This window comes from Candidatus Gastranaerophilales bacterium, from assembly GCA_028693235.1.
Classification (GTDB): Bacteria; Cyanobacteriota; Vampirovibrionia; order Gastranaerophilales; family Gastranaerophilaceae; genus JAQUVW01.
This window is the reverse complement of the sequence record JAQUVW010000003.1, coordinates 229635-344977: the sequence shown is the minus strand read 5'-3', so window position 1 is coordinate 344977 and position 115343 is coordinate 229635. Positions and strand designations below refer to the sequence as shown.

The 115343-nt window shown below is 33.5% G+C and carries 113 protein-coding genes, 4 tRNA genes and 1 pseudogene (1 of these 118 only partly in view); 58 read left to right on the top strand and 60 right to left on the bottom strand.

All coding sequences use genetic code 11. The features are described 5' to 3' along the window. Positions 1 to 96: 96 nt before the first annotated feature. From PHV37_07235 to PHV37_07205, 7 genes are all read left to right on the top strand, one after another. Positions 97 to 669, top strand: coding sequence for a flagellar biosynthetic protein FliO (locus PHV37_07235; protein MDD3237873.1), 573 nt, complete (start codon positions 97 to 99; stop codon positions 667 to 669). 9 nt (positions 670 to 678) lie between these two features. Beyond that, a complete protein-coding gene (locus tag PHV37_07230) occupies positions 679 to 1560 on the top strand; it encodes an N-acetylneuraminate synthase family protein (GenBank protein MDD3237872.1) in 882 nt (293 codons plus the stop codon). Beyond that, positions 1553 to 2044: an HAD-IA family hydrolase gene (locus PHV37_07225; protein MDD3237871.1), complete on the top strand. Its 492-nt coding sequence runs from the start codon at positions 1553 to 1555 to the stop codon at positions 2042 to 2044. Before PHV37_07230 ends, PHV37_07225 begins: the two co-directional genes overlap by 8 nt. A gap of 1 nt (position 2045) precedes the next feature. Continuing rightward, the gene (locus PHV37_07220) at positions 2046 to 3755 is read left to right on the top strand and encodes a DUF3808 domain-containing protein (protein ID MDD3237870.1); all 1710 of its coding nucleotides are present in this window, start codon (positions 2046 to 2048) and stop codon (positions 3753 to 3755) included. Positions 3756 to 3762: 7 nt separating this feature from the next. Next, on the top strand, positions 3763 to 5022 hold the full coding sequence (locus tag PHV37_07215) for an aspartate kinase (protein ID MDD3237869.1): 1260 nt from the start codon (positions 3763 to 3765) through the stop codon (positions 5020 to 5022). A 113-nt stretch (positions 5023 to 5135) separates the two neighbouring features. After that, positions 5136 to 6320 (top strand): FprA family A-type flavoprotein, encoded by a 1185-nt coding sequence (locus PHV37_07210; GenBank protein ID MDD3237868.1) that lies wholly within the window; start codon positions 5136 to 5138, stop codon positions 6318 to 6320. A 62-nt stretch (positions 6321 to 6382) separates the two neighbouring features. Beyond that, a complete protein-coding gene (locus PHV37_07205; GenBank protein MDD3237867.1) occupies positions 6383 to 6736 on the top strand; it encodes a hypothetical protein in 354 nt (117 codons plus the stop codon). Here PHV37_07205 and yqeK read toward each other — a convergent pair. The 3 genes from yqeK to PHV37_07190 are packed head-to-tail and all read right to left on the bottom strand — an operon-like array spanning position 6733 to position 8796. Further along, positions 6733 to 7323 (bottom strand): bis(5'-nucleosyl)-tetraphosphatase (symmetrical) YqeK, encoded by a 591-nt coding sequence (gene yqeK, locus PHV37_07200; protein ID MDD3237866.1) that lies wholly within the window; start codon positions 7321 to 7323, stop codon positions 6733 to 6735. The two genes, PHV37_07205 and yqeK, sit on opposite strands and share 4 nt — an antisense overlap. After that, positions 7304 to 7903 (bottom strand): nicotinate (nicotinamide) nucleotide adenylyltransferase, encoded by a 600-nt coding sequence (nadD, locus tag PHV37_07195; GenBank protein ID MDD3237865.1) that lies wholly within the window; start codon positions 7901 to 7903, stop codon positions 7304 to 7306. The genes yqeK and nadD overlap by 20 nt, the downstream gene beginning before the upstream one ends. A gap of 2 nt (positions 7904 to 7905) precedes the next feature. After that, the gene (locus PHV37_07190; GenBank protein ID MDD3237864.1) at positions 7906 to 8796 is read right to left on the bottom strand and encodes a hypothetical protein; all 891 of its coding nucleotides are present in this window, start codon (positions 8794 to 8796) and stop codon (positions 7906 to 7908) included. A 218-nt stretch (positions 8797 to 9014) separates the two neighbouring features. Between PHV37_07190 and PHV37_07185 the strand changes: the two genes are divergently transcribed. Beyond that, the gene (locus PHV37_07185; GenBank protein MDD3237863.1) at positions 9015 to 9281 is read left to right on the top strand and encodes a hypothetical protein; all 267 of its coding nucleotides are present in this window, start codon (positions 9015 to 9017) and stop codon (positions 9279 to 9281) included. A gap of 189 nt (positions 9282 to 9470) precedes the next feature. Here the strand turns inward: PHV37_07185 and PHV37_07180 are convergent, their stop codons facing one another. Both PHV37_07180 and pheT read right to left on the bottom strand, forming a co-directional pair. Next, positions 9471 to 10097, bottom strand: a complete 627-nt coding sequence (locus tag PHV37_07180) for a type II secretion system protein (protein ID MDD3237862.1) — start codon at positions 10095 to 10097, stop codon at positions 9471 to 9473. Positions 10098 to 10447: 350 nt separating this feature from the next. Beyond that, complete coding sequence (gene pheT / locus PHV37_07175) at positions 10448 to 12901, bottom strand: phenylalanine--tRNA ligase subunit beta (protein ID MDD3237861.1); 2454 nt, start codon at positions 12899 to 12901, stop codon at positions 10448 to 10450. A 324-nt stretch (positions 12902 to 13225) separates the two neighbouring features. Between pheT and PHV37_07170 the strand changes: the two genes are divergently transcribed. The 7 genes from PHV37_07170 (at position 13226) to thiS (ending at position 19458) form a co-directional block, all read left to right on the top strand. Next, positions 13226 to 14083, top strand: a complete 858-nt coding sequence (locus PHV37_07170; GenBank protein MDD3237860.1) for a flagellin — start codon at positions 13226 to 13228, stop codon at positions 14081 to 14083. A 473-nt stretch (positions 14084 to 14556) separates the two neighbouring features. After that, on the top strand, positions 14557 to 15432 hold the full coding sequence (locus PHV37_07165; GenBank protein MDD3237859.1) for a flagellin: 876 nt from the start codon (positions 14557 to 14559) through the stop codon (positions 15430 to 15432). 206 nt (positions 15433 to 15638) lie between these two features. Continuing rightward, on the top strand, positions 15639 to 16826 hold the full coding sequence (gene aroC, locus PHV37_07160; protein MDD3237858.1) for a chorismate synthase: 1188 nt from the start codon (positions 15639 to 15641) through the stop codon (positions 16824 to 16826). 2 nt (positions 16827 to 16828) lie between these two features. Further along, positions 16829 to 17362 (top strand): shikimate kinase, encoded by a 534-nt coding sequence (locus PHV37_07155; GenBank protein ID MDD3237857.1) that lies wholly within the window; start codon positions 16829 to 16831, stop codon positions 17360 to 17362. After that, positions 17343 to 18440 (top strand): 3-dehydroquinate synthase, encoded by a 1098-nt coding sequence (aroB, locus tag PHV37_07150; protein MDD3237856.1) that lies wholly within the window; start codon positions 17343 to 17345, stop codon positions 18438 to 18440. Before PHV37_07155 ends, aroB begins: the two co-directional genes overlap by 20 nt. Before the next feature lie 30 nt (positions 18441 to 18470). Continuing rightward, on the top strand, positions 18471 to 19280 hold the full coding sequence (surE, locus tag PHV37_07145; GenBank protein MDD3237855.1) for a 5'/3'-nucleotidase SurE: 810 nt from the start codon (positions 18471 to 18473) through the stop codon (positions 19278 to 19280). Continuing rightward, positions 19264 to 19458, top strand: coding sequence for a sulfur carrier protein ThiS (gene thiS, locus PHV37_07140; protein ID MDD3237854.1), 195 nt, complete (start codon positions 19264 to 19266; stop codon positions 19456 to 19458). The genes surE and thiS overlap by 17 nt, the downstream gene beginning before the upstream one ends. On the opposite strand, the gene PHV37_07135 is transcribed toward thiS, so the two are convergent. Then, entirely contained in the window at positions 19455 to 19820 is a 366-nt protein-coding gene (locus PHV37_07135; GenBank protein MDD3237853.1) for a YraN family protein, read from the bottom strand. The genes thiS and PHV37_07135 overlap by 4 nt on opposite strands. 54 nt (positions 19821 to 19874) lie before the next feature. Between PHV37_07135 and PHV37_07130 the strand changes: the two genes are divergently transcribed. After that, on the top strand, positions 19875 to 20723 hold the full coding sequence (locus PHV37_07130; GenBank protein MDD3237852.1) for an SDR family oxidoreductase: 849 nt from the start codon (positions 19875 to 19877) through the stop codon (positions 20721 to 20723). Here the strand turns inward: PHV37_07130 and PHV37_07125 are convergent. The 5 genes from PHV37_07125 to PHV37_07105 all read right to left on the bottom strand — a co-directional run bounded on the left by PHV37_07125 (position 20720) and on the right by PHV37_07105 (position 25415). Further along, the gene (locus PHV37_07125; protein MDD3237851.1) at positions 20720 to 21115 is read right to left on the bottom strand and encodes a YkgJ family cysteine cluster protein; all 396 of its coding nucleotides are present in this window, start codon (positions 21113 to 21115) and stop codon (positions 20720 to 20722) included. The genes PHV37_07130 and PHV37_07125 overlap by 4 nt on opposite strands. A gap of 1 nt (position 21116) precedes the next feature. Next, entirely contained in the window at positions 21117 to 21518 is a 402-nt protein-coding gene (locus PHV37_07120) for a hypothetical protein (GenBank protein MDD3237850.1), read from the bottom strand. 4 nt (positions 21519 to 21522) lie between these two features. Continuing rightward, positions 21523 to 23499: a tetratricopeptide repeat protein gene (locus PHV37_07115; protein MDD3237849.1), complete on the bottom strand. Its 1977-nt coding sequence runs from the start codon at positions 23497 to 23499 to the stop codon at positions 21523 to 21525. An 84-nt stretch (positions 23500 to 23583) separates the two neighbouring features. Further along, positions 23584 to 24450 (bottom strand): YihY/virulence factor BrkB family protein, encoded by an 867-nt coding sequence (locus tag PHV37_07110; GenBank protein MDD3237848.1) that lies wholly within the window; start codon positions 24448 to 24450, stop codon positions 23584 to 23586. Continuing rightward, positions 24447 to 25415, bottom strand: coding sequence for a bifunctional oligoribonuclease/PAP phosphatase NrnA (locus PHV37_07105; protein ID MDD3237847.1), 969 nt, complete (start codon positions 25413 to 25415; stop codon positions 24447 to 24449). Before PHV37_07105 ends, PHV37_07110 begins: the two co-directional genes overlap by 4 nt. 61 nt (positions 25416 to 25476) lie before the next feature. On the opposite strand from PHV37_07105, the gene PHV37_07100 reads away from it, so the two are divergent. The 3 genes from PHV37_07100 to PHV37_07090 all read left to right on the top strand — a co-directional run bounded on the left by PHV37_07100 (position 25477) and on the right by PHV37_07090 (position 29758). Continuing rightward, on the top strand, positions 25477 to 26505 hold the full coding sequence (locus PHV37_07100) for a hypothetical protein (protein ID MDD3237846.1): 1029 nt from the start codon (positions 25477 to 25479) through the stop codon (positions 26503 to 26505). A 66-nt stretch (positions 26506 to 26571) separates the two neighbouring features. Then, entirely contained in the window at positions 26572 to 27933 is a 1362-nt protein-coding gene (locus PHV37_07095) for a Clp protease N-terminal domain-containing protein (GenBank protein MDD3237845.1), read from the top strand. A gap of 1 nt (position 27934) precedes the next feature. Beyond that, positions 27935 to 29758 (top strand): U32 family peptidase, encoded by a 1824-nt coding sequence (locus PHV37_07090; protein MDD3237844.1) that lies wholly within the window; start codon positions 27935 to 27937, stop codon positions 29756 to 29758. Here the strand turns inward: PHV37_07090 and PHV37_07085 are convergent, their stop codons facing one another. Beyond that, a complete protein-coding gene (locus PHV37_07085) occupies positions 29759 to 30487 on the bottom strand; it encodes a methyltransferase domain-containing protein (protein MDD3237843.1) in 729 nt (242 codons plus the stop codon). A 144-nt stretch (positions 30488 to 30631) separates the two neighbouring features. On the opposite strand from PHV37_07085, the gene PHV37_07080 reads away from it, so the two are divergent. From PHV37_07080 to PHV37_07065, 4 genes are all read left to right on the top strand, one after another. Continuing rightward, complete coding sequence (locus PHV37_07080) at positions 30632 to 32491, top strand: hypothetical protein (GenBank protein ID MDD3237842.1); 1860 nt, start codon at positions 30632 to 30634, stop codon at positions 32489 to 32491. A 135-nt stretch (positions 32492 to 32626) separates the two neighbouring features. Next, positions 32627 to 32702, top strand: a tRNA-Gly gene (locus tag PHV37_07075). A 9-nt stretch (positions 32703 to 32711) separates the two neighbouring features. Next, positions 32712 to 32782: transfer RNA gene (locus PHV37_07070), tRNA-Cys, on the top strand. Between the two features lie 99 nt (positions 32783 to 32881). After that, positions 32882 to 33280: a hypothetical protein gene (locus PHV37_07065; protein MDD3237841.1), complete on the top strand. Its 399-nt coding sequence runs from the start codon at positions 32882 to 32884 to the stop codon at positions 33278 to 33280. Positions 33281 to 33360: 80 nt separating this feature from the next. Here the strand turns inward: PHV37_07065 and PHV37_07060 are convergent, their stop codons facing one another. Beyond that, positions 33361 to 34560, bottom strand: a complete 1200-nt coding sequence (locus tag PHV37_07060; GenBank protein ID MDD3237840.1) for a hypothetical protein — start codon at positions 34558 to 34560, stop codon at positions 33361 to 33363. Positions 34561 to 34825: 265 nt separating this feature from the next. After that, a tRNA-Lys gene (locus PHV37_07055) sits at positions 34826 to 34898 on the bottom strand. 137 nt (positions 34899 to 35035) lie between these two features. Here PHV37_07055 and PHV37_07050 point away from each other — a divergent pair. Then, positions 35036 to 35332 (top strand): ferritin family protein, encoded by a 297-nt coding sequence (locus PHV37_07050; GenBank protein ID MDD3237839.1) that lies wholly within the window; start codon positions 35036 to 35038, stop codon positions 35330 to 35332. Here PHV37_07050 and PHV37_07045 read toward each other — a convergent pair. From PHV37_07045 to PHV37_07025, 5 genes are all read right to left on the bottom strand, one after another. Beyond that, positions 35321 to 35590, bottom strand: coding sequence for a GIY-YIG nuclease family protein (locus PHV37_07045; protein MDD3237838.1), 270 nt, complete (start codon positions 35588 to 35590; stop codon positions 35321 to 35323). The two genes, PHV37_07050 and PHV37_07045, sit on opposite strands and share 12 nt — an antisense overlap. Continuing rightward, complete coding sequence (dusB, locus tag PHV37_07040) at positions 35583 to 36563, bottom strand: tRNA dihydrouridine synthase DusB (protein ID MDD3237837.1); 981 nt, start codon at positions 36561 to 36563, stop codon at positions 35583 to 35585. The genes PHV37_07045 and dusB overlap by 8 nt, the downstream gene beginning before the upstream one ends. After that, the gene (locus PHV37_07035; protein ID MDD3237836.1) at positions 36563 to 38686 is read right to left on the bottom strand and encodes a tetratricopeptide repeat protein; all 2124 of its coding nucleotides are present in this window, start codon (positions 38684 to 38686) and stop codon (positions 36563 to 36565) included. The genes dusB and PHV37_07035 overlap by 1 nt, the downstream gene beginning before the upstream one ends. Positions 38687 to 38855: 169 nt before the next feature. Beyond that, a complete protein-coding gene (nusA, locus tag PHV37_07030; GenBank protein MDD3237835.1) occupies positions 38856 to 40088 on the bottom strand; it encodes a transcription termination factor NusA in 1233 nt (410 codons plus the stop codon). Positions 40089 to 40098: 10 nt separating this feature from the next. Beyond that, a complete protein-coding gene (locus PHV37_07025) occupies positions 40099 to 40629 on the bottom strand; it encodes a hypothetical protein (protein MDD3237834.1) in 531 nt (176 codons plus the stop codon). A 208-nt stretch (positions 40630 to 40837) separates the two neighbouring features. On the opposite strand from PHV37_07025, the gene PHV37_07020 reads away from it, so the two are divergent. Continuing rightward, positions 40838 to 41710 (top strand): sugar ABC transporter permease, encoded by an 873-nt coding sequence (locus PHV37_07020; protein MDD3237833.1) that lies wholly within the window; start codon positions 40838 to 40840, stop codon positions 41708 to 41710. Continuing rightward, positions 41707 to 42552, top strand: a complete 846-nt coding sequence (locus PHV37_07015; GenBank protein MDD3237832.1) for a carbohydrate ABC transporter permease — start codon at positions 41707 to 41709, stop codon at positions 42550 to 42552. Before PHV37_07020 ends, PHV37_07015 begins: the two co-directional genes overlap by 4 nt. Here PHV37_07015 and PHV37_07010 read toward each other — a convergent pair. Then, positions 42549 to 43343: a DUF4013 domain-containing protein gene (locus tag PHV37_07010; protein MDD3237831.1), complete on the bottom strand. Its 795-nt coding sequence runs from the start codon at positions 43341 to 43343 to the stop codon at positions 42549 to 42551. The genes PHV37_07015 and PHV37_07010 overlap by 4 nt on opposite strands. Before the next feature lie 197 nt (positions 43344 to 43540). Here PHV37_07010 and PHV37_07005 point away from each other — a divergent pair, with 197 nt between their 5' ends. Together PHV37_07005 and PHV37_07000 are read left to right on the top strand one after the other, a co-directional pair. Then, positions 43541 to 44122: a hypothetical protein gene (locus PHV37_07005; protein ID MDD3237830.1), complete on the top strand. Its 582-nt coding sequence runs from the start codon at positions 43541 to 43543 to the stop codon at positions 44120 to 44122. Positions 44123 to 44236: 114 nt separating this feature from the next. Next, on the top strand, positions 44237 to 44452 hold the full coding sequence (locus PHV37_07000) for a hypothetical protein (GenBank protein MDD3237829.1): 216 nt from the start codon (positions 44237 to 44239) through the stop codon (positions 44450 to 44452). Here the strand turns inward: PHV37_07000 and PHV37_06995 are convergent. Together PHV37_06995 and PHV37_06990 are read right to left on the bottom strand one after the other, a co-directional pair. Continuing rightward, positions 44449 to 46404, bottom strand: coding sequence for a phosphoenolpyruvate carboxykinase (ATP) (locus PHV37_06995; protein MDD3237828.1), 1956 nt, complete (start codon positions 46402 to 46404; stop codon positions 44449 to 44451). The two genes, PHV37_07000 and PHV37_06995, sit on opposite strands and share 4 nt — an antisense overlap. A 242-nt stretch (positions 46405 to 46646) precedes the next feature. Continuing rightward, positions 46647 to 47369 carry a hypothetical protein gene (locus tag PHV37_06990; GenBank protein MDD3237827.1) on the bottom strand — a complete coding sequence of 241 codons (723 nt, stop codon included), beginning with the start codon at positions 47367 to 47369 and terminating at the stop codon, positions 46647 to 46649. Positions 47370 to 47414: 45 nt separating this feature from the next. On the opposite strand from PHV37_06990, the gene PHV37_06985 reads away from it, so the two are divergent. Continuing rightward, positions 47415 to 48380 (top strand): hypothetical protein, encoded by a 966-nt coding sequence (locus tag PHV37_06985; GenBank protein MDD3237826.1) that lies wholly within the window; start codon positions 47415 to 47417, stop codon positions 48378 to 48380. On the opposite strand, the gene PHV37_06980 is transcribed toward PHV37_06985, so the two are convergent. Continuing rightward, positions 48358 to 49983, bottom strand: a complete 1626-nt coding sequence (locus PHV37_06980) for a glycosyltransferase 87 family protein (GenBank protein MDD3237825.1) — start codon at positions 49981 to 49983, stop codon at positions 48358 to 48360. The genes PHV37_06985 and PHV37_06980 overlap by 23 nt on opposite strands. A 105-nt stretch (positions 49984 to 50088) precedes the next feature. After that, positions 50089 to 51192 (bottom strand): tRNA 2-thiouridine(34) synthase MnmA, encoded by a 1104-nt coding sequence (mnmA, locus tag PHV37_06975; GenBank protein ID MDD3237824.1) that lies wholly within the window; start codon positions 51190 to 51192, stop codon positions 50089 to 50091. 279 nt (positions 51193 to 51471) lie between these two features. On the opposite strand from mnmA, the gene PHV37_06970 reads away from it, so the two are divergent. Continuing rightward, on the top strand, positions 51472 to 53091 hold the full coding sequence (locus PHV37_06970; GenBank protein ID MDD3237823.1) for a hypothetical protein: 1620 nt from the start codon (positions 51472 to 51474) through the stop codon (positions 53089 to 53091). A gap of 21 nt (positions 53092 to 53112) precedes the next feature. Further along, the gene (locus tag PHV37_06965) at positions 53113 to 53619 is read left to right on the top strand and encodes a metal-dependent transcriptional regulator (GenBank protein ID MDD3237822.1); all 507 of its coding nucleotides are present in this window, start codon (positions 53113 to 53115) and stop codon (positions 53617 to 53619) included. On the opposite strand, the gene PHV37_06960 is transcribed toward PHV37_06965, so the two are convergent. The 13 genes from PHV37_06960 to PHV37_06900 all read right to left on the bottom strand — a co-directional run bounded on the left by PHV37_06960 (position 53616) and on the right by PHV37_06900 (position 68501). Beyond that, positions 53616 to 55013 (bottom strand): tetratricopeptide repeat protein, encoded by a 1398-nt coding sequence (locus tag PHV37_06960; protein MDD3237821.1) that lies wholly within the window; start codon positions 55011 to 55013, stop codon positions 53616 to 53618. The genes PHV37_06965 and PHV37_06960 overlap by 4 nt on opposite strands. 50 nt (positions 55014 to 55063) lie before the next feature. After that, complete coding sequence (locus tag PHV37_06955) at positions 55064 to 56497, bottom strand: glycosyltransferase family 2 protein (protein MDD3237820.1); 1434 nt, start codon at positions 56495 to 56497, stop codon at positions 55064 to 55066. Next, positions 56481 to 57410: an NAD-dependent epimerase/dehydratase family protein gene (locus PHV37_06950; GenBank protein ID MDD3237819.1), complete on the bottom strand. Its 930-nt coding sequence runs from the start codon at positions 57408 to 57410 to the stop codon at positions 56481 to 56483. Before PHV37_06950 ends, PHV37_06955 begins: the two co-directional genes overlap by 17 nt. Further along, positions 57407 to 59185: a thiamine pyrophosphate-binding protein gene (locus PHV37_06945; protein ID MDD3237818.1), complete on the bottom strand. Its 1779-nt coding sequence runs from the start codon at positions 59183 to 59185 to the stop codon at positions 57407 to 57409. Before PHV37_06945 ends, PHV37_06950 begins: the two co-directional genes overlap by 4 nt. Further along, positions 59172 to 60260, bottom strand: a complete 1089-nt coding sequence (locus tag PHV37_06940; protein MDD3237817.1) for a 3-dehydroquinate synthase — start codon at positions 60258 to 60260, stop codon at positions 59172 to 59174. Before PHV37_06940 ends, PHV37_06945 begins: the two co-directional genes overlap by 14 nt. Beyond that, positions 60251 to 60913: an SDR family NAD(P)-dependent oxidoreductase gene (locus PHV37_06935; GenBank protein ID MDD3237816.1), complete on the bottom strand. Its 663-nt coding sequence runs from the start codon at positions 60911 to 60913 to the stop codon at positions 60251 to 60253. Before PHV37_06935 ends, PHV37_06940 begins: the two co-directional genes overlap by 10 nt. Beyond that, complete coding sequence (locus PHV37_06930) at positions 60906 to 61724, bottom strand: aldolase/citrate lyase family protein (GenBank protein ID MDD3237815.1); 819 nt, start codon at positions 61722 to 61724, stop codon at positions 60906 to 60908. Before PHV37_06930 ends, PHV37_06935 begins: the two co-directional genes overlap by 8 nt. A gap of 8 nt (positions 61725 to 61732) precedes the next feature. After that, positions 61733 to 62620: an NAD(P)-dependent oxidoreductase gene (locus tag PHV37_06925; GenBank protein MDD3237814.1), complete on the bottom strand. Its 888-nt coding sequence runs from the start codon at positions 62618 to 62620 to the stop codon at positions 61733 to 61735. Next, positions 62617 to 63987, bottom strand: a complete 1371-nt coding sequence (gene rfbH, locus PHV37_06920; GenBank protein ID MDD3237813.1) for a lipopolysaccharide biosynthesis protein RfbH — start codon at positions 63985 to 63987, stop codon at positions 62617 to 62619. The genes PHV37_06925 and rfbH overlap by 4 nt, the downstream gene beginning before the upstream one ends. After that, entirely contained in the window at positions 63972 to 65249 is a 1278-nt protein-coding gene (locus PHV37_06915; protein MDD3237812.1) for a UDP-glucose/GDP-mannose dehydrogenase family protein, read from the bottom strand. The genes rfbH and PHV37_06915 overlap by 16 nt, the downstream gene beginning before the upstream one ends. Beyond that, a complete protein-coding gene (locus PHV37_06910) occupies positions 65249 to 66331 on the bottom strand; it encodes an NAD-dependent epimerase/dehydratase family protein (GenBank protein MDD3237811.1) in 1083 nt (360 codons plus the stop codon). The genes PHV37_06915 and PHV37_06910 overlap by 1 nt, the downstream gene beginning before the upstream one ends. Next, positions 66332 to 67126: a glucose-1-phosphate cytidylyltransferase gene (gene rfbF / locus PHV37_06905; protein ID MDD3237810.1), complete on the bottom strand. Its 795-nt coding sequence runs from the start codon at positions 67124 to 67126 to the stop codon at positions 66332 to 66334. It abuts the gene before it with no gap. Positions 67127 to 67205: 79 nt separating this feature from the next. Next, positions 67206 to 68501: a glycosyltransferase family 2 protein gene (locus PHV37_06900; GenBank protein ID MDD3237809.1), complete on the bottom strand. Its 1296-nt coding sequence runs from the start codon at positions 68499 to 68501 to the stop codon at positions 67206 to 67208. A gap of 209 nt (positions 68502 to 68710) precedes the next feature. Here PHV37_06900 and PHV37_06895 point away from each other — a divergent pair, with 209 nt between their 5' ends. Both PHV37_06895 and PHV37_06890 read left to right on the top strand, forming a co-directional pair. Continuing rightward, the gene (locus tag PHV37_06895; GenBank protein MDD3237808.1) at positions 68711 to 68899 is read left to right on the top strand and encodes a ribbon-helix-helix domain-containing protein; all 189 of its coding nucleotides are present in this window, start codon (positions 68711 to 68713) and stop codon (positions 68897 to 68899) included. A gap of 229 nt (positions 68900 to 69128) precedes the next feature. After that, positions 69129 to 69326: a hypothetical protein gene (locus PHV37_06890; protein ID MDD3237807.1), complete on the top strand. Its 198-nt coding sequence runs from the start codon at positions 69129 to 69131 to the stop codon at positions 69324 to 69326. Here the strand turns inward: PHV37_06890 and PHV37_06885 are convergent. From PHV37_06885 to rpmB, 4 genes are all read right to left on the bottom strand, one after another. After that, positions 69316 to 69954 (bottom strand): endonuclease III, encoded by a 639-nt coding sequence (locus tag PHV37_06885; protein MDD3237806.1) that lies wholly within the window; start codon positions 69952 to 69954, stop codon positions 69316 to 69318. The two genes, PHV37_06890 and PHV37_06885, sit on opposite strands and share 11 nt — an antisense overlap. A gap of 77 nt (positions 69955 to 70031) precedes the next feature. Next, the gene (locus PHV37_06880) at positions 70032 to 70208 is read right to left on the bottom strand and encodes a ferredoxin (GenBank protein MDD3237805.1); all 177 of its coding nucleotides are present in this window, start codon (positions 70206 to 70208) and stop codon (positions 70032 to 70034) included. 85 nt (positions 70209 to 70293) lie between these two features. Then, on the bottom strand, positions 70294 to 71466 hold the full coding sequence (locus tag PHV37_06875) for a phosphopentomutase (GenBank protein MDD3237804.1): 1173 nt from the start codon (positions 71464 to 71466) through the stop codon (positions 70294 to 70296). A 568-nt stretch (positions 71467 to 72034) separates the two neighbouring features. Continuing rightward, on the bottom strand, positions 72035 to 72226 hold the full coding sequence (gene rpmB, locus PHV37_06870; GenBank protein ID MDD3237803.1) for a 50S ribosomal protein L28: 192 nt from the start codon (positions 72224 to 72226) through the stop codon (positions 72035 to 72037). A 170-nt stretch (positions 72227 to 72396) separates the two neighbouring features. On the opposite strand from rpmB, the gene PHV37_06865 reads away from it, so the two are divergent. The 3 genes and pseudogenes from PHV37_06865 (at position 72397) to rpoD (ending at position 76445) form a co-directional block, all read left to right on the top strand. Continuing rightward, the gene (locus tag PHV37_06865; GenBank protein MDD3237802.1) at positions 72397 to 73455 is read left to right on the top strand and encodes a deoxyguanosinetriphosphate triphosphohydrolase; all 1059 of its coding nucleotides are present in this window, start codon (positions 72397 to 72399) and stop codon (positions 73453 to 73455) included. Position 73456: 1 nt separating this feature from the next. Further along, complete coding sequence (gene dnaG / locus PHV37_06860; protein MDD3237801.1) at positions 73457 to 75337, top strand: DNA primase; 1881 nt, start codon at positions 73457 to 73459, stop codon at positions 75335 to 75337. Positions 75338 to 75581: 244 nt separating this feature from the next. After that, positions 75582 to 76445: pseudogene (gene rpoD, locus PHV37_06855) on the top strand (RNA polymerase sigma factor RpoD). Positions 76446 to 76518: 73 nt separating this feature from the next. Here rpoD and PHV37_06850 read toward each other — a convergent pair. After that, positions 76519 to 77277, bottom strand: coding sequence for a lytic transglycosylase domain-containing protein (locus tag PHV37_06850; GenBank protein ID MDD3237800.1), 759 nt, complete (start codon positions 77275 to 77277; stop codon positions 76519 to 76521). Positions 77278 to 77436: 159 nt separating this feature from the next. Here PHV37_06850 and PHV37_06845 point away from each other — a divergent pair, with 159 nt between their 5' ends. Genes PHV37_06845 through PHV37_06815 form a run of 7 tightly spaced genes read left to right on the top strand, consistent with a single transcriptional unit; the run spans position 77437 to position 82529 of the window. After that, positions 77437 to 78003 carry a flavodoxin family protein gene (locus tag PHV37_06845; GenBank protein MDD3237799.1) on the top strand — a complete coding sequence of 189 codons (567 nt, stop codon included), beginning with the start codon at positions 77437 to 77439 and terminating at the stop codon, positions 78001 to 78003. A 60-nt stretch (positions 78004 to 78063) separates the two neighbouring features. Continuing rightward, the gene (gene pyrH, locus PHV37_06840; protein MDD3237798.1) at positions 78064 to 78789 is read left to right on the top strand and encodes a UMP kinase; all 726 of its coding nucleotides are present in this window, start codon (positions 78064 to 78066) and stop codon (positions 78787 to 78789) included. Position 78790: 1 nt separating this feature from the next. Beyond that, the gene (gene frr, locus PHV37_06835; GenBank protein MDD3237797.1) at positions 78791 to 79351 is read left to right on the top strand and encodes a ribosome recycling factor; all 561 of its coding nucleotides are present in this window, start codon (positions 78791 to 78793) and stop codon (positions 79349 to 79351) included. Then, a complete protein-coding gene (locus PHV37_06830) occupies positions 79351 to 80256 on the top strand; it encodes a phosphatidate cytidylyltransferase (GenBank protein MDD3237796.1) in 906 nt (301 codons plus the stop codon). Before frr ends, PHV37_06830 begins: the two co-directional genes overlap by 1 nt. Then, on the top strand, positions 80240 to 80968 hold the full coding sequence (gene rnc / locus PHV37_06825; GenBank protein ID MDD3237795.1) for a ribonuclease III: 729 nt from the start codon (positions 80240 to 80242) through the stop codon (positions 80966 to 80968). Before PHV37_06830 ends, rnc begins: the two co-directional genes overlap by 17 nt. Beyond that, complete coding sequence (gene rpe / locus PHV37_06820) at positions 80959 to 81597, top strand: ribulose-phosphate 3-epimerase (protein MDD3237794.1); 639 nt, start codon at positions 80959 to 80961, stop codon at positions 81595 to 81597. Before rnc ends, rpe begins: the two co-directional genes overlap by 10 nt. Positions 81598 to 81599: 2 nt before the next feature. Further along, the gene (locus PHV37_06815; GenBank protein ID MDD3237793.1) at positions 81600 to 82529 is read left to right on the top strand and encodes a hypothetical protein; all 930 of its coding nucleotides are present in this window, start codon (positions 81600 to 81602) and stop codon (positions 82527 to 82529) included. Here the strand turns inward: PHV37_06815 and PHV37_06810 are convergent. From PHV37_06810 to PHV37_06795, 4 genes are all read right to left on the bottom strand, one after another. Next, complete coding sequence (locus PHV37_06810) at positions 82516 to 83034, bottom strand: hypothetical protein (GenBank protein MDD3237792.1); 519 nt, start codon at positions 83032 to 83034, stop codon at positions 82516 to 82518. The two genes, PHV37_06815 and PHV37_06810, sit on opposite strands and share 14 nt — an antisense overlap. Before the next feature lie 151 nt (positions 83035 to 83185). Continuing rightward, positions 83186 to 84025 (bottom strand): hypothetical protein, encoded by an 840-nt coding sequence (locus tag PHV37_06805; GenBank protein MDD3237791.1) that lies wholly within the window; start codon positions 84023 to 84025, stop codon positions 83186 to 83188. Positions 84026 to 84027: 2 nt separating this feature from the next. Further along, positions 84028 to 84681 (bottom strand): hypothetical protein, encoded by a 654-nt coding sequence (locus PHV37_06800; protein ID MDD3237790.1) that lies wholly within the window; start codon positions 84679 to 84681, stop codon positions 84028 to 84030. Beyond that, positions 84671 to 85162 (bottom strand): hypothetical protein, encoded by a 492-nt coding sequence (locus PHV37_06795; GenBank protein ID MDD3237789.1) that lies wholly within the window; start codon positions 85160 to 85162, stop codon positions 84671 to 84673. Before PHV37_06795 ends, PHV37_06800 begins: the two co-directional genes overlap by 11 nt. A gap of 216 nt (positions 85163 to 85378) precedes the next feature. Between PHV37_06795 and PHV37_06790 the strand changes: the two genes are divergently transcribed. The 5 genes from PHV37_06790 to PHV37_06770 are packed head-to-tail and all read left to right on the top strand — an operon-like array spanning position 85379 to position 90183. Then, positions 85379 to 86152: a LamB/YcsF family protein gene (locus tag PHV37_06790; GenBank protein ID MDD3237788.1), complete on the top strand. Its 774-nt coding sequence runs from the start codon at positions 85379 to 85381 to the stop codon at positions 86150 to 86152. Between the two features lie 25 nt (positions 86153 to 86177). Further along, positions 86178 to 87491 carry a YvcK family protein gene (locus tag PHV37_06785; GenBank protein MDD3237787.1) on the top strand — a complete coding sequence of 438 codons (1314 nt, stop codon included), beginning with the start codon at positions 86178 to 86180 and terminating at the stop codon, positions 87489 to 87491. 1 nt (position 87492) lies between these two features. Continuing rightward, the gene (panB, locus tag PHV37_06780) at positions 87493 to 88356 is read left to right on the top strand and encodes a 3-methyl-2-oxobutanoate hydroxymethyltransferase (protein MDD3237786.1); all 864 of its coding nucleotides are present in this window, start codon (positions 87493 to 87495) and stop codon (positions 88354 to 88356) included. Next, entirely contained in the window at positions 88334 to 89209 is an 876-nt protein-coding gene (gene panC / locus PHV37_06775; protein MDD3237785.1) for a pantoate--beta-alanine ligase, read from the top strand. Before panB ends, panC begins: the two co-directional genes overlap by 23 nt. Positions 89210 to 89220: 11 nt before the next feature. Further along, positions 89221 to 90183, top strand: a complete 963-nt coding sequence (locus PHV37_06770) for a hypothetical protein (GenBank protein ID MDD3237784.1) — start codon at positions 89221 to 89223, stop codon at positions 90181 to 90183. Here the strand turns inward: PHV37_06770 and PHV37_06765 are convergent. Continuing rightward, on the bottom strand, positions 90180 to 91010 hold the full coding sequence (locus tag PHV37_06765) for a hypothetical protein (protein MDD3237783.1): 831 nt from the start codon (positions 91008 to 91010) through the stop codon (positions 90180 to 90182). The genes PHV37_06770 and PHV37_06765 overlap by 4 nt on opposite strands. A gap of 127 nt (positions 91011 to 91137) precedes the next feature. Between PHV37_06765 and dut the strand changes: the two genes are divergently transcribed. Beyond that, positions 91138 to 91575, top strand: coding sequence for a dUTP diphosphatase (dut, locus tag PHV37_06760; GenBank protein MDD3237782.1), 438 nt, complete (start codon positions 91138 to 91140; stop codon positions 91573 to 91575). 52 nt (positions 91576 to 91627) lie between these two features. Here dut and secG read toward each other — a convergent pair whose 3' ends face one another. Both secG and PHV37_06750 read right to left on the bottom strand, forming a co-directional pair. Continuing rightward, the gene (gene secG, locus PHV37_06755; GenBank protein ID MDD3237781.1) at positions 91628 to 91852 is read right to left on the bottom strand and encodes a preprotein translocase subunit SecG; all 225 of its coding nucleotides are present in this window, start codon (positions 91850 to 91852) and stop codon (positions 91628 to 91630) included. 22 nt (positions 91853 to 91874) lie between these two features. Next, complete coding sequence (locus PHV37_06750; protein MDD3237780.1) at positions 91875 to 92189, bottom strand: DUF167 domain-containing protein; 315 nt, start codon at positions 92187 to 92189, stop codon at positions 91875 to 91877. Between the two features lie 79 nt (positions 92190 to 92268). On the opposite strand from PHV37_06750, the gene PHV37_06745 reads away from it, so the two are divergent. Then, entirely contained in the window at positions 92269 to 94473 is a 2205-nt protein-coding gene (locus PHV37_06745) for a bifunctional (p)ppGpp synthetase/guanosine-3',5'-bis(diphosphate) 3'-pyrophosphohydrolase (protein ID MDD3237779.1), read from the top strand. Here PHV37_06745 and PHV37_06740 read toward each other — a convergent pair. Together PHV37_06740 and PHV37_06735 are read right to left on the bottom strand one after the other, a co-directional pair. Continuing rightward, a complete protein-coding gene (locus tag PHV37_06740; protein MDD3237778.1) occupies positions 94470 to 95372 on the bottom strand; it encodes a hypothetical protein in 903 nt (300 codons plus the stop codon). The genes PHV37_06745 and PHV37_06740 overlap by 4 nt on opposite strands. Next, the gene (locus PHV37_06735) at positions 95369 to 96205 is read right to left on the bottom strand and encodes a hypothetical protein (protein ID MDD3237777.1); all 837 of its coding nucleotides are present in this window, start codon (positions 96203 to 96205) and stop codon (positions 95369 to 95371) included. Before PHV37_06735 ends, PHV37_06740 begins: the two co-directional genes overlap by 4 nt. A 127-nt stretch (positions 96206 to 96332) precedes the next feature. Between PHV37_06735 and kdsA the strand changes: the two genes are divergently transcribed. Further along, positions 96333 to 97154, top strand: coding sequence for a 3-deoxy-8-phosphooctulonate synthase (gene kdsA, locus PHV37_06730; GenBank protein ID MDD3237776.1), 822 nt, complete (start codon positions 96333 to 96335; stop codon positions 97152 to 97154). 45 nt (positions 97155 to 97199) lie between these two features. Here kdsA and dapA read toward each other — a convergent pair whose 3' ends face one another. The 3 genes from dapA to dapB form a co-directional block, all read right to left on the bottom strand. Then, entirely contained in the window at positions 97200 to 98099 is a 900-nt protein-coding gene (dapA, locus tag PHV37_06725) for a 4-hydroxy-tetrahydrodipicolinate synthase (protein ID MDD3237775.1), read from the bottom strand. 11 nt (positions 98100 to 98110) lie between these two features. After that, on the bottom strand, positions 98111 to 99127 hold the full coding sequence (locus PHV37_06720) for an aspartate-semialdehyde dehydrogenase (protein ID MDD3237774.1): 1017 nt from the start codon (positions 99125 to 99127) through the stop codon (positions 98111 to 98113). 94 nt (positions 99128 to 99221) lie between these two features. Further along, positions 99222 to 100016, bottom strand: a complete 795-nt coding sequence (gene dapB / locus PHV37_06715) for a 4-hydroxy-tetrahydrodipicolinate reductase (GenBank protein MDD3237773.1) — start codon at positions 100014 to 100016, stop codon at positions 99222 to 99224. Positions 100017 to 100134: 118 nt separating this feature from the next. On the opposite strand from dapB, the gene ileS reads away from it, so the two are divergent. The 5 genes from ileS (at position 100135) to priA (ending at position 108478) form a co-directional block, all read left to right on the top strand. Beyond that, positions 100135 to 102975 carry an isoleucine--tRNA ligase gene (gene ileS / locus PHV37_06710; GenBank protein MDD3237772.1) on the top strand — a complete coding sequence of 947 codons (2841 nt, stop codon included), beginning with the start codon at positions 100135 to 100137 and terminating at the stop codon, positions 102973 to 102975. Positions 102976 to 103092: 117 nt separating this feature from the next. Further along, on the top strand, positions 103093 to 103398 hold the full coding sequence (locus PHV37_06705) for a hypothetical protein (protein ID MDD3237771.1): 306 nt from the start codon (positions 103093 to 103095) through the stop codon (positions 103396 to 103398). Between the two features lie 84 nt (positions 103399 to 103482). Further along, positions 103483 to 105750, top strand: coding sequence for a hypothetical protein (locus tag PHV37_06700; protein ID MDD3237770.1), 2268 nt, complete (start codon positions 103483 to 103485; stop codon positions 105748 to 105750). Between the two features lie 12 nt (positions 105751 to 105762). Continuing rightward, the gene (locus PHV37_06695; GenBank protein MDD3237769.1) at positions 105763 to 106014 is read left to right on the top strand and encodes a transcriptional coactivator p15/PC4 family protein; all 252 of its coding nucleotides are present in this window, start codon (positions 105763 to 105765) and stop codon (positions 106012 to 106014) included. Further along, positions 106004 to 108478: a primosomal protein N' gene (gene priA / locus PHV37_06690; GenBank protein ID MDD3237768.1), complete on the top strand. Its 2475-nt coding sequence runs from the start codon at positions 106004 to 106006 to the stop codon at positions 108476 to 108478. The genes PHV37_06695 and priA overlap by 11 nt, the downstream gene beginning before the upstream one ends. A gap of 13 nt (positions 108479 to 108491) precedes the next feature. Here the strand turns inward: priA and PHV37_06685 are convergent, their stop codons facing one another. Genes PHV37_06685 through PHV37_06670 form a run of 4 tightly spaced genes read right to left on the bottom strand, consistent with a single transcriptional unit; the run spans position 108492 to position 111848 of the window. Continuing rightward, positions 108492 to 109361 carry a hypothetical protein gene (locus PHV37_06685; protein MDD3237767.1) on the bottom strand — a complete coding sequence of 290 codons (870 nt, stop codon included), beginning with the start codon at positions 109359 to 109361 and terminating at the stop codon, positions 108492 to 108494. Positions 109362 to 109375: 14 nt separating this feature from the next. Continuing rightward, positions 109376 to 110173 (bottom strand): hypothetical protein, encoded by a 798-nt coding sequence (locus tag PHV37_06680; GenBank protein MDD3237766.1) that lies wholly within the window; start codon positions 110171 to 110173, stop codon positions 109376 to 109378. Beyond that, positions 110170 to 111168, bottom strand: coding sequence for a DUF3326 domain-containing protein (locus PHV37_06675; GenBank protein MDD3237765.1), 999 nt, complete (start codon positions 111166 to 111168; stop codon positions 110170 to 110172). Before PHV37_06675 ends, PHV37_06680 begins: the two co-directional genes overlap by 4 nt. Continuing rightward, on the bottom strand, positions 111168 to 111848 hold the full coding sequence (locus PHV37_06670; GenBank protein MDD3237764.1) for a metal-dependent hydrolase: 681 nt from the start codon (positions 111846 to 111848) through the stop codon (positions 111168 to 111170). The genes PHV37_06675 and PHV37_06670 overlap by 1 nt, the downstream gene beginning before the upstream one ends. A 148-nt stretch (positions 111849 to 111996) precedes the next feature. On the opposite strand from PHV37_06670, the gene PHV37_06665 reads away from it, so the two are divergent. After that, positions 111997 to 112073, top strand: a tRNA-Pro gene (locus PHV37_06665). A gap of 320 nt (positions 112074 to 112393) precedes the next feature. Next, positions 112394 to 113179: a glycosyltransferase gene (locus PHV37_06660; protein ID MDD3237763.1), complete on the top strand. Its 786-nt coding sequence runs from the start codon at positions 112394 to 112396 to the stop codon at positions 113177 to 113179. A gap of 514 nt (positions 113180 to 113693) precedes the next feature. Here PHV37_06660 and PHV37_06655 read toward each other — a convergent pair. Beyond that, positions 113694 to 115157: a hypothetical protein gene (locus PHV37_06655; GenBank protein MDD3237762.1), complete on the bottom strand. Its 1464-nt coding sequence runs from the start codon at positions 115155 to 115157 to the stop codon at positions 113694 to 113696. Then, positions 115154 to 115343, bottom strand: partial view of a hypothetical protein gene (locus PHV37_06650; protein MDD3237761.1) — the end only. The gene runs 827 nt beyond the window's last position; 190 of the gene's 1017 nt are visible here — the last part of the coding sequence; the start codon falls outside the window, past its right edge — the gene reads right to left on this strand; the stop codon is at positions 115154 to 115156. Before PHV37_06650 ends, PHV37_06655 begins: the two co-directional genes overlap by 4 nt.

The window sequence follows — 115343 nt, the reverse complement described above, 5'->3', positions numbered from 1 at the left end:
AAAGAAAAACGGATTAGTGTGTTATAATCAATACAGAAATTGAAGGGATTTTGTGAGGGTAAAAGCCCTGACACCCAAGAGAGGAGTCTGAATTAAATGAAGAAAACGGCAATATCAGTTTCAGCTTTGATTCTGTGTGGTTCGAAAGTTTTTGCGGCAAGCACGCCCGCTTTTTTAACAGAACAAATGAAACAAAGCATGCAACATGCTCCTCAGCTTCCTAATATTTCAAACGTATTATTATCTACACTGTTTATGGTTGTGATGATATATGTTGTTGCTTTTATGTATCAAAAAATCAGTTCTTTTAATTCTAAAAAATTCACAAACGCAGAGGATAAATCATTAAACTTAAATAAAATGAAAATAGTAAGTTCGATGGCTCTGGGTGCGAATAAAGCCGTCCATATCGTAGAAGTGAACGGTAAATACCTTGTTTTGGGCTCCACTGCATCTAATATCAGCTTGCTCAAAGAATTTGATAAAAAATCATTGAAAAATGCGGAAATGTTTGCAACTTCAATGGGGCAAACTGATGTTAAGCCTGAAGATATCGAGCAAGGGCTAAATACTATCTATCCGAAAGAACAAGAAAAAATAGTTGTTGAACCGCAAAAAACTGATGAAGATGATGGTTTCAACGATGTCTATAAAAAATATATTAATTAGGGGAATTTGATGAATAAATATGTGCTAATAGGGGGAAAAAAAGTAGGTATCGGTGAACCGACTTTTATAATCGCAGAAATCGGGATTAATCATAACGGCTCTGTTAAACTAGCCAAAAAACTTATTGATATAGCAGTTATGGCAGGCTGTGACGCTGTAAAATTTCAAAAAAGAACTGTTGATATTGTCTACACTAAAGAAGAGCTGGCTATGCCAAGAGAAAACCCCTTCGGCGATACGAACGGTGACCTCAAAAGAGGTTTGGAATTCGATTTTGAAGCCTATGATGAAATCGACAAATATTGCAAGAAAAAAGGCATAATGTGGTTTGCTTCATGTTGGGATGAAAAATCAGTTGATTTTATCGACCAATTCAATCCTCCTTGCTATAAGATTTCTTCTGCTTCTTTAACAGATGACGATTTGTTGAAATATACAAGAAGCAAAGGCAAGCCGGTTTTAATTTCTACCGGAATGAGTACAATTGAAGAAATCGACCATGCTGTTGAAATTTTAGGCTTAAAAGATTTGATTATTTATCATTGCACATCTACTTATCCTACGGATAACGATGAAATTAATTTAACCGCAATTCAATCTTTAGCTAACAGATATGATTGCCCTATTGGATACTCAGGGCACGAAAGAGGACTGACTCCATCTACGCTTTCAGTTGTTTACGGAGCGGTTTCTGTTGAAAGACATATAACAAATGACAGAACGAATTGGGGCTCTGACCAAGCTGCAAGCCTTGAACCTGACGGACTATTCAGGCTGGTAAGAGATATAAGATTAGTCCCTCGAATTGCAGGCAATGGTGAAAAAATTGTTTATGAGTCAGAAAAACCTATTATCAAAAAATTGAGAAGGGTCAAAACGGTCAATGTTTAAACGATTAAAACTAAAAAAGAATATTAAACTAATCGTAAGTGATTTTGACGGCGTGTTTACAGATGGAACCGCCTTTGTTGACAAGGATTTACACTCTATTAAAAAAATCAGTTTCAAAGATGTGATGGGTGTTTCTCAAGCATTAAAAAATGGCTACAAGGTTGCAATAATTTCCGGAGAAAAAACCCCTGCTATAGATTTTTTAGCTAAAAAATTCGAGGCAATGGAAGATTTTCAAGATATAAGACCAAAACTTCCTGTTTTAAAACAATTAATGGAAAAATATTCTTTAACTCAAGATGAAGTAATATATATAGGTGATGACGTTAACGACATTGAAAGCTTATCATTTGTGGGGAATGCTGTAACGGTTCCAAATGCAAATAAAAAAGTTAAGAGCTTAAAAAATGTCATGATTACAAAAAACGCAGGTGGTGACGGGGCTTTTAGAGAAGTCATCGACAAGCTTTTGCAAATGAAATAGCATGAAAAATTTTATAAAAACAATATTTAAAACTATAAAAAAACTTGATAAATATACTACTGATTACAAGAAGCGTACGGCAGTGGTTGAGCTTCCGTCGTTGGCGTATGTAAATTGGGGGATATATTTAGCAAATAAAAATGAGTTTGATAAGGCTATCGAAAAATTTGAAACCTCCATCGCAATGGCTCAACAAACCCCGAGTGCATACTTGAATCTGGGTATCGTTTATGCGAAAAAATGTCAGTATGAAAAAGCTATTGAAAATTTCAGAAAAACTTTAAAATTAGATGCAAAAAATGTCAGAGCATATTCTTTGTGGGGCACTGCCCTTGTTGAAATGGGACAGTATAAAGAGTCTGAATATTTCTTTAAAAAAGCAAAAGAAATAGACTCAGGAAATCCAGAAGTCTATGTAAACTACGGCGTAGCATTGGCACGCCAAGAAAAAAGAGAAAAAGCAAAAGAAATGTTTAAATTTGCTCTTTTTTATGACCCGACAAACTACCACGCTTTATATTTGTGGGGCATTCTGCTTTTTGAAACAGAAAATTATGACGAGTCTATTGAAAAATTTGATGCTGTCTTAGAACTTTACCCCGTGCATCCTCAAGCTTTTTATTATAAAGGATTAGCGTTTTTTAAACTTGGAAATTATAAAGTTGCATACAATGAAGCAAAAAAAGCACATGAGATTCTTCCTATAGGTATAGAATCCCAACTATTGATGGCAGAATCAATGATGATGCTGAAAAAACAAGACGAATGTCTTTCTATATATGAAAAAGCCCAAAATAATGAACATTTAACACCCCAATTTTATATTTCATGGGGGATTGCCCTTCAAAACTTTAATTTGATAAAAGAAGCTAAAGAAAAATTCTATACTGCACTTCAAATCGCCCCAACTAATAATATAGTATTAATGCACTTAGGGATTTGCTTCATGAAAGAAAATAACATTGATGAAGCAATGAAAATATTTGAAAAGATTTTAGAAACTGAAGAGAAAAACGCTGACGCTATTGCAAATATCGGGCTTTGTTTATACAAAAAACAAGAGTATGAAAATGCATTAAACAAGTTTTTGTCAGCTGTAAAACTTTCAAGAAAATCGTCATTTTTGTATTTTTACATCGCAAATTGCTACTATCATTTAAGAGATATCAAAAAAAGCATGGAATATTATGAGACAACTCTTGAATATTTACCCGACCATATTGAAGCATTGCTCAATTATTCTAATCTATTGATGGAAACGGGCAACGACCGAGATGCTATTAGAAAAATCAGACACGCCTACCAATTGGAGCCAAAATCCTCCAAGATAAATTTCATGTACTCGCTTGCTTTGTTAAAACTGAAATTGTTTAAAGAGTCTATTGAAAAATCAGATTATTGCTTAACAATTGATAACAATTTTTTAGCAGCAAAATATGTAAAAGCAGAAGCCTTGTTGGGCTTAAAGCGTCCCCACGAAGCACTTGGGCTCATTCAAGATATATCTGATGAAAAAAGAAATACGCAAGAATTTTTGCATATTAGTGCAATCATCTATACGAATCTTGCACAACTTTCACCTTCGGATTACAATATAAACACTGCAATTGAGTGTTGCAATAAAGTTATCGACCACTATCCTGAGGAAGCTGCTTGGGAAAAAGAAAACACAAAAATACTGGAAACATTAAAAACAAGCGAGAGGCATTAAGAAAAAAGTGAGCATAATTGTACAAAAGTTTGGCGGAACCTCTGTCGCAGACGCCCAAAAAATACACAATGTTGCGTCCGCCGTTATTAAAGAAAAGAAAAATGGTAACGATGTAGTAGTTGTTGTTTCAGCAATGGGACATACTACGGATTATCTGGTAAAACTTGCAAAAGAAGTTGCAGAAACTCCCAGTTCTCGTGAAATGGATATGCTTTTATCTACAGGAGAACAAGTTTCTATTGCTTTGTTGACGATGGCAATTCAATCACATGGCTATGATGCTATAAGTATGAATGCTCAACAAGTTGGTATTATAACAGAATGTATTCATACAAAAGCAAGAATTGTTGATATTAAAACCGATAAATTGGAAAGACATATTAAAGAAGGTAAAATAATAGTAGTAGCAGGCTTTCAAGGAGTTACACCTGATGGGGAAATTACGACATTGGGTCGTGGCGGCTCTGATACTTCTGCTGTTGCTATTGCTGCTGCCTTGAACGCAGAAAGATGCGATATTTATACCGATGTAGAGGGTATTTATACTACAGACCCAAGAATTGTTGCGAATGCTGAAAAGCTCGACGTCGTTTCTTATGAAGAAATGCTAGAACTTGCCAGAGTAGGGGCGAATGTTTTGCATCCTCGTTCTGTTGAAACTGCAAAACAGTTCCAAGTTCCAATTAGAGTTCGCAGTTCATTTGAGTTAGACAATTTAGGCACATTAATTATAGGAGTTGAAAATATGGAAATATATAGACCCGTGGCAGGCGTTGCTGCAGACTCTTCTCAAGTCCGAATCGTTATTTCAGAGGTACCGGATGCTCCGGGAACTTCTGCTAAAATATTCAGCGTTCTTGCCGAAAACAATATAAGTGTTGATATGATTATTCAATCTTATGCGAGAGCTAATCAAACTAATGACATAGCTTTTACGGTTGATGAAAAAGATTTGGACACTACTATGGAAATTATGAATAATGTCAAATCCGAACTCAAAGCTGGCGAATTATATGTCGACAAAGATATTTCTAAAGTATCTATCGTAGGTGCAGGAATGGTAGACAGACCTGGTATTGCGGCGGCTATGTTTAAGGCTTTGGCAGACGTTGATATCAATATAAAAATGATAGCAACTTCAGAAATTAAAATCAGCTGTTTGGTAGAAAAAGAAATGGCAAATGATGCAATAAAAGTCTTGTGCAAAGAATTTAATTTGCAAACTGATGAAGTTGCCGTTGTACATGGTGATTTGCCTAACGTGTAAAAATAATAATTATTATTAATTTTTATAAAAAGTGTACCATTAGGGGTGCACTTTTTTGTATAAATGTTGCATAATTGAAATTGTATTTTAAAATTTTAATTGAAAGGTTAAATATGAAATTTGAAAAAATTAAAGACGGAGTTTTTTTTGCCGGTTTAAAAGATAAAGAAAGAAGATTGTTTGACCAGCTTGTTCCGTTGCCGGAGGGTACAACTTATAATTCTTATATAGTTGAGGGGAAAGACAAAATTGCAATTATTGACACAATGTATCCCAAAAAGACAGATGAGTATATTAAAAATTTAGAAGAAAATGGTATTGAGAAGGTTGATTATATTATAGCTAACCATGGGGAACAGGACCATTCAGGTTCTTTGCCTAAGCTAATTGAAAAGTATCCGATGGCTCAAATCATATCCAATGCAAAATGCAAAGAAATAATAAAAGAAATGTTGTTGTTACCGGATGAAAAAATTACAGTAATTCAAGATAAAGATGAAATCGACTTGGGTGGAAAAACGCTTCAATTTATTTTCGCACCTTGGGTTCATTGGCCTGATACAATGTTTACGTATATAAAAGAAGATAAGTTGCTTTGTACTTGTGATTTTTTAGGTGCACATTATACGACAGGCGGAATGTTTGCTGATGATTCAGATGAATTAAAAGTCGCAGCCAAAAGATATTATGCGGAGATTATAATGCCGTTTAGGACGTTTGCAGCAAAACACTTAAAGACAGTGAAAGAAATTAATCCTGAGATGATTTTACCGAGCCATGGACCGATTTATAAAAATCCTGAATTTATTTATAATCTTTATGACGAATGGACGGGGAGTTATTTAGAAAATTCAGTGTTGATACCTTATGTTTCGATGTACGAAAGCACGGAGATGATGGCAAAATATTTAGCCAAAAAGCTAGAAACGGCAGGCATTAAGCCTATTTTGTTTGATACTGTTTCCGAAGATCATGGTGAACTGGCGATGTTGTTGGTTAATGTTCCGACGATTATTTTAGCGGCATCTATGGTCTTGGCGGGTCCTCATCCGGCAATGGTTACGACCGCTTATTTACTTTCAGCTTTAAGACCCAAGTTTAAAAATCTTGGAATTATAGGTTCTTTTGGTTGGGGGGGCAATTTAACAGGCAAATTAGAGGATATGTTCTCTTTGGCAAAGCCTCATAAATTCGAATATATATTGACAAAAGGACAACCTAAAGAGGATACTTATGCCAAACTTGATGAATTATGCAATGAAATTGTTTCAAAACACAAAGAACTCGGATTGATGTAATTTCAGTAAAAGCAATTTTTTTCTTCACCTGTTTTTGTACATTCAAAGACAGGTGATTTTTTATGAGAATTAACACAAATCCGGTAACATCAAATATAAAGCAGGTTCAAAAAGTTGTTAATAAAGTAAAAGCTCCAAAAACAGCTCCTATAAAACCAAAAAATGTCGATACTTTTGTCTGTTCAAATCCTTCTGATTACGCAAATATAACTAATTACAAAGATGTATATGCTTCACCTCAATACGCAGCAGCAGCTTATGAAGCACAATCAGTGTATGCTTCTACTTATTTGAATCCCAAGAAAGTGCAAAAAATAGAGCTCCCTAAAAAAGAAGTTATATCAAAAATTGAAAAATCAGAGCCGTCTAATCCCGCACATAATAATAAACCAAAAAGCAGTAATCAAAAGACTTAATATAGTTTTTTGATTAGCTCGTTATACACGTCAACTGTTTGCATGCAAATAGTCAACTTGCGTTTCATAAGACTTTTTATTGTGAGTTTGAAACTTTTCAACATACCTTTTTCAAGACAGTTATGCTTATAGATAGCTTTTTCGATAGGTTCTCTGTACTCAGGCTCTCTAGTGTTGTGTTCTATTTTGTCTGCTAAGAAAATAATCATCTCGAAGTTTGACATATCAGTTTTGCCGAGCGTGTGCCATCTTATAGCGGAGAGTATTTCATTATCTTCAACTCCGAAGATTTCTTTGGCGTAGTATGCACTGACAGGAGCGTGCCAAGTTTTCGGGTTGATAAGCTCACATTCTTCGTAGCTGCTGCATTTGTTAAGCAAAAGTTCTTTTAAATCATCATTTGGAACACATTTTGCACAATCGTGTAGGAGAGCGGCGATTTTACATTTTTCGACATTTTTACCAAATTTTTCAGCAAGAATTGCAGCACTGTCCATAGCACCTAAAGAGTGATGAAACCGTTCTTCTGACAGATTTTCATTGAGCCATTTTAAAATATTTTCAGTATTAATCTTTGTATAAACCATATTCTTTTATATAATTAGCTACTTCGTGGGGTACAAGTTTGTGTATTTTTCGACCTTCTTTAACTCTTTTTCTTACCTCGCTGGATGAAATATTGTGGTAAGGCATTTTTGCGAGTTGATAGTTGAATCCGTTTTCTTTCAATTCGAGAAATTCAGTTTCGTCAAAGTTATCATCTCTAACAAACAGAATAAAATCAACCATATTTTTTAATTCATAAGCTTGATGCCAAGAGTCGATGTTGCGGAAGGCGTCAGTTCCGATAATAAAGCTGATTTTTTCTTTGATAGGCATAGAATAATAAATTTCCTGAATAGTGTAATATGTATAAGAAGGTTCATTTCTTCTGTATTCAATGTCGCTTAAATCAAACGCAGGATAATCCTCAAGTGCTAAATTGAGCATATTATATCGATGTTGGGCAAGCTCACCGTCAAATTTGTAATTATGCTTATGCGGAGGTATAAACGCAGGAATAAACAATAATTTATCAAAGTTAAAATTTTCATAAACGAACTGAGCGACTTCCAAATGTGCATTATGAATAGGATTGAAAGTGCCTTGATAGACACAAAGTCTCATTTTTATACTTTAGCCTCACTGAAATGAAGTGATATAACATAGTCGATAAGGTTGTTTAAGAAAGCTTTGTAGTTATCTCTATCAGCCTCACCTGATAATATTATATCAGCATTTTCTTTGCATGGGCGAATGTAAATTTCAGCTTTTTGCGATGCGTTTTCATATATTCTTTGAGCAGAGTCGCCAAGGTTTCGTTCTGCGGCTCTGATGTAAAATCTTTCAGCTTGGATGTGGTTTCTGACATCGACGTAAATTTTAAAATCGAAAGCGTCACGAATTTTTTCCGTAAGTGAAAATAATCCTTCCGAAATAACAATTTTGGAAGGATTAGCTAAACTATAATTATCATATCTGATGGCAGTACCGGACATGTCGTATTTAGGAAGCATGACGGATTTGCCAGATAATAATTCAAAGATATGTTTTTTCATAAGTTCAAGTTCAAGAGCTTGAGGGACGTCAAGGTCGTAATCTTTTGCAAATTCAGCAAAAGAGCCTGCTTTTTGAACCATATCAGAGCGGTCGTAGTAATAGTCGTCTGTGTTAATTCTTGTTATCGCATTTTTAACTTTATAATCTTCAGCAAAAGTGCTTATAGTATCAATAATATCTTGAGCAACTGTAGATTTGCCACTGGCAGTTTCACCAGCTATGCCGATTGAAGCAGAGCGGTCGATTGAGCCTGAAAGAAACATTGCCATTTTCGCAATTGCAGATTTATCGACTTTAATTAAAATAGAGTCATTTTTATTTAATTCTTTTTCAAATATTTCGGAAAGTGAAATATAAACATCTTCAAAGTCATTATTAGGTTCGAAGTTGTTTAGAGCAATATTTTGTGATGTTTGAGACATCGAAGTTGTTAAAGTAGCGGTCAAGGGAATTTTCCTCATAATTATGCGGTTCAACCTGTGTTCCTATATCTAAAAAAGCGTAAAAAAAATTTTTGCTTCAAATTTTCAAATAAGCTTTTTTCATAGGATAACAAAAAGTATTTAAAAATTCAAATATTAAAGTTGATATTATAATATTCTTTAACAATAATTGACTATTAAATATATAAGCTATATTATGATAGTGTCGTTAAGGACTGGTATTTGGAGTTTTGGCTATGCAAATGGTACAAAAATTAAAGCAATTTGAAAAGCAAATGGTATATTTAAAATGGGCCGGTGGTGAATCATACGGCAAGATAAATTATGTAGGAAGTGATTTTGTTGAGTTTGAGGCTTTAGATACGGATACTATGGAATATGTTGAAAAGACATTGATAAATGCCCAAATGTTATTGGAAGTTGTAATCAATAGTTCTGATATATCAAGAGTTTTGGTTGAGTATTCGGCACAGCTTCCGCATGCTGATAATGAGCTTAATTAGACTTGATTTGTCCTTTATATTTTGTACGAGAGTGTTGTATTTGATTTGTTAATCTGCGTTCGTGCCCTCATTATAATTCGTAGGTTCAACCTCTTGAGTCAATTCAATACATTATAAACCTGCGTGCATTGTTAGTAAAAATACCTATAAAAAAGAGGCGAAAAGCCTCTTTTTGTCTATTTGTAAGATTTATCTATCCTCGTCTTCTCCGCCGCTGATATTGACGCAATCATAAGCATTATCTCCACCGATAATACAAGCGGAAGGTCCAAAAGGGTATATATCCATAGCCCCATAGGTACCCTTATCTGTTGCATCATTATAGTTTTCTAGAGTAATAATATAGCCGTCTAGTAGTTTGTCTTTTGATAGAGTGAATTCGTTAGGCAACTTGTCTCCATTTATATCAATAATTACTGCACAGCCGCCATCTGCTCCGTTTATAGAAAAAGCCATACCGTCAGCTGTATAGAATGTTAGGTTTCCACTTTCTCCCGCTCCCGAGTGGACAGCTTTGCTGTTAGACGAGGGCATAGAGCTCACGATATTGAACCTTTTGCTGAAGAAGTTGTCATACCAGTCTTGCGAATTAGTGAAGGATTCTGAGTTACGACCTGTTTCAGCATATTCAAGGTTAGCTGCTTGTTGAAGCATTGAGGCTGCTTTTTTCAAACCTGTTCTATATTCTTCTTTATTTGTGTTATTCAAAAGTGCCGGAATTGTTAAAGCCGCAATTACACCGATGATGACTAATGTAATCAACACTTCCGCTAAAGTAAATGCACTCTTACGGTTTTTTTCTTTAATTAAATGCAAAACAAATCCTCGTCTCTAACTCAAACAACTACATCCCCATTTTAACCAATTCCACCGCTATTGTAAAGGGAGAAATGTTGTTTTCTACTTTTTGTATTTTTTAATGTAACAGAGAGCTCTACATATATCTTTTCCAAGCTAACTTCTGAATGTCTTTAGCTTAGTTAAGCTCCTCCAACACTGTAAAACGTCATTGCGAGCGAAGCGAAGCAATCCATTTGAACTATAGTTATAGATTGCCATGTCGGGCTCCCGCCCTCCTCGCAATGGCAGAGAACTCTACATATAACTTTTTCAAGCTAACTTCTGAATGTCTTTAGCTTAATCAATCGCCTCCAACACTGTAAAACCTATCTGAATTTTACATCAGAGAAGTTTTTAGCGAGTCCTGCTTTGATTGAGGTTACTTCTTTTTCAATGACTTCATCGGTGAGGGTAGCCGATTCATCTTGGAGCGTAATTCTGAATGCTAAACTCTTGAATCCTTCTTCAATGTGCTCGCCTTGGTAGATGTCGAAAAGGTCGCTGCCCTTGATCAATTTGTTGTTAGCTGATTTTTTGATTACGTTAGATATTTTTTCATGCGAAACATCTTCTTTGATAGCAAAAGCAATATCCCTTTGTACAGATGGGAATTGCGGCAATTTTTTATATCTGACTGTGTGCAAAGATACAGCTGATAACAATTCTTCAAGATTGATTTCAAATAAGAATAAATCTTGTTGAAGCTTCATTTTGTCTTTTAAGATTGGGTAAAGTTGCCCGAAGTATCCTACAGTTTTAGGCGTTTTGCCTAATAAGACAAGCTTTGCACATCTTCCGGGGTGAAGGTAGCTGCAATCATCGGCAGGATTAATTTTAACCCTGTTTTCCAATCCCAAAAGTCCGAGTAAACTTTCGATAACACCTTTTAATGTATAGAAATCTACGCCGGCATTTTTAATCCACAAGCTGTTGTGAATATCACCAGATATGACTCCTGACAACATTCTTGATTCAACAACGCCAGAATCTATTTTGGTTGTTTCATTTTCTTTAAAAAAGACTTTGCCCATTTCATATAGCCATACTGTTTTTTGACCGTTGTCGAAATTTGATTTTGTAGTTTGCAATAAGTTTGCAATAACGGTTTGTCTTAGCATTGTATGGTCTTCGGATTGCGGATTCATAACGCAAACCGCTTTATCTTTGTCGTAGTTAAGCCCATATTGTTTCAATATCGGTTCGCCGATTAAAGAAGAAGTGATTGATTCGTCAAATCCGTAGCCCAAGAATAAATCATTGATTTTTTTCAACAATTTAGTTTCTTCTCTTATTTCAGGAGATTGTGTTTTGCGTGGCAATGTCGGTGCAATCTTGTCGTAGCCGTTTATGCGGGCAATTTCTTCTATTAAGTCAATTTCTCTTGTAACATCATTAATTCTAAAACTGGGAACTCTAAATTTTGCAGCGAGTTCATTTTTGCCGATTAATTCAAATCCAAGTTTGTCGAGAATTTCAATACATCTTTTAGGTTCTATTTCGCAACCTAAAATTCTTTTTATTTGATTAAATCTTAAAGTTATTTCGATTGGTTCAAGCTCATTTTTGCCGGTTTCAACAATGCCGTCGACCTTGGCGTCAGCGAGCTCAACCATTAATTGCATAGCACGCAAAAGAGCAGGTTTCACTGATTCTATATCGACGCCTCTTTCAAATCTTGCACAAGCTTCGCTTCTGTATCCAATGCTACGAGCGGATTTTCTGTTAGAAGCAGGAGTAAAGTATGCAGATTCAAGGACAATATTTTTAGAATTATCATCAATTTCGCTGTTTTCACCGCCGAAAACGCCTCCGACGCAAACGCCTTTATCTTTGTCCGCAATTAACACGGTATCATTCGTGGTGCTTCTTTCGATGCCATCAAGAGTGATGATTTTTTCGCCTTCTTCAGCACGCCTTACGCATAAATAGCCGTCCAGTTTGTCCATATCGAAAGCGTGTAAGGGTTGTCCGTATTCAAGTAGAACGTAATTGGTAATATCCACTACGTTATTTATCGCTCTGATACCGGAAACTTCTAGTCTTCTTTGCATCCATGCTGGTGAAGGTTTAATTTTTACGTCTTTTAAAAGACCTGCAGAGTAATATTTGCAAACATCTTCGTCTTTAATTTCTACTGAAAAATCGTTTGTTGAAAAGTCTTGAGTTGCTTCAAGTTTAGAAAAAGACATTTTTTTGTTAAAAAGTGAGCTTAATTCTCTGGCAACACCGATTACGGACATTTCGTCGCCTCTATTTGCAGTAGGGGCGATATAAAGGACTTTGTCTTCCTTGATGTTTACAATATTTTCTAAAGGTTGCCCCAATTGTAAATCGTCATATATGTGGTTTAAGATTAAAATGCCATCTTCTTCTTGCATTTTGTTTAGCCCGAGTTCGTCTTGAGAGCAGAGCATACCTTGAGATTCAATGCCTCTTATGGTTGCAGGTGTAAGTTCAAATTGTTCGCCTGTTTTTCTATCCAAAACTTTAGAACCGACAGAAGCGTAAGGGATAATTTGACCTATTTCAATATTTTGACCGCCGCAAACGACAGTTTTAACGGAGCTTCCTGTGTTTACATCGACAAGATGTAATTTATCAGCATTTGGATGTTGTTTAATATCGACTATTTTAGCCGTGATTATATTTGAAAATTTAGGACCTATTGTTTCAATTTCTTCTACTTCAAGACCGCTCATAGTGAGTTCGTGAGCCACTTGTTCAGCGGAAACATCACTCAAATCAATAAATTCATTTAACCACTCTAACGAAATTTGCATATTCTCTAACCTTTATTAATTATATATAGTTACAGAAAAATTTTATAACAAAGGCAGTAGTATGTCACTTTAATTGTGTTGGAAGATGAAGAAAAAGCACACAAATTGTTAAGTTTTATTAAAAAACCATACTTAGGTATAGCGGATTTCTAACTTTAGAATAATTCTTAATCAGTTGAAAAACTAGTACTATGTGAATGTAAACAAATGTTAAGTGAACGTCTTGAGCGTTACTGCTACATGGGTTTGCGAGTTTATGAATAGTATTAGAAAAACTGAATAGAAAACTACACGGATGTAGGTTTTATTGAAAGGAGATCAATTATGGCAATTGTCATCAACACAAACACGTTAGCTCTTACAGCACAAAACTCTTTGAACAAGGCACAAAGTTCAATGACGAAAGCATTAGAGAGATTATCAACAGGATACAAAATTAACCGAGCAGGAGATGATGCAGCGGGTTTGTCAATTGCGACGAATTTAAACACACAAATCAGGGGTTCACAAGTAGCGAAGGATAACATACAACAAGGTGTAAACGTTTTATCAACAACAGAAGGAGCAATAGGTTCAATTAATGACAATATAACACGTATCAGAGAACTATCACTTCAAGCGGCAAACGGAATTAATTCATCAGATTCAACAAAAGCTATTATTAAGGAAATGACAGCAAGACTTTCTGAAATTGATAAAACCGCACAATCAACGCAATTTAACGGATTGAAGCTTTTGGACGGTTCAATAACGAATTTGAGATTACAAGTAGGTGCAAACTCAGATGCAACGGAGAACTCAATTACCGTTACAGACGTATTTTCTGATTGCGGAACTGCAAATTTGGATATTCAACTTCCTGCCGATTTACAAACATATGATAGCAACGAAAAAGCGGTAACCGCAGCTGCTTCATACGTAGACAAATTAGATAAAGCATTAACAACATTAGTTGCTCAAAGGTCAGCAATTGGTGCTTATACAAACAGATTAGAATCCAATACAGAAAATTTGAATACAACGATTACGAATATGCAAGCATCAAAGTCAACGATAATGGATGCAGATGTTGCAACAGAATCCTCAGAATTTACAAAGCAATCAATCTTGCAACAAGCGTCAGCATCATTGTTGGCACAAGCAAATCAAGTTCCTGCGATAGCATTAAAATTGTTAGGATAAAAATAACAAAAAAACTTTCGATAAATACATACATACTATTCATGAGCCGGCTCGTCCGGCTTTTTTTTTTGGTTGTAAGTATAAGCCTAATATTTCATATGCCTTTTGAATTACTTTATATTTATTCGATACTGCACAAATAAAAGTGTTATGTGTACATTTGTAAAAATAATTTAACAATTGGTTAATTATGATTCTAACAGGGAACTTTTAAGATATAGGCAAAAGTATGTTTCTTTAAAAAGATGGACCATATCAAGATGCTAGGACAGCGTTACTTGAAAATCATACTTTAGTCATAGAAATATGTAACTTTATAGGAATTAAATGTTGCAGAAAAAACAACTATTATGAATATGTGAAAGTTAAGTCGTCACAAACGTAGATGCCATCTACGAGGCTTGGCTTTGGTTAGATTATAGTTAATATTTTCTACAAGGAAGTAGAAATCTCAATTGAAAGGAGAATCACTTATGGCAATCGTTATTAACACAAACACCTTGTCTTTGACAGCTCAAAACTCTTTGAACAAAGCTCAATCAGCAATGGGTAAAGCTCTAGAAAGAATGTCAACCGGTTACAAAATCAACACTGCAGCAGATGACGCAGCAGGTTTGTCAATCGCAACTAACTTGAATACCCAAATTAAAGGTTCACAAGTAGCTCAAAGTAACATTCAACAAGGTTCAAACGTGTTATCAACAACTGAAGGTGCGTTGAACTCAATTACAGACAACATCAACCGTGTCAGAGAACTAGCAAACCAAGCAGCTAACGGTGTAAATTCATCAGATTCATCAAAAGCTATCGTAAAAGAAATGGTTGCTCGTTTGGCTGAAATCGACAAAACAGCTGCATCAACTCAATTCAATGGTGTAAAACTTTTAGACGGTACAATGACCGACATGAGATTACAAGTTGGTGCAAACGCAGATGCAACTGAAAACTCAATTACAGTTGAAAATGTATTCAAAGATTCATCATCAGGCGACACCGGCTTGAAGATTGCTCTATCAGGAGAAATGAAAAAAGCTGCTGATGGCGGAACATTTGTTTTAGCTACATTCGCTACTGAATCTGCTGCTTACCTTGATACATTAGATACAGCATTAAATACTGTAACAGCACAAAAGGCAGATATTGGTGCTTACCAAAACAGATTGACATCAAACTTAGATAACTTGACAACTACAATAACAAATATGCAATCATCTAAGTCAACAATCATGGATGCTGATGTTGCTACAGAATCTGCAAACTTCACTCAACAATCAATCTTGCAACAAGCTTCAGCTTCATTGTTAGCTCAAGCAAACCAAGTTCCAAGTATTGCATTGTCATTAATCTAGTTATCGCAACCCGATTAATGCTAGTGATAGCAAGTCTTAAGCCCGAGGATTTATCTTCGGGCTTTTTGCTGGTTAATAAAATTTGATATAAACAGTCATCTTGCCTCCCTGTCATTCCGAACTCGATTTGAAATCTGAAATTAAACTGCTCAAAACATTTACAATTAGCCCTTTTACCGATACAATATTAGGGAGAAGGGGCAAATATGGACACTAAATTATTTAGATTTTTAACATCGGGTGAATCCCATGGACAAGCGTTGAATGCTATTATAGAGGGGCTTCCCGCAGGGTTTTCTATCGATAAAAGTTTTATAGACAACGAGCTTGCAAGACGCCAAAAAGGCTATGGACGTGGTGGGCGAATGGCTATTGAGGCTGATAAAGTCGAAATATTATCTGGCGTAAGATTTGGTAAATCAATAGGCAGCCCGATATCTCTTGAAGTAAAAAATAAGGATTGGGCAAATTGGACAATTCCTATGTCAGTAGAAGCAGTCGAGCAAACTTCTGAAAATATTGAATTAATAGAAAACAAAAAAATTACTAAAGTCCGCCCGGGGCACGCTGATTTATCAGGTGTTATAAAATATAACCAAGAAGATGTTCGAAATATTCTCGAACGCTCAAGTGCAAGAGAAACCACTATGAGAGTTGCCGTTGGAGCCGTTGCGAAATCGCTTCTCAAAGAATTTTCAATTAACGCTTTTTCCCTTGTAACGCAAATAGGAGAGGCAAAATTAGACAGCGTAACTTATAGTTTGGAAAATTTAAAAAAAGCTGAAAACAGTGACGTAAGGTGCTATGACGATAATATCGCTCAAACCATGAAATCTGAAATTGATAAGGCAAAAGAAGTCGGCGACACGTTGGGCGGAAGCTTTGATGTCATATTCAAAGGGCTTCCTGTCGGTTTAGGCTCGCATGTGCATTGGGATAGGAAACTTGACGGGCTTTTGGCTCAAGCTGTTATGAGTATTCCTGCCGTAAAATCTGTTGAATTTGGAATGGGAAAAGCTGTTGCTAAACATTCAGGTTTTAACACACATGATGAAATTTTCTACGAAGACGGAAAATATGTTAGAAAAACCAATAATGCAGGCGGAATTGAAGGCGGAATGACTAATGGTGAAGATTTGGTTATGCATGTTTCTATGAAAGCTATCCCGACAATGAAACGCCCTTTAAAATCTGTCGATATCAAAAATCATCAAGCGTACGAGGCTCATTTTGAACGCTCTGATACTTGTGCTGTCCCTGCTTGTGCAGTGGTTGCAGAAGCAATGAGTGCAATTGTTTTGGCGGATGCTTTCTTGCAAAAATTCGGCTCTGATAATTTTGAACAAATAAAAAGAAATTATGCATCATATCAAGAAATGCTTGCTGAAAGGTAGTTATGGAGAAAAATATTGTTTTAGTCGGAATGATGGGGTCGGGGAAAACGACTGTTGCAAATTCTATTTCAGCTTATTCTGACTATGCTTTTATTGATATTGATAAAGAGATTGTAAATCTTGAAAACCAAAGTATAAATGATATTTTCGCTGATAAAGAAAAAGGAGAGAAGTATTTTAGAGATATGGAAACTAAAATTGCAAAGAAGATTATTTCATATAAACACTTAGGGAAATTTGTTATTTCTACAGGCGGTGGTATTCTGGAAAGAGATGAAAATCTTGAAATATTGAAGAAAAATGGTGTAGTATTTTATCTTAAAACAGATGTTGATGAGCTTTTGAAACGTCTTGAAGGAGATACTTCAAGGCCTCTTTTAAACGGTGAAAATCTCAAAAAAAAATTGTTAATGCTAATTGAAAAAAGAGAACAAAATTACAAAAATGCAAACTACATAATTGAAACTTCAGGTAAAGAGGTAAGTCAGATAGTTGTTGAAATATTAGGTATAATGAATGCAAGAATTAAAAGTTAAAATAGCAGCTCAAAAAGAGAGCGAATATCCTATCATTATAGGTTATGACATATTAAAAAATTCGTATGATTATATAAAAAAGGTTACGAATGCGAAGAAATTTTTGATTGTGACTAATGAAACAATATTTTCTATCTATAATTGTGCGATTTCGCTTCCTCAAGCCGAATATTTGGTCTTGCCGGATGGCGAGGAGTACAAAAATATAGAGGTTTTGCAGGAAATAACTGATAAAGCTTTGGAAATGAAACTCGAAAGAAACGATGCGATTGTTACTTTTGGTGGCGGTGTAATTGGAGATATGGCAGGTTTCGCGGCTTCAATCTACCAAAGGGGGCTTGATTTTATACAAATTCCAACGACACTTTTAGCACAAGTTGATTCTTCTGTTGGTGGAAAAGTTGCCGTTAATCACCCTTTAGGAAAAAATATGCTCGGAGCGTTTTATCAGCCAAAAATTGTTTTGGCGGATACAAAAATACTTGAAACTCTTGACGATAGACAACTTAAAACAGGTTTAGGCGAGGTTGTTAAATATGCTTTTATCGAGAAAACTTGTGGAGCAAATGTCGATTATAACTTGTTTGAATATTTGGAAAACAATGCCCAAAAAATCCTAATGCGTGACAAGGATATTTTACGTGAAATAATTAAAATCTCTTGCTCTTTAAAGGCTTCCGTTGTAAACCAAGACGAAAAAGAAAAAGGTTTGCGAGCGATTTTAAACCTTGGACATACTTTTGCTCATGCTTTTGAAAAAGTTACCGACTATAAAATTTATACTCACGGAGAAGCTGTTGCTAAAGGGGTGGAACTTTCTTTGTTTACAGCACTTGAGAAAGATTTGATTTCTGATAATTACTTCGTTAGAGGTATGAATTTGATAAAACAATTCGATTTCCAATTTGATAAATCCGTTGTGTTCAATCCTGATGAATTAATTGAGGCAATGAGTCTTGATAAAAAAGTAGACGGCGGAAAATTGAGGTTTGTTCTTCCGGTTAAAGAAAAAGAAGTCCAAATTTTCAACGATATCGATACAAAAACCTTATACTCCGTATTTTCAAAGGCGTTGTAAGGTGCATTTTATTATGTTATAATTCAAACTATGAAAATTTTAATATCAAATGATGACGGAATCAATGCAAACGGCATAAGAGTTTTGTCCAGTGTTTTAGGTAAAGAACACGAAGTATATGTAGTAGCCCCAGATAGAGAAAGAAGTGCCGCAGGGCATTCTTTGACATTGAATTCGCCTTTGCGAGTTGATGAGTTGGAGCCCAGATATGGCAACAAACGTTGCTGGACAACCACAGGAACGCCCGGTGACTGTGTGAAAATCGCATTGAGTGCGATATTAGCTGAAGATGAAAAACCGGATTTTGTAATCTCCGGCATTAATCATGGTCCGAATTTGGGAACTGATGTGTTTTATTCAGGAACCGTAAGTTGTGCAATGGAAGGAGCCTTGATGGGGATTCCGAGTATGGCTGTATCACTTTGTGGCGGAGATTTTACAGAAAATTCATTTTTATTTGCCGCTAATTTTGTCAAAAAATTTCTTCCAAAAATAAAAGAAATTGAATTTCCTAAAAAAACTATGTTGAACGTAAATGTTCCGTCAATTGCCCCCGAGGATATAGTCGGGGTGGCTATTTCAAAACTGGGAACAAGAACTTATACTGATGAGTATGAAAAAAGAGTTGACCCGAGAGGCAAAACATACTATTGGTTAGCCGGCGAATTCGTTAAAGACGGTGGCGAAAACGATTCTGATATTAATGCAATTCGCTCAAACAGGGTTTCGATTACTCCTGTGACTTTTGACATTACAAATAGTGGCATAATTCCTGATTTGGAAAACGCTTTCTGTAAAGACGGAAAATGCGATTGGATGCAATATGATAATAATTTTTAATGGTGAAAATAAAGAAGTTAAAGAAAATATCAGTATTTCTCAAATGATGAAAAATATTGATACGCCCAAACTTTATGTAGTTAAATTAAACGGCGAACTCATAGTTCAAGAGGCTTACGATACTACTATTTTGACAAATGGCGATAGCATTGAACTTGTTGTTTTTGCAAAAAATTAATCAAAACCAATAGATTTTAGGTGCTCAATTTTTGGGTCTTTAAGCCCTGTTATTGAAATAGCGTCAATTCTATAATTTTTGTATTTTTCTTTTGTTTGTTGCATATATGCAATCGCAGCAGTGTAAACTTTTTTGAGTTTTGCCTGAGTAATTGCTTCTAAAGGGTGCCCAAATGAAGTTGTAGAACGGGTTTTGACCTCTACGAAAACAAGAGTGTTACCTTCTTTTGCAACAATATCGAGCTCGCAATTTTTCGAAAAATGCCAGTTTCTGTCAAGAATTTTATAGCCAATACCTTCGAGATATTTTGCCGAAAATTCTTCTCCGAAAGCTCCTACTTGTTTGTTGTGAAAGTTGTTCATTTCTATATTATACACGCACTGGAACTTTTTTGATGTTTATGTTAAAAATATTATATGGGAAATGCGAAAAAAGCAGTATTAATAACAGGTGCCTCTTCAGGAATTGGTAAAGAGATTGCCTCTAAATTAGCTCAAGAAGGTTATCAGGTTTTTGCCGGAATTAGAAAAAAATCCGATAAATTTAAACTGGAAAAAATTAGTAAAAATATTACAGGTGTCTATTTGGATGTTACCAATCAAGCAGGAATTGACAAGGCTTTTTGGTATGTTTTGAAAAAAACAGACTCACTCTATGCCTTGATTAATAATGCGGGAATTGCGGTCGGTGGTCCGATGGAATTTTTGCCTGTAAAAAAAATAAAAGAACAATTTGATATCAATGTCTTTGGTGCTGTTGCGGTCGCTCAAAAGTTTTTACCGATTTTAAATGATGGAAGAATTATAAATATGAGCTCTATGGCAAGCACTGGTATTTTTCCTTTTACAGCTCCTTATTGTGCCTCAAAAAGGGCTTTGGATATTTTGTTCAACTCCCTTCAAATTGAGTTAAATCAAAGCAACATCAAGGTTATATCTATAAAACCAGGTGTCATAAAAACTCCGATTTGGGACAAGTCAATTAGGTCTGCACAGTTGGTATTAAAGGATTTGCCAGAGGGCTGTTCCGAAAAATACAAGCGAGAGTTGAATGCAATGGAACGTTCGGCGTTCAGTGCCAACGATAAAGGGATTGAGCCCATGGCTGTTGCAAATACTATTTCAAAAGCATTAAAAGCTAAAAACCCAAAACTCTCCTATTCCGTTGGTATAGACGCGTTTTGGGTGCTTCAATTCGCAAAATTGCCTCAAAATATTATAAATTTTTTCGTACAAAAATGCTTGAAAGCTAGAGCCCATAACTAATTGAGGTAGTCATTGAATTTCTTGTCAACCTCAAAGTTATAGCCACATCCCTCTAATGGCTTGCCACCATTGATTATTAGGCTTCGTTTGTCCCAAGGGTATGTCCTGCACTGGATTGCACGCCAAAAGTATGCACCACATTTATTATCTGCTCTTATTGATGAGCAAGTAAATAATAAGGCTTCGTCATCGTCTTTTCCTGAAATGAAAAAATGTTCATAATATGGTTTTTTTTCTTTCAGTTTTTGAAATTCATCTTCTTGTGTGATTATTTTGTTTTCAATATAAAAAACTATATTTCGGCAGCATTTGCCGCATTGTTTGCATTTGCCTTTTTGTATTATTTTAGAAGATTGAATTTTATCAAGCCAAAATTTTATATATTTAAACATTTTATTTAATCCAAAAGTCAGTCATTGCAAGTGGTTTGTCTAAATTTTTTAAATAGAAAACCCTCATAATATAATAACCACCAGATGGGAGTGTCAAAAATCCAAGGTGGTAATTTTTAGCTCTATCAATATAAATGTCATTTGCCCAAGCAACGCTATAGGCTAAAAAAGGAACTTTGTCGTCTTTTTTCATTACTTGAATTCTTATGACACTATCTTTAAATCCTTTTGGGTTTAAAAAAGCATAGTAAATTCTTTGGTTTGGTGAAAAAGTTTTTTGAATATTTCTGTAATTGTGAGTAGTAACAGGCTCTTTATTCAACAAAATCAATGGTTTTTGTTTGTTGCAACCTGTTGTTATGCAACTTAAAAAGAGTATAAATATTATAAAAAATTTTTTCATTTTATTATTGAGTAACTTTTTTCTTTAAGAAATTTACTTTGTACTGTATATTTTCTTTCAAATTTTTATCGTCAGTATATTGCAAGAATTTTTCATAGCTTTCTACTGATTTTTGATAATTTTTTTCTTTTTCGTACGCAAGAGCCAAAGCATAGTGAGCATAGGCATAATCAGGTTTTAGGCTTACAACTTTTTGGAAGCTTGCTTTTGCTTGAGTTAAGTCATTCGATTCAGCCTGACAAAGACCAAGATTGAACAAAGCGTCTGTGTTGTTTGGATTTATTTTTATTGCTTTTTGATATTCTAAAATAGCGGAAGCAAGATTTGACGATGCTTTATAGGCATTTCCAAGTTTTATACAAGTTACTTCGTCATTGGCATTTAATTCAAGGGCTTTTTTGTAAGAGTCAATAGACTTTGGATAATTTTTATTTTTTGAATAAGTATCACCTAATGCGATATAAGTTGCAACTTTTTCATCAAGGGTTGTGTCTTCCATAGACAAAATATTTGTATAAACCTCAGTTGCAGCTTCTGTTTTATCATATTTAGCAAGAGCATTTGCATAAGCAGCAGCAATAGACTGATTAGTTGGGTCAATAGCGATTGCTTTTTCGTAATTTTCAATAACCTTGCTTTTTACGCCCAGTTTGTCATAAGAATTCGCTATATTAACATACGCCATTGCGTCATTTGTATCAAGCTCTGTAGCTTTTTCATAGCTTGAAATAGCTTTTCTGTAGTTATTTGTTGAGACCAAACTTGTTCCTTGGTCCATATATGCTTTTGCCAAATAGCGTTTAACTTTCGGGTCTTGTTTTTGTGAATACAAATTAGAATAAATCGCAATTGCAGATGAATACATTTTGCTTGCATGACATGCCAGAGCTTTGTTGTATAAAAGGTCATAGTCATTTGGCGTGGCAGCGAGAAGCTCATCGTAAAGTTTTATCGCCTCGGGATAATCTTTATTTAAGTGGTATGCTTTTGCCAATTCTTCTTTCAAGTCTGCATTTTTCGGGTCTGCTTTAAGTCCTGATTTAAAGGTTTCAATCCCATCGTTAAACTTTTTATTTTTTATATATAAGACGCCTAAGTTGTGGTAGGCAACGGCGTTATTTTGGTATTTTTTCAAATATTTTGTATATTCAGAAATTGCGGAATCCGATTTGCCCATATCTGCAAGCAAATTTGCATATTCAAATCGTATAGAATCCAAGTCAGGCTTGATTTGCAATGCTTTTTGAAATTCAACAAGAGCTTGGTTATCTTTTTCTTGTTCAACGTATGCAAACGCAAGATTTGCGTGTGCAGAGTAGTCGTTAGGGTCTTTTTGGATTGCTGTTTTTAACATAGTTTCAGCATTTTGGTAATCTTTGATTTTATAAAGTGCAATTCCGTAGTTTGAATATTCTTTAAAGGTTGTCGGGTCATTGGTATAAAGGTTATTATATTGGTCGGCTGCACTTTTGGGGTCATTTTCATTCATAAATACTGACGCCAAATTTTCTCTTGCTTCAACGTGGTCAGGGTAACAATTCAAAAAAGTTGTATAATATTCTTCTGCTTCTTTAAATTCTCCGAGTTGATATTTTACGTTAGCAAGATTCAAATAATTGTATTTATATTCCGGAAAAATTTCCATAGCGTGATTATATGCATCAAAAGCCGTTTGATAATCGTGCTGTTGTTGAAGAATATTTCCGATACTGATATAAATAAAGGCATCATTGGGTTTAAGTTTTGCTGCTTTTTTATAAGACGCCAGAGCATTTTGCCAGTCGCCCAATTCACTGTAAAGACCCGCCATTTTTGTATATAAAAGTGCGTCATCGCCTGAGATTACGATTGCTTTTTGTAGTTCTGTGATTGCGTCTGTATATTTATTTGCTTCTTCAAGTTGACAAGCTGTGTGGTAATATTTATTAGATTCAGTAGTCATTGTTGCAAATGCACTTGAGCTCAATAATCCTGCTGTCAAAACCAATGTAATTAATAACTTACGATTAATTGTTCTACCCTCCTGCTTATCTTAGATTATCTTATGTTTTTGAAAAAAAAGCAATTAATTTTCTTTTTCTTTGTCCTCAAGTTTTATATACACTTGAGAGTTGATTTCGCCGCCTATAAGTATTATTAAAGATGTGTAATAAAGCCATACCATCAATATTGCGAAAGCACCGATTGTTCCGTAGACCCTATTGTATGTATTTAAGTTGCTCAAATAGAGTGAAAACGTCCATGAGCCAAGTAGCCAAAAGAAACAAAAGAACAATGTCCCCGGAAGCACGCTTTTCCTTTTTGCTTTAGTATGTCCGATTACTGCCGGCAAAATATAATAATTTATAAATGTGACCAAGTATAATGCCAAAAATGACACCGGCCATCTTGCTATTAATATAAAATTAATCAAAGCATTCGGAATAGGTGTAAAGGCTATTAAAAATTCAAGAATAACTTTACCGAGAATGATTAAGTTGACGCTAATAAAAAGCACGAACGCATTTGCAAAAACCATCAAGACAGATAACAATCTTGTGTACCAAAAAGGTCTGCATTCATTAATTCCGTAGACTCTATTAAGACCTTTCATTATTACGGCTATTGCATTTGAGGCTAAACCTAACGTCACAAAAAAACAAATAATAGCGATTGTGCCGCCTTGTTGGAACACCATTGCTTCATTTAGTGAATTTATTATTAAGTTGGAAACATCTTGCGGCGTAAAAGCTACAAGAAAGTTCAATATGGGTGCCATCAAGGATTTTTTCCCGAGCCAAGCAAACAGCGAGGTCAAAAAAAGTAAAAATGGAAAAATTCCCAGTACAAACATAAATGCCATTTCTGCTGCCATACCCGGAAAATCCGCTTCTATGACATTTTCAATTTGGCGTTTTATATATTTATATACTATGTTATCAGGTTCTTTCATAAGATTTTATCAATTTCTTCTAAGAGTTTATTTATAGCGATTTTTGCAGGTTTTTTGATTGTGCAACCTGCTGCAAATTGGTGACCACCGCCATCAAAAACAGCTGTAATTTTTGTTATGTCAACATTTTTGCTACGCAAGCTGACTTTTGTGTTACCTTGTGAATTTTCTTTTAGAACCATTGAAATTTCGACGGTTCTTATTGTTCTTAAAGCTTCTGAAATGCCGTCTGTGAAGTCATCTGTTGCGTTAAATTTCTTCATCATTTCTTTGGTGATAATTGTATGGGCAACTTTTCCCCCGTGGGTATAAATAGCATTGCTAATTGCAAACGCTTGGAATTGAACCATTTCTTGAGGTTTTGATTCATAACAATGGCGATAAATATCGCAAGGATTTGCACCTTTTTCAAGCAGGACAGCTGCTGTATTTAGGGTTTTAACAGAGGTGTTTTCATATTTGAAGCCGCCTGTATCTGTCATTATTGAGGTATAAAACAATACCGCCAAGTCTTTTGTTATTTCAATATTTAGTTCTTCAAAAATATCATACAAAACCTGACCGGCTGAGCAGGCTTTTGCATCTATATAATTAAAATCCGCATAGCCTTTATTTGTTTTATGATGGTCAATATTTATTGTTTTTTCGGCTTTATCAAAAATATCGGTGCCGTTCATAATCCTATCTTTAGCTGCAACATCGACACAAATCACCAAGTCGTATTTTTTTTCAAAATTTAAGCTATCAATATTTATCAACTTATCAAAATCGGGCAAAAAGTCATATATTGCAGGAAGTTTGCCTGCATAAACACAAGTTATATTTTCTTTTTTATAAATATTTTGCAAAACATTTGCGAGAGCCAAATTTGTGCTCAAGGTATCCCCATCAGGGTTTACGTGAGAAAAAATGACGATTTCTTTCGCCTTTTTTATTGCTCCCTCAAAGTCTTTTATATTATCCATGTTAAAAAATTACCCCTCTATGATAAAATAATCTTATCACAAATTAGAATGAGGAAAGACTTTGGAATATATTTTGTTACTATTCAGCATATTAATATTATTAGGTTTAATTGTTTGGTCGTGCGAAGTGTTTACAAACGCAATAGAGCACTTGGGCGTTTGCTATAATGTCGGAGATGGTGCTGTCGGAAGCATTTTTGCAGCCATAGGTACTGCCCTACCTGAAACAATTGTTCCGTTGGTTGCAATTTTGGGTGCTTATCTTTTTGGCGGAAATCTCCAAATAGGCACCGATATCGGTATGGGGGCCGTCCTCGGGTCACCATTCCTTTTAAGCACTTTAGCCATTTTTATTACCGGTTTATCTGTTTTATTATTATCTAAACAAAGAGGCTCTTTAAATTTAGATATCAACAAAGAACTTTTTCACAGGGATTTGAAATTCTTTCTATTGGCATATTCTGTCGGGGTTCTTGCCTCTTTTGCACCTTCAAAACTAATAAAATCTATAATCGGTGTTTTCCTTTTATCCTTCTATATATTTTATGCTGTAAGAACGGTTTTAAAGTCTGATGGAGCTTCTGCTGAGGAAAAAAATGAGTTGCTTTTTGCTAAATATTTAAGCCGTTTTGCTCAAAAACATCTACTCTTATTAATCTGGGTTCAAATAATATTTTCTATCCTTTGCATTATAATGTTTTCACACCTGTTCGTTGAAAATATCAAAGATATTGCTATAAAATTTAATGTATCACCAATGATTGTAAGTCTGTTACTTGCTCCAATTGCAACAGAATTGCCCGAAATGTTCAACAGTATAATTTGGACTCGCCAAAATAAAGATACCCTCGCTCTATCAAATATCACAGGTGCTATGGTCTTTCAGGCATGTATTCCTATGACAATCGGTGTTACTTTAACTCCGTGGATACTAAATTCGCAAGCTGTTTTCAATATTTTGCTCGTCTACTTATCAGTTGCCGGCTTATTTATACTTACTCTAAAAAAATCCTCACCACTCAGTGCAAAATCATTGATTATATCAGGTGCTTTCTATTTCGTTTATTTGGCTTACATATTCTTGCATTAGACTCGTGACAAATACCGTAAATTAGAGTAAAATAAGCCTATACTCATTTTAGAAAGGTTCCTTGCTTTGTTTGAAAAATTTACCGAAAAAGCCGTTGATGTGGTTAAATCTGCACAAATTACTGCTATTGAACTCAATCATGAAAAAATTTACTCAGAACACCTTTTGATTGCTTTGGGTAACCAAAAAGCAAGCCTCGTTACTAAAATGCTTGCGATGGCTCATTTGACGTCATTTGAGCTCAAAGAAATTATTCGCGAAAAATTGAAAGCAAAACAAACCGACACTCCCATCGAATTTGTTGTATTCAGCGATAATTTGAAACACGTATTTGAAGTCTCTTTGAAAATTGCAGACAGACTCGGCAACAGATATATTCAACCCGAACACCTGTTTTTGGCGTTGATTGATGACAGACGCTCTCAAATTAATGCAATTTTAGAAGAATATAATTTTGATACTTCAAAAGCAAAACATATGTTGCTCAAAATTTTAGATAAGACAAAACCATCTCAAAAAGCCCACCCTGAAGGCACAGAAAGACGTGAATCTGAAGATAAATACAAATATATTCACTCAATTTTTAAAGACCCGAATTCTTCTCCGATTTTAGAAAGAGCAGAAGCTAAACTTTCAACCTCAAACTATGAAATAATGGGTACTGAGCAAATTGTCCAATCAATTTTAGAAGATGAAAACTCTGATTTGTTAAATATTTTGCAAGACAAAGGCATTAACGCTGCTTCGTTTGCGGACAAGTTGAGCGAAATCTCCTCTCGTCAAGCTGAGTTTGAAGACAAGCAAATCATCTTTACTCCGAATGCATTGAAAACACTTTTAATGGCTATTGAAACTGCTAAAGAACTTGGCTCTGCCGCTATTAAGCCCGAACACGTTATTTTAGGGCTTCTCAAAACAAAAAGCGGAATTGCTTATAATATATTTAAAGAATTTAATATTGATGATGGCGATTTGGAACGTCAAATCGTTAAACCTATTGAAAAACAAATGAATGAAACCCTTGTCATTCTTCGTTTAGCCAAGCAAGAAGCTCGCAGAATGGGCAAAAATGTTGTAGGCTCTGAACTTATACTTTTAGGCATTTTACTTGAAGCTTTAGGGACCGGTGCTACGGTCCTAACTGAGCTCGGCATTACTCTTAAAGATGCAAAACTCGAAGTTGAAAATCTTATCGGGATTTCTGATGATTATAACGAAAAAGAAATTCAATTCAGCCAACGTGCAAAATTAATCCTTGAAGTGGCTTGGAATTTTGCAAAAGCTCAAAATAAAAGCAAAATTTCTTCAGGTCATCTGCTTCTTGCTATTTGTAACCAGCCAAAATCACTTGCTATGAAAGTATTAAACAACTTGGGCGTTGACGTAATTGAGATAAAACAAGGTATAGAAAAACATAAAGTCGACTAGTATGTTTAACAAAAATGCTAAAATTGAACTTTTGGCTCCGGCTAAAAACAAAGAATCAGCTATCGCCGCAATAAATGCAGGTGCTGACGCTGTTTATATCGGCTATCTCTGTTATGGAGCTCGCTCTGCAGCCGGAAATTCCCTCGACGATATCAAAACGACTATTGATTACGCTCATAAATTTAAAGTGAAAATTTATATTACATTAAATACGATTTTTAAAGACTCTGAAATCGGGCAAGTTATTGACGTCATCTATGATTTATACAACATTGGGGCAGATGGGATTATTATTCAAGACATGGGGCTCCTCGAAATGGATTTACCTCTTATCCCTCTTATAGCAAGCACTCAGTGTAATAATGATTCATTGGAAAAAATTCAATTCTTGGAAAAAACAGGCTTTAAAAGAGTTATTCTCCCAAGAGAATTCAGCCTTGATGAAATTAAAAATATATCAGATAACACAAACGTTCAGCTAGAAACTTTTGTCCACGGAGCTTTATGCGTTTCCTACAGCGGACAGTGCTATTTGAGCTATGCAATAGGTGGCAGAAGTGCCAATCGGGGTGAATGTGCTCAACCTTGCAGAAAAAAATATTCTCTAAAAGATTCTAACGGGAAATTTATCGCTAAAGACAAATTCTTATTGAGTTTGAAAGATTTTAATCTTTCTGAACATATTGAAGAATTGATTAATGCCGGTGTTACTTCCTTCAAAATTGAAGGAAGGTTAAAAGATGAAGTATATATAAAAAATATTGTTACCTTCTACCGTCAACAAATTGATATGGTGCTTGATAAATTAGATATGGAAAGAAGCTCTGTCGGCTACTCTCACACCTCTTTTGAGCCAAATCCCGACAAATCATTTAACAGAGGCTTTACTACTTATTTCTTGAAAGAAAGAAATAAAGAAATATCAGCTATGCAATATTCTAAATCTATAGGAGAATATATAGGCAGAGTAAAAGATATAGGGGCAAATTATTTTATAATTAATAATCCTGTTTTACATAATTCTGACGGAATATGCTTTTTTGATGAATATTCAGAGCTTCAAGGTACAAAAGTAAATAAAGTTTTAGGCGATAAAGTCTATCCGAATTCTATGTTTGCGATAAAACCAAATGTGCAAATCTATAGAAATTATGATAATCAATTCAACAACCAACTCATAAATACTAAATTGCAACGGAAGCTACCCATCGATATAAATATATATGAGTCTGGTGATAATATTGTCTTTTCAATGGTTGACAACGATGGCATCAGTGCTGATTTGTATATTAAAAATGATTATTCGCCTGCTAAAAATAAAGAAACAGCTTTATCTAACATTCAAAAACAACTCGCTAAACTCGGAGATACTGAGTTTGTTGTCAATGACTTGGCGATTTCGATTAAAAATGTTCCATTTATTACGGTTTCAGAGTTAAATTCTATAAGACGTGGGTTAATATATAAATTTCAACAAAACAGAGCTGTTATAAATACTCAAGAATATAGAACTGCCCCAATTTGCAATATATCTTATCCAATCAAAAAATTGGACTTCAAGGCAAATATTTATAATAAATATTCAGAAGACTTTTATAAAAAACGTGGTGTTTTAGAATTTGAAAAAGCAGCTGAAGCACAAAAACAAATGAACGGTAAAGAAGTCATGGTTACAAAACATTGTCTTAAATATTTGTTTAATATGTGCTCAAAATTGAAAAAAAAATCCGAATTTAAAGAGCCGCTTTTCTTAGTAGATGAGTATGGCAAAGAATATAAACTCGATTTCGATTGCAAAAATTGTAATATGAAAATAATATATTAATTATTTTTTGAGAAGCATTTTTATACTTACTGTCGAAAAATTATGCTTTTTATATTTTTCTTCTAATTCTTTTTGCAATTCTTCATCAGGATATTTTGATGTATGCCAATCTCTAAATTCTATAATATTAAAATTAGTTCTGTTTATAGCTTCGACATAGTCATCATAAAACATGTGGTTTAAAAAATCCCAATTTGTCATTTGTCTTAGCAGTTCATTCGCAGTCGATTGTTCATATCTATTTAGCAAAATATTCTTAAGTTCTCTTTCTTTATATTTAAGATGAGCCCAATCCATATCTAAATTATTGAAATTTACACTCGTTCCGTTTGGTTGCACCGTCCATACGTGATGACCCTTGTAGCAAGACCAAATCGGTCCTAAAAGTGCTGACAAATAGCCACCTTCATTTAATAGGTCATACATTTTTTCTATTGCTACATCAAAATTTTGGATATGTTCAAATGAATTGGTCGCAAAAATTAAATCAAATTTTTTATCTGTTATATATTCTTCAACAGGTAATTTGATTTTTGAAACTTTTTGAGAAACAATTTCCCCTTTATCAAAAGCTGGGTCAATACAATCCCAAGATTTTACTTTTAAAAAATCAGCAACTTCTACTTGTGTATAACCACCTATTTCAAGAACTTTTTTTCCTTCAAAAAGATTTTTCTCTAAACAAACATTATAATGATTTTTCTGCCAAACAGGTAAATTTTCTAACATAAATCTCATAATACACTTTAAAATATAATAAGTAAATAAATAATATGTAACGATATGTAACAGTATATACTTTTTATGAAATCAGTATATAAAAAATGTTTTTATATAAGTGTGTGTTATTAAAAAAGTAAGTAGGAGCAAATTATGAGTTTAATCGATGCTTTAAAATCCGGAAATTATCAATATACAACTACCGGTAGCAACAACAATATAAAAATTAATGCCGGCGACGGAAACAACGTCATTAATGTCAAAGGTCAAAACGCAGATATCACAACCGGCAACGGTAACCAAACAATATTTGCTGATATCAACAACAACTTGAACATCACAACAGGTTCATCAGGTTCTGATTTCATTAAAGCTTCTGCTTATAATGCTAACATCACAACAGGTGACAGTGATGATACTATCAAGTTTGAAGGTACAAACTTTGACATTTCAGCAATGGGCGGAAACAACGTTATCTTGGCAAAAGGTGATGCTGATGTAAAAAGCACTCACAACACAATCACTACTGGTAACGGAAATGACCAAATCGTTGCTACTTCAAATGGTTTGACTATCAATGATGAATCAGGCAATTTGACTTCATTCGTTTACGGCGACGGCTTGACTCTTGATGCTGGCGACGGCAACCACACTGTTGGCTTCTGGGGTAATGATGTAAATATGGACTTCGGAAACGGCAACAACAATATTCAAACAATGGACTTCACAATTGCTAACGCTAACGATTCTACTCTATCAATTTTAAAAGATTTCGGTATCGTTGACGCTATGGAGAAAAAAGTAACCGCTTCTTCTGAAGTAATTGACAAAAATGTTACCAAAACTGAATTCGATGCAAAAGCTGAAATCGCTAAACGATATCACTTGAGTGCACAAGAACAAAAGATTTTGGCCGGTATCGACCTTGATGCAAAATTGGCATCAGATGGCGGTCCTCTTTATGTAATCATCAAGAGCCCAGGAAAATCAACTATGGCTGGCAAAGATGTTTATGTAGTCGCAAAACGTGATGGTAAAAACCACGCTTGGTCTGTTTCAAACGGTATTGATGCAACTTCTAAAGGTGGCAGAAATTATGCAAACAGAACTGAATGTATTGCAACATCAGCAGGTTGGACTTCTGAAACTTACACAGGTAATGATGTAACTACAACTTCAACTACTACTGAATATACTTATTTCTTAAACGGTGTTAAAAATGTAAATATTAACTCAGGCGACGGAAATAACAATGTAGCTATTACAGCTGATTCTGAAGCTTTTGACCCAATCTCAATCGATTTGGGTGAAGGCGACAACAATATCTTCATTCAAAACGGTTTCACTGTAAAAGATACTGACACTAAAATAGAAACAACTACAAGCTCAGAAACAGCAAGATTATACAAATCAGCTAATTCATACAACTCTCCATTAATCGTTGACTTCAACAAAGACGGCAAAGTTTCAGCTTCTGCAGGTAAAGGTGTAGATGTTGATGACAACGGAGTTGCTGACGGTGCTGCAACAGGTGGCGACAAAATGTTAGCTATGTCTGATATGAACGGTAACAACAAAATTGACGGTACTGAAGTATTCGGTAACAACACAGTAAGCCCATTCACAGGTAAAAAACTAGATGCAGCTAATGGTTTCGAAGCTTTGAAATTAATCGCTCAAGAAGCTGAACAATACACAGGTACTAAATGTATCGACGCTGCTGGCAACGTAGACCTTCAAGCTCTAAAAGGAGCTCTAGCTACAAAAGGTGTTCAACTTGGCTTCATCAGTGACAACAATACTTCAAATCTTGAAGACTTGGCTCACGTAGCTTCTATCAATGTAGCTGATTACAACGAAGTTGATGCTACCGGTGACGTTCAAAACAGACAATTAGGCTCTTACACTGATACTGACGGCAATACTCAAAAAGTTGATGACGTTTGGTTCACATCTAAAGATCTTCCAAAAATGGATTTGGCTGAATTCTTAAAAGGATTAAGAGCTGAATAATAAAAACAAACAATAACACACAATAATAAGTAATAATGAGTCGGAAAAGGAAAAGCTAATCAAAAAATTGATTAGCTTTTTTTTTATAATCTTGATTTATATTTTTGTCTGTATTAAACTACTAATAGCAAATTTGCGGAAGTAGCTCAGTTGGTAGAGCGTCTGCCTTCCAAGCAGAATGTCGCGAGTTCGAGTCTCGTCTTCCGCTCCATTTATAAATGGCGGCATGGCCAAGTGGTAAGGCAGGAGCCTGCAAAGCTTTCATCCCCAGTTCGAATCTGGGTGCCGCCTTTTTAATTTCCAATCTTTTGATTGGTTTTTTCTTTATTTGACAAATTATTTTATGTTTCGGTTTATTATAATTAATTACAATTTAGAGGGTTATGGTCTATGCAAATTAATAATCAAGTCGCTTTCGGTATTAAAGTTCCGACTCAACATGTCATCAATCTTGTTGCAGGTGATTCGGGTAAAAATTCTTTCGATTTAATTTCTACATTATCAGGCGTTCCAAAAGAACAAATTCTAACCAAGATGAACAGTGATTTGATTTCTTTCAATCGAGATAATTGTGCTAAAGAAATTGTTAAACAAAAGCCAGAATTCGCACCACTCTTAAAAGCAAAAGAAGCTTTAACTGAAGCATTTAGCAGACTTAATTGTCAAAAAGGTAAACCTTCTATGAGCGAAATTTCAGATTTATTTGTTAAAAAAGAAGCTGAAGCTGAAAAATTAGCAAAAAAATTAGATTCAGACATTGATATTGATAAAATAAATTTAATTGGCTAAAACATATCAAAACATTTATATAAAAACAAAAGAAACCACCATTGTTAACTCGGTGGTTTCTTGTTGATTAGATGATAATATTATTCTTTATCAATCATTGTTCCGCCATAATTGCTGACCAATTGAGCCAGACTCCTCGTGTATCCGAATTCGTTATCGTAATACATTTTTAATCCGACGTGATTTCCGTTTACGACGGTAAGTGATTCGGGAATATACAATCCGCTTTCGATGCGTCCTTGGGCATCTCTTGATGTTGAGCCTGTCGGTGCTTTTTTTATAAGATTTGCATAAGCAGGGTCTTTTGCAGCTTCTTCTAATGTTTTTTGAAGTTCTTCTTTTGTAATAGGCTTTTTCAAAACAGCAGATACAATTGCCATAGAAACGCTTGACGTCGGGACTCTGGTTGCGTATCCGTCCATTTTCCCTTTAAGCTCAGGAATAACTTTTGTTGTCGCCTTTGCAGCTCCAGTTGTCGTCGGAATCATTACGTCTAAAAGTCCTCTGTATTTAGAGTTTGCTTTTTCTTTAGCCTTATCAGTTACTGATTGAGAACCGGTTGCAGAGTGCGTCGTGTCAACGATTACGCTTTCAATTCCGAATTTATCATTTAATAATTTTATATACGGTGAAATACATGTTGTAGTACAACTTGCAGCTGAAACCATATTTCCGTTAGCTTTAATATCTTTTAATTTTTCATTGTTAACGCCGGGGATAATTGTCAACATGTCATCTTTCGCAGGTGCTGAGAGAACCGCACCTTCAACGGTTCCTGAAAGATGTTTTGATAATTTTTCTTTTGTATCATTATTTCCTGTTGTGTCAACAACAATTTGAGTATTGTTTTTAGACCAGTCAATATCATCTCTTGTTGCAGTTAATTCGATTGTTTCAGTTCCGCCTTTTTTCGATTGAACTTCTAAAAAAGTTGCATCATCTTTCCTTTTTATGTCGAGTTTTATTCCATCGGGCATTTTTCCCAAGACATTACTATGGGTTAGCTGTGCGATTAGGTCTTTTTCTTTGACGTCATTAATCGTTTTGCCTTTTTTCATGCCCATAGAGCCTAAGTTCAACATAACAAGATTTTGGTTTGCATATACTTTGCTGAGTTTATCCCAACTTGTATAAACTTCTTGTGGTGCGTGTTTGGCAAGGATGTATTGCCTTTCATAGTTTTTCCCAATTCCGCTACCTGCACCATTAATAGCAACATTGACTAAGTCTTTTCGGTCTTTTTTTTCAAGACCGGAAAAGCTAATGCTTGATACATTCATTTCTCTTCTCCTTAAACACAAATGTATAATATATTAAATTTTGAGACCAATAAATATAAAGACTGTAAAGAATATTTTTGCTAGTAAAAATAATATATTTTTCAAAAAATTATTATTTCTTAATAAAAAGAATAAATAAAAAAACGCAACCCATTTTCTTGATAAATTAAAATCCAAGCATTTTTATACCTGTCATTTAGCCGTTGCGTGGCTTTTAGCTATTTCCCCGACTGTAGAAAGTTAATTTAGAATGAAGTTTTTAAATTGGGTGTGCGGGGTCTCGAACCCCGGACCTACTGATTAAGAGTCAGTTGCTCTACCAACTGAGCTACGCACCCATTCAATATTTCTTTCCTAATTTTACTCCATCAATGAAATCCGTCAATTATTTTATATTTTATTTGTATTCTATTATGCCTACGAGGGGAGTTTATTTATTCCTTTTTTATTCTATCTTGTAAAAAAGGAGGTTAATATGCCTGATTTCTGTACGCCGTTTTCTGTGAAAAAAAATAACGGTATGCTTACTCACGAAGAGCTTGTTAGAGCTTTAAGATTTTGTATTGCAGCTGAATATGAAGCTATGCAAATATACGAAGAATTAGCTGAATCTATAGACAATGCTGAAGCCAAAAAAGTTCTATGCGAAATTCGCGGGGACGAGATGGTTCATGCCGGTTGTTTTCAAAGAATTTTAAATTTGGTGAATCCTGATGAGCAAAAATCTTACAACGAAGGTCACGAGGAGGTCGATAAGCTCTTAGGATTGTAATTTCTTCGAATATTCTTGAATTAGAGCATCTTTTTCTTTTCTTAAAAGATGCTTTATTCTATATTCTTCTTTTGTTGCGTCTTGTTTTGTGGCAAATTCTGCGACATAAACCAATTCTTTGGGCTTGAAGGCTTTTGTGTATTTTGCACCTGTTCCGTCAACGTGCTTTTGATATCGCTTTTTTACATCATCTGTGTAGCCACAATAAAGTGTATTTTTTTCTGTTTCAATTATATATACGTAATATTTTTTATCCATTAGCCACTATGTCATCTAAAATTGTGAAAATCTTTTCAAGAGAGTCTTCTCTAACCAAGTTAAATCGATATTCTGAGCCACCCCGTATTCCCTTTATGTAATAAGGGTAAAATTTTCTTACGAATTTTATTGCCACATCTTCGTTTCGAAGCTCTATTTCTTTTAGAATATGTTCTTTTAGTAGTTCAATTCGTTCTTTGATGTTTGGTGCGGGTAGCTTTTCACCTGTTTGAAAATAATGTTCTATTCTATAAAGTAATGTAGGGTCGCCGATTGCCCCCCGTCCTAGTGCTATACCGTCAGCTTGAGAGTCTGTAAGGCAGTTTATGGCTGAGTCAAGGTCTGTTATATCGCCGTTTGCATATAGAGGAATATTTATTTCACCTTTTAGGTCTGATATCTTTTTCCAATCGGCAGAGCCTGCGTAAAATTGAACTCTTGTTCTTCCGTGAACCGTTATTGCATCTGCACCCGCTTCTTCGAGTCGTTTTGCAAAATCTACAAAATTTAGTTGGTCTTGGCTCCAGCCCAGTCTGAATTTACACGTTACAGGCGTTGAAACTACATCTTTTATTGCTTTTAATATATCAATAGCTAAGTCCGGATTTTTCATTAAGGCACAACCATCTGTGCCTTTTACGACTTTATTTACGGGACAGCCCATGTTTATATCGATAATTGAGGCTTTGTCTTCAATTATTTTTGCAGCTTTTGCCATTAATTGTGGTTTGTGTCCTGATAGCTGGAAAGCAAGCGGGTGCTCAATTTCTTCGCAATGAATAATCGCACCGTAAGGTCTTTGAACAAGGGCTTCCGAGCTTATCATTTCTGTTGTCAAAAGGCAATTTTTTGAAAATTTTCTTATCAGTTGTCGTACAACTGAGTCTGTAATTCCTGCCATTGGGGCAAGCATTACGTTGCTTTTTATTTCAATCTTCCCTATCTTAATTTGTTTTGTTTCTGTTGTGTTCATTATTTACCTTGGGCAACTCGTTTCCTTGCGTATTGCGTAAATTCATTTTCTTCAGGCTTTGCTGCCAAATATTTTCGATAAGCTGATATTGCCTCTTGGTGTCTGCCTAATGTGTCTAAGTCAACGCCCAAAGAATAATATGCCAATGAAAAATCTTTGCTATAGGTTACTGCTTTTTGGTAATCTGTAACCGCTAATTGATAATGTTTTTGAGCGTCGTAGATTAAACCTCTATAATAATATGCAGCCCCTGAGTTTGGTGATTTTGAGATTACTCCATTGACTATTTTTAAAGCATCAAAATATTTCTTTTGGTCATATAAATCAAGGGCTTTATCAAGCAGTTCATTGTTTTCTTGTTCGGTTGCGAATTTTAATAAACTCTTTGTCTTTTCATTAGTTTTATCTAAAGCAAGTGACTTGTTGAGATAAATTCTTGCGTTTGTGAATTGGTCAAGATTTAAATACACGGAGCCCATATAATATGGAATATCTGAATTCGTCGGGTCAAGAGCAAGTGCTTTTTTATAATAGTCAAGAGCCATGTTGTAATTTTCTAACGCTTGATATGATGCCGCAATGCCTAGCTGTGATTCAGCTGTCGGAGGTTGGATTTTTTGATAAGCTTGTATTGCTGCATTAAATTGTCCTTGTTCAAAAAGTTTTGTTGCGTCAGCGTATAATCCTGATGAAACTTCAGCCATTATTGAGCGATATTGCTTTTGTAAATCAACATTTTGTGGAAATTTTGCCTTTCCTTGATTTATTATTGCAATTGCTGAATTGATGTCTTTTTTTTGTCTATAGACTTGTGATAGATTTATATAAGTATCAATATTTTCAGGATTTAGTTTCATTGATTCTTTATAATAGACAATAGCGTCGTCAAGTTTATTGGCTTTGTGTAGGTCATAGGCAAAGTTGTAGCAAGTTTGTGCATCCATCGGCTTACCTGTGCTTTGGCTCATGTATGACAATACTTGGTCTGCCGGCATTGTTTGTTTTAATAAGTCGAAAAGTTCTTCTTTTGCTTCTTTGTTATTAGGAGCGTATGTAATTGCCATATTATATTCTTTTACTGCAGCTTCGTTTTGTCCTAAAGCCTTTAAACATTGTCCTTTATAAAGATGCGATTCTACGTGATTGGGGTAAAGCTGGATTATTGAGTCATATACAGCTATCGCAGCAGGGTAGTTGTTTTGAGATTGGTATAAGGTTCCCAAATTTAGTTTTGTATTTGTGTTAGTCGGGTTTAAAGTTTGAGCTTTTTGATATTCGGTCATTGCCTCATTAAATTTGTTTTCTTTTTGATATACGACAGCTAAATTTGAATGTGCGTCCGCATCGTTTGGATATTTCGCAACTTTATCAGCCCAAATTTTTTCTAATGATAATAATATATCTTCTTTTTCATTAGAATTTTCAAGTGCCTTGTTGTATTCGTTTGCAGCTCCTTCTGAATTGCCGATATCTTCGTAAGCTCTTGCTAATTTTAAGTGAAGGTCTGCGTTATTAGGGTCTTGTTGTACTGCCTTTTCGTAAAAAGCTGCGGCTCTCAGTTTAGAGCCTAAAATTTTCATCACATCACCTATACAAACATAGGCTTCTTTTTGGTATTGGGTGTCGATAAGTTGGTAGAATTCATATCCGCTTGCTGCAAATTCACCTTGCATTCTAAGTTGTTTGGCACTTGTATATCTACCTTTTAAGCTTCTATCGACTTTCATAACCGTTAAGACCGTAGCAAGATTTTGCTCTGCGGCGTTTGTTGCTTGCGTCATGCTGTAATCGACAGCTGAGTCGTCGTAATATTTCATATAAAACAGTGCTGAACGTAAATCATTTGCCGCTCTTTGATAGTCATGAGCTTGGTTATTATAGTAAGCTGCTCGTGATATATACGCATTTGTTAATCCTATTTTTGAAGAAAGGTCATCAGGCTTTTCCCTCATAGCTTTTTTGAATTCTTGAATAGCACTCGTATATTGATAAGACTGCAAATATTGCATTCCTGCGTCATAATGAGAGCTTGTTGTGTCATCGTCGTCATAGACTTGGTATGCGTTTGCTGGTGACGAAAACATTAATAAAAAAACAAAAATCCCTAATAATAATTTCTTCATATCCTGATACTCTATCTTCTTTTCGTTTATCTTTATTACTTATTTATTCTTTTTTATTCTAACTCAATAAAGAAATTCTGCATATAGCTTAATAAGTTAATTCTTTTTAGTGTTTTGGATTAGAAAAAGGTGCTCCTCAACGGAACACCTTTTTCTGTTGATTTAATGATTATTCTTCAGTTGAATCTGTTGCTTCTTCTTGTAATTCGGCATCTTCTTCATCGACTGCTTGTTGATTCATTTCTTCTTCAATTTCTTCTTGAAGCTCATCATTATCAATAGCAGGCTCATCTGTTTCTTCATCTTGAGGTTCAGTGTATTCAACAGGAGCCGGTCTTTCCATTTTTTCTGCTTGAGATTCGCTCTTAATGTCTATTTTCCAGCCTGTTAATTTGTGAGCAAGTCTTACATTTTGACCTTCTCTGCCGATTGCCAAGCTTAATTGGTCATCAGGAACAATTACTAATGCTTCTTTTGATGTTTCATCGTCAGCCAAAATGTCTACAGATACAATTCTTGCCGGCGATAAAGCGTTTACGATATATTCTACAGGGTCTTCTGAATATCTTACTATATCAATTTTTTCATTTCTTAATTCGGAAATGATTGTTTGAATTCTGCTGCCTCTTGGTCCTATGCAGGCACCGACTGAATCTACATCAGGGTCGTTACTTGCAACAGCAATTTTTGTTCTGAAACCTGCTTCTCTTGCTATTGATTTTATTTCAACTATTCCGTCTTCAATTTCAGGAACTTCAAGTTCAAATAATTCTCTAACGATTTCAGAGTGAGCGTGAGATACGATTACTTGTGGAAGTCTTGATGTTTCTTTTACGTTAAGAACGAAAACTCTGATTCTGTTTCCTGACTTGTAATATTCGCCCGGAATTTGTTCTCTTGATGGCATAATAGCGTCGGTTTTACCGATATTTACTATTACGTTTCTATTTTCAACTCTTTGGATTATACCTGTTGTTAAGGTGCCTTTTTTCTCCATAAATTCATCAAGTACAAGTTTTCTTTCAGCTTCTCTGATTCTTTGAGTGATTACTTGCTTAGCTGATTGGGCTGCAATTCTGCCGAAGTTTTCAGGTGTAACTTCGATTTTTACTTCGTCTTCAAGTTCAACTTCGTCATCAATTTCTTTTGCGTCAGCAAGGGAAATTTCCATGTTTTCGTCTTCGACTTCTTCAACTACTAATTTCGTTCTGAATACGCCGATTTCACCAGATTGTTCATCAAGTAAAGCTTCAACGTTAGGAGCTTCTTTTGCTTTGATATGTTTTTTATAAGCTGTAACCATAGCGTCACATAATGATGCGATGATTACGTCTTTGCTGATTCCTTTTTCTCTTTCGAGTTCTTCGCATGCTTCAAAAAGTGCGGTTCCGATTTTTATCATTTCTTATCTCCTATATCTCACTTGAGTATAACTTTGCGTATATTATATTTTCTCGTTTTATTTTGTATTCTTTTTTGTCCTTGTAGCGGAAGATTGTAAGTATTTTTTCTTCTTCATCAAAACCTACGATTTTGGCTACAAATTGTTTTTCTAAAGAGTCATCTATTGCGTTTTTAAGTTTTAATGAAATGTCTTTATCTATAAATATTTTGAATTCTTTATCTGCTTTTAATTTTCGTTCTATCCCCGGTGAGCTGATTTCAAGATGATATTTTACCGGAATAAGCTCATCTAAAAAATCTCCCAAGCTTCTGGATACGCTTTCGCAGTCGTCCAAGGTTACGGGGCGAACTGGTGAATACAAATATATCCTCAAAAACCAACGATGATTTTCTTTTGAAAAATCTATCTCAAGGGCTGTCAAATTAAATCTCATAGCTGTATTTTCAACAAGTGGTACCAATTTGTCGATTATATCTTTTTTGTTGAAGATGTCATGCTTGTCTTTTGGCTGTTCTGAATTGTTTTTTCCTTGCTTCATAGAATCTCCAAAATGTCTGCTACCATTGAATATTTGTACTCATTATTTAATAAAAAAAGAAACGGTTTTGCCGTTTCCTTTTCTAAGCATTTTAATCATAGCATAATAATTTAAAATTGTAACCCATAAATTATCAAACGAAACATTTTTTTACTAATTCAATCACTTGAGGGGTCAAAATTATATTATATTTTATATAATTATAAATATGTATAGTTATTATAAAAAATATGTTCCTTATTTGTTTATATTACCGGCGTTTATAATCTTGATTTTGTTCTTTTTTATACCGTTTATAGAGACTATCGTTTTGAGTTTCAAGGATTTTTCGACTGATATTTATAATCCGAGTTGGGTTGGGTTGGCTAATTATATTGAACTTTTTAAAACAAGAGAATTTTATCAAGTAATCGGCAATACTTTTTTGTATGTAATAGGTGCAGTTCCTGTCTTGGCTTTGATTCCTTTGGTTTTGGCAGTTTTGATTAATCAAAAAATAAAAGGTATCACCTTGTATAAAGTATTGATTTATTTACCTGTTGTCGTATCTATAGTTGTTGTTGCTATTGCGTTTAAATGGCTTTATGCTCAGCAAGGTATATTGAATTATTTTGCTGATTTGATGGGGCTGGGTGCTATTGGTTGGCTTACTGACCCAAGGGTTGCTATTTGGTCTGTTATTTTAGTTACGATTTTTAAGGGAATCGGATATTATATGATGATTTATTTGTCTGCTCTGATGGGGGCTCCTGCTGATTTGTATGAGGCTGCAGAAGTTGATGGTGCTAACGCTTTTCAGAAACATTTAGCTGTTTCTATTCCTCACTTGATGCCGACGATTGCTTTAGTTGTTACGATTTCGTCTATTTCTGCTCTTAAGGTATTCGCTGAAATATACGTTATGACAAGAGGCGGCCCGTTGAATTCAACAAAAACCATTGTTTATTATATTTATGAACGGGCGTTTGAAAACTTGGATTTGTCATTAGCTTCAGCGGCTGCTGTTGTGCTTTTGATTATCGTTATGGCTTTTTCCGCTGTTAATCTTATTTTCTTTGAAGGGAAAAAATATCAATTATGATAAGAAATTGGCTAAAATCTTTAAGCATACACTCAGTGTTGATTTTTATGTCGATACTATCGCTTTTTCCGTTTTTGTGGTTGATTTCAACTGCCTTAAAAGGTCCTGATGAGAATATTTTTCAATATCCGCCTGTCTTTATACCTGAGCATATAACTTTTGAAAATTTTACAGGAGTATGGAAACAAATTCCTTTTCTTGCTTATTTTTGGAACAGTGTTATTGTTGCAGGGTTTACGGTTGTTTTAAATCTTATCTTTTCCGCTCTGGCTGCTTACCCTTTGGCAAGAATGGAATTTAAAGGGAAAAAAGTTTTATTTTATTTGATTTTGGCAACTATTATGGTCCCTTTTCAAGCGATTATGCTCCCGATTTATTTGATTGTCTTAAAGTTGAACATGGTTGATACCGTTAATAATTTTATGGGGTATTTGGGCTTGATACTTCCGTTTGCTGTTAATGCCTTTGGTATATTTTTAATGCGTCAGGCGTTTATGGCTATTCCGAAAGAAATGGAGGAGGCTGCTTTTGTTGACGGTTGCAATGTTTTTCAAATATGGTGGAAAGTTCTTATCCCTATGGTAACACCAACTCTTGCTGTACTTGCTATATTTACATTTATCGGTTCTTGGGGCGAATTCCTATGGCCGAGTATTGTTTTGACAAAAAAAACTTTATACACATTGCCTGTCGGAATTAATGATTTGCAAGGTATGTTCAGTTCCAACTGGCGATATATCGCAGCTGGTTCTATAATTTCAATAATTCCTATTATTATATTTTTTGTAGCTATGCAAAAATACTTTGTATCTGGTCAAAACGAAGGTGCTGTAAAAGGTTAATTGTTTTCTTCGCTTGGTGTGATTTCAGCTTTATTTTCTGTCAAAATATAATAATTGCCTAATATAATCGAGCCTGCTAATGTCAAAGCTATTCCTGTTGCTTCAATCAAAATAACTAGGAGCAACATTAGTGCTACTGTTGTTATCAGTCCGAACATCACGTTGATTTTTTGGGTTATAGCTGTTGCAAATAACCAAATCATTATGCCCAAAATGTTTATGAATATTACAGAAAACGTGTATAAGGCAATTTGCCAAATTGTGTTCAAATAGGCTTTGATATTGCTTTTAACTAGTTTGAATATTTTTGGTATTTGAAACATTGAATACAATTTTTTGCTAGCTACAAAATTGATATTAATTGCGGGCATAAAAAATAATAATATTGTACCGAGAATTATTAAGAATATTTTTGCACTTAATGAGTGGTGCGTAATTAGAAAATATCCCATAAATAACACCCCTAAAATAAGTGCGTAGCAAAGCACGCCTATAGTGTATTTTGTGCCTAACAGTAAACTTTCTTTTAAATTTTTAGTCATGGAATAAAGGCTTTCTTTTCCTTTACCATTCATAAAGTTGTGCATAAATTCAAAAACATATCCGTTTATATAAATGCCAATGATTGTATATGAAATTACCGTTATTACTTTTGCTAGATTTGATATGGTTGGGATATCTGCTATTCTTTGTAAAACAGCAAGTGCTATCAATATAGCGACCAAGGCTAAAAATCTCGGTTTAAATCTGTCTTGGGTGGTTATTGTATCTTTTATTTCTATAAATTTCATAATATTCTCCTTTGGCTTTATTATATCAATTTTGAGGTTAAAGGCAAATTGGTCTTATTATTATTAAATTTCTGCGTTATGTGTTAAGTTTTGTAATGCAAAGTTGCTAAAAAATTAAAGTAAATACTCCAAACGGTCGACATTAAATATGTAAGTTAAATGTGTATCTAAAAATAGTCGTTCTCGGAGTAAATTAAATGAAAAAATTATGCAATATATTTGTGCTTATTTGTGCTGCTTTTATTTTGTCTTTAAATACCGCTTTTGCAGCTGATTTTTCTCAAAATACATCAAATGCAACTCTAACTTCTGCTTTGAATGTTTTAGAATCTGCTAATAAACAAGATGTTTTAACTGTTTTAGGTGGCAATAATCCCAGTAACAAACCGATTAAAGTTATGTTTAGAAACCTTGAAGTATATGGTTATGGCAAATGTGAAGCTGTAACAGGTAAAACTAACAACGGTGGTTATGTCATTTTTATCAACAAAATCCACGAAACAGCTCCTGCGGAAGCAATTGCTTGCCTTATCGCTCACGAAAGCGTTCATGTTGCAAACGGTTGTGACGGCACTTTCTCTGAAGAATTGAGAGCTTGGACTATGGAAACAAGAACTTGGATTTCTTTATCTTCTCAAAACCCTACTGCTTCTTACGATTCTTCAAGATTGGTTAAAAGAGAAAACTATTTAAGCAAGCTATATAACAGAGACGGGCAACAAACTACATCAATTGAAAACTTGATAGCAACAAATTCTGCTTACCAAAATTTGAAATAAATTTAATTTACAAGAACGATATAACTGCAATTGAGGTTGCAGTTTTTTTTTATTGTTTATTAAACTATGCAGTAACTCTTTCTGGTATGCAAAATATCGGCAAAATTTCTTTTGATGCTCGAAATAATATTGCAATATGTAAAATTACTTTGTATTCAAGCAACAACGGTAGTTGCAACTTCAAGTGGAAATCTATCCGGTTCCGGAATGAAAAATATCGGTTCGGAATATAAATTAGGTTTGGAAAAAATCTTTGTATTAAACTGCATAAAAATTTTCATTCAAAATAAAAAGGGGCGAGCAACGCCCCTCTTTGGATTTGTTTTTTAATCTATTTTAGGTCCATATTCTTCAGCAAGTTTTATTGCATCAGGATTGTTTTCGTATTTTTTGAAATTTTTGATAAAATCACCGGCTAATTTTTTTGCTGTTTCTTCATATGCCTCTTTATCTGCCCAAGCGTTTTTAGGGTTTAAGATTTGAGAGTCTACACCTGTGCAAGATTTAGGTATTTCAAAACCGAATGTTTTATCTTTATCAAATTCTGCATTTTTTAAATCTCCGTCTAATATCGAATTTAATAGGTTCCTTGTGTTTTTGATACTTATTCGTTCGCCGCCTTTTCCGTAGGCTCCTCCGATTAATCCAGTGTTAATCAACCAGACATTGCAGTCTTGTCCTGATTCTTTTACTTTATTAATTTTGTTTTCGAGTAAATTTGCATATTCAACAGGATGCAGTGGCATAAAAGGTGCTCCAAAACAAGCTGAGAATGTAGATTGAGGCTCTTTTATACCTCTTTCCGTCCCTGCTACTTTGCTTGTATATCCACTCATAAAGAAGTATTTAGCTTGCTCAGGGGATAATTTTGCAACCGGTGGCATAATTCCTGAAGCATCGTAGGTTAAAAATATAACATTTTTAGGTTGCTTGTTGACTTTACCTTCCATCAACGCATTTCCGATATGTTCTACAGGGTAACTGCTCCTTGTGTTTTCAACTTGATTTGCGTTAAGTTGATTTAAAAATTCTTCATCTTTAATTGTTGCTTCAAAAGTTTTTTCATTTGATAATTTCTGTATATATTCTTCAGGAAGTCTTAGCATTTTTGCAAATTCAGGTTCTCTTAATGAGTTTACAAATTCTGGATTTTTCATGTCATAACTGAAAAAAGGAGTTCCTGCAGCATTAACGGGTACATTTTCCAGAAGTGCTCCACGTCTGTTAGAAGCTTGGTAAATATCGGGTTCGTTTTCTTCGCTTAAATTTATCATTTTTGCATAGCATCCACCTTCAATATTTGAAACGCCTTTGTCACTCCATAAATGTTCGTCATCGCCTATTATGCTTCTCAAAGGGTCGGCACTAAGTGTTGTCTTTCCTGTTCCTGACAAACCGAAAAATAATGCTACATCGTCTTCGTTTCCGACGTTAGCTGAGCAGTGCATTGGCAATATTCCTTTTTGGGGTGATAAATAATTCATCAAAGAAAATACAGATTTTTTGTTTTCACCGGAATATTTACTACCTGTTGATGTAATGAGTCCTTTGTCTACGTCAACTATAATTAAAACCTCGCTGTTTAGTCCGTATTTTTTTCTGTCTTCTTCAGATAATTTGAATTCAGGAGCGGAAATAACCGTCAATTTTGAGTCGGAATTTTTCTTAAAATTTTCCGAAGGTTCTCTGAACATATTTTTTACGAATAACGATTGGGCAGCTGATGTATTGATAAATTTTGCACCTAGTGATACATCATCATCTGAGCCGACTTGTCCGTCATACAAGTATAAATCTTTGTCTTTCAAGTGTTCTTTGATTTTTTCGACAATTTCATCTGCCGTTTCTCTTGAAATAGGGATATTGTTGCTTCCATCCCAATTTATTTTGTTTTTTACAGAATCGGTTGCTACAAAAAATTTAGCCCCCGGAGTTCTGCCTGTGTACTTTTCTGTGTCAATCACCAAAGAACCGTCTTTAGTAAGCATTGTGCCTTCTTTTTCCAATGATTCCTGAATTAGTTGCGACTTTGTCAGATACTTTGCACTTGCTGCGTTCGAAATAACTTCGTTTGCTATTTCTTTTGATTGTGTTTTGTTGTCTTTAAAAACATTTGAGTCACCAAAGGAAATCATTGCATAAGCTTTCGATGCCTGACCGCTGGGAATCGTCGGCGGTTGTGGGGCTAATCCTGATGGCTTTGAACTTGTTTCTTCTCTCTTTTGTGGAACTTGGTTTTGGATGCCGTAAAATTTTACGGTTGAGTCATTAGTAATTCGCATAGAAACCCTCTCTTCTTATTTGTAACACGAAAAATTATACTTATTGCATAATTTAGTCCATAGGTTTGTGCTTATTGGCGTAATTTAGCGTGCTGTAGATTGTAATAAACAAACTACAGTGATAAAATGCATCATCAGTGAATGCTCCATATTTGCAGAAATTAATTTTATCCTCGCTCGTTTAAAAACTACAAATCATTTTATTTGCTAGCAAGGTAATAAAAGTTTACAAAAGAGCTTTCTTAAAATTTGTTGAAAAAAGACAATACTTTTTGAATTATTGAGTACAGGTATGCACCGCTGATATATAACAGTAAACCTATTGCTATTATTCTAAATAAGAGGCTTTTTATTTCATCTTTGTTGCCTCTATTTATAGGAGAGTTTTCCCGAGAAGATGTGGCTTTTTGTGCTTGATTTTTCTTTTTAGGCTTGGATATGTTTTCTTTGCTCTCGTATAATCTTGTTGCTTCAAGTTCTTCTTTATAACGTTTTTTTAGTGATATGGGTTTCGTTTTTTCTGCTGTAGATTGCCCTGTCATAAGCATTTCTTCACTAAATACAGAGTTATCAAGCTTTTTGCTGTAGCCGTATTTCATATTTGAATAAAAAACTGATATTTCATAAGCCCGTTCAATACATTCTAAGGCTATTTTTCCGTCATTTTTAGAAGATGTTGCATGGGCTGATGCATTCCCTCTTTTCTTTAGGTAATATAAGTCATCTGTAAATTCGTTAATCCTGACATTTCCGTACGAATTGTCTTTGAGTTTATTGATTAAGTCATCAAATGTGTCTTCTTCTGCGACTTTGCCCCTTAGTAAATCTCGGCATATATTTTCTGCAAATTTTCTTGTTTGAATTATAGTTTGGTCGAAATATTCATCTCTAAAGAGTTTTTCGGCTTCTGCTATAACGTTGTATAAATTTTCATTATTTTTTTTTAAAAATATAAAATTGCTCATATAATAATCCTATAACAAAAATTTAGCGTATAATAGTCCATAAATATGAAAAATACTGTGACGAAAAACAATGCTATAGGTGGATATTTTGAACTTGAAACGAATTTAGGTCAAGAATATTTTGACGATTGCCTTAGGTTGAATACCGGACGTAATTGTTTGAGATATATTATCCGTGCATATAACATCAAAAAAATGTATGTTCCTGCATACATCTGTCCTGTTGTAACTGAGGCTATAAAGTCTGAAAAATGCGATTTCATTGAGTTTGATATAGATGAAAATTTTATGCCCACTATGGATTTTGAACAAAATGAATATATTTTGTATCCTAATTATTTTGGGATTTGTCAAAATAACGTCAAAGTTTTAACTGAAAAATATCCAAAGGTAATCATTGACAATACTCACAGCTTTTTTAGTCCAAAACAGGGACTTGCAAGCTTTAATTCTGCAAGGAAGTTCTTCGGGGTTCCCGATGGAGCCTATTGCTTTTGTGATAAAAAAAATGTTTATGGTTTAGAAACAGATAAATCTTATTTGAGATTTAATCATCTTATACAACGAGTCGATTTGTCTGCCGAAGACGGCTATCATTCTTTTGAGATGAATGATGATTTTTTGATTGATGAACCTATAAAATATATGTCAAAACTCAGCCACAAGATTTTAGATGGATTAGATTATGAAAAAATTAAAATAAAAAGACGAAAAAATTTTTTATTTTTACATACATTATTACGGGATAAAAATCAATTAAATATTGATATCGATACGGATTGTATTCCTTTTGAATATCCTTTTTTATGTGCTGATGTCAGCTTACTTGAATATTTGTTTGAAAATCAAATATATGCTACTCACTATTGGGATAATAAAAAACAAAGAAAAAATTCTTTTGAAGCATTTTTATCCTCAAATTTAGTTTCATTGCCTATTGATCAAAGATATGGTGACATTGAAATGAAAAAGGTTGCCATGACTGTATTTAGTTATATTCACAATATATAAAAATATCGTTTTCAATGTCGAAATACGAAAAATGTGCTTCTTTACAATTCGATAGTTTCCGTTTTTTCTGCTTTGAATAACTATTCAATGTGGCTTTTATATATGGATGTGTAAAAATACTACTTTTACTTAATATATATATTTTTTTATTTGAATTTATAGTTTTTTTAAGAACATCTTGTGTTTGAACAGCTGTCCAATAAATGCCATATAACATTGGTGTATCAGGCATTAGCTGTATATTTTTGAGTATTGTTTCAGGGATTGCAAACCCCATATAATGGCAGTTCGGGTTTTGGAACGGAATCATGAATGATGTTCCACTTGCTACTAAAATAACAGTCGAATTATCTTCAAATTTAAGGTCTTCTGTTTGGATAATAGAGCTTGGAGTTTGTTTTTTAAAAAATAATGAATAAAATTTAAATTTATAATATTTTGAAAAAATACTGCATGTACACAAGATAATTAGGCAAATAATTATTAAGCATCTGTTTTTATTAGCTTTTGATGTCTTGATGAAATTTATTAATACAGAAATAAAGATTACTATGGTTATTCCAAATAAAAGAGTTGTTGGGATTATGTAACGATATGCGGAAAAAATTCCTAAATTTATAAAATAAGAAATAAGTGTAAATAACAAGATGAATATAAACATTCGTTTATCGCTGATTTCGTCTATATATTTGTTTATTATCCCTTTTATATTATTTAAATATTGGATTGCTAGTAATACAAAAGAACTGATATACCAAAGCGGATATCGATAATCGAATGAAAAATTTTCTATTCCGTAAAAATATTGATTGTTTGATTTAAAAAATGGATAAAATAATATCTCTATAATGTTTCTTGGCTTCAAGTGTCCGAAATCAATGTCGACTATAGCTTTGAACGGAGCCTTATCGGAGTGAAATATATTGTTGAAATATGGGAAAAATGGATTCCCAAATCTATTATATATTTTTAAAAACCACCAACTATCTAGTGCCAAAAATGAAAAAAATACTCCTGAAAAAAAGCTTAACAAGTCTTTTTTTACAGATTTTAAATTACTTTTATATAAAATTAACATGACTGCAAATGTTAGTACATACACGCACGCAACAAGCTTCAAACCAAGTGCAGTCCCTATTAAAATTCCTGCAAAAAGCAACTTGTAGCTTCTTTGCTTTTCATCTATAAAAAGATATTTTAATATCAGGTATAATGCCCCCATAATAAAACAAGCTAAAGGCATGTCGTTTTGTTCAAAGGATAATTCATATATCATTAGGGGGGTGAACATAACTAAAACAGTGCTCATAATGATGCAGAAATTTTTGCAAGCAGTTTCTTTTCGAAAAATTAAAGCTGAGATTTTGTAGGTTAAAAATATTGCGACAGTTGAATCTATCGTCGAAAGAAATAAAAATAAATTCGGGTAATTATTTAGAAATTTTATTCCGACGTAATTTGGAATTTCTAAAAACGGAACAAAACTGCATCGTAAGGTGGTTGGCATATAGTCAAAAATTAATCGGTCATGAAAAAGTGCCCAAACATTATATAATCGATAATTTTGCCAATCAAATGTTATTTCAGGCAATAAATGTATCAAAAAAATTCCATAAATAACAAATATTCCTGTAAAAATACAAAAATCTTTTATTCTATTCATCTAGCTTGCATCTATTCTTTAATTCATTTTATTTTATCATAAAATTTAATTACAGCTACGAATTACTCCACCACCTAATACAATATCTTCTTTGTAAAAGACAATAGCTTGTCCCGGAGCAATTGATTTTTGTAAATCTTCAAATTCAACAGTTAAAAAGTCCTCATTTGGTCTTATCTCTACAGCTACAGGTGTTTGTGTGGAACGGATTTTCGCTTTACAATGAAAATTTTCTTTAGGTTTTGTTATTGCTATCCAGTTTAAATCTGATGCAATTAGTTCATTTTTAAATGTTTTGTTTTTAAATCCGACAACAACTTCATTTTTTTCATTATCCAGTTCGAGGACATAAAGAGGTGCTTCAGAGCTTATTTTAAGCCCCTTTCGTTGTCCTATAGTGTAGTTCCAAATTCCATCGTGCGTGCCTAAAATATTTCCTTTAGTATCAACAATATTGCCTTTTTTAGGTTTAACATTCAAAAGTTCGTTGTAATCGCCCTCGTAAAAATCCTGACTATCGGCTTTACTTGCGACGCTCAAGCCGTTTTTTGAGGCTATATCCCTAATTTCTTCTTTTGAATAATCGCCCAAGGGAAGCAATATATTTGCCAGTTGCTTTTGAGTAAGTCTATTTAAAAAGTAGGATTGGTCTTTATTCGGGCTTTTCCCTTTTTTTAGCAAGTATCGGTTAGCTTTTTCATCGAATTCTACTTTTGCATAATGACCTGTTGCAAATTTGTCAAACCTTATTCCATTAGCTTTCGCAAGTTGGGGTAAAGCTTCAAATTTAATCAACGCATTACACCAGATACAAGGGTTTGGAGTTCTGCCAGCCATGTATTCTTTTTTAAAGTTCGATAGCACTATCTTTTCATATTGTTCCGCACAGTCAAAGACGTAGAACGGTATGCCAATTTCTTCGCATATTTTTTTTGCGGCTTCTATATCTTCTTTTTCGTCAGGTCCCAAGCAGGCACCGTGTTTAGCTTTTGGCAGCAGGTTGCTTGATTGCTCTGAAAGCTTTTTATAAATTCCTTTTTTGCCCCAAATTGACATTGTTGCACCGATAACTTCGTGTCCTTGTTCTTTTAGAATAAGGGCTGCTGTTGAGGAGTCTACTCCTCCTGACATACCGATTAATATTCTCATTTTTCACCTTTCCTATTTTAATTAATATATACCATAAAAATTATGGATTACCATAACACATTGCAAATATTAATTTTGGCGAAGTCTGATGTTGACAAAAAATGTCATTTGATTAATACTCTAAATATGATAAAAATATCTCTTGAAAAACAAAATAATTGCTGTTGTAAGTTCTTAAATATAAGGACTTAGATTGGCATACAAATTATATTTGTATTGAAGTCCTTATTTTCATAAGGGCTTTTTTATTGCGGAAATTTTTATTGAAAGGAAAATCTAATGTTAAACATAACTAAAACTAAAACTATAAACAGAACTGACAAAAATGCTTATTCGCCTAACTTTAAAGGACCTATAGATGGAATATTAACAAAAGGACTCACCCTCCTTGATACTAACCCGATGTTGAATGCTTCTGCTGTTGATATATTTGCAATGGATACGCCTAGGACAATTGTCGAGTTCAAAGAACGCAATAAATATGCAGGTGCCGAGATGGCTTTTCGGGAATATACCGGTACTTTTATTGCTGAATTTTCAGCAGGGCTTTTTGCGATTTTAATACAAAAATTGGCTTCTAAACGTGTTAAACCAAATGTGAAAGTAAATAATAATTCATGGGTTACAAATAATACTATTGATGTCTTTAATGACGTTTGGCAAAAGTCGTCAAAGACGCCTGAAAACTTTGTCCATAAAGTTTTTGACAATATGTATGGTATCAATGGCGAAAATAAAACAAGCTGGAAAATGTCTGATTTTTCAACTATCTCTTGGTTTGACAAAAATAAATGGAGAAATTTTAAATGGCAAAATGAAAAATTCAAAGGACTTGAGGAAAATATTATAAAGACAGGTAATCCGAAAGAAAATATTGAAAAACTCGTTACCAGATTGATTACAGACAACTCAATCTCAAAAAATGATGCGAAAAATATTTTAAATATTATTTCTATGCGTATAACAAATGGCTTGGGGGCTGAAAGAAATATTGTAGTAAATTCCGGACAAAAATCGGTGAGTGCTCCTATTCAAAATATTTTGCGAGATGTTGTTGATATGGGGAAAAATGTTTTTTCGTCAAATAGTGAGGAAATTGCACCGGCTATAGGCAAATTGAAAAAAATTAACGGGATAAAAATCGGCGGAGCACTCGCTCTATCAACTATAATTGCACTTTCTAATCAGGTATTAAATCGTTATATTACAAACAAAAGGACAGGTAGCTCTGAATTTGTCGGCAATAACGGTTATGTTGAAGATATTAATAAAAAAGATAAAAAATCTTCCGCTCAAAAAAACTTACCTATCAATAAAGCACTTGCTTCATTAGGGTTTGTGTTTATGCTTTCGAAAGTAATGAATGTAAAAAGCTTAAAAGGATTTGCTCAAAAGTTAGAATTTACAGGTCCTACGACTAGTGGAAATGCGATAAAAACTGTTTATGGTGCTTTGATTTTAGGGCGTTTTTTGGCTTCTAAAGACAATACAGAGTTGCGTGAAACTGTAGTTAGAGATTATTTGGGCTTTTTGAATTGGTTAGTATTTGGCGGGTTTGTTGCAAAAGGAGTTGCTCAATTATTTGATAAAAAACAAAACGCACTCTTTAATATTCAAAAATCGGGCAACGGCATTAAACACTGGTTGCAAGATGTTTCATTAAAAACTCATGCCGAAATTGCAGCTCAAGGTGGTCGTGATGTTGCGAAAAATATAAAAAAATTAAATATTGCACATCTATCCGGAATTGCTTATTCTGCTTTGATGTTGGGTGTCGTGCTACCTAAATTAAACATTGCTATGACCAAAAAATCTCAAAATAATGTTAAAAATAATAAATGGCAAAATACTACTCCTTCATGCTTTATTAACATAGAAAAACAACTCATGATAAAATAACGTTATAAAATTGAGGTCTTTATGAAAAAATTAACCGAAAGCCTAGAAAAATACTTAAAAGCCGTTTATGACATTGTTGAAGTCGAAACAGCTACAAGAGTAAAAGATGTCGCCAAAAGCTTAAATATTGGGGTAGCTTCTACCTCGGAAGCTATCAAATCTCTTCAAAAAAAAGGGTTCCTTAACTACAAACCTTACGGTGTTATTACTCTTACAAATAAAGGTAAAATTGCAATTAAAGAAAAAAGGTGCAGGCATGAGATAATTTCTGATTTTTTGGAAACTTGCCTGATGCTTCCTTATGAAAAAATAGAAGACGCATCTTCTCAAATCGAGTTCTCTATGCCTGAAGATGTTTTAAAAAGATTTGTTCAATATTTAACCTTTATGCAGAATTGCTCGTGTAAAACCCCTAAATGGAAAAATAGTTTCAAATATTATTTGAACGAGGGTATTATGCAGGAAAAATGTGCAAAATGTATTAATGACAAAGGAACAGGTAAAAACTGTTGCGGTTGCTCAAATTAGTTTGCCATTTTGTTTAATTCTGTTTTTATTTGTTCAATTACGTCAGACCAATTTTCGGTTTCTGTTTGGACAAAAAGCTGCGTGTTTTTATACCATAGTGTAGCTTTGCTTCCGTCGAACCATCTCCAGTCATAACAATTAGGTAGCAATAGAAATGTTTTTATTCCCAAGGCTCCTGCTAAATGAGCGGTTGCTGTATCTGTAGAAATCAGCAAATCAATGTTCTTTAAAGCTGCTGCGGTATCTGAAAAATTAAAAAAGGTATTTCCAATATCTGTTAAATAAGTAGGAAGTATTGGAGTCGGTGCAAAATCAAATTTTTGAAAAGAATATTTTTCCATGTTTGAAAAATCTTTTAAAAAAGAAAATTTTTCAAATCCAATAGTCCGAAACTTCTGTGTTCTTTGACTTTGCCCACCTGCGTAAGCTACTATTCCAACTTTTAGTTTATCAGAATTGAAAAATTTGTTTTTATATATATTTTCTTTATTTTCATCTGACTTTAAGTAAAAATCGGTTGGGGTTTGTGCAAAATCCATGTTTAATAAGTATGGTAAATTCATTGCTAAAACCGAACAGTCATAATTTATATCCTTAATATCATCCACAAAAATAAGGTCTTTAAAAGAGTATTGAAATAGGTTAATTAATTCGCGTCTTGCGTAAACGATTATTTCTTCAAAATGTTGTTTTAAATAAGGGAAATACCTCGAAAACATTATAGCATCGCCAAGCCCTGCGTCACAGTATATTAAAATTGTTTTATCTTTGTGGCTTTTTTGTTCAAGCTTAAAAATTACATTTTTTAATTTGCTTTTTTCTCTAAATTCTCGTTTTATAAAATGTTCATAGCCTTTATAAAAATCTTTCTTCATTAAATAAGACATACCTAAGCTGTAATGGGCGGTTTTGCTCACCGGTTGCAATTCGCAAGCTCTTTCTAAGTATTTTATTGATGAGTCTATATCACCTGTTTTTCTGTATAAAACTCCAATGTTATAAATGGGGTTATAGTCGGGGGTGATTTCTATTGCTTTTTGGTAAAATTTTTCAGCCTCCTTGTAGTTTGAGAGAAGTTCTGCTATCAAGCCAAGATAATTGCAAGCAACATAGTCTTTTACATCTAATTGTAGTGCTTTTTCAAAAAATATTTTTGACGTTTCGTTCAAGTTAAGTTTATAACAGTTCACTGCGATTTTTCGTATTAACGGCAGGTAAAATGTACTTTTGTCCTTTAAAATTTTTAAATCTTTTTTATTAATATATATGGCTGCCAAAATGTCTGCTACATCATCAAAACTGTGTTCTATGTTTATCGGGGCGAGGCAAATTGACTCAGCGAGTTCAAAATCGTTATTTTGATAAGCTTCTATTGCTTTTTGTATAGAATTCATTGTTATATTTCCGCTTTTATTGTTAAATTTGATGATGAATGAACTGAAAATTATTTAGTTGTAATATTATTTATTTCGCAATCAATTTGTGCAAATAACTTAGTTTGTTTTAATAAATCGATTTGTTTAATGTTGTAACCTTCAAGAGCAAGTGATTTTCTAACATATTCGGTATTTGCCAATAAATAGATTATGATATCAGGCTTTAGTCGAGTAATATCTTGAGGTGAATATTTTGTCCAATTTTTATATTTTTCTTGGGTCAAAAAATTTTTATCACAAATGCCAATGGTATTCATTTTAGAAAAATTAAACTTTTCTATTAAAATTTTTCCATATGAGCCAATACCGTATAATAATATTTTTTTGTTTTTATTTGAATTTGCGATTTCATTGATAGTTTCCTGTATTTTTACACTATTTAAATAATTTAATCTTGCTTGGTCTTGAGTTTTAGTGAAAATATTTATACCCATAAATAATAATTTCAATTTAAATAATAGAGCTTTTTGTTTTATATAATACTTTTTTATATAAGAAAGTAATTGTGTTGATAAATTTTCAAAATAATTTTTGAATAAAAAATAGACAAAATAAAAAGAAATTATAAATTGATGTTTGGGTGGTAGAAATTGCCAAACATCATAAAATTGTGAAATATATTTAGGTTTTGCATAAAACATTGAAATATCGTGATAAAAATTCTTGAAATTTCCATGTATATGTGGATGGATAATTGCAATTTCAAGTGAATGAGAAATTAATTTTTTATCTTTTAACGCTGATAATATATTGGCATATCCGACAATCCAAGAATTGGCTTGAGTTCTCATATATAAATCGTCAACATTATATCCCCTAATATATGAACAATCAGTCTCGCCTGCAATCATTCCATTGTCTGAAATAGGCTTATCAACAACGTATATGTGTTTTCCTTGATTTATTGAAGATACAATCGGACCCATGTGAGGAAAAATTGTATAAATATTATCAAAAGCACTTTTTATTGTTGTGTCGTTATATATACCGGTTTTTGTTATTAAGCCTGTTAAGAAAGTTACTTGAATAAGTTGGTAAGCTATATCATTCTTGTGTTCGTCAGGTATTGCATATCTGGCACAACAAATGATATCTTCATTTTGATTAATTGCATTTTCGACTTCATTCCAATTTGAAAAATCATAATTGTCGTCATCAGAAATTATCCACACATAATCTTTTGATGCTTTATACATTGCAAAAACGATATTGGCTGATAAACCAACATTATATTTGTTTTTCTGATATTTGATATTAGGAGCTGTTTTTTTAAATTCCATTACAACATCATACGTAGAGTCTGTAGAGTTGTTGTCAATAACTAGAATGTCAAAATCTTTTATAGGTGATTTTTCATCTAATATTTGTAAGAACGTCTTTCTTAGATTAGATGCTCTATTGTAGGTGATTAATATTATATCTAATTTATTTTTTACTGTCATTTTCTCTTTCTTTATAAAGATTAATAATTTTTTTTAAAGTAGAGTCCAAATCTGTTTGAGGATGCCAATTTAGTTTGTTTAGATTTGAAATATCAGCTGTCGAGTACATAATTTCGTTATCTCGATATGGAATTGCTCCAAATTTAATATTCGTGGAGCTATGCGATGCTTCTTTTATTGCTAATAAAAAATCCTTGATATTAGTGCCTATTCCTGTACCAACATTAAATGTTTCATAGGAAAAATCGTTCTCTTGAGAATATTCGAGAATTTTTAAGTAAGCATTTGTAACGTCGTTAATATATATAAAATCTCTGATTTGTTGTCCTAAAGTTGCATCGTAATTGTTTATTTGGTCTATTGCAATATCTTTTATAGCAGTTTCTACAAATTTGTAGTCATTATCATTTTCGCCAAAAACATGTTCTAGTATGACATTTATTATTTTTATTTCTCCTGAATATTGCTTTAGCCATTGTACAAAATTTCTCTTTGATAAGCAATATGATGATAGAAAAGAATAGATATTTTTTTGTTTATTAAAATAAGAATCAGTATTTATAAAAACTTTAACATTATGTCTTTTCGCATATTCTAATAAACGTAATGGAAATATTAAATTAGATTGTAGAATATCGACGACTTCGGTTTTACCTCGCCCATAATCGGTTGCACAATGAATAATTGTATTAATATCATTTTTTACGAAAATGGTTTCTAAATTGATAGTATCAATATCGATTATTTCTACATTTGTATTTTGAGAAATTTTGTTAATCCGCCACAAATTAGATTTAGCACGTTTTAAAACAATAACATAATAACCGTTTTTAATAAGGGAATGAAGTAAATGGCTCCCTATAAAACCTGTAGCTCCTGTTAATAAAATTTTTGATTTGTTAAGATGCTTCATTTTATCATATTTTCCTGTAGCTCAATATCTGATAAAAACGGTGCCATATTTTCAAAACTTGCAGAAACCATAGAGCCGTCGGGCAATTTTTTTGCTGTTAATTTCGGAACAAAAGAATAATCTTTATCCACAAAAACTTCGCATAAGATTGCACCTTGGGTATTTAAAACCTTGTCGATTTGTTCTTTCAAATCGTGAGAAGTTTTGATTCGAACAGTTTTAAGTCCGAAAGCTTTTCCCACCGCTTCAAAATCAGGTACGCTCACGCCGCTTTCTATTCCGGAACCAGTCATGTGTCCATCAAAAAAACGTTTTTGAGTTTGTTGAATTGATGCGTAAGCTCCGTTATTAATGACAAAAATTTTAATAGGCAAATTGTTATGCTTTATTGTTTGAAGCTCTTGCAAATTCATCATTATAGAACCATCTCCAGCAAGGACAATAATATCATTTTGAGGATTTGCTACTGAAGCTCCAATTGACGCAGGAAGTTCATAACCCATTGAGGCATCTCCCGAGTTCCAAAAAATGCGTTGAGATGAGTTTACATTTCCCACTTGAAATAACGAAACGCAGGCTGTTCCATTTGCTGCTATTAATATTGCTTTTTCAGGTAAAATATCCGTAAGTGTCTTTGTAAAGGTATAAACATTTATTTTCTCATTTTTGTTTTTATATTCGTCATAACTATCAAATGAATATTTGTTTTTTAGCTTTTTACAAAAATCAAGCCATTCGCTGCATTCAAATTTATCAATGTGTTTTGCAAAATCAGGTAAAAAGTCTTTTAAATCGGAATTGATTTTTAAATCAAGAGTAATTGTTGGCTTCTCTAGTTCCGCTGCGTCTATATCAACTGCAATTTTTTTTGCATTTTTAGCGTAATTTTCGCAGTTATAACTTACTTGCCTTATATTATTTCTTGTTCCCAAGCATATTAAAAGGTCGCAGTTTTGTAGAGTAAAATTAGCTCCCCTTTGACCTAAAGAACCAATTCTTCCGATAAAATTTTTATTATTTTCTTCAATGATATCAATGGCATTAAATGTTGTGGCGATAGGGATATCTGTATTTTTTGTAATTTGTTTTAATAAATCTACAGTATTTGATAGTCTAATCCCATGTCCTGCAACAATTAATGGGCGTTTTGATTGTTTTAGAAGCGATATCACTTCAGTGATTTTGTTGTCATTTTTGTTATTGCGTTTTTCCGGAATAAAATCAATAAGTTCATTTTCTTCAATCATAGCACTTTGGATATTCATCGGAATATCAAGCCAAACAGGACCAAATCTCCCCGTTGATGCCTCGTAGATAGCCTTATCTAAATGATATTTAACAGAAAGCGGGTCTGTAATCATAACAGCATATTTTGTTAACGGCTTAACAATGTTAATAATGTCAACTTCTTGGTCGCCCAGTTGCCTTAATGGAATATTGGGGCACGATGATATTGTTGTTGAAAATTTAACTTGACCTGATATATACAAAACCGGTACGCTATCAGTCCATTGCCCCATTATTCCGTTTAAACAATTTAATCCTCCGGGGCCGGTCGTTACGTTTACAACTGCTACTTTTCCAGATGCTCTGAAATATCCTTCTGCCGCAATTGCTGAGGCTTGTTCATGGTGATTGGCTATATAATCGAGATACCTACCCAAGCTGTTATTGAGGTGCATTGCCCCGCCACCTGAAACCATAAAAAAGTTTTCGATTTTGTGAGTTTCTTTCAGGCGTTTAGCTATATAATCTGAAACTTTAATTTTTGCCATTTTGTATCTCTTTTATATAATCTTCAATCAAGTTTTGAGCTTCTTCTTGTTTTAAATTAGTGATTTTTAATAGATTAAAATCGTTTTCTAATAATACCAATGCAAGACCTTTCCCGATATTTTTTTTATCTTGCTTCATTGCTTGAATAGTCTTTTTAGAGTTAATTTTTAATTTTTTTATATTTGTAGTTAATATAGGACTCAATATGTTATTTAAAATCCATTTTTCTTTTTCTTCAGTTAATTTGTTTTGTTTTAAAGAATACTTATTTGCTAAAATCATACCCAACACAACAGCTTGACCGTGTGAGATTGCAAAATCAGTTGAACTTTCTATTGCATGTCCAAAACAATGCCCGAAGTTTAATAAATTCCGTTTTCCCGTGTCAAATTCATCATTTTCTATATAGGATTTTTTTATTTTTAAGCAATGTTTTATTTCTTTGAGTAAAATGTCGGGTTGTTGCTTATCTATTTGGGAAAGATTTTTAACAAAATTTTGTGAAGAAATTTCCCCCTCCATTAAATTAAGCTTAGCCATTTCTCCTATTCCTGAGTAATAGTCAGCTTTTTTTAAGGTGTGCAAAATATTAGGATAGATATAAATTTTTGATGGAGGATAGAACGTCCCTACAAGATTTTTATAATGTTTAAAATTTAAAGATGTTTTCGCTCCGATGCAACTATCTACTTGGGCAAGCAAGGTCGTAGGGATAAAAATCCAGTTTATTCCTCGGTATAAAGAAGATGCTACAAAGCCTGTTATATCTTGAATTATACCCCCACCTATTGAGATAAGAGTCATGTTTTTTCGAGGTGCAGATTGCATTATTTTTTCATATAATTTGCAAACGGATTTTATATTTTTTTTATCTTCTTTTGCTTCTTGCAAAATGTAATTTGAATCTTTAATAGGGGCTAAAAGAGAATTTTTGTGTAAGTTCCAAACCTTTTTATCTATTACAAAAACGGTGTTTTCAATATTTGTAAGCTCTTTTATAAAATCACCGTTGCTTTCAAAACTCACACAGTAATCTTTTATATTTGATTTTATAATCAATTCATCTAAACACATGAAAAGCCTCCATCGACAAATATTGTTTGACCTGTCATAAAAGAATTTTTTTCAGAAGCCAAAAAGTAAACAAATTCTGCAATTTCTTTTGGGGAACCGAGCCTTTTGCAAGGGAGCATTCTTGCAATTTCAGCTACTTGCTCAGGTGTATTGTTTTTGGCTGTCATTTCGGTATTTATAAATCCCGGAGCTACAGCATTAACTAAAATACCGTATTGTGAAAGTTCAACAGCTGTTGCTCTTGTAAGACCTTTTACTCCTGATTTCGCAATTGTGTATAATAAACGTTTTTCCTTAGAAAAATCTGACCAAATTGATGCTATGTTGACTATTTTTCCGTATTTATTCCTTTTCATATAAGGTGCAATGATTTTTATTAGTTCAAGTTGCGAAAGCAGATTGACTTGCATCATTTTTTGCACGGCATCATCATTGATTTCATCAAGAGTAGCAAGATTGTTGATTCCGGCATTGTTTACTAGGATATCAAATTCTGGTTTTTGGCTTTTGAAATATGCTCGAATAGATTCAGTTGAACTCAAATCCATTTCTTTGTGAGTTGGTGCTACAACTTCAATGTCGTTATTTTTCAATGTTACACAAATGACTTTACCTATTCCTCTTGAACCTCCTGTAACGAATGCTCTAAGCATATACGCCTCCTGCAGCTTCAATTAGTTTTTTGTATCTTGTTTCAAGCATTACAAGGCGTTGTGCATCTTCATTCAAAATCATTTTATAAAAATCTCGTTTATTTTTCAGCCACATAAGTTCAAAACCGACAGCTTTTAATATGCCTTTGTCTGCATTTTTATCATTAAGTGCTTTTTGTGCGTCAAATATTATTTTTCTTGTTTCAAATTTCGTCAAAATACCATCAGGTATTGACTTGAAAAAAGGAAGAGAATAGGCTGAAACGCCTCCACCAATTACGAGTTTTTTGTTGTTGTTTTTGCAAACTGTGGCAATTTTTTTAGCTATTTCTAATATTTTATCAGAATTTATATCTTCTCTGGTTAGTCCGAGCGAGCCACACATATCGACTCTTCCGAGAACTATACCTTCAAGGTCATCAGCGTTTTCAAGTTGCATCATTTCTTCAACATTTTTCAGTCCTGTTTGGGTTTCTAAATTAATGAATAATTTGATGTCATCCAATTCTTCATTAGAAAATGCAAGTTTAGCAGAAGCTAAATATTTTTTCATTGCATAAGCACTTTCAATCATTGGGGCTACGATTGTATTTACTCCGATAGTTTTTGCGTCATACATATCTTTAAGAGCTTCACAGCCACCGATTTTTATCGCCAAATCCAGCCCCGCTCTTGTTACGACTTCTTTTAACCGCATTGCTTCTTCAAGACGAGTTCCTTCGGCTTCAAATTCAGCTTTGACAGCGATTACGTGATGATTTTCTTTCAGGTCTGTTAGGGTTTCAACCATCTTCTTTTCTAATATGTTCATAAGTGCTCCTATTTATCGGATTTTAATAAGTTTTCATTTAAATTGTTTTTTTCTTCTTGATAATATGTATATAATTGTTTTATAGCTTCATCTATTTTTGTAAATTTTATTTGCTTAAATTCTTGTTTAAGACGGTTGTTGCTTCCGGTATATTCTATTCCGGTGCCCGCTTTGGCAACTTTTATCCCTAGATTGTTATTTCTAAGTTTAGATATTTTATTTGCGATGTTTAATAGTGATGTCTTTTCATCAGGGACAATATTATAGGATTTATATTTAGTTTCGTTTTCTATAAAAAATTCTAAAATCGGCATTAAATCATCTATGTATAAATAGCTGAAAAGCCTATCTTGTCTTAATGTAATGGGATAATTAAAAACAGTTTTCGCAATAGCATTTGAAATAAATCGAATAGCATAATCTTCGTATTTGCCGAAAATCCCAAAAATATTAAGGTCGACAAAGCCATCTAGGTTGTCAATCATTTTCCTTACTGTGTATTTGCAAAAACCATGTTCATCATCAGGCATTTTTTTATAAATGCTATCTTCAACTGCGTTTGAAATATCATCACTTCCATCGTAGATTGCTCCTGAGCCGAAGTTTATAAGTTTTTTATAATGATTTTTATTTCGTTCAAGATTTAAGAACATTTTTACATTTGAATAATAGAGATTCGAACGGTCTTTTGCATTTCGATGCCCTGGTTTGCAGGCAGCGTGCAAGATAACATCAAAGTTTTTGTCTTTAAAAAAATCATCTGAACAATCGGTATCAAGTAAGTTCAACTCTTTACTTGAAGGTGCAATTATTTCGTAATTTTGGCTTAAATAACTTTCTTTTATGTTCTTTCCAATAAAACCGTTGCCACCGGTGAGAAGAATTTTCTTTTTCATTCACAATGGTCCTCAATAAATTTGTGAATAATGTCTGAGGTGTGATTAAGTTCTTTTTCTCCTAATGCTGGAAATACTCCGACCCAGAATGTGTTATTCATTATAAAATCGGTATTGGGGAGCATTTTATAATGTTCTTCTGTTAAATTTTTAGAGTTTAATAATTGAGAATCATTTATCCTTAAAGGAATATCATTTTCAACAAACATTGGTTGACGAAGAATGTTACCCGCGAATAATTGTCTTGTTCCAACACCATTTTCTTCGAGATATTCAACCATTTGAAATTTGTTGAATTTTTCATTAGGCTTTATTGATATCAAGAAGCCAAACCAAGAGGGATTAGCTTCAGTGTCAATTTGTGGAAGAATTAAATATTCATTTAAATCTGATAATTTATTGTATAAGTATTTAAAATTATCGCGTCTTTTTTGTATAAAAGAATCCACTTTATCTAATTGTGCAAGTCCGATAGCAGCTTGCCAATCAGTGATTTTCATATTATATCCTACATGCGAATATGTATATTTATGGTCATAACCAAAAGGTAATTTTCCCCATTGTTGTTCAAATCGGCAGTTGCAAGTATTGTCATGCCCCGGTTCGCACCAACAATCACGTCCCCAATCTCGATATGATTTTATAATTTTGTTTAATTGGGTATCATTTGTAATAACAGCACCGCCCTCACCCATTGTTATGAAATGAGCCGGATAAAAACTAAAGGTTGCAATATCTCCGTATGTACCTGTGTATTTACCTTTGTAGGTAGCTCCGAGTGCATCACAATTATCTTCGATTAACCATAATTTATACTTATCACACAATTGCTTTATTTTTTCCAAATTATAGACATTCCCCATTGTATGAGCAAGCATAATCACCTTTGTTTTTGGAGTGATAGCTTTTTCAATATCGTCGATTTTTATATTGCATGTATTAATGTCGCAATCAATAAAAACAGGTATTAATCCGTTTTGTAAAATTGGATTTATTGTTGTTGGAAAGCCTGCAGCAACAGAGATGACCTCATCGCCTTTTTTGACTTGTCTGTCAGTTAATTTATATGACATTAATGAAGATAAAGCTAATAAATTTGCACTTGAACCTGAGTTTACGGTTAAACAATGCTTTACTCCTAAATATTTAGCAAATTTTTCTTCAAATGCTTTATTAAATCTACCGGTTGTGAGCCACATATCCATAGATGCATCAAACATATTGCAAAGTTCTTCTGCTCCTAAAACTTTTCCTGACGCTGGAATATAGTTTGATTTATTTCTTTTTTTATAAACCGTATTATAATAAACTTTTCCAAGTTTTTTTATGGCTGCCCTCAAAATATTTTCCATTAAACTATGGAACATTTATTTTCTCCTTTTAGTATGTATCTTAAATCGTAAACTTTTTTATTTGAAAATAATTCTTGTTTTTCCATAAATTCATTCCAAGCTGTAGTTATTATTAACGTATCACAGCGAGAAACAATATCTTCAACAGAATTTAAATAATTAAGTGGCAAAGAATATGTTTTATCGAACAATTCATTAGCAAGCGGGTCATATACGTTAATATTTTTGTACCCTTTTTCCAACAACATTTCAATTATCATTTTTGCAGGTGTTTGTCTGATGTCATCGGAATTCGGCTTAAATGATAAGCCTAAAATCCCTAGGGATGATGATTTTGGAATTTCTTTTTCAATTTTATCAATCCAAAACGGTTTTATTTCTGAATTTACGTCCAAAACATTTTTTAATATTTTTGCATCATATCCATATTCTTTGGCTTTATATACCATTGCTTGTGTATCTTTTGGCAAACAATATCCGCCAAAACCACACCCCGGATAAGTATAAGTTTGCATAGTGCAGGGTGAGCCTGACCAGCGTTTGTCCTCGTGCAAGATATTAAAAGCAGTTTTTATATCAATATTTCCGATAGAACTTGCTATCATTGACATTTCGTTTGAATAACTGATTAAAGTTGATAATAATGTATTTGATAAATATTTAATAAATTCACTTGTGTTTAATGAAACATAATGGATATCAACATTAAATTTAGAATATATTTGAGTTAATAAAGATTTTGAATAGTCATCTTCCACCCCGAGAATAATTCTATCTGGATTAATAAAATCGCTCCAAGCGTAGCCTTCTCGTAAAAATTCCGGATTATTCGCAACAAAAATATCTTTGCCAACAACAAAACCTTTAGATTCAATATAGGGGATAATTTCATTTTTTGTTGTCGAGGGGGGAATCGTTGATTTGAAAACCAATAGTTTCTTTTCACCCTTTTGCAGGTTAGACAATATGTCACTAATTGCTGATTTTATATATTTTAAATCAGCTTTTCCGTCTTTATCAGAGGGCGTACCGACACATAAAAAAATAATTTTTGAATTATCAACCGCAGTTTTTATGTCATTAGAGAGTTGAAAATTTTTATTTAAATTTTTATCTAATATTTCTTGCATTTGTTGTTCATAAAAAGGTATTTTATGCGAAGAAAGCGAATTTACCTTATTTTTATCAATATCGTAGCCATAGACTTGAAAACCTTTTTCGCTAAAGCCAAGAGCTGTTGTCAATCCGACAAAACCTAACCCAAAAACTGCTATCATTATTTAATCTCCATTGTTTTTAAGTATTCTAAATATCTTTTAATTCCTTCGTGGACCCCGACTTTAGGAGAATAGTCTAAAATCTTAATAGCTTTATTTATGTTAGGACATCTTCTGTTTGGGTTATCCGTTAAGTAATTTTGGTCATCAGACGTTTTATAAATAACCTCACCTTGATAATCGAATAATTCCTTTGCTGCCTCAACATAAATGCAGGCAAGTTCTTTAATTGAAATTTCAGGTTTTTCAATTCCAATATTAAAATAATCGAATTTACCATGTAAAAGGATTTTTAAATAACCTGTAATTGCATCTGAAATATAGCAGAAAGTTCTAGTCGGGCTACCGTTTGACAAAATTTCTATATTTTGGTTATTTAAAACAGCTTTTGCAAAATCAGCAGGGACTCTTTTGTCATCAATTTTCATCCCCGGGCCGTAATTATTGAACGGACGTGCAATTGAAATAGGCAAATTAAATTGTTTAGAATATTCCAAACAAATTGTTTCCCCAAATCGTTTGGACTCATCGTAACAAGAACGCGGGCCAACAGAAGAAACATTACCTCTATATGTTTCAGGAGTTGGTATGTTTTCAGGAGTCGGGTCGCCATATACCTCACTGCTTGAAAAGAATAAAAAACCTTTAAGTGATGAGTTTTTATACTCATCAAGGAGCATTTTTAGTCCCCAAATATTAGCTTCAATAGTTTCTATAGGGTATTTTCTATAAAATACGGGAGAGGCAATTGATGCCATGTGTATGACAAAAGAATTTTCTTTTTGTAGTTTTAATTTTGAGATATCGCCTTTGATAATATCAAATTCTTGAATATCAATATTTCCGTCTTTTAAAATGTCATCAAGCCAATCAGGGCGTCCAACTTGAAAATTATCGACAGCAACTATAGATTTGATGTTTAATTGTTTTTTAAATTTATTAAAGAAATTTAAAAAATAATAGCCCAAAAAACCACAACAACCGGTAATAAAAATATTAGAATTATCAAATTTATTACTTTTATCTTTTATACTTTCAAAAATTTTATCTAAATCTTCATTGACAATTTTGTTAGAAATCACTTATAGCTCCTGTCTGTTTTGCCATATCGCCCAAGGGGCATTTCCCTTGAGCCATAAATCTGTTAACTCTGTTTTTTCTTTTAATGTATCCATCGGTTTCCAAAAACCTTCGTGCTTATATGCGTTAAGATTATTTTCCTTAGCCAAAGTTTCTAATGGCTGTTTTTCAAATCTTAAGTTTTCATCATCTTGTGGTAGGTAGTTAAATATTTCAGGTTCGCAAACAAAAAATCCGACATTGACCCAAGAATCATCGCCTGTGTGTTTTTCGGCAAAAGTTGTTATTTCATTTTTTTCATTTATTGATACAGCACCAAATCTCCCTGCAGGTTTAATTGCAGTCATTGTGACTTTTTTCCCTGATTTTTCGTGAGCTTTGAGTAGGTTTTTAATATTTATATCAGCAACCCCGTCACCATAAGTGAGCATAAAACGTTCGCTGCTGATGTAATTTTGTGCTTTTTTTAGACGGGCACCAGTTTGTGCTGTTTGTCCGGTGTATAAAATCGTGACTTTCCAAGGTTCGTGTCTTGTTTTATGGATTTCCACCGTGTTATTTCCCATATCGACAGTGATGTCAGAATATCGATTGTAATAATTTACGAAATACTCTTTTATAACATGAGATTTATATCCGGAAAGTATTACAAAATCATTGAAGCCATAGTATGAATATATTTTCATAATATGCCAAAGAATTGGTCTGCCACCGATTTCAACCATTGGCTTAGGTTTTAAGTCTGTTTCTTCAGATAATCTCGTTCCTAAACCACCTGCGAATATAACTACCTTCATAAAATTCCTCAAAATATCTGTCATTATTATACGTTTTTTCAAGGCATTGAGTCAAGAATAATAACAAATTTGATTACATTTATATAATAATGTTTCTTTTCTTTTTTATTAAGGATTTATATTCAAAATTCGAATAATTTTTTTTGATGAAGTTTAAAGCATTTGCAGGTTCGTACAAGGTAAATAAAATTACTTCTGGTTTTAATTCATTTATTTTATTAGGAGAAATTGCCGTGTAGCCTTTATATTCAGTATCTTCTGTGTATTTGAGGTCGCTGATTGCTACAATATTAAATTTTGACAGGTTGTATTTGTCGAATAATACATTGGCAATAGTTCCGGCACCATAAATAAGAACTTTTTTTCCATTATATTTTTTTGCAAGCGAATTGATGTATTTCTGTTCGTTTATGTACTCAAAATATTTTTTCCATTTATCTTCACCAAATTCTGTTATAAAATCTGTATTTGAAAATAAACATTTAAAATTGACAGATAAAAGAGCCAAATAAAACCTGATTTTTTGACTCAACGATAAATTACGCAATATCTTATAAATATTAACGGGGCTGTTTTGATAGTATTTTTTATTTAAAAGTATTTTTGTTTTAAACAAATCATAGAGCGATTTGTGTCCATGTCTTAATCCGTTGATGATTTCAATTTGTTTTTTTCTATCTCTTATCAGTTGTATTGATGATAAATACCCGACTGTCCAAAACATGTTTTGCCTATCGATAGGTATTTGTTCTTTTTCGTTACCTCTTATGTAGCTCAAGGGATGGAAGTTTGCAATTCCCATATTTACGACTTGATGCTTCGGATAATAAATTTTCACATTAGTATTTATACACTTTGCCATTATTGCTAAATGCGGAAACAGGTTCGAAATATTATCATAAGCATTAGTTATTACTGTCGTTGTTAAAAGAGATGTTTTGTAAATAGCTGCCGGAACAAAAGACGCTTTATAAAACAAATCAGCTATATTTTTAGTGCATTTTCGAGTGAGAATGACGTCATAATCATTTGCGATTGCGTTTTCAATTTCACCAAATCCTGTCCAATCAAAATCGTCATCATCGCACAAAACCCATATATATTTTTTTTCAGCAGATTCGTAAGCTCTTATTATGTTTGCATTTCCGCCGATATTCCTTTTATTAATAATATGTTTTAAATTTTTATATTTTGTTTTATATTTTTCGATGATATTCGAGGTTTCGTCAGTTGATGCATTATTTAAAATTGTAATTTGCAAATTTTTAATAGGAGAGCCTTCAGAAAAAATTTGTTCAAGCGTATTTTTTAGTTTTTCAGCTCGATTGTAAGTTATAACGAAAATATCTAAATCATTATTTAGCTGAGATGTCATTAATATGGGACTCCCTTAATTTCTATCAAATTGATTATATATACTCTCCATTTAGTTGGCAATTATGTTTCGGTGGCGATATGTAAAGTTATGTTAAACAAAATTTAAAAAATATATACAAAATAGTCAATTTTTATTTCAAAAATAACTTTATATAAGTACAGAGGACTTTAGAGATTACAAAAAATATTTATAGAAAAGGAGAAATTATGGCTAGAGTTTTAATTTCAATGCCGGAAAAATTTTTAGGAGAAATCGATCAAGTAGCAGATGGTGAAAATCGTTCTAGAAGCGAATTGATAAGAGAAGCATTAAGAACATATATTCATAGAAATAAAGTAAGAGAAAATACATTGGCAATGAAAAATGCTTCAATTTTAGAATCATTACTCGATTAGATTAACAGATATCAATTTTATAAAACGACTCAACTGAGTCGTTTTTTTTTTTGCTCGAAAATTATCCGCTAAAGTTAGTAATGGCAACTCTTTTTGAATAATTTCACAAAGCAGTAAAATATTTACAAAAGTTCATAAAATAAGATAAAAAAAGCAATATTTCGCACGGCATATACTTTATATATATATAAGAGAGATTTAAAACGAGAGATTCAGAGGACAGAGAGATATGACAATGAACGTTACTTATGATAATAATATTTTCAATACAAATGATACAAGAATGAGATTTAGAAATTCAGCTGATCCGATTTATGTAGCTTATGAATACGTTGATAGCCAACCAATTTCAAAATTAGCTCAATCATTTGTTAAAGAATCAGTTTTCGAATTTATGAACATAGTTTCAAAAGTAATTAAAGGCTAGAGCGGTAGAAATCGCACATAGTCTTTAAACAACAGGAAGGGCACTTTGGCGATATCGGTTTACAGATATTTTGTCCAAAAGTAACTAATAGGGTATTTAAATCTATCCAGTATTTATGGGGTAGATTTTTTTTTAGGTCAAATTCGGTTTCTTCAGGGTTTTTGGTCTTTACGAGCCCTACTCTGTTAGAAATCCTGTGAACGTGAACGTCAACGCAAATTGCCGGCTTATTAAAACCTTTAGCTAATACGAGATTTGCTGTTTTTCTGCCCACGCCCTTAAATTTGATGAGTTCTTCAATAGACTCAGGCACCTGAGAGTTCATTTCTTCATATAATATTTTTGACAAATCAACGATTTGTTTTGCTTTTGTTTTGTAAAAGCCGACGGGATATATGGCTTTAGCCAATATTTCGGTGTCAAGATTTGCGAAATCTTTTGGTGTTTTGCCAAGGGCGAGCATTCGCATAGTTGCAGGATAGGTGGTTTTATCATTGGTTCTTAGGGATAAAATGCATGCAATAAGAACAATATATGGGTCTTTAATATTTTCCATAAATTGCACAAAGTCAGTTTTTGGTAAATTTTCTTTTTTCAACAATTTAGAAATTTTATCGATATCTTTCATTTTATATCCCAATTCATTGTTTTCAAAAATAAAGGCTGCCCTTTTAGAAAAGGCAGCCTTTATTTTAAATATATTGACTATTCAACTTCAATAGCACTAACCGGACAAGCGTCAGCAGCTTCTTTAACGCAATCTTCGTTACCGGCAACAGCTGATTCATCAACAACAGCGATATCTTCTACTGAAAATACAGCGTCACAAATAGATTCGCAAGCACCACATGCTATGCATCCGTCTCCAACAGTTACTTTCATAATTTTCTCCTTTTAAATTAATTGTCTCTTTGTGAATTAAATTCGAGAGTATTATAACAAAAAAAATGTTTTTTTACTATACCCGTTAAAAAAGCCAATTTCTGATAGTATCGGCGACGTAAGTGAAAGAGTCTTTTACGCCTAGATTTTCAGGCTTAATATTTTTATGATAAACAAGTAAAGGCACTTGTTCTCTTGTGTGGTCAGTGCCAGGTACTGTAGGGTCACACCCATGGTCAGCTGTGATTATTAACAAATCCTCATCAGACATGTTTTCAATAAATTTGGGGATATATGTATCAATTTCTTCAATAGCTTTAGCATAGCCTTCAACATTATTTCTGTGCCCATATAGCATGTCAGTATCTACAAGGTTTGTGAAAATAAAATATTTGTCAGGAGAAGCTGTACAATCTGCAACTTTTAATTCATCAAGGTTCATTTCATTTTTTATTGCTTTTAATGTTAAGTTTAATCCTTCGGTGTTTGAGCCTGTATGTATGGCGTGAGTAATTCCGGAACCTACAAATATATCTTCAATTTTTCCAATACCAAAGACTCTGCCGTTGTTGTTCATTACTTCGTTGCACAATGTATCTTTAAAAGGAACAACAGAGTAGTCATGTCTTAATGCGGAAATTCTTGATGGTTTTCCGTCAATCATTTTGTATGGTCTTGCGATTACTCTTGAAACATTGTATCCGTCATCTAAGATTTTTCTAGCGATTTCGCAATATTCATAGAGTTTTTCGATAGGGATTAAATCTATGTCGACTGCTATTTGGAAAACGCTGTCAGCACTTGTGTAAACGATAGGATAAAGTGTTTTAGCATGTTCTTCATGCAAGTCTTCAATTATCTTTGTTCCAGAGGCAGCACAGTTACCCAAAATGCCTTTGCAGCCGGTTGCTTTAATGAATTTATCAATAAGACCATGGTCAAACCCGTGAGGATAAACCTGGAACGGTTCGTCTAAAATAAGCCCCATCATTTCCCAGTGACCTGTAGTTGTATCTTTGCCTTTTGATGTTTCTTTCATAATGCCGAATTGTGCAATATGATTTGGGTTATTTTTTACGCCTTTGACTTCGGTTATGTTTCCAAGACCCAATTTTTCGAAAGTAGGAGCATTTAATCCTCCTACACCTGCAGCCACATTGCGTAAGGTATTACAGGTTGATAAATCATTATACTCTGCGGCATCAGGCAAAGCTCCTGCTCCCATTGAGTCTACAACAACTACAATTGCTCTTTTCATAGTTCTCCATTCTAGTTTAATAAACACGATGCATTCACTTGGAAATTTATTATACCCCCAGTGAAAGCAAAAAAAAAGTCCCGTATTTAAACGAGACATTTTTGTTGATTTTCTCCCAACATAAATTTATTTTCCAAAACTCCTCAAATATACATATTCCAGAGCTCTAACTCTGAGAATTAAATTTAGATTTCTAAAATTTTCTCTTTCATATAAATTAACAGTCTATTTGTCTAGTAACCACTCTCTGTCGAAAGTTTAAGCCATCACCTCACTAACTAAATCCCTTTAATCTCGACTCGTAGGATTATACTATTATGAGGAACCATGCTTTACAAGAATATTAATATTAAATATTTTTTACAAATGACCATGCCCCCCAACCTGACTAACCAAATTTGTATTTACATTATTTAATGAAGAAGATTTAATGAATTTACGTAAAAATATGTGAAAAAAATGCTTGACTTTAAAAATACTACTGGGTTTATTTCAGATATAGCAACAAAAAATGGAGAATCAAAAGAAACTCCATTTTTGAATAAATTTTTAACTTATAGCAATAAGTTTATACGGCTCTTTGAACTTTACCTGCTTTTAGACAAGAAGTACAAACTTTAATTCTCTTAACAGTACCGTCCAAATTAACCTTAACAGATTGAATGTTAGGGAATTGTCTATGAACATTTTGTTTATGAGAAAATGATATCTTAGCTGCTTTTAAAGATTTTTTACCGCATACATCGCATTGAATTGACATTTTTATTTCCTTTCGCATGTTTTTATTCAGTAATGTGATGATAAGTCAAAGATAACATTTAATCAAGTCCGAAAAAATATAAAACTATGTATCGTTACAATTTAAAAACAATCCGGCTACTTGAATAGTAACTAATATGATTTTAATATATTATAAGTTGGGTGGGTAATATGGACGTAAAAAATAAAACTATAAGAGAACAACTTGAGGACAAAGAATTTGTGATACTGAGTGAATTTGCGGCAAAAAGCAGATTTACGAAGGGGCGAGTATCTCCTATTGAAAAATGTCCTTTGAGGACTGATTTTCAAAGAGATAGGGATAGAATTATTCATAGCAAGGCTTTCAGACGCTTGAAGCACAAAACCCAAGTCTTTTTCTCTCCTAATGACGACCATTACAGAACGAGATTGACGCATACTCTTGAAGTTTCTCAAATAGCCAGAACGATTGCCAAAGCTTTGGCGTTAAATGAAGATTTGACAGAAGCTATTGCTTTAGGGCATGACCTTGGGCATACGCCTTTTGGTCATAGCGGAGAAGCCATTTTAAACCAAACTATGAAAAATGGTTTCAAACACAACGAGCAAAGTGTCAGGGTTGCGACTTATATCGAAAACCTGAACCTTACTGCCGAAACCTTGAATGGAATATTGAACCACTCTTATGCAGGTTGTGAAACTCCTTACACCTTAGAGGGGCAAGCTGTTAAATTCTCTGACAAAATTGCTTATATTCACCATGATATTCAAGACTCAATGAGGGCCGGGATTATAAGAGAAGCAGATTTGCCTTCTGATTGCATTAAATATTTTAATAATAATCAAAAAAAACATTCAAGTGTCGTTGCTAAAATGGTTATGGATATTGTTGAAAACAGTCAGGGGCAAAATATCTTAAAAATGTCAGATGAATGTGATTTCTATTACAAACGTTTAAGAACTTGGATGTTTGAAAATGTTTACACAAATTCTATCGCTAAAGCTGAAGAAGGCAAAGCTAAAAATTTGGTAAAAGAATTGTTTATTTATTATACCAATGCTCTTGAAGACAAGTTTGGTTCCTCAAATAATGACGCAATTGAGCAAACAGCAACCGACTACATTTCAGGCATGACAGATGGCTATGCTGTTATGAAGTTCAAACACATATTTATGCCCGAGCCTATGATTGTTGTTCCTCAAGACAATTTTTTGTTGACATTAGCACAAATTAACGGATTAAATTAAAATGCCCGAAATAACTTATATGGAAGCAGTTGAAGAAATTAAAAGTCGCCTTGATATTCTTGAGGTGGTGCAATCCTATGTCATTTTGAAAAAATCGGGTGCTAATTATTGGGGATGCTGCCCGTTTCACAAAGAAAAAACACCTTCTTTTTCCGTAAATCCTCAAAAAGGTATATATAAGTGCTTTGGGTGTGGTGAAGGTGGAGATGCTATCAGCTTTTTGATGAAGATTAATAATCAATCTTTTAATGACGTTATAAAGGATTTAGCTGATAAATTCGGGATAGAGTTGCCAAAATCTTACTCAGGTGACAAACAATCTTCTGAAACAAAAACTACGATTAAAGATGTTATGGCAAAAACTGCCGATTATTATGTTAAAAATTTGTTAGAAACCGCAGAAGCTAAACACGCACTGGAGTACCTTGCAAAAAGAGGCATTACCGAAGATATTATTAAGGAATACAAAATAGGCTATTCTTTTAAAGGCTTTGACTCTTTGCAAACTCACTTCGGCTCAAATGTTGAAAAAAGTGTCCTTGAATCAGCAGGTTTGATAATCAAAAGAGAACAAAACAAAGGCTATGTCGACCGTTTTAGAAACAGGATAATGATTCCAATTATTAATGAAACCGGCGAAGTCGTAGCTTTTGGGGCTAGAGCGACAGAAGACGGGCAAAATCCAAAATATTTAAACTCTCCAGATACCCTTTTGTACAACAAAAGCCGTATTATGTATGGCATTTATCAAGCAAAAGAAATGATAAAACAAGAAGATTTCGTACTGATTATGGAAGGTTATTTTGATGTCATTTCAGCTCAGGCGGCAGGGCTCAAAAACTGTCTGGCAGCGTGCGGAACATCCTTAACTCAAGAACATATAAAACTTATTTCAAAATATACAAATTCAAGAAAAATCTATTTAGCTTTTGATACCGATTTAGCTGGTCAAAAAGCAACAGGCAGAGGTGCTGAAATAATAAAAGAGGCTCTTTCGGGGTTAGGAAACATTAAACAATTTGATGAAAATTATACCTCTATTAACAATGACAAATATGCTTGCGAAATAAGGGTTGTTTCGCCCCCGCAAGGAAAAGACCCGGATGAGTATATAAGAGATTGCGGAATTGAAGCATACTTGTCCCACATAAAAGAAGCTCCTTTGCTTCTTGATTTTCAGTTGAATCAAATACTAAAAGAAAAAACTCCTGATACAACTCCTATGGAAAAAGTTAAAATTGTTAAAAAAATCATCCCGTTACTTGAGGAAATCAACAACAATATCGTTCAAAATGAATATATAAAGTTTGTTGCGTCAAAGCTTGAGATTGGGGATGACGCTTTAACTAAGGAGATTAGAAAAGTTACCGGCTTGAAATCGTTGCCGTTTCAAGCAAAAAAACAAATTGTAACAAAAAGTTCAAATATTTCGGAAAAAGGGCAAAAAAATTTATTGAGCCTCTATTTAATAGAGGAAAGTCATTTAGACTTTAAGACTCTTTCAAGTATAACCAAAAACGTAGAATTTGATAATGAAAATTTAAATAATCTTCGCAATACAATTGACAAATTAATATGTCAGGTAAATAATGTAGGGGAATTAATCGACGCCCTGTATATTGAATTTGCCGAGGATGATAAATTAAAAGAAATTATAACGGATTTAGTATATTTGTCAGACAGCTTTAAAGATTTATCCGAGAAGGACTTTAAGGCAGTTATTTACGAAAACATTCAAAAGATTGAGCAATTCCATTCTAATCAGGAGAAGAAAAAACTCAGACAAAAGTACAAACAAGCAAATGACGATGAATTGGAATCAATGCAATATCAGCTTGAATTGCGAGAAAAAATCAAAAACAAACTAAAGACTGGAGAATAACTTAATGAGCAGAAAACGAATTTCAGAAATTTCAGTAGTCGGAGTAATGGATGAAGATGAATTGAATGAAAATAATTCTGGAAGCCAAGATGTGGTATTAATGAATACAACAGAACCCATTAATACAGATAATATAGATGCTATGATTAGCAGTCAACGCTCAAAAATTATTGAATCAATGGAACACGAAGATATGTTTACAGCTGATCCGATAGCAGAAGAAGTTGATACAACTGTCCAAAATGATATGTTAGTCCCAAGAGGGGTTTCTATAGATGACCCCGTTAGAATGTATTTAAGAGAAATCGGTAGAATTAAATTATTAACCGCTGATCAAGAAATTGATTTAGCTCGTAAAATTGTTGCTGGCGGTAATACAGGTGCTATTGCTAAAAGAAAATTAGTTCAAGCTAATTTACGTTTGGTTGTTAGTATCGCTAAAAAATATGTAGGCAGAGGCATGTTGTTCTTAGACCTTATTCAAGAAGGTAATTTGGGCTTGATTAGAGCTGCTGAAAAATTTGACCACGAAAGAGGTTACAAATTCTCAACTTATGCTACTTGGTGGATTAGACAAGCTATTACAAGAGCTATCGCTGACCAAGCAAGAACAATCAGAATACCTGTTCACATGGTTGAAACTATTAATAAATTGAAAAAAGTTACAAGAAAATTAGCTCAGGAACTTTCAAGAAAACCGACTGAAGAAGAACTTGCTACCGAAATGAATATTTCAATCAGTAAATTAAGAGAAATTATCAAAGTTGCTCAAGAACCTTTGTCATTAGAAACTCCAATCGGTAAGGAAGAAGATTCAAGACTTGGTGATTTTATTGAAGATAAAGATGCTGACGCTCCTGTTAAAACAGTTGCTCAAGAACTTTTAAGAGAAGATTTAGCTGAAGTATTAAGCGGTTTATCTCCTCGTGAAAGAGATGTTCTCCGTTTAAGATTTGGTATGGATGACGGTAGACAAAGAACTCTTGAAGAAGTCGGACAATTGTTTGGTGTAACCAGAGAACGTATCAGACAAATCGAAGCAAAAGCTTTAAGAAAATTGAGACATCCAAACAGAAGTAAAAGACTTAAAGAATATATTGAAGTATAACAAACTAAAAAATCCTCAACAAAAGTTGAGGATTTTTTATGAGTTTACAAGAATAGAGAAAGAGAGATTTTTGTTATGCTGAAAGGCTCAAACCGCTACCTTTTAGCTGGTTGTAGTAGCTCAAAACTTTTTGAGAATAGCCGGTGCTTGTTTTACTGGAGGCTTTTGCCCCATAAATCCCCATGTTGTATCCCATTAATGCTTTTGATTCGTTTCCGCCAAAAGCGTCAAGGCAAGATTTGAGGTATTGGCACCCTTGTTTAATATTGTTTTCAGGGTCATATAAATCGCCCTTAAAGTATTTTGCGTTTAATTGCATCAATCCGCAACAATTTGCACTGGAAGTTGCTTTTGAATTAAAGCTGGATTCTGTTCTCATAACTGCTTTAACCAAGTTCGGGTCAACTCCGTATTCATTAGCGTATTTTAAAATTAAAGAATCATATTGATTAGAAAAGCCGTTTGCGTTTCCAACGCTGGAGTAGTTACCGCCTGATGCTCCGGTTCCTGATGTAGAGTTTCCACTCGTATTAGTTCCTGAAGTTCCGCCTGCTGATAAATTTATATCGTCCCAAAATGAATCAAACATTTTGCCCCAAGAGGAAACCATGCTTCCTCCACTAGAGCTAGAGGAGCTTGAAGATTTTGATGCTTCAAATACAGAATCATCAAGATTATATGTTTTGCCGTCAATTGAACAAGTACTACCTGAAATGGTCTTCACTGCACCATTGTAGGAGGTTAATTCAGCACCTTCAAGTTTGCTGTCGCCATTTTTGTCACAAGCTTTTGCTATACTTGCCTTTTGTCCAGTTAAAGAACTAATGTCCATTTAAATCTCTCCGTGTTTTAATTTCTCTCTATGTATATATAAAGTATATCAAGCAAGAAAAATTGACTTTTTAGAATGCTAATGTAAAAAAATGTTGCGAATATAACAAAATTGTTAAAACCAAATAATAATGTTTAAATAATATAAAAGGAGAAAAATATGGATAAGGTTATATTGTTGTCAGGTAGCCCAAGACAAGGTTCAAACTGCGAAATTGCACTTAATGAGTGTAAAAAAGTTATAGAGAGCGAAGGGCTAGAGGCAAAAATTTTAACATTAAAAGGAAAGAATATTCGTTCTTGCGTTGCTTGCGGAATGTGTAGTGAGCTAAAAAGATGTGTTTATAATGATGACGGAATTAATGATATAATTGCAGAGCTTCGAGAGGCTAAAGGGCTTATTATTGCTGCTCCCGTCTATTTTGGAACAGCAAGGGGGGATATGATGTCAGCTCTACAAAGAATAGGTTATGTATCTAGGCATACGGACAATTTTCTCTCTTGGAAAGTCGGTGGACCTATTGTTATAGGAAGACGTGGCGGACACACTGCTACTTACCAAGAAATGCTCATGTTCTATTTTATTAATGAGATGGTGGTTCCGGGGGCTAATTATTGGAATATTTTGTTTGCCGGACCTCAAGGCTCTGTCGTAAAAGATGAAGAGGGAATTAATACCATTAAAATATTTAGTTCTAATGTATCAAAACTTATAAAAAAACTTTAGGGAGTGTAATTATACGTAGTTTTTAGTATAATAAAGCCAAGAGTTTTTAAGGATAAAAAAATGGACGAGAAATTAAAATACAAAAGGATTTTGTTAAAAATCAGCGGAGAAGCTCTTTTGGGTGAGCAAGAATTTGGTATAGACCAAAAGCCTGTTGAAATGATTGCAAAAGAGATTAAGACAGCTCACGATACCGGTGCTCAAATCGCTGTTGTAGTGGGTGGCGGAAATATATTCAGAGGAATGAAAAACAGTGCAAAACTAGGCATGGACCAAGCTTCAGGGGATTATGTCGGTATGCTTGCTACTGTTATGAACGCTATTGCTTTACAAAGTGCTTTGCGAAAACTTGAGGTGTCTTGTAGGGTTCAATCTGCAATTGATATTACTAAAATCGCTGAGCCTTACATTAGGTTTAAAGCTATACGACATCTTGAAAAAGGTAGAGTCGTTATTTTTGCAGCAGGAACCGGAAACCCATTCTTTACAACGGATACGGCAGCTGCTTTAAGAGCATCAGAAATTGATGCGGAAATTATGTTAATGGCGAAAAACGGTGTTGATGGCGTCTATTCTGATGACCCGAGAATCAATCCAAAAGCTAAAAAATATGATTATATAAGTTATGATGATATAATAATCAAAGGTCTGAAAGTTATGGATACGGCATCTTGTGCTTTGTGTAAACAAAATGCTATTCCAATTAATGTCTTTGATTTTGCTGCTAAGGGCAGTATTATGCAAATACTTCATGGTGAAAAAATAGGAACATTTGTAGGAGGATAAAATGTCAGTAGAAGAATTATTTTTATTTGGTCAGGAAAAAATGGAAAAATCCATTAACCAATTAAAAAAAGAGTTAGCAGGTATTAGAACCGGTAGAGCAAACCCTATGATTTTGGACAAAGTTGTCGTTGATTACTATGGTGTTCCGACTCAACTAAGACAAATGTCGCAAGTGTCTGTTCAAGAGGGTACAACTTTGGTTATATCTCCTTTTGATAAGTCAATTATGAAAGATATTGAAAAGGCTCTTATTAAAGCTGAATTGGGCATCACTCCAAATAGTGACGGCTCTGTTTTAAGACTCGTATTCCCTCCTTTGACGGCAGATAGAAGAAAAGAACTTTCAAAAGATGTTAAAAAAATCGGTGAAGAGTCTAAAGTCGCTGTTCGTAATGTTAGACGTGATATGACGGATGATCTTAAAAAAGCTGAAAAAGAAGAAAATCTTCCCGAAGATGCTGTTAAAGATAACCAAGAAAAAATCCAAAAATTAACTGATAAATTCATTAAAAATATTGAAGATTTAGTGTTAGAAAAAGAAAAAGAGGTCTTGACAGTATAGTGAATATTCTAAAGTCATTCCAAGGTGCAAAATTAAGGGTGTTAACAGGTACAATTGTCGGCGGTTTGATGCTTTTTTGCGTTGTAAGAGGCGGAATTGCTCTCTTGCTTTTGACTTTGGTTTTTGTCTGTCTTGGCTCTAAAGAGTATGTTGATATTTTGAAAAAAAAGGGCTTCTTGCCCTTTTTTAAAGTCATTGTTACAACGGGCGTTTTGCTTACTTTTTTAACGAGTATAGGCTACTACAAGCTTGTACCGTTGGTTTTAGCAGGTGGCGTTATTGCTTCATTTCTTGCAGTTTTGTTTAGAGGCAGACAGCCTTATATCGCAAATGTCGCAACTACTATGTTGGGATTCGCTTTTGCGTGGCTTCCCAGCTATATTATTCTCATAAGACAATTCAATTCTGACGGTCATGATTTCTTTACTTGGAATTTTAATTCAGGCATGTATTATCTTATATTCATGTTTTTTGTGATTTTGATGACTGATATCGGAGCGTATTTTTTCGGGACAAGATTTGGTAAAACAAAATTAGCAGAGGTTATCAGCCCAAAAAAAACAGTCGAAGGCTCTGTAGCTGGTTCGATTTGTGCAATAATTGTTGCTCTTATAATGGGGCATTTCATTGGGTTAACTTGGATTCAGTCTTTCGTTGCAGGTTTGTTAATAACAATATTTGCTCAGCTGGGTGATTTATCAGAGTCTTTGATAAAGCGTGACGCAGGTGTTAAAGATTCAGGTGATTCTATCCCCGGGCATGGCGGGTTCTTAGATAGAGCAGATAGCTATATTTTTAGTGCTCCTGTTGCTTATTACTATTTTAATTATTTTGTTGTAAACCAATATTCTCTAATGGATATTTTTGACTTAATAAAGAAGGTATTGAATGCTAACGGTTTCTAGAGAAAATGAGTTAAAACAATTTCTTTTTAATATAAATTTTAAAACTACTAATTATGAACTTGTTGATGTTGCATTGACTCATAGCTCGTTTCATTTCGAAAATAATATCGAAAACGGGCAAGACTATGAAAGACTTGAGTTTTTGGGTGATGCTGTTCTTAAACTAATTGTTAGTAAAATTCTTTTTGAAAAATATCCTGATTATAAAGAAGGGCAAATGACTAAAATCAGAGGGATAATTATCAGTGATGACTATCTCTCAAAGCTTGCGAATAAGATTAATTTGAATAAATACTTAAATTTAGGTATTCATGAAGAAAAATCAGGAGGAAGAACTCGCTCTTCTATCTTGGCATGTGCTTTTGAGGCACTTTTGGGAGCTTTGTATCAAGATGGACAATTAGATAATATTTATGCGTTTTTATACTCTTTGTACGAACCTCATATTCAAGAAATTGACGATAATATGTGCATTTATAATGCAAAAGCACTTTTACAAGAATATACCCAAGGCAAAAACAAGGATTTACCGGAATATAAAATTGAAAATGAAGTAGGTAAAGACCATAATAAAACCTATGAGGTTGCAGTTTATTATCAAAATAAAGAAATTGGTAGAGGTAAAGGAAAATCCAAAAAAGAGGCAGAAAAACAAGCTGCATTAGATGCAAGTGAAAATCTCGGACTTATCAAGGAGGGAAAATGTCAGTAATAATAGCTCCTTCAATCTTATCAGGCGATTTTGCAAATTTGGAAAATGATATCAAAATGCTCGAAAAATCCGGTGCTGATTGGGTTCATGTAGATGTCATGGATGGACATTTTGTTCCTAACTTGACAATTGGTGCCCCCGTTGTCAAAGCGTTGAGAAAAGTAACCGATATGGTGCTTGATGTTCATTTGATGATTGATAATCCTGAAAAATACATAGATGATTTTGTCGGTGCAGGCTCTGATTACATTACTATTCACTACGAGGCCGTTGGTGAAAATACCCTTGATTTGTTGAAGAAAATCAAAGAAAAAGGTGTAAAAGCAGGACTTTCTATTAAGCCTAAAACACCGGTTAGTGAAATAAAAGACTTTTTAAATGTAGCCGATTTGGTTTTGGTTATGACTGTTGAACCTGGGTTTGGCGGTCAATCGTTTATGTTTGATTGTGCAAAAAAAATTAAGCAGATTAGAGATAATTCTAATAACAAATTGATAATAGAAGTTGATGGCGGTATTAATGCCGAAACTGGGAAAATTTGTCGTGATTTCGGTGCAAATGCACTCGTAGCAGGTAGTTATATATATAAAGCGAGTGATAAAACTGCGGCAATAAATTCATTGAGGTAACTATGATTAAATCACAAGGAATAGTTGAGCAGCATCTCCATGGTGCTTTTGGTGTTGATTTCAGCAGAGCTGAGGTTGATGAGCTTTTGTTTTTATCTGAAAGGTTGCTTGAAATTGGCGTTGTGGCATATTTCCCTACCTTGGTTACAGATTCTGTTGAGAATTTAAAAAAACAGATTTCAGTTATCAAAAAAGCAAAAAACAAGCAAGATGATAAGATGGCTCAAATTATCGGTGTGCATTTAGAGGGTCCTTTTTTAAATCCCGAAAAAAAAGGTATCCATGACAAATCATTGATTATTCCGCCTACAGTTGCGACTTTTAAAGCTTTTGAAGATGAAATTATAAAAATAATTACGTTAGCTCCTGAGTTTGATGAGAATTTCGAACTTATTAAGTATCTTAAAAATTTAAATATAAAAGTTTCTGCCGGTCACTGCCTAGGTAGCGATTTGTCTTGTGTTAATCAGGTTACTCATTTATTCAATGCAATGGGAACGATTACTCATAAGGAAAAATCAACGACAACAAGTGCTCTAATCAATGATGATATCTATGCAGAAATAATTGCCGACAGCGTTCATGTTAATGATGATGTTTTGAAATTGGTATTTAAAACAAAACCTTTGAACAAGATTTTGTTGATAAGTGATGCGTTGCCAATTGCTCATAGTGACAAATCAGAAATGATGTTTTGTAACCAGCCTGTTTATTATAAAAATGGTAAAGCGACAGGCAAGGACGGCACTTTGGCAGGTAGTGCCATGTTGCTTGTCGATATTGTGAAAAATGTTATATCTAAAAAACTTTTAAGTCCGAATGACGCTATTCAAACTGTATCGTCAAATCAATTCTTATATCACAATATTCCACCTAAATTTGAAGTTAGATTTGATGAAATCGGTAATGTTTTAGAAATTATGCCTTTTTAATATAAACATTAAGAGCAACATTTTTATAAGATGAAAGTTCGTTTTTCAAATTGTAATTTTCTTTATTGAGTTCATTCATTTTATATCTTAAAGTTTCGTTTTCGGTTTTGCAACGAATGAGCTCTAAAACCACATCATCCATTCCGTCAAGTTTTTCGTCCATAATAGATGAAACTTTTTCAGTGATTGCAGTTTCTATATTTTTTAATGAGGATATTAGTTTTGTCATAGATGCGTCATCAATTTTGTTTGTTGCAACGACCTGAGTTTTTCTTTCAGCTCTCATCATAGCTAATTTTGATTGCAAATTTTTAGTTTTTTCAATAGCATCTTTCATCATGTTGAAATCGTCCTTCGTAAAGTAGGTAAGCCCTCTTGAGTCACGTTTAGGTTTAACCGAAGCTTTTTTGCACAGTTCTTGAATAGCGGAATTGTCTATACCCAAGGCATCTCTAACAGTTTTTGGACTAACAGAATCACTAAAATTAATATTATCAGCTTCCAAGATTATATCCCTCTCTACCTACCTCTCTCCTATTATAGAAAAAATCATCAAATAATAGAACAAAATGCTAATTTATCTTTACAATAAATTAGCATTTATGTATATATTGAATTAATCAGCCAATAAAAACAAGCGATAAAGGCATAATAGACTAACTGCTCATAAGTTCAATAGCTTGTTGTAAGAGCTGTTTATTTGTTTGTATTAATTTATTAGCTACGTCCATTTGCATTTTTGCTTGTTGATAGTACGAAAGATTTGTTTTGAAGTCGACATTTGACATTTCAACAAGTCCACCTCTAACTTCGCCTCTACCTACGACAGGTTTCCCTGATTCTTCGGTTTCAATGAATTGTCCTGATTTTACTTCGAAAAGCCCTTGCGGATTATGAAAATTTGTAACGGCAACTTTGTATAAAGGGGTCATTATTTTACCACTGTCAGCTTTTCCGTACAAAATACCATCGCCTTTAAATTCAAATTCATCATATTTCCCGAGATATTTTCCGTTGTTAGGGTCAATCCAAAGTTTGATGTTGGTTGTTGGTATTGAAACAGAGCCTCCGTTCAAAGCTGTTTCTTCGTACATATTTGCATCTACGGGTTTTGTGCCCTGCATTATTTCGCCCTTGTCGTTAAGAATATAGCCTTGAACTGCTTGTCCGTCTGTTGTTCTATACACTCCCTCTCCATCGAATTTGAATTCACCTAAGCGAGTATATGATATTTTCCCCTTATCATTTCTGATATTAAAGAATCCGGTTCCTTCAAGGTAGATGTTTTCGTTAGATGTACCGGGGGTTGATTTACCTTGACTTACGTTTCTTAAATAACCATTGCTGATGGAGCCTGTTAGAAATGTTTTAAATGAATGTTGGCTTTCTCTGTAGCCGGGGGTATATATGTTAAACAAGTTTTCATTTAACGCATCAATCCAGTGCCCTGTTGCTTTTTGGGCATTTAATGCTGTAATAAAAGAATCATTTATCACAATTATTCTCCTTGTTTATTTTCATTGTCTTTTTTGTTTTGGCGTGAGTTTTTGTGTTGACTGTAAGATAGATTGCCGTAGGCAAGATTTTGTTCATCAAAGCGTTGTTTTAAAAATCCGATATTGTCCCGCAAATATTGTTCTACAGCTTTGTCGCCAGGGATAAAATTAGCAGATAATTTGCCTTCTTTATCTATTTTCATAATGACAGAAACATTATTGTCAAAGTCAATTCTTACAGGTTTTTGTGTGTTATAGGAGTCTTCCAACATACTCATTAGGGCTTTTGATACAGTGGAGGTCTTTACTATTGAACTTGCTGCGGTGTCGGTCATGTTTACCAGAGTCGCATTAACGTCACCTTGAACATTCAGTGCAAATTGACCGTCATGAACCATGTCAATGAAGAATTTTGCGTCATCTTTGTCCATATTAACCGTGTCATAATTAAAATCGGTTTTTATATCAGATAGAACACTCATTAAATCATCTTTTAAAGAAGCAGATGCTAAAATGTCATCATTTGCGATTGATTGAGAACGATTTACGATATCTTTAAAGCTCAAATCGCAGGGTGAAATACATTCTTCATCTACTTTTGTATTTTCTTTTTTAGTTAGCTCCAGAGTATCTTTTTGTGCTGAACTAATTTTCATCAGAGGAGTCTCCTTTTTTTATCAATTCGTCGAGTTCTTCGTCTTCTTTTTGTTCTTTTGTTCTCGCAAAATATTTTTGAACAGCTACTTCAGATAGCCTTTTTAATTCTGCTGCTTTTTCTTCTGCTTTATAAGCTTCGTGCATATTTTCTTTGTGTTTTTCAAGTACTTTGACTTCTTTTTCACATTCTACGAGCTTGTCTTTTTCAACTTGTAGAGCGTCAAGTGCCTTTTGTTTTTCAAGTTCCAAATCTTCGCCGACTTCATATAAGTGTTTTATGAAATTGTCATATGCTTCATACATCATCGGGTCAGCTTTTCGCATGTTATCTTTAGAGGCAGCTATTTCTCGGTTGTTTTTTTCGATTAGAGCTTCCACTCTATACACCTCTTGCTGTGCTTTGATTACAGCTTGGAGTTGTGCTTCTTTTTTCTTTATACGAAAGTCCAAGACTTTTTGTAATCTGTAACGAAAAGGCATACTCAAAAATTACTCATACGAATACATAATTATTATGAGAGAAATAACAGGGTCTAAACACATCCGTTTGAATGATGTTTAGCATTGTTTTAATGTTTTTTTCGAAAAAGTCAAAATATACATCAAGATTGCTTAACAACTGGACGCAAGTTTATATTGGAGTATAATTGTAGTTGACATAGTTGTGTCATGTAACGAGGATGAATAGGGAATATAATGGGAAATAATAAAAATATAGATTTTAATTGCGACGTAGCTCAAGGATTTGGCGTGTATCAAGATGGTTCAGAGTTTGAACTTTTGGACTATGTGAGCAGCGTAAACGTTTCTTGCGGTTTTCACGCAGGCGATCCTGTAACTATTAAAAATACTCTTTTGAAGTGTAAAGATAAACATTTGGCTTTAGGGGCACATATCGGTTTTTGTGATATCCAAGGCTTCGGTTATAGACCTATGGACTTGAACTCTGATGAAATTGAGGCACTTGTTATTTATCAATTAGGGGCTTTGGCGTCTTTTGCAAAGTCTTACAGTCTTGAAATTGAACACGTTAGACCTCATGGTGCTATGTATAAAATGGCGGCTGAAAACTTTGAGTTTTCTTTGGCAATAGCTAATGCGATAAAAAAATTCGACAAATGGTTGACATACTACGGGTTTGCAAATGAAAATCTTGATAAAGTTGCTGCTGAAACTGATATAATCGTTGCAAGAGAAGTGTTTGCGGATAAATATTATAACCAAGACGGAGAAATAAACTGGGAACAAAAAGATTTTACTACGCCTGAAATTACTATGAACAGGATAAGAACTCTTAATCATTCCGGACAAATGAAAGTCACAGGAGGTGCCTTTGTTCCTATGAATTGTGATACAATTCACTTCGGATACAAAAATCCTACCATTATTGAAACGATTAAAAAGGCTAATGAAATCATTACGCCGACCCCTTGTAATTACAACAAAGTAGTTTCTTCAGGTTGGCTATAGACATTTAAAAACAGGAGATTGAGATTTGAAATTATTAAAAAATATTATAAAAATGCCAAAAGATGTAGGTTGGCTGCTTCCGGGACTGGAAATTAAACGTTGGTTCTTGATTATTATTATCGGTACTGTTCTTTCTGCCATCGGGCTTTGTATCATTTTAAACATGCGACCTATTTATTTTCTAATTAATTTGGTATTAAAAATTGCTCAAACTATTCCTTCAGAAATAATCGGGGCAGTTTTTATATTGATTGGTGCATTGATTTTTCTTAAAGGCTGGCAAAAAACAAATTATTCTATTTTAGATGTTAATAACGAAAGAAATAGACATGCTCTTTTGGAAGATTTGTATAGAAGAAGAAAATTAAACAGAGGTCCTAAAGTAGTTGCTATTGGTGGCGGTACAGGGCTTTCTACAATGCTTAAAGGCATTAAAAAAATTACAAATAATATCACCGCAATTGTCACGGTGGGTGATGACGGCGGAAGTTCAGGCAGATTGCGTCAACAAATGGGGATTTTGCCCCCCGGCGACATAAGAAACTGTATCGCAGCTCTTGCAGATGATGATGATTTGACTACCAAGTTATTTCAATATCGTTTTAAAACAGGCGAGGGGCTTGAAGGTCACAGCTTCGGTAATCTTTTCCTTACTGCTATGTGTGCGATTATAGGAGATATGTTTAGAGCTATTATCGAATCATCAAAGGTTCTATCAATCAGAGGGCGGGTTCTTCCTTCAACTTTAGATGATATGAAACTTGTTGCCTTGATGGAAGATGGCACGATTATCAAAGGTGAATCTACTATTCCTGAATCAGGCAAAAAAATAAAAAAAATGTACACGGACCCTCAATTCTGTAAGCCGCTGGAAGATGTTATTGTGGCAATTCAAGATGCTGATTTGATAATTTTAGGACCCGGAAGCTTATATACAAGTATTATTCCTAATCTTTTAATTAGGGAAATATCTGAGGCGGTAGAGAAAGCTAAGGCTAAAAAAATATATGTTTGTAATATTATGACTCAACCCGGTGAAACCGATGACTTTACAGTAAGCGACCATATAAAAACTATTTTGGCTCATGCAAACAACAGAAAAATCATTGACACCGTTTTGGTCAATGATTATTTACCCGATGAAATAGTGGAAGAGTACAAAAAGTATAATTCTCACCCTGTCAAAGTTGATAGAGTAACAATAAAAAAAATGGGTATCGGAATTGTTCGCAAAAGATTAATTGCTGAGAACAAAAAAAATGTCGTAAGACACAGCCCAAGCCGTTTAGCAAGAGCGATTTATTATTGGTACAGAAAACAAGAAAAAGTGGAAGAATAAAATGTCAGTTGCAGAAAAAATTAAACCGATTACTGTTAAAACTTTATTGAAAAAGAAAAAAAACGGTCAAAAAATTACAATGTTGACCTCTTATGATTACTCAACTGCGAAATATGTTGATGAAGCAGGCGTTGACACTATATTAGTCGGAGATTCTGTTGGAATGACTACTCTCGGTTACGAAACAACCCTAAATGTCACAATGGATGATATGAAAATCTTTACAGGTGCTGTTTCGAGAGGTGCTAAAACAGCTTTGGTTATTGCTGATATGCCTTTTATGAGCTATCACGTTTCTAAAGAAGAAGCTGTAAAAAATGCAGGTGAATTGATTAGGGCAGGTGCACAAGCTGTAAAGCTTGAAGGTGCTTCTGATTATATACTTGATATTGTTAAACATATGACTGATTGTGGAATAGCAGTTGTAGGGCATATCGGTTTTACACCGCAATATATCAACTCTCTCGGAGGATATATCGTTCAAGGTAAATCTTATGAAAATTCAGTCAGACTCGCAGAAGAAGCTATTAAACTTCAAAAGGCAGGTGTTTTTGCTGTTGTTTTAGAAATGGTTCCCGAAGAAACCGCTACTTATATTACAAAAGAATTACAAATTCCGACAATAGGTATAGGTGCAGGTCGATTTACTGACGGACAAGTACTCGTTATAGATGATTTAATCGGTAAATATTCTGACTTTACACCAAAGTTTGTAAAAAAATATGCCGATATAAAAAGTATCATAATCGATTCAGCAAAATCATATGTAAAAGACATAAACGAAAACAAATTCCCTAATCAAGAACACGTTTTCAACTTAAAACCCGAGGAGAAATCAAAAGTTGATAACTATTTTAACAAATAACATACAAGAATTGAAAAATTATATATTAGAATGGAAAAAACAAGGTCTTAAAATAGGTCTTGTTCCTACAATGGGAGCGTTACACGCAGGGCATCAATCTTTGATAAAAAAAGCTGTTGAAATGTGTGATAAAGTCATAGTGAGCGTTTTTGTAAATCCTATTCAATTTGGACCAAAAGAAGATTATGATAAATATCCAAGAACTATAGATTCAGATTTAGCTTTGTGTGAAAAAAATGGAGCGGCAGTTGTCTTTGCTCCTACACCCGCTGAAATGTATGGGATAGATTTGACAGAGTCAAAAACAATGTCTACAAATGTTCAAACCTTTGTTTGCCCTCCTTATGATTTGGTGGATAAGCTTTGTGGTAGAAGCAGACCCGTGCATTTTGACGGTGTTGCTACTGTGGTTCTTAAATTGTTTAATATTTCTCAAGCTGATTGTGCGTTTTTTGGACAAAAAGATGCTCAACAGCTTATAATATTAAAAAGAATGGTTAAAGATTTGAATATTCCAATTGAGATTGTTCCTTGTCCAATTGTTCGAGAAGATGATGGAATGGCATTGAGCTCTCGCAATAAATATCTTTCTCCTGAAGCTCGTAAAAAAGCGGTTTCAATCAGCAAGAGCTTAACCTATATAAAAAGTTTATTTGAAAAAGGCACTACGGATACAAAAATTCTTTTTGATTCAGCAATCAGTGTCCTTGATAAAACTATAGAACTTGAATATTTAGAGTTTGTAGATACTAAATATCTTGAACCTCAAGATATTATACAAAAAGAAACACTCGTTGCTATAGCAGCAAAAATCGATAACGTAAGGCTAATTGATAATATTTTACTAGGATAAACAACCTGACGATGGTTAATACAATGTACGAAAAAAACGGTGCATCTTCATTTTTAAACTTAATCAAAAATTTGATTAAGTTCGTTCAAGTATTTTGTATGTTCTATGCGTTCTTTTCTATTGTATATTGGCTTTTATATACTTCTAAAGTTGAAGGAGTAGAAAATTTCTTTTGGCTTTTTAAGCCGAGTTGGGATTTTGTGGGTTTGTTTTATACCTATAAGCCGACTATTAGTGACGAACTTGTTGATTTTACAGGTGTTATCAGTGCTATTATTTTTATAATATTAGCAAATTCTGTAAAATTTTTGTATGAATTTTTGGCGGATATCGAAACAAAGATTGAAACTTGGTCAAGAAAAAAACCTTCGACAACAGATAAAATTTTAAGCAAAAAAAATACATCTTCTCAAATAAGAGCAAACACAAAAAAAACACTACTAAAAGAGCCTTCAAATTTCTTATTTTTGCTTGATGTGAAAATAACAAATCTTTCTAATTTTATCCAAGAAGAAAAAATGACACCTGAGGAAATTGAAAAAATGAAAAACAAATTTCATCAGGCATTGTTGAATAATATAAATCAAAATCAGATAAAACAAAAAGGCTTGTATAAGAAAAAGTTATATCTGATTTACAAGGATTTCAGTAATGTGGACAATTTTATATTTTATACACGGGAAACCTTGAATTCATTATCTAAAGAGTTTTTAAAACCAACATTGAGAATTGATTTTTTGGTAGCATTGGGTAGTTTGGCTCCATCTGATGATTTAACGAAAGAAATTAGCGTGCTGGACACTATTATTTGTTTGAATTTGCAAAACGAATTTATTGCGACTTCTGCTTTTAAAAATATTTATTTTAATCAAGAAAAAAAACATTATAAATTGGTAACAAAAGGTGTTTATAATTTATCTAAAAACCTTCATGTTACCAATAATCAAGAAATATATTCGTTAAGAGAAAATTAACCTTGTGTTGTAAATGGTATTTGCTGTTGAGCCAAAGCTTCTTGTTGAGCGGCTTGAGCTTCTTCTTTTTGGTCTTGAATGGATTTGCCGAAGATTTTGTTACCTATTTTTTCGCTTGCAGAACCGCCGAGCATGCCACCGACTAATCCGCAAAGTCCACCGATTATTCCTCCGACAGCTGTTCCTGCTATTGGGATTACAGAGCCGATTGCGGCACCGGCTGCGGCACCGGCTGCAAATCCACCAACACTCAAAGCTGAACGTCCTATTTGTTTTACGCCGTCACCGTTTTTGAATGCTTTTACGATATCAGGGAGCTCAAATGCTGCTGTAAGAGCAATACCTAATGTTCCACCTTTACCTTTTAATGATTTAAAAAGTCCTTTGGCTGATTTTCCTGTTGCTTCAGCTGCCATTTTCGCAACATCATCAGAGTTCTTTGCTACAATCTTTGCTACGTCATCAGAAATTCCGAAAGTTTCTTTTGCTATTTTTGCAACATCATCGCCTGATTTACCTATGGTTTTGTTGAAAAATTCAGATATTTTTTGGAAGTATGCGTTATTGGTTTTTCCACCTTTTTTGATGGTTTTTATTACGCTTTTGTCTACTCCTTTAAAAACTTCGTCTGTGTGGCTTAATATTTTTTCAAAAGAGTCAACTTCTTTGCTTGTTGTATTTATAAAGTTTTTAATAGTGCTGCCATCTGTTGTTTTAGCGGCTTTCCAAAGTTCTTTTGCGTTTTTGCCGGTGGCTCCGGATAGGACTCTACCGAAAGAATCTTCTTGCCCCAAAGTCATACGCAATGCGTTAATTACTGTACCCATAATACTACCTAACTAAAATTATTTTACCTTACCTATTAATAAAAAAACAATTTGCGAATTCGGATTGATAAAAATAACCTTAATGTAACGAATGGTTAAGAAAAAATTTTTAATGTATAATTCTATTATGGAAATTTTAAAGATAATCAGATTAGAGCATAATAAGATTCTACCCGAGTATAAAACTGAGGGTGCCTCAGGAATGGATTTGGCAGCAGCAATTTCAGAGCCAATTGTCCTTAAGTCATTAGAGCGAAAGTTGATTCCGACGGGGGTGAAAATAGAATTACCAAAAGGGTTTGAAGCACAAGTCAGAGCCCGCTCCGGTTTAGCCATAAAACATGGGATAACATTGATTAATGCAGTTGGTACAATTGATGAGGATTATAGAGGGGAAGTATGCGTTCCTGTTGTGAACTTATCAAACGAAGACTTTGTGATTGAACCTGATATGCGTATTGCCCAGATGGTAATTTTAAAGGTGGAAAAAGTTAAAATAGATATAGTTGAAGAATTAGCTTGTAGCAAAAGAGATACAGGCGGTTTTGGCTCAACAGGTTTATAAGCAAAAAGAGATGCCATAAAAGCATCTCTTTTTATATTTATTTTATTTTTATTTACATAAAAAAGTGAAAACCGGTGATGAATGTTGTAACTAAAAAAGTAATGGCAACATACATTGTTAGTTTGTTTAAACCTGTTTCAGCACTTTTTTGAGATGAAAATAAATTAGCAGCTCCACCGATTGCAGCCAGTCCGTCGCCTTTTGGTGAGTGCAAAAGAACCAACACGATTAATAATAGAGCTGAAATTATTTGAATTATCCATATAAATGTAATCATTAAATTCTCCTTAAAATATATTTTATGCACTTATTCTATCATAAACTGAAATTTTTTTAACTATTTCTTTGATATCGGCTCCATTGAGTAACAATCGCTTAATCTTGGATTTTTCGCCGGAAATAAATTCTATTGAGGTTTTGGGTATAGAAAAGAATTTTGATAAAAACAAGATTAATTGTTTATTCGCTTTGTTTTCAATTGGAGGTGCACAAATTTTGATTTTAATATACTCATCTGTGTAGCCCAATATGCTTTCTCTTGAAGCGTTTGGGACTATTTTGATTGATATGGTTACTCCATTATTGTCTGTTTTTAAAAAATTAAAATTATCCATATAGATATTATCCTAAACAAAATATGTCTAGTCAAATGCGGAAATAAGTTGTAAAATATTAACACTAAGGGAAAATTAAATGACTGATATTGTTATATATAAAGAGCTAGAAGATATACTTAACGCCCAACATCGACCGAAAGAAGATATGGATGATATTTTTAGGGCGTATAAATTTGCCGAAAGATTGCATAATGGGCAATACCGTATAAGTGAAGAACCATACATTATTCACCCGTTTGAGGTTGCTAAAATATTAGCTGATTTGAGGGTTGATAAAGATACTATTATCGCTGCTTTTTTGCATGATATTTTGGAAGATACAGATACTCAACCAGAGGAGATTAAAGAACAATTCGGTGAAGATGTCCTTAACTTGGTTACCGGCGTTACAAAATTAAGTAAATATCATTTTAAATCTAAAGAAGAACGACAAGCAGAAAGCTTTAGACGAATGTTTATTGCTATGGCAAATGATGTTCGGGTTATATTTTTAAAGCTTGCTGACAGGCTACATAATATGCGTACCTTAAACTATATGGCTCAAAATAAGCAACTGCGTATAGCTCAAGAAACTTTGGATATTTTTGCTCCTTTGGCTAACCGTCTAGGTATTGGTAGAATTAAAGCTGAGTTGGAAGATTTATCTTTAAGGTATATTAATCCTGAAAAATATTTTGAAATAGCTCAGTTGGTTGCTCAAAAGAAAACAGAAAGAGATTTAACCGTACAGTTGTTGATTGACAAAATCTCAACAGTTTTAAAACAACATAATATAGATGCCGAAATTACAGGTCGTGCAAAACATTATTACAGCATCTACAAAAAAATGAAGAGATTGAATATTGCGTTTCATGATTTGTATGATATTACTGCCGTTCGTGTAATGGTAAAAGATGAGGGCGAATGTTACGAGGTTCTCGGGATTATTCACTCACAGTTTAAACCAATACCGGGGCGTTTTAAAGATTATATTGCAATGCCAAAAAGTAATGGCTATAAGTCGCTTCATACTTCGGTTTTAGGTCCTAGACAAAAACCGTTGGAGGTTCAAATAAGAACTCAAGAAATGCATCATGTAGCTGAATATGGTGTTGCTGCTCACTGGCGATACAAAGAATCTGGCTCTCAAAAAGCAGATTCTGAAACGGATATCAAATTTTCGTGGATGCGAAAAATGGTCGAGATGGATAAGGATGCTAAAAATGCAAACGAGTTCGTTGAAAATGTTAAGTTGGACTTGTTCTCAAATCAGGTTTTTGCTTTTACTCCAATGGGAGATGTAATAGATTTGCCCCAAAATGCTACTGCTGTTGACTTCGCATACAGAATTCACTCTGACGTCGGAAATAAAACAACAGGTGCTTTGATTAATGGTAGAATTGCTCAATTAGACTCAAAACTGAAAAACGGTGATATTGTTGAAATATTGACGTCAAAAACCGGTTCTCCAAAAATGCATTGGCTAAATTTTGTTGTTACAAAACAAGCTCAATCAAGAATTCGTCAATGGTTCAAAAAACATAACAAAGATGAATATATTGCACTCGGGAAGAATATGCTTGATGCTGAACTTCCCAAAGCTATACTCGAAGAGGCTGCTAAATCAGGTGAACTTCAAAAAATAGCACAAAGCTTGAATTATCAAACGATAGAAGATATGCTCGCTGCTTTGGGTAACAATGAAACTACTGTCAATAAAATTGCCAATAAGCTTAAAAAGCCGGCTGCTGTTGAAGAAACAAATATCGTTACGACCAAGCAACCCAAATCTCATAAAAATGATATTATCGGGCTGGAGGGAATGCTTTATAATATTGCGAAATGTTGTACACCACTACCGGGTGAGCCTATTGTTGGTGTTGTTACGAAAGGCAAAGGCGTTTCAGTTCATAGAATTGATTGCAATTGCTTAGATACGGTTCCCGAAGAGCGTTTAATGCAAATTAACTGGGCTGAGGGTATCGGAAATAAAACTTATGTAACCTCAATACGGATTGATGTTGAAGATAAGATGGGAATGCTTAAAGAAGTTTTAATTAAACTTGCTGATTGTAATACAAATATTACTTATGCAAATGTTAAAGCAAATAATCCCAATAAGCTTGGTATTATTGAACTTGGAATAGAAGTTGATGGAATAGACAGGTTACGAACCGTTGTGTCTGCATTGCAGTCATTGCCTGATGTTCATTCAGTAAAAAGAATTCCCATGAACTCTAATACTAAAAAATATACTCAAGCTCAGCCAAAGAAGAAGAAAACGAAAACGGCAAAGAATTAGTTGCTACTTTTTTCTCGGTCTAGCAATTTTAGCTCAAACTCTCTTAGGGCTTGGGAGCCTACAAGTTGTTCAAGAGCTGCTCTTTTTGCTAAAAAGTCCAATTCCATTTGAGATTTGTTGTCTAAAGCGACTCTGTAGTATGCGTCTGCCATAAGTAGTGCTTCGTTTGACGAATTTTTAGCTAATTCATAGTTTCTTTTTCTTTTAGAAAGATTTTGGTTTGACATTTTTAGTGATTCTGACGCACTCATATAGTCAAAATAATCAGACATCATTCTTTTTTGGAGGTCATCGACTTTTCTTATTAAAATAATCATGTCGGCATCATTGAGTTTTGTGTATTTATAGTTCAAATCTTTATCATTGAGAGTCAATGCGTTTGCCAAAGAGCCTCCCATTAGTGCTGTTGTTGCCGCCAGTGGATTCATAAAACCTGCTCCAGCAATTGATGAAAAATTAGCAAGGGGTCTTATTACTTTTTTTACCATATTTTCATCAGGCTTGTCAGCGTCAGGGTTTGCAAGTTTGTAGAGTGCAAATTTGATAGTTTCGCTTTTAGTTGCGGCTCCCGTCCATAGTATTTGAACGTCTTCTAGCATATTTTCTTTGTCAATCGAAAGTCCTTTAGAAATTTCAAGAGATATGTCTTTTAAAGTCGAATCGGCGTAGGTAAGGTTTTTTATTTTTTCACGATTATATGTATATTTAGCTTGGGCTTCTTTTTGGATGTCAAAAACTTTGTATTCGGTTTCAATCTCGTTGCTTGTCCCCAATCTGTAAGCTGGTTTCTTAGGGAGTGAAAGTTCATCAAGTTGATTTGCAAAAGCACAAGGAAGGCTCAATATTGTAACAATGAGTGAAAGTGATAATTTTTGTTTTAAGTTGTGTTTTAAAATCATTGTTTTACAGCCTCCGGATTAACAAGTTGGTTTTTTAGTGCAAATTGAGCCAAATTTAATTTGTCCACAGCTTCTTTACCTGCTAATCTTTCAAGTTCAAAATAGTATTTACGTGCATTTTGCTCTTGTTGATATTCTTGGATTTTGAGGTCATCATAAAGTGAGGAAGAAATTATGATTTCGATATCCTCTCCTTTTTTCAAGGCGTTGGAATAATTTTTATTGTATAAAATCATTTTTTCTCTGGTGTCTTTTAGCTTGTTGAGGGCTCCTTTGTAGTTGTAATAGGTCGAGATAATATTATCTTGAAGTTCTTCAATAGTACCTGCAAGCTCAATAAGTTCAGTATCAGATAGAGGCTGAACTTGTGAAATATTAGTTTTGTTTATAAAGTTGTTAGCAAGACGCCCAGATGTAAAAGAGGCAGATTGGACAAGCGGGTTTGCACCCATAAAGCTCGGCAAGAAAGTTGCTCCATAAACTATTGCAGAAACGCTTTTTGCCATCAATGATGAATGTAGACGTCTTTGGCTTTCGGGAGTATTGAGCTTTTTTAGTGTAAATTTAATCAGATTGTTTTTTTCGATAGTAGCTTGCCACAATATTTCTAAATCTTTCAATTCTTCATCGTGTTGGTAGTCAATCAGGTCTGAAAGAGTGTCTTTGTCGTTAATGATAATGCTATCTTTGGTAACTTTTGCTACAGGGTGTAGATTTAATTGTTGTTTTGAATCTACGTTTAATTTTACGCTCTCTGCATTTGCAAAAGACGATAAAAAGGTAATAAGCAACCAAAATGATATTGTTTTTTTGTAAAAATTTCTACTCAACATACTAAATTTATAACATGGAAACCTCACTGCGACTACAATTTACAAACTGTCGTGAAGAAAAGTTAATCATACTGGAAAATATGTCTGTTTTGAAATATAATGAAAAAAGAGTTTTGTAGGATTATATATGATTAAAGTAAATAAAATTAAATTGAATGATTTTGAAATCGGCGGAGAAAAACTTACGATTTTGGCAGGTCCATGTGCCATTGAGAGTCGTGATATTTTGTTTAAAACAGCTGAAAACTTGAAAAAGATAACGGAAGAACTTGATATAAATTATGTTTTTAAATCTTCCTTTGATAAGGCTAACAGAAGCTCTTTGACTTCTTATAGAGGTCTTGGAATGGAAAAAGGATTGACTCTGTTGGCAGAAGTCAAAAAAGAATTTGATCTTCCGATTGTGACTGATATTCACGAACCTAATCAAGCGGCTGTTGCTGCAGAAGTGGCTGATATAATCCAAATTCCTGCGTTTTTATGCAGACAAACTGATTTGCTCGTTGCTGCTGCGAAAACGAATAAAATTATTAATATAAAAAAGGGGCAATTTTTAGCTCCTCAACAAATGAAATCTATTGCCAAAAAAGTCATTGACTCAGGAAATGCAAAGGTTTCTATCACAGATAGAGGTGCTAGTTTCGGCTATAACAATTTGGTTTCTGATATGAGAGCTATCCCTATTATTCAAGAAATGGGATTTCCTGTTATATTTGATGCGACTCATAGCGTTCAAATACCCGGTGGTGCAGGCGATTCATCTTCAGGGGAACGCCAATTTGTCGAAACTCTCGCAAAAGCTGCTACAGCAGCAGGTGCAAACGGGCTTTTCTTTGAGGTCCATCCTGAGCCTGATAGTGCTCTTTGTGACGGCTCAAATATGCTCGATTTTAAAACTGCAAAAGACGTATTCAAAGTTTGTCGTGATATATTTAATTTAGTAAAATAAAAAAAGGAGCTTTATGAGCTCCTTTTATAAGTTTAGTATGGTTTTTTATTTACAACAAGGTAAATAATTATCTAAAACGCTGTAGAAGTCTGCTCTTTCTGCTTCATTTAAGGTGACCAACGGAAGTCTGACCTTGTTTTTAATAATTCCCATTTTTGATAAAGCTTCTTTTACCGGAACCGGATTTGGAGCCATGAACAATTTTGTAAACAACGGATAAAGCTTCAAATGTTTTTCAGTCGCAACCTTAATGTCCCCTTCTTTGAATGATTTAATCATTGATTTTACCTGTTTTCCTACAATGTGAGAAGTTACACTTACAACTCCGTGAACCCCGATTGACATCATTGGTAAAGTCAAGCTATCGTCGCCTGAATAGATTACAAAATCACTTGGGCAAAGTCTTTTCATTTCACTGATTAAATCAAGATTTGAATTACTTTGTTTTAAAGCCACAATATTAGTAAAGTCGTTTGCTAATTTTGCAACGGTTTCAGGTTGCATGTTTATGCCGGTTCTTCCAGGAATGTTATACATAATGATAGGAAGATTTGTTGCCTCTGCAACAGCTTTAAAGTGTTCGTAAATTCCGGCTTGAGATGGTTTGTTGTAGTAAGGTACAACTGATAATAGAGCGTCAGCTCCAACAGCTTCAACTTTTTTAGACATTGTAACAGCTGTAGCAGTTGAGTTTGAGCCTGTGCTCATTATTATTTTAATTCTGCCGTCTACTTTTTCTTTGACAAAAGCAAGCATTTCAAGTTCTTCTTCGTGTGTCAAAGTTGGTGATTCGCCTGTTGTTGCCGCTACAAGAACCGCATCTGTGCCGTTTTCGATTAAATGTTCTAAAAGTCTTTCTAAAGCCGAATAATCTATATTCATATTGTCATCAAATGGCGTAACCATAGCGGTTATAATTTCGCCTGCATCATATCTCATTGCCATATATTTTCTCCTTAAAATAATTGCATTTCAATAACTTTTTCAGCAATTCTGACAGTATTTAAAGCGGCACCGATTCTTAAATTATCAGCCACGCACCAGAAAGAGATTGCATTGTCAAAAGCCAAATCTTTTCTAATTCTACCGACATAAACAGGGTTTTTATAGGCAGAATCAAGAGGAGTCGGGTAAACGAAATTATCAATATCGTCCATAACTTCTACTCCCCAAGCGTTTTCAAGAAGCTCTCTTGCTTTTTGAGGGGTAATTTCTTTTTCAAATTCAACAGTTACAGCTTCAGAGTGGCTTCTATATACCGGCACTCTGACTGCAGTGCAGGTAATAGGAGTGTTTTCTGCAAGGTGTAATATTTTTTTTGTTTCGTTTACAACTTTCATTTCTTCTTTTGTGTAGCCGTTGTCGCAAAATACGTCAATTTGCGGGATAACGTTAAAAGCGATAGGCTTTTTGAATGCTGTATATTCGTAGTCCTTTTTATTTTCAGCAGCAACAGTCCCTTCTTTAAGCTCTGTAATAGCTTTTAGTCCAGCACCGCTTACTGCTTGATAAGTGCAAACGACAAGTCTTTTAATTTTTGCATATTCATCTAGGGGCTTCAAAGCTAACATCAGTTGTGAAGTTGAGCAATTAGGGTTAGCGACGATGCCTTTATGTTTTCTCAAATCTTCATCATTTACGCCTGCGATAACCAAAGGCACATCTTTCTCCATTCTGAAAGCACTGGAGTTGTCAATATAGACGGCACCACGCTTAACAGCTTCAGATGCAAGCTTTTGGCTTGTAGAGCCGCCAGCTGACGCCAAAACGATATTAACGCCTTCAAAAGCATCCGGAGTAGCTTCAATAATGGTATATTCTTTATTTTTAAACGTTATTTTTTTACCCGCACTTTTAGAGCTTGCGAGGAATTTTATGTCGATGAACTCAACATTGTTTTCTTCTAAAATACTAAGAATCTCTCTGCCGACAACACCTGTTGCACCTAATACGGCAATTACGGGTTTTTTCATAACGTTTCCTTTTTATAAAATCGTACAAGAACGATTATGCCTTAAATTTTGTCTAAAAACAAGTTTATTATATATTATTTTAAGGAATTTTGCGTTACATTACGTTGTCTAAACCATAGACGAATTCAGTTTTATCCATTGTGTATCTGATTGCCATTAAAACGCCTGCCATGTAGCAAGTTCTGTCCATAGAATCGTGGCGAATTGTCAATATTTGTCCTGAAGCTCCGAAGATGACTTCTTGAGATGCTATGTATCCCGGCATTCTCACAGAGTGAATATGTATGTTATTAGCTGCATTTGCACCCCTTGCACCTTCAATTGTTTCTTTTTCAGGACAGTTTCCTGTTGCAAAATTTTCGTTTATTTCAGCCATTATTTGTGCTGTTTTTACAGCTGTTCCAGAGGGAGCATCTTTCTTTTGATTGTGATGAAGTTCAATAATTTCAGCATTATTAAAATACTTAGCGGCTTGCTTTGCAAACATCATCATCAAGACAGCACCTGTTGTGAAATTAGGTGCAATAAAACAAGAAGTTTCAAAGCCTTCTGACATTTTTTTAAGTTTTTCTATTTGGTCTTCGTTTAGTCCCGTAGTTCCGATTACACATTTTGTATGGTTAGCCAAATAAAGGCTTACGTGTTCAAAAATAGTGGCAGGTTGCGTAAAATCAACAATGACATCAGGTTGAATTGTTTTTATAGCGTTAATTAATTCAGAAGTGACTTTTACGCCGTTTTCTTTGCCGAGAACAGCCGCTCCGATATCGATGCCTTCACCTACTACGTCAATAGCCAAGACAATCTCCATATCAGTTGCTTCGGTGACAGCTTTTACAACTTCTCGTCCCATTTTTCCCAGTGAACCAACTACGCCTACTTTTATCATAATTTTACCTCTTGTAACTTTTTTAAATATCTCGCAATGATTATATCAATAAAATTGTCTAATTAACAGTTTTTGTAATAAAATATTAGACATAGTGAAATGATATAAAGAGGGAATTATGGCTGAAAGTACAAAAGTGGAATACAAAGATACAATAAATTTGCCGCAAACTTCACTACAAATGCGTGCAAATGCTACTCAAAAAGAACTTCAAACTCAAAAATTTTGGGAAGAAAATAATATTTACGAAAAAAACCTTGCTCAAAGAGATAAAACAAAAAGTTTTATTTTGCATGACGGTCCTCCGTATTTGAGCTCTGAAAAAATCCACGTTGGTACTGCTCTCAATAAAATTTTAAAAGATATTTTGATTAAATATAAATCCCAAAGAGGTTATTATGCTCCTTATGTACCCGGTTATGACGGACATGGACTTCCTATTGAAAATGCAGTTGTTAAAAAAATTAAAGGTGGACGTGAAGCTTTAACTCCGGCTGAACTTAGAACTAAATGCAGAGAGTTTGCTCTTAAAAATCTAAAAGGACAAGAATCAGAATTCAAACGATTAGGCGTTTGGGGTGATTGGGAACATCCTTATTTGACTATTGCAGCTGAATATGAAGCTGAACAAATAAGAGTTTTTGGCGAAATGTTCAAAAAAGGCTACATCGAAAAAGGTAAAAAACCTGTATATTGGTGTGCTTCTTGTGAAACGGCACTTGCAGAAGCAGAAGTCGAATATGCTGACATTACATCAACTTCAATTTATGTAAGATTCAAATTTGATGAAGAAGAGAAAGCTAAAGCCTACCAAGTTGCAAATGTAAATTCAAACAATGATTTATATGCGATTATTTGGACAACAACTCCTTGGACAATCCCATCAAATAGAGCGATTTGTCTAAATTCAAGATTAGAATATACAATCTTTGAGTATAAGGGGGCAAATTACTTAGTCGCAACCGATTTGCTAGATACGTTTGTTTCAGCCGTTGAATGGGACAAAAATGAAGTTAAGTCAATTGGCGGCGGTAAAGGTGCTGATTTTGAACATCTAAAAACTACCCACCCGTTATATTCAAATATAAAAAGTCCGATTATATTAGGCGACCACGTTACTTTAGAAGCAGGTACCGGCTGCGTTCATACAGCTCCTGGACACGGTCTTGAAGACTGGGAAGCTTGCCAACGATATGGAATTGAAACATTCTCACCGTTAAACTCTAAAGGTATCTGGGTTGAGTCTAAAGACTTTAATGACAATGATTTGCTTGGTGTACCTTATTATAAAGGTCACAATATTATAATGGATAAGCTTGAGTCTACAAGTGCTTTGGTTTTTAAACAAGATATTACTCACAGCTATCCGCACTGTTGGAGATGTAAAAACCCTGTCATTTACAGAGCCACAGATCAATGGTTTGTGAAAATGGACAAATTTAGAAATCAAACTTTGAAAGCTATAAAAGACGTTAAATGGATACCGGCTTCAGGAGAAAGTAGAATTTCTAACATGGTAGAAGGTCGTACAGACTGGTGCATATCAAGGCAAAGAGCTTGGGGCGTTCCTATTCCTGTGTTCTATTGTGATGATTGTGGTGAGGTTATTGTTACTGATGAAACCATTAATCATGTAGCAGATATGTTTGACAAAGAAAGCTCTGACGCTTGGGTTAAATATTCTGAAAAAGAACTTATGCCACAAGGCTTTAAGTGTCCTAAGTGTGGTGGCGTTCATTTTACTAAAGAAAAAGATATTATGGATGTTTGGTTCGATTCCGGTGTTTCTTGGAAAGCAGTTGTTGAAAAGAGAAACGCTGAGCTTGGACATACTCCGGTTGATATGTACCTTGAAGGCTCTGACCAACACAGAGGTTGGTTCCAGTCATCATTATTGACATCAATCGCAACTCAAGAAAAAGCTCCGTATAAACAAGTTTTGACTCACGGGTTCGTTTTCGGCGAAGACGGACGCAAAATGTCCAAATCTCTTGGAAATTACATCAGACCTGATGATATAATCAAAAACTATGGTGCTGATATTTTGAGGTTGTGGGCAGCTTCTGTCGACTATCGAAATGACATCAAAATTGGTGACAATATTATCAAACAGCTTGTTGAAATCTTCAAAAAAACCAGAAATACTGCAAGATTTTTATTGGGTAATTTGTTCGATTTTGACCCGTCAGTTGATTATGTGAATTATGATGAACTTAAAAATATTGATAAATTTGCACTTCATAAGCTAAATGTTTTGATTAAAAATGTTACCGAAGCTTTTGAAAGTTATGAATTTTATAAATATTTCCAACATTTGCAAAACTTTGCAGCTATTGACTTGAGCTCATTCTATCTTGATATTGTAAAAGACAGATTATACACTCAAGGTAAAAAATCCCTTTCAAGAAGAGCTTGTCAAACAGTATTGTATGAAATGTCACAAGCTATTACTAAAATATTAGTGCCGGTAATGCCTCATCAAGCAGAAGATATCTGGACAAGCGTTCCAGATTCTCAAAAAGGCGGTTTAGAAAGTGTGCTTCTTACAAATTGGCCAGAATTCAAGCCTGAATGGGAAAATAATGATTTAGATGCTGAGTTTAATGAAATCTTAAAACTTCGTGAAATCGCAACTAAAGCTATTGAACCTTTAAGAGCGGATAAAAAAATCGGAAGTTCTTTAGAGGTTGCAGTTTGGATTGAAACAGACAAAAAAGATTTAATTCAAAAATATGAAAATGAATTATGCAACATATTTATTACCTCTCAAGCAATTTTGGCGGATAAAAAACCTGATGGAACAATGAATGAGCTTGAAGAAGACGGATATAAAATCTATGTTACAAAAGCACTTGGCGAAAAATGCGAACGTTGCTGGAAATATAGAGAACTTGGTACGGTCGAGGGACATCCTACAATATGTCAAGATTGCTATGATGCTATAAGTTATCAAGTTTAATCTATTCTATTTATTTATATTAATAAAAATTTACAAGATTGGAAAATCTTGTAAATTTTTTATGCAAAATAACCTTAATTGATATATAGGGGATTATTTAATTTTAAGGGGGACTATATGCTCAATACACAAAATTCTATCGGTATGCTTGGGAAAGACAAAGAGCTTTCTAAAAAAATGTTGTCAGGTCAAAAACTTCCGGAAGGAGTTATGACTTTTAATGAATTTTGTAAAAAAGAAGGTATAAACTCAGGCATGACGGATATGGATATAAATATGACAAATGCTAAAAAAGCAAAAGCCGCATATAATAAATATTTGGAAGCGAATGGAGTTAAGCCTCAAGATAACAGTATAAATTTAGGTGGTTCAATCTTTAATTCCGAAAATAAATCAGATATTCAAAAAGCTATATATTGTTAATTAGTATTTAAGGTATATTTAGTTTTTTGAGTTGTTTTATGATATCATTGTGTTTGCGAAAGATAATAAACACAAGGATATTCTATGCAAAACGAACTTGAAAAAAAATTATTTGAATCAGTTGAAAAAAATACACCTGATTATATAAAAAATAACAATATATTAGACATTTCAAATCCTGATGAATTTGTCTTTACTCTAAAAAAAGAGCACTTGGAACCTTATGATAAGGATAAAAATCCAGAGGGCTTGAATTTAAATAGTTGGTTTAAAAATTATGCCAAAGAAGCGGCAGTTTCAACTGCAGGAATCAGAGGACCTCAAAATATTTTGTATCCTCATGATTCTCGTTTCCCTATTAACTTAATAGGTGTTATGCTTGCGACTTATGCAAAGGCATTAGTGGCAAGAGATAGATATAACGGCAAAAAAATGTTAAAATTGGTCGGCAGAGAAGTTCGATATAATTCGGAAAAATTTCTTGACTTGATTGCCAGAATTCAAGCCGCTCAAGACATCGAAACCTTAACAACTTTTGAACGTAAAACAATGCCTATTTGGATGGCTTCTTTTCTCGCATTTAAATTGGACCTTATGGGTGGCGAGTATATTACTTCCAGTCACGGTATCAGTGTGAAAAATGCAACTAAAGACTTGAACTCTCAAGGTAGTCAATATTTGCCTGAAGAATCAATGAGATTTGTTGATAAAATTAAAGAAATTTTTGAAAAAGTCGAAAAAGATGGCTCTTACGAAATAAAAATTGCTGCAAATGATGATAAAAATATTAATGATTCCTTTATGAAATCTATAAATGACGGTATTGATTTATACAAAGAATATTTACAAAACGGAGTTGCGAACATTGAAAATATAGACCTCATAAAAAAACTAAAAGAAAAAATTGTGATTGAAAATGTCGGAGGAAGTGCTTATCGAACATTGAGTAAATTGCTTGAAAAATTGGGTATTTCAGACAAATATGTTTGGATGAATATTGAAGAAGATGCTTTTTTCCACGGGATAGGCAAATATGATGAAGATCCGAAGGGCAATAAGTGCTTCTATGATTATTCGGTTGATGCGACGGTTTTATCTAAAGATAAAGAAGGAAATCCTTATTTCCCTGTTATTAAAACGCTTAAATATGATGAAAAACTAAAAGATTTTTCTGTTTCAACGCCTGTATTTATTACAGACCCGGACCATGACAGATTAACAGTTGCTCAAATTGAAAATGAAAAAAATATAGATAAAATTAAAAAAGCCGGAATTGATTATGTTAAATTGGATGAAGGCAGAGTTCTTTCAATATTGACTGCAAATCAATCATTCTTGTTAATAATGGACTTTTGGGCAAAACAGCTTAAAGAATCAGGTCAATGGAATAACCATCCAAGATTTATAATAAAAACTACTGCTTCTGCAAAATCTTGGGATGAGTGGGCTAAAGCCAATGATGTTAAAGTTATCAATGTCCCTGTAGGGTTCAAAGAAATTGCTAACATTATGAAAAAAGTCGAAAAACAAATTACCGATTTCCCAAATGAAGATGTAGTTATTACAGATGTATTCGGCAATGATGCTAATCTTGGAAAAAATCCGAGAGTGATTTTTGCAGGCGAAGAATCAGGCGGAATGATTATCGGTGCAGAAGAATTAATCAAATCAAAAGCTGGCAGAGTTGCTATTGCAATGAGAGAAAAAAGTGCGACAGAGGCAATAATTGTGGCTTCTGCGTTAGCTGCTAAACTTGAAAAACAAAATGAAACGTTCTCTCAAGCTTTATCTAATTTATTTGATGAAAATGAAATAATAGGTAGATATGACGTTCGTGAAGATATCGCTTATTACAACGAATCTGAACCTGATATTCAAAAATTAACCGAATCAAAAGTTATTGGAGAAGCTAAAAGAACTAAAAATGATTTGTTCTATTTGGCTATGGCTATTGCGAAAAATCGTGGAAATATTGGTGTTGATGATGTGAAAGTTATTTTATCCGACACTTTTAAAGATTTGAAATTTGAAAACTTAATTGATATAAAATTCGTTGGTGATGGAACATATCTTGAGTTCGACGACAAATTTATCGAAATTCGCCCATCTGGTACTGACGCAAAAACAAAGGCATACGGGGCTGGTAAAAACAAAGAAGACATTAAAAAATATGCTCAAAAACTTGGAAATTATTCAGGTGATTTGACTGAAAAATATAATAATTTGATGGATAAAAATTTATACGACAACGCAAAAGATATTTCAATGGAAGAATATCAAAAGTTTACAGACAAAGATGCAAATAACACAATATTTAAAATCCCTGATTACAAAAAAACTTTGGGTTTATAGAAAGAAGGAAATATGACTACTGCGACTGAACCAAAATTGTTGGCAACTATTCCGAGAAATGCTACGGAACAACTACAAATCGGTATAAATTCATATAAAGGAAAAAGCTACCTTGATATGAGAATTTATTATACTACCGACGATGGTGCAACTTGGAATCCTACAAAAAAAGGTGTTACCGTATCTCCTGACAATCTTGATTTACTAAAAGATGCTATTGAAGAAGCAAAAAAAGAGTTAATGTCAGAAGAAAATGCTGAATAATCCTGAAACACATGTTGATAATATAAATACGGGCATATTATATAAATATGCCCTAACTCTTGTTGATATAGCTGGTTTAGGCACGAGAACTTTTAGTTACCTAATACCTGATGAGTTACAACAAGATATGAAAATCGGGCTTCCTGTTTTGGTTCCATTTGGCACTAAGGGGCTTGTAAATGCTTTTGTTGTTGGGTTTTCTAATTATCTTGATTCCAATATTAAAGCAAAGTCTATAGTTGAAATTCTTGATAAAAGACCTGTTTTTTCACTTGAATATTTAAAACTTTTAGAATGGGTCGCCAACTATTATTGTTGTGATTTGGCAGCGGTTCTTGCACTTGCCGTTCCTATGAAATTCTTTAAGCAAAATAAAAGAAATATCACCAAAATTGAATATGACGCAACTATAAAACTTTCTAAGGAGGAAGAAACGATATTTAATTTTTTGAAGTTAGATACGCCAAATTCTGCTTCTTATGTCCAAAAACATGTTAAAATCCCTTATTCAAAGTTTTATAGAGCTGTAAGAAAACTTGAAAAATTTAATCTTATAAAAATTGAAAACATTTTAGATGAGAATACTCAAAAAACTCAATACGAAAAGTACATAAAATTTATACATAAAGACGGGGCAACCAAGCCCCAATTAAGGCTTTTGGATGGATTGGAAAAAGAAAAACAAGTTAAACTTATTGACTTTGAAAAAGATTTTGGTACCTCTCGTGTTACTACCAAAAAACTTGTAGAAAAAGGTTTTGCAGAGTTTTTTGATGTAGAAGTTTACAGAAACCCGTTAAATATTTTGAAAATATCAAATAAAGAGATAGCTCCCGAGTTAAATGAGGAACAAAATTCTGCTTTTTCTTTTATTGAGTCAAAAATTGATAATCACGAAACGTCTCCGATTTTGTTATATGGTGTTACTGCTTCAGGAAAAACTGAAGTTTATTTCAAATTAATCGATAAAGTCTTAAAACAAGGAAAAAATGTATTGTTTTTAGCACCAGAGATTGCATTGGCTTCACAATTAACAAGACGTTTGGCAAAAAGGTTTGGAATTAATGATGTTGCTATTTGGCATAGCAGTATTTCAGATGGCGAGAGATATGATGTTTGGCAAAAGCTTCGAAACAATGAGATAAAAATATTAGCAGGTGCACGTTCAGCTGTATTTGCTCCCCTCCAAAATATCGGATTGATAATAATTGACGAGGAGCACGAGGCTTCTTATAAACAAACTTCGCCTGCTCCAAGATATAATGCAAAAACTGTTGCTTCAAAACTTGCTGAATTCTATAATTCTGCTTTAATTCTCGGTAGTGCTACACCTGATGTGCAAACATATTATTTTGCAAAGAATACAAACAATTTAGTTACTTTAACAAAGCGGTTTAATGATGCACCAATGGCAAAGGTTTCAATCATTGACATGCGAGATGAGTTTATCAAGCAAAATAAAAGTATTTTTTCGAGAACTTTAATTCGAGCAATTGATGATAATTTATCAGAAAATAAACAAACAATGCTTTTAATGAATAGACGCGGCTTTTCTACGCAAATATTATGTAAAAATTGTGGTGAAATTATTGAATGTCCTAATTGTTCAATCCCGATGATATGGCATGAAGCTGAAAAAATATTAAAATGCCACTGGTGTAACCATCAAGGTCCAATGCCCGCAGTTTGCCCTAAATGCGGTTCAGACGCAATTCGTGGCTATGGTATAGGTACACAAAGAGTAGAATCTATCGTTCAAAAATTGTTTCCAGATGCTAGAATTGACCGTCTTGATTCTGATGTCTTGACTACTAAAAGTGGGCATATTGACATTTTGGATAAGTTTTCTAACGGTGAAATTGATATTTTAATTGGTACTCAAATGATTGCAAAAGGCTTGGACAATCCAAATGTTACATTGGTTGGGGTTATTAATTCTGATTCAAGTTTTAATCTTCCTGATTATAGGTCCTCAGAACGTGGATTTCAGCTCCTTACCCAAGTTGCAGGCAGAGCCGGTAGGGGTGAGTTTTCAGGAAAAGTCTTTTTTCAAACATATAACCCCGATTTTTATGCTATTGAAACTGCTAAAGAACAAGATTATTCTTCTTTCTACAGTGAAGAAATAGACTCTCGGAGTGCATTTGACTATCCTCCTTTTAGTCAAATTTTGAAAATAGTAATAAGCTCAGAAAATAATTTTAGAGCTGAAAAATCTGCCCAAGAGATAGTTTTAAGACTCAATACAATTATTGATAAACACGGTATTTCAGAAAGGCTTATTGTCTTAGGACCTTCAAGTTGTATTTTGGAGCGAATAAACAATGAATACCGTTTTCAAATACTTATAAAAAATAAAATGGATAAAAAAGGTCACTTTTTTATATCTTCATTCTTGCAAAAAATTAAGCTTCCGCAGGACATAAAGCTCGTAGTTGATATTGACCCGATTGATATATTATAAAAGTTTTTATGTTTTATATAGCCAAATCCAGTTCGCTAAAGAACGGTAATATTGGTAAAACTCTACAAAATGTTGTGGTGTTTGTTTTTTCACAGTCTGTATCAACTGTATAACTTTTTTTAAAGAAGGTTGACGTATCGTTATTGTAAGCCTTTGTACCACTTATAGGAGATGGAAACTCGGCAGCTCTACTTATTGCTTCTCTTATTGGGAGATAAGTATATTTTAAATCTTTAGTTAAATCCGTGCTACATCCGTTTTCGTATGTGCATAATTGGACATTGGCTAAGAAGTGGTTGGGGTCATCAGCTAAGGGGGACATCGGCATTACAACTCCGCCATCTGTTATTGCAAAAAAGACGATATCGGGAGTCCTTTTTCCTGTGTAAGATTGGGAATCAATCTGGTTTGGTCCTTTTTCACCGTTTAAATCAACTGCAATATAAGCAACTTGCTCATTAAAATAATTAGTTGTACCCGGTGTAACGAACGCAGTAGGTATATATAATCTCATGCCGTTAATTAAAACGATTGAGGGCTTATCAGGTGTAGTAAGACTGGTCACATTGTTATAAGTATTTGAACAAGGTGTTGTACCTGCTTCTGTACTGAATATATCTGCCATTTTTTGGCAAAAATTTACAGTTGTTCCTGTTTCTGTGTACCCATAAGAAATCTTTTTTGTTGGACTTGTTGCAACCATTTCGCCTGCAATGTCTTTAAGGTTTTTGTAAGCAGCTATATATAGGTGTTTATAGTTATTTTGCCTTTGTACAACGACTTGAGTCCCTAAAGAAACTAATACGCCAACTAGTAGAAGCATTACTAAAACTTCAGCCAAAGTAAAAGCACATTTATTCTTTAAAAACTTACAAATCTGCATATTAATATAGTACCCTATTTTCGTAAGTTATACAACGGTTTGACATAATTTACCTGACAAAATGTTTTAGTATTGTTTGTTCGTAAACAATCATTATTTATGTCTCTTTTTATCTTATAAGACACATTAGATTTACAATAATCGCCGTATATTGAAGGTGTATCAGCCGCACAATATCCTTGTCTATAAGTTAGAGCTGTTTTTTTATTTGTATCTTTAAGTACATAAACAGGATTTTTATCGTTTTTAATGTTAAAAACTTTTACTTTTACTTTTATGTAATCTTGATTTTCCGCAGCGTCGCCAAGTGGTAGAATTTCTCCGTTTTCAAAAATAACGAAAGAAACAATATCGATATCCGGTTTATTTGGTGCCTTAGCTCCATTCAAATCTATCGCCAAAATTCTATAATAATAATCCTCTGTTTCGACAATCGGGGACAAATAGTAGCGTTGTCCGTTAGCAAGAGTAAATGTAGGGTCAACAATATTTTCAGCATTAAGTGATAGGAACGGTTCTTTAATATTTGCAGGGTACAATGCTTCACACGTGTCAGCTGAGCCTTCTGTGTCAATTGCATTTAAAATATTGGAGCAAAGTTCTTTATCGGATTTTTTCATTTTTTTATCAGGTGATAATGAAATCATTTCTGAAACAACTTTTTTTAAGTTGCCAAAGGTTTGATAATAGTTTGCTTGATAGTCAGGAACGAATGGGTTTACCCAAATAACAACAATGGTTGAAACTATAATTAGAATTGAAATCATTATAAGAAGTTCGCTTAAAGAAACGGCTTTTTTATTGTTCATCATGTCGGAATAACCTCTCTTAAAAAATTATAGCAATCTTTATATCTATCAACTCCTATTATAGCATTTTGAAGGTCTAAAGCACAATCGTTTATATCAAGTACGGTAGAATTTTCTTTGACAGCAAGTATCGGAATGTTTTTAGCAATAGCGTCGAGGACAACTGATGAGCCAATAGCCGTGTGAGGAACTATAATTGAGCGGATATCATTGCAATTTAATAAAGAATCATTGTAACCATTGAAAATAAGAGGTGCATTTTGGAGTCCAAGCAATAAGCACGGCAAAAAAGTAGGAGTTATGTATTCAGCTGAAGCTCTTGCGTCTACAAGATCAGTCGTTATATCAATTTCTTCAAATGCAGGTGCGTGTACTACGGGTATCATCAATTCTTTTGTCAGATAATGTGATATTATCGCCTCAATTCCTCCTACTATATCAGGAGAATTGCCGAATTTGTAATTGTCTTCAGGTGGTTCTTCGAACTTGCAAACCACTGCAATCGTTTGAGCTCCTCTCTCAATTAATTTTTTTGCAGCCTTGAGCATTGTTTCATTGTTTTGCACTCTCCCCGATGAAACTCCGGCCGGCGTCATGAAATATTCAATTCCGCATTCTTCTTCTGTGATTTCGTACCCCATTATATTGCAGGAATAAACGGTTTTTACGGCACCAATGGTGTTTAAATGGATGTTTAAAATTCCATTTGAAATTGCTTTATCAAAGATTATGCCAATTGAGTTGTTAGTAGATGGTTTTAGTGATAAATTACCTTTCATAAACTGACCAATTGACCAACCTTCTACATAAAACATGTTTTCACGTATTCCTGAAAAACAGGCAGCGTTTACAACATTGGGGTTTACAATTAGCGGGAATGTTTTAGCGATTTTTTGGGCGTATGGACTGGCATCACCTGCATATCCTCCTATACTTGCCCCAATTCCGGTTGGTACAATAAATAATGATAATTTATTTTTATATTTTTTGTATGGCATTATAATTCAACAGCCTCGTTTGGTTTTAAAATTGTAGCTTTTTGTCCTTGTCTTTCAAGTAAAACCTCAAGTTCTGTCGGATTTGCTTTTATTGCCTCAAAGGTGTTGTAGTGCATAGGGATAACTTCCTTTGTTCTTAGCATTCTTGCAGCCATAGCGGCTTCGTTTATCCCCATAGTGAAAAGTCCGCCAATAGGGAGTAATGAATAATATGGTTCATATAGTTCGCCTATAAGTTTCATTTCTGTATTTAAAGCTGTATCGCCAGCGTGATAGATTTTTACACCATCAATTTCAAAAATTACACCTGTCGGCATTCCTGCGTATTGACCGTCTGGAGTTGAGCTTGAATGAAAAGCCGGTACGAAAATCATTTTTCCCCATTCAAAACTTAATTCAGCTCCCATTCCGACAGGCATTGCTTTTGCCCCACGTTGGGCACAATAATTTGCGAGTTCGAAAATTGCAATTATTGTCGCACCTGTTTTTTTTGCAATTGGGATGGCATCGCCCAAATGGTCACCATGCCCATGGGTTAGTATAATATGTGTAATTTTGTTGTGGTTTAAATCGAATTTTGCGTATGGATTTTGGGAGATGAAGGGGTCAATTAATATGCCGCTATTTTCTGTTTTTATGTAAAATGCACTGTGTCCGATGTATCGTAATTCGTTTGTCAAAATAAAAACCTCTTGAGCTCTCTCTTTTTAATCATACGTTTGTGATTATACCAAATTATTGATAATAATAAAAGCTTACCATAGAATATAAATCTAAAAATGTGCTTGACGCAATTATATGTTATTGCTAAAATGAGTATAACTGTTACGGGATGTGGCGCAGCTTGGTAGCGCACCTCGTTTGGGACGAGGGGGTCGCACGTTCAAATCGTGTCATCCCGACCATTAAGAAAGAGCTTTCGGGCTCTTTTTTCTATATAAATCAAATTGAACCTATCCGTTAAACAAAGTTTTATCTGGGGAGCTCGGAAATTTATCACTACTATAGTGTGCTCTTTGTCAAGACTATTTTTAGAGGTTTCTTAGAATTCCCGACAGTTTATGAACGCTATCAAAAACTTGCCGAGAACATAGTAAAAGATGTAAGATGCTATTTAGATTATACTTAACTAATCATATTTTAATTTATTGGTTTAAAAAAGATGATGAAATAAAGCTCTACAATCAAATATCCACCTATACAAATAATTGGAGGAAAAAACGAAATGAACAATAAAATAATTCCAGTAATGCACTGTTTTGATGACAATTATGCACTGCCTGCCAGTGTGTCTTTTTATTCAATGCTTGATAATGCTGATAAAAATTATAATTATAAATTATATGTTTTGCATACAGATATTACACAAGAAAATCAAAAAAAATTACAAGAAACAATCGCCCCTTTTTTAAACGCAACATTAGAATTTATTAATATGGAAAACAAATTTGATAACTTGTGGAAAAACTTAAACATTAAAGGACATTATTCAAAAGAAATGTTTTACAAATTTTTACCAGCAAGTATTTTTCCGCAATATGAAAAAATTATTATCACAGATGTCGATGTTGTTTGGCTTGGCGATATTTCAAAAACCTATATTGATTTTGATGTAAATGAGGATTTTTATTTTGCAGGGTGCAAAGGAGCACTTAAAAAAAATAGCTGGGTTTATCAATGTGTAAAGAGCAATTATGAAAAAAATTTTTCAGAAGAAGAACAAAGCCAAATTTTGGTTAGTGCGGGATATTATATTTTTAATTTAAGTAAAATGCGTAGAGATAATATGGGGGAAAATTTTATAGATTGTGCCACAAAAAACGCATATAGAATTATGCAGCCGGAGCAAGATGTTATTAACTTATGTTGTTATCCTAAAATAAAATTAATGCCGCTTAACAGTGTTGTTTGCACTTATGTTTATGATTTATATAAAACGGATGAAGATTTTGAAAATGACCTAATTCATACAGCACAAGATATTAAAGACGCTATGCAACATCCAATTTAACTGCATTATGCGACACAAATAAAACCATGGAAAAATCCCGATTGCACTCGTGCAGATGAATTCTTTAAGGTTTTAGTAAAAACACCATTTTTAAATGATTGGCTACAAAAACAAAAGCCTGAATCATCAAAGATAAAAATCAAAAAAATCGTAAACTTTAAATTGCCTATTGGAAAAAATAAAAAATTATCTCTAGAGATAAGCAAAATCAAAAATATGTAAAAAGATTTAGAATTAATAAAAGAGTTGTGTAATGAAAAAACTGGAATGCTGCAACCATATTTGTTCACATAGATTGGCTACTGTAATAAACAAGTTGTAATGATATTAGATTGACTTTGAGATAGAGATATGTAGCTTAAAATAATAACAGGCGTAAATTATTCAAATTTTCATTTGTAAGATAGCCGGTATTTTATATTCGGAACTTTTTGGACGCTAAATCTTAATTTAATTAATCAGTCTTATTGATATAAAATTAACTTTGAGATGAAGATATATGTTGTTTTAAACTCTATTTCATAAAATATTGACTATTTAGTTCTAATAAACCATTATTCAGGTTAATAAAATTAATTTTACTAAAATTGTATTTATAAATAGAAGCAATAATAATTTGATGATTGCTAAAATCACGTTTTAAAATCTTAATCATTTCTTCAATGTTGCAATCATCTATTTCTTTTCCTCGAGGAGAATCTAAAATTATAGGAATATTTATATGTGCATATTGTTCTAAGCAAAATACATAAGCTAATTTAAAAGCAAACACTATTTTATGAAAAACTGCACCACTTAAACTTTTCAAATCAGATGTAAAAATATAGTCCTTTCTCGGACTAAGGTATGAAGAGTTTACGCCTAATTCTTCCGTATATTTTCTTATAATATTGTTTAGCATATTAACTATTTCAGTTTCGGATTTAGTTTTAATGTCTATTTCTGTTTCTATATTTCTTTTCTCTATATTAATTTTATTTATCATATTTTTTACAGCATTATAATTTATATTGATTTTTGAAATATCATTATCAAATTGCTCGATTAGAGTTTTTACAGACATTAACGGCATTACTTGTTTTTTTTCATTAATTAAGAATTTTATTTTATTATCAATTTTTACGATTTGAGTTTTTAATATATTAACTTTTGTTGAAATATATTCATTATTGTCGGTATAACCAATAATTGTTTTAGCATTAACTGGGATTTTAATACCATCTTTATTTTGAACAGATAATTGCATCTTTGAAATATAATTTTTGAAATTTTTATTTTTGTTTAAAACCTTTTTTAATTCTTCTAATTCCAAAACGAGTGGCTTTTTTTGTATTTGAAGTGTTACGATTTTTTTATTAATTTCATCATCTAAGGAGTCGTATTTTTTACTTTGGGTTATGTCTTGGATTTGTAGTTGATAATTTGCAACATCAAACATACTCTTATATTTATTTAACTGATAAGTTAAATAATTTAAATTATTATAAAGTTCACTGCAATCTATATTACCAAGACCTTGTACAAAATTATGAATGTTAAAATGATTACTACCAATAACAACGCCCCTATTAAGTAAAGTCCAACCTTTTTCTTGGTCAACATACATTATTCCGAGTATATTATTAATTATATTTAAATTTTCTATACCAAAAATTTTTGATAATAAAATATCTTTATCTGCCGGCAACGAATAATATTCAATTTTATTATCAATCATTTTTAAAGAACAATAATTTTGTGTTCTTGTAATATCAAAATGCTCATTTGAATCGCTTGTTACCTTCAAATAACAAGTATATTCTTCCATTTTTAAACCTTTTGTACTCGGTATAGAAAAACCCATTGCATAAAGTAAAAACCGTAAAAGAGTCGTTTTGCCCGTACTATTATTTTCACTATTTATCAGTGTAACAATAGAATTAAAATTAAAAAACCAATGAAATAATCCTTTTTGGATTTTAAGAGACTCTATATTCATAAATTAGCAGCCTCCTTTATTTTTTCTATATGAAATCTTTTTAAAATAATTTTTTTTAATATGATTTGAATTAAACATTTTCTATCTTCCGTAGATAAATAATTATCTATAAATTCATTTTCAAAATCTTTGTATTTTGTCCTAATAAAAGACTGTAAATTCCCTTCTCCTTTAATTTTATAATCA

Bases quoted from the DNA above. Each gene is read 5' to 3' on its own strand.
- PHV37_07235 (MDD3237873.1), top strand. From the start codon at position 97: ATGAAGAAAACGGCAATATCAGTTTCAGCTTTGATTCTGTGTGGTTCG.
- PHV37_07230 (MDD3237872.1), top strand. From the start codon at position 679: ATGAATAAATATGTGCTAATAGGGGGAAAAAAAGTAGGTATCGGTGAA.
- PHV37_07225 (MDD3237871.1), top strand. From the start codon at position 1,553: ATGTTTAAACGATTAAAACTAAAAAAGAATATTAAACTAATCGTAAGT.
- PHV37_07220 (MDD3237870.1), top strand. From the start codon at position 2,046: ATGAAAAATTTTATAAAAACAATATTTAAAACTATAAAAAAACTTGAT.
- PHV37_07210 (MDD3237868.1), top strand. From the start codon at position 5,136: ATGAAATTTGAAAAAATTAAAGACGGAGTTTTTTTTGCCGGTTTAAAA.
- PHV37_07205 (MDD3237867.1), top strand. From the start codon at position 6,383: ATGAGAATTAACACAAATCCGGTAACATCAAATATAAAGCAGGTTCAA.
- yqeK (MDD3237866.1), bottom strand. From the start codon at position 7,323: ATGGTTTATACAAAGATTAATACTGAAAATATTTTAAAATGGCTCAAT.
- nadD (MDD3237865.1), bottom strand. From the start codon at position 7,903: ATGAGACTTTGTGTCTATCAAGGCACTTTCAATCCTATTCATAATGCA.
- PHV37_07190 (MDD3237864.1), bottom strand. From the start codon at position 8,796: ATGAGGAAAATTCCCTTGACCGCTACTTTAACAACTTCGATGTCTCAA.
- PHV37_07185 (MDD3237863.1), top strand. From the start codon at position 9,015: ATGCAAATGGTACAAAAATTAAAGCAATTTGAAAAGCAAATGGTATAT.
- pheT (MDD3237861.1), bottom strand. From the start codon at position 12,901: ATGCAAATTTCGTTAGAGTGGTTAAATGAATTTATTGATTTGAGTGAT.
- PHV37_07170 (MDD3237860.1), top strand. From the start codon at position 13,226: ATGGCAATTGTCATCAACACAAACACGTTAGCTCTTACAGCACAAAAC.
- PHV37_07165 (MDD3237859.1), top strand. From the start codon at position 14,557: ATGGCAATCGTTATTAACACAAACACCTTGTCTTTGACAGCTCAAAAC.
- aroC (MDD3237858.1), top strand. From the start codon at position 15,639: ATGGACACTAAATTATTTAGATTTTTAACATCGGGTGAATCCCATGGA.
- PHV37_07155 (MDD3237857.1), top strand. From the start codon at position 16,829: ATGGAGAAAAATATTGTTTTAGTCGGAATGATGGGGTCGGGGAAAACG.
- aroB (MDD3237856.1), top strand. From the start codon at position 17,343: ATGCAAGAATTAAAAGTTAAAATAGCAGCTCAAAAAGAGAGCGAATAT.
- surE (MDD3237855.1), top strand. From the start codon at position 18,471: ATGAAAATTTTAATATCAAATGATGACGGAATCAATGCAAACGGCATA.
- thiS (MDD3237854.1), top strand. From the start codon at position 19,264: ATGATAATAATTTTTAATGGTGAAAATAAAGAAGTTAAAGAAAATATC.
- PHV37_07135 (MDD3237853.1), bottom strand. From the start codon at position 19,820: ATGAACAACTTTCACAACAAACAAGTAGGAGCTTTCGGAGAAGAATTT.
- PHV37_07130 (MDD3237852.1), top strand. From the start codon at position 19,875: ATGGGAAATGCGAAAAAAGCAGTATTAATAACAGGTGCCTCTTCAGGA.
- PHV37_07125 (MDD3237851.1), bottom strand. From the start codon at position 21,115: ATGTTTAAATATATAAAATTTTGGCTTGATAAAATTCAATCTTCTAAA.
- PHV37_07120 (MDD3237850.1), bottom strand. From the start codon at position 21,518: ATGAAAAAATTTTTTATAATATTTATACTCTTTTTAAGTTGCATAACA.
- PHV37_07110 (MDD3237848.1), bottom strand. From the start codon at position 24,450: ATGAAAGAACCTGATAACATAGTATATAAATATATAAAACGCCAAATT.
- PHV37_07105 (MDD3237847.1), bottom strand. From the start codon at position 25,415: ATGGATAATATAAAAGACTTTGAGGGAGCAATAAAAAAGGCGAAAGAA.
- PHV37_07090 (MDD3237844.1), top strand. From the start codon at position 27,935: ATGTTTAACAAAAATGCTAAAATTGAACTTTTGGCTCCGGCTAAAAAC.
- PHV37_07085 (MDD3237843.1), bottom strand. From the start codon at position 30,487: ATGTTAGAAAATTTACCTGTTTGGCAGAAAAATCATTATAATGTTTGT.
- PHV37_07080 (MDD3237842.1), top strand. From the start codon at position 30,632: ATGAGTTTAATCGATGCTTTAAAATCCGGAAATTATCAATATACAACT.
- PHV37_07065 (MDD3237841.1), top strand. From the start codon at position 32,882: ATGCAAATTAATAATCAAGTCGCTTTCGGTATTAAAGTTCCGACTCAA.
- PHV37_07060 (MDD3237840.1), bottom strand. From the start codon at position 34,560: ATGAATGTATCAAGCATTAGCTTTTCCGGTCTTGAAAAAAAAGACCGA.
- PHV37_07050 (MDD3237839.1), top strand. From the start codon at position 35,036: ATGCCTGATTTCTGTACGCCGTTTTCTGTGAAAAAAAATAACGGTATG.
- PHV37_07045 (MDD3237838.1), bottom strand. From the start codon at position 35,590: ATGGATAAAAAATATTACGTATATATAATTGAAACAGAAAAAAATACA.
- dusB (MDD3237837.1), bottom strand. From the start codon at position 36,563: ATGAACACAACAGAAACAAAACAAATTAAGATAGGGAAGATTGAAATA.
- PHV37_07035 (MDD3237836.1), bottom strand. From the start codon at position 38,686: ATGAAGAAATTATTATTAGGGATTTTTGTTTTTTTATTAATGTTTTCG.
- nusA (MDD3237835.1), bottom strand. From the start codon at position 40,088: ATGATAAAAATCGGAACCGCACTTTTTGAAGCATGCGAAGAACTCGAA.
- PHV37_07025 (MDD3237834.1), bottom strand. From the start codon at position 40,629: ATGAAGCAAGGAAAAAACAATTCAGAACAGCCAAAAGACAAGCATGAC.
- PHV37_07020 (MDD3237833.1), top strand. From the start codon at position 40,838: ATGTATAGTTATTATAAAAAATATGTTCCTTATTTGTTTATATTACCG.
- PHV37_07015 (MDD3237832.1), top strand. From the start codon at position 41,707: ATGATAAGAAATTGGCTAAAATCTTTAAGCATACACTCAGTGTTGATT.
- PHV37_07010 (MDD3237831.1), bottom strand. From the start codon at position 43,343: ATGAAATTTATAGAAATAAAAGATACAATAACCACCCAAGACAGATTT.
- PHV37_07005 (MDD3237830.1), top strand. From the start codon at position 43,541: ATGAAAAAATTATGCAATATATTTGTGCTTATTTGTGCTGCTTTTATT.
- PHV37_07000 (MDD3237829.1), top strand. From the start codon at position 44,237: ATGCTCGAAATAATATTGCAATATGTAAAATTACTTTGTATTCAAGCA.
- PHV37_06995 (MDD3237828.1), bottom strand. From the start codon at position 46,404: ATGCGAATTACTAATGACTCAACCGTAAAATTTTACGGCATCCAAAAC.
- PHV37_06990 (MDD3237827.1), bottom strand. From the start codon at position 47,369: ATGAGCAATTTTATATTTTTAAAAAAAAATAATGAAAATTTATACAAC.
- PHV37_06985 (MDD3237826.1), top strand. From the start codon at position 47,415: ATGAAAAATACTGTGACGAAAAACAATGCTATAGGTGGATATTTTGAA.
- mnmA (MDD3237824.1), bottom strand. From the start codon at position 51,192: ATGAGAATATTAATCGGTATGTCAGGAGGAGTAGACTCCTCAACAGCA.
- PHV37_06970 (MDD3237823.1), top strand. From the start codon at position 51,472: ATGTTAAACATAACTAAAACTAAAACTATAAACAGAACTGACAAAAAT.
- PHV37_06965 (MDD3237822.1), top strand. From the start codon at position 53,113: ATGAAAAAATTAACCGAAAGCCTAGAAAAATACTTAAAAGCCGTTTAT.
- PHV37_06960 (MDD3237821.1), bottom strand. From the start codon at position 55,013: ATGAATTCTATACAAAAAGCAATAGAAGCTTATCAAAATAACGATTTT.
- PHV37_06955 (MDD3237820.1), bottom strand. From the start codon at position 56,497: ATGACAGTAAAAAATAAATTAGATATAATATTAATCACCTACAATAGA.
- PHV37_06950 (MDD3237819.1), bottom strand. From the start codon at position 57,410: ATGAAGCATCTTAACAAATCAAAAATTTTATTAACAGGAGCTACAGGT.
- PHV37_06945 (MDD3237818.1), bottom strand. From the start codon at position 59,185: ATGGCAAAAATTAAAGTTTCAGATTATATAGCTAAACGCCTGAAAGAA.
- PHV37_06940 (MDD3237817.1), bottom strand. From the start codon at position 60,260: ATGTGTTTAGATGAATTGATTATAAAATCAAATATAAAAGATTACTGT.
- PHV37_06935 (MDD3237816.1), bottom strand. From the start codon at position 60,913: ATGCTTAGAGCATTCGTTACAGGAGGTTCAAGAGGAATAGGTAAAGTC.
- PHV37_06930 (MDD3237815.1), bottom strand. From the start codon at position 61,724: ATGAACATATTAGAAAAGAAGATGGTTGAAACCCTAACAGACCTGAAA.
- PHV37_06925 (MDD3237814.1), bottom strand. From the start codon at position 62,620: ATGAAAAAGAAAATTCTTCTCACCGGTGGCAACGGTTTTATTGGAAAG.
- rfbH (MDD3237813.1), bottom strand. From the start codon at position 63,987: ATGTTCCATAGTTTAATGGAAAATATTTTGAGGGCAGCCATAAAAAAA.
- PHV37_06915 (MDD3237812.1), bottom strand. From the start codon at position 65,249: ATGATAGCAGTTTTTGGGTTAGGTTTTGTCGGATTGACAACAGCTCTT.
- rfbF (MDD3237810.1), bottom strand. From the start codon at position 67,126: ATGAAGGTAGTTATATTCGCAGGTGGTTTAGGAACGAGATTATCTGAA.
- PHV37_06900 (MDD3237809.1), bottom strand. From the start codon at position 68,501: ATGACATCTCAGCTAAATAATGATTTAGATATTTTCGTTATAACTTAC.
- PHV37_06895 (MDD3237808.1), top strand. From the start codon at position 68,711: ATGGCTAGAGTTTTAATTTCAATGCCGGAAAAATTTTTAGGAGAAATC.
- PHV37_06890 (MDD3237807.1), top strand. From the start codon at position 69,129: ATGACAATGAACGTTACTTATGATAATAATATTTTCAATACAAATGAT.
- PHV37_06885 (MDD3237806.1), bottom strand. From the start codon at position 69,954: ATGAAAGATATCGATAAAATTTCTAAATTGTTGAAAAAAGAAAATTTA.
- PHV37_06880 (MDD3237805.1), bottom strand. From the start codon at position 70,208: ATGAAAGTAACTGTTGGAGACGGATGCATAGCATGTGGTGCTTGCGAA.
- PHV37_06875 (MDD3237804.1), bottom strand. From the start codon at position 71,466: ATGAAAAGAGCAATTGTAGTTGTTGTAGACTCAATGGGAGCAGGAGCT.
- rpmB (MDD3237803.1), bottom strand. From the start codon at position 72,226: ATGTCAATTCAATGCGATGTATGCGGTAAAAAATCTTTAAAAGCAGCT.
- PHV37_06865 (MDD3237802.1), top strand. From the start codon at position 72,397: ATGGACGTAAAAAATAAAACTATAAGAGAACAACTTGAGGACAAAGAA.
- dnaG (MDD3237801.1), top strand. From the start codon at position 73,457: ATGCCCGAAATAACTTATATGGAAGCAGTTGAAGAAATTAAAAGTCGC.
- PHV37_06850 (MDD3237800.1), bottom strand. From the start codon at position 77,277: ATGGACATTAGTTCTTTAACTGGACAAAAGGCAAGTATAGCAAAAGCT.
- PHV37_06845 (MDD3237799.1), top strand. From the start codon at position 77,437: ATGGATAAGGTTATATTGTTGTCAGGTAGCCCAAGACAAGGTTCAAAC.
- pyrH (MDD3237798.1), top strand. From the start codon at position 78,064: ATGGACGAGAAATTAAAATACAAAAGGATTTTGTTAAAAATCAGCGGA.
- frr (MDD3237797.1), top strand. From the start codon at position 78,791: ATGTCAGTAGAAGAATTATTTTTATTTGGTCAGGAAAAAATGGAAAAA.
- rnc (MDD3237795.1), top strand. From the start codon at position 80,240: ATGCTAACGGTTTCTAGAGAAAATGAGTTAAAACAATTTCTTTTTAAT.
- rpe (MDD3237794.1), top strand. From the start codon at position 80,959: ATGTCAGTAATAATAGCTCCTTCAATCTTATCAGGCGATTTTGCAAAT.
- PHV37_06815 (MDD3237793.1), top strand. From the start codon at position 81,600: ATGATTAAATCACAAGGAATAGTTGAGCAGCATCTCCATGGTGCTTTT.
- PHV37_06800 (MDD3237790.1), bottom strand. From the start codon at position 84,681: ATGAAAATTAGTTCAGCACAAAAAGATACTCTGGAGCTAACTAAAAAA.
- PHV37_06795 (MDD3237789.1), bottom strand. From the start codon at position 85,162: ATGCCTTTTCGTTACAGATTACAAAAAGTCTTGGACTTTCGTATAAAG.
- PHV37_06790 (MDD3237788.1), top strand. From the start codon at position 85,379: ATGGGAAATAATAAAAATATAGATTTTAATTGCGACGTAGCTCAAGGA.
- panB (MDD3237786.1), top strand. From the start codon at position 87,493: ATGTCAGTTGCAGAAAAAATTAAACCGATTACTGTTAAAACTTTATTG.
- PHV37_06770 (MDD3237784.1), top strand. From the start codon at position 89,221: ATGGTTAATACAATGTACGAAAAAAACGGTGCATCTTCATTTTTAAAC.
- PHV37_06765 (MDD3237783.1), bottom strand. From the start codon at position 91,010: ATGGGTACAGTAATTAACGCATTGCGTATGACTTTGGGGCAAGAAGAT.
- dut (MDD3237782.1), top strand. From the start codon at position 91,138: ATGGAAATTTTAAAGATAATCAGATTAGAGCATAATAAGATTCTACCC.
- secG (MDD3237781.1), bottom strand. From the start codon at position 91,852: ATGATTACATTTATATGGATAATTCAAATAATTTCAGCTCTATTATTA.
- PHV37_06750 (MDD3237780.1), bottom strand. From the start codon at position 92,189: ATGGATAATTTTAATTTTTTAAAAACAGACAATAATGGAGTAACCATA.
- PHV37_06745 (MDD3237779.1), top strand. From the start codon at position 92,269: ATGACTGATATTGTTATATATAAAGAGCTAGAAGATATACTTAACGCC.
- PHV37_06740 (MDD3237778.1), bottom strand. From the start codon at position 95,372: ATGATTTTAAAACACAACTTAAAACAAAAATTATCACTTTCACTCATT.
- PHV37_06735 (MDD3237777.1), bottom strand. From the start codon at position 96,205: ATGTTGAGTAGAAATTTTTACAAAAAAACAATATCATTTTGGTTGCTT.
- kdsA (MDD3237776.1), top strand. From the start codon at position 96,333: ATGATTAAAGTAAATAAAATTAAATTGAATGATTTTGAAATCGGCGGA.
- dapA (MDD3237775.1), bottom strand. From the start codon at position 98,099: ATGGCAATGAGATATGATGCAGGCGAAATTATAACCGCTATGGTTACG.
- PHV37_06720 (MDD3237774.1), bottom strand. From the start codon at position 99,127: ATGAAAAAACCCGTAATTGCCGTATTAGGTGCAACAGGTGTTGTCGGC.
- dapB (MDD3237773.1), bottom strand. From the start codon at position 100,016: ATGATAAAAGTAGGCGTAGTTGGTTCACTGGGAAAAATGGGACGAGAA.
- ileS (MDD3237772.1), top strand. From the start codon at position 100,135: ATGGCTGAAAGTACAAAAGTGGAATACAAAGATACAATAAATTTGCCG.
- PHV37_06705 (MDD3237771.1), top strand. From the start codon at position 103,093: ATGCTCAATACACAAAATTCTATCGGTATGCTTGGGAAAGACAAAGAG.
- PHV37_06700 (MDD3237770.1), top strand. From the start codon at position 103,483: ATGCAAAACGAACTTGAAAAAAAATTATTTGAATCAGTTGAAAAAAAT.
- PHV37_06695 (MDD3237769.1), top strand. From the start codon at position 105,763: ATGACTACTGCGACTGAACCAAAATTGTTGGCAACTATTCCGAGAAAT.
- priA (MDD3237768.1), top strand. From the start codon at position 106,004: ATGCTGAATAATCCTGAAACACATGTTGATAATATAAATACGGGCATA.
- PHV37_06685 (MDD3237767.1), bottom strand. From the start codon at position 109,361: ATGCAGATTTGTAAGTTTTTAAAGAATAAATGTGCTTTTACTTTGGCT.
- PHV37_06680 (MDD3237766.1), bottom strand. From the start codon at position 110,173: ATGATGAACAATAAAAAAGCCGTTTCTTTAAGCGAACTTCTTATAATG.
- PHV37_06675 (MDD3237765.1), bottom strand. From the start codon at position 111,168: ATGCCATACAAAAAATATAAAAATAAATTATCATTATTTATTGTACCA.
- PHV37_06660 (MDD3237763.1), top strand. From the start codon at position 112,394: ATGAACAATAAAATAATTCCAGTAATGCACTGTTTTGATGACAATTAT.
- PHV37_06655 (MDD3237762.1), bottom strand. From the start codon at position 115,157: ATGAATATAGAGTCTCTTAAAATCCAAAAAGGATTATTTCATTGGTTT.